94 protein-coding genes and 2 pseudogenes (2 of these 96 cut by a window edge) are annotated in these 115343 nt (G+C 72.8%); 49 read left to right on the forward strand and 47 right to left on the reverse strand.

Features of this window, described 5'->3' with window-relative positions; all coding sequences use genetic code 11:
• Window positions 1–335: the 5' portion of an LCP family protein gene (locus ACBR40_RS18310; RefSeq protein WP_371249493.1), read on the reverse strand. The gene continues 1192 nt to the left of window position 1, outside the view; 335 of the gene's 1527 nt are visible here — the first part of the coding sequence; its start codon is at window positions 333–335; its stop codon lies beyond the left edge, outside the window.
• 123 nt (window positions 336–458) lie between these two features.
• Here ACBR40_RS18310 and ACBR40_RS18315 point away from each other — a divergent pair, with 123 nt between their 5' ends.
• Both ACBR40_RS18315 and ACBR40_RS18320 read left to right on the forward strand, forming a co-directional pair.
• Window positions 459–1319, forward strand: a complete 861-nt coding sequence (locus ACBR40_RS18315) for a crotonase/enoyl-CoA hydratase family protein (protein WP_364444630.1) — start codon at window positions 459–461, stop codon at window positions 1317–1319.
• 1 nt (window position 1320) lies between these two features.
• Window positions 1321–2280 carry an alpha/beta hydrolase gene (locus ACBR40_RS18320; protein ID WP_371249494.1) on the forward strand — a complete coding sequence of 320 codons (960 nt, stop codon included), beginning with the start codon at window positions 1321–1323 and terminating at the stop codon, window positions 2278–2280.
• Here ACBR40_RS18320 and ACBR40_RS18325 read toward each other — a convergent pair.
• Complete coding sequence (locus ACBR40_RS18325) at window positions 2253–3752, reverse strand: prolyl oligopeptidase family serine peptidase (RefSeq protein ID WP_344211962.1); 1500 nt, start codon at window positions 3750–3752, stop codon at window positions 2253–2255. The genes ACBR40_RS18320 and ACBR40_RS18325 overlap by 28 nt on opposite strands.
• A gap of 107 nt (window positions 3753–3859) precedes the next feature.
• On the opposite strand from ACBR40_RS18325, the gene ACBR40_RS18330 reads away from it, so the two are divergent.
• Genes ACBR40_RS18330 through ACBR40_RS18340 form a run of 3 tightly spaced genes read left to right on the forward strand, consistent with a single transcriptional unit; the run spans window position 3860 to window position 9699 of the window.
• Complete coding sequence (locus ACBR40_RS18330) at window positions 3860–4981, forward strand: exonuclease SbcCD subunit D (protein ID WP_371249495.1); 1122 nt, start codon at window positions 3860–3862, stop codon at window positions 4979–4981.
• Window positions 4982–8767 carry an AAA family ATPase gene (locus ACBR40_RS18335; protein WP_371249496.1) on the forward strand — a complete coding sequence of 1262 codons (3786 nt, stop codon included), beginning with the start codon at window positions 4982–4984 and terminating at the stop codon, window positions 8765–8767.
• Window positions 8768–8808: 41 nt separating this feature from the next.
• Window positions 8809–9699, forward strand: a complete 891-nt coding sequence (locus ACBR40_RS18340; RefSeq protein WP_344211956.1) for an NAD(P)-dependent oxidoreductase — start codon at window positions 8809–8811, stop codon at window positions 9697–9699.
• A gap of 6 nt (window positions 9700–9705) precedes the next feature.
• On the opposite strand, the gene ACBR40_RS18345 is transcribed toward ACBR40_RS18340, so the two are convergent.
• Both ACBR40_RS18345 and ACBR40_RS18350 read right to left on the reverse strand, forming a co-directional pair.
• Window positions 9706–10545, reverse strand: coding sequence for an SAM-dependent methyltransferase (locus ACBR40_RS18345; RefSeq protein ID WP_344211954.1), 840 nt, complete (start codon window positions 10543–10545; stop codon window positions 9706–9708).
• A 95-nt stretch (window positions 10546–10640) separates the two neighbouring features.
• The gene (locus ACBR40_RS18350) at window positions 10641–11276 is read right to left on the reverse strand and encodes an HAD family hydrolase (RefSeq protein ID WP_344211952.1); all 636 of its coding nucleotides are present in this window, start codon (window positions 11274–11276) and stop codon (window positions 10641–10643) included.
• A 93-nt stretch (window positions 11277–11369) separates the two neighbouring features.
• Between ACBR40_RS18350 and ACBR40_RS18355 the strand changes: the two genes are divergently transcribed.
• Together ACBR40_RS18355 and ACBR40_RS18360 are read left to right on the forward strand one after the other, a co-directional pair.
• Window positions 11370–12662, forward strand: coding sequence for an MFS transporter (locus ACBR40_RS18355; protein WP_371249497.1), 1293 nt, complete (start codon window positions 11370–11372; stop codon window positions 12660–12662).
• 90 nt (window positions 12663–12752) lie between these two features.
• Window positions 12753–14066, forward strand: coding sequence for an NAD(P)/FAD-dependent oxidoreductase (locus tag ACBR40_RS18360; RefSeq protein ID WP_371249498.1), 1314 nt, complete (start codon window positions 12753–12755; stop codon window positions 14064–14066).
• A gap of 3 nt (window positions 14067–14069) precedes the next feature.
• On the opposite strand, the gene ACBR40_RS18365 is transcribed toward ACBR40_RS18360, so the two are convergent.
• Window positions 14070–15293, reverse strand: a complete 1224-nt coding sequence (locus ACBR40_RS18365) for a hypothetical protein (RefSeq protein ID WP_344211946.1) — start codon at window positions 15291–15293, stop codon at window positions 14070–14072.
• 66 nt (window positions 15294–15359) lie between these two features.
• Here ACBR40_RS18365 and ACBR40_RS18370 point away from each other — a divergent pair, with 66 nt between their 5' ends.
• On the forward strand, window positions 15360–16589 hold the full coding sequence (locus ACBR40_RS18370; RefSeq protein WP_371249499.1) for a citrate synthase: 1230 nt from the start codon (window positions 15360–15362) through the stop codon (window positions 16587–16589).
• On the opposite strand, the gene ACBR40_RS18375 is transcribed toward ACBR40_RS18370, so the two are convergent.
• The 3 genes from ACBR40_RS18375 to ACBR40_RS18385 all read right to left on the reverse strand — a co-directional run bounded on the left by ACBR40_RS18375 (window position 16582) and on the right by ACBR40_RS18385 (window position 22388).
• Window positions 16582–19677, reverse strand: a complete 3096-nt coding sequence (locus ACBR40_RS18375; RefSeq protein ID WP_344211942.1) for a chromosome partitioning protein ParA — start codon at window positions 19675–19677, stop codon at window positions 16582–16584. The genes ACBR40_RS18370 and ACBR40_RS18375 overlap by 8 nt on opposite strands.
• A 72-nt stretch (window positions 19678–19749) precedes the next feature.
• On the reverse strand, window positions 19750–21021 hold the full coding sequence (locus ACBR40_RS18380; protein WP_371249500.1) for a hypothetical protein: 1272 nt from the start codon (window positions 21019–21021) through the stop codon (window positions 19750–19752).
• A gap of 167 nt (window positions 21022–21188) precedes the next feature.
• Window positions 21189–22388 carry a hypothetical protein gene (locus tag ACBR40_RS18385; RefSeq protein WP_344211938.1) on the reverse strand — a complete coding sequence of 400 codons (1200 nt, stop codon included), beginning with the start codon at window positions 22386–22388 and terminating at the stop codon, window positions 21189–21191.
• A 92-nt stretch (window positions 22389–22480) separates the two neighbouring features.
• Between ACBR40_RS18385 and ACBR40_RS18390 the strand changes: the two genes are divergently transcribed.
• Window positions 22481–23278 (forward strand): Clp protease N-terminal domain-containing protein, encoded by a 798-nt coding sequence (locus ACBR40_RS18390; RefSeq protein ID WP_371249501.1) that lies wholly within the window; start codon window positions 22481–22483, stop codon window positions 23276–23278.
• Window positions 23279–23383: 105 nt separating this feature from the next.
• Here ACBR40_RS18390 and ACBR40_RS18395 read toward each other — a convergent pair whose 3' ends face one another.
• From ACBR40_RS18395 to tnpA, 5 genes and pseudogenes are all read right to left on the reverse strand, one after another.
• Window positions 23384–24124, reverse strand: coding sequence for a hypothetical protein (locus ACBR40_RS18395; protein WP_371249502.1), 741 nt, complete (start codon window positions 24122–24124; stop codon window positions 23384–23386).
• Window positions 24125–24135: 11 nt separating this feature from the next.
• Entirely contained in the window at window positions 24136–25254 is a 1119-nt protein-coding gene (locus tag ACBR40_RS18400) for a magnesium and cobalt transport protein CorA (protein WP_344211932.1), read from the reverse strand.
• A 17-nt stretch (window positions 25255–25271) separates the two neighbouring features.
• Window positions 25272–25745 carry a nuclear transport factor 2 family protein gene (locus tag ACBR40_RS18405; RefSeq protein ID WP_344211930.1) on the reverse strand — a complete coding sequence of 158 codons (474 nt, stop codon included), beginning with the start codon at window positions 25743–25745 and terminating at the stop codon, window positions 25272–25274.
• 1 nt (window position 25746) lies between these two features.
• A complete protein-coding gene (locus ACBR40_RS18410; RefSeq protein ID WP_371249503.1) occupies window positions 25747–26631 on the reverse strand; it encodes an amidohydrolase family protein in 885 nt (294 codons plus the stop codon).
• Window positions 26632–26750: 119 nt separating this feature from the next.
• Window positions 26751–27166, reverse strand: a pseudogene (gene tnpA, locus ACBR40_RS18415) (IS200/IS605 family transposase).
• 66 nt (window positions 27167–27232) lie between these two features.
• On the opposite strand from tnpA, the gene ACBR40_RS18420 reads away from it, so the two are divergent.
• The 3 genes from ACBR40_RS18420 (at window position 27233) to ACBR40_RS18430 (ending at window position 29328) form a co-directional block, all read left to right on the forward strand.
• A complete protein-coding gene (locus ACBR40_RS18420; protein ID WP_371249504.1) occupies window positions 27233–28015 on the forward strand; it encodes an RNA-guided endonuclease InsQ/TnpB family protein in 783 nt (260 codons plus the stop codon).
• Complete coding sequence (locus tag ACBR40_RS18425; RefSeq protein ID WP_371249623.1) at window positions 27949–28566, forward strand: RNA-guided endonuclease InsQ/TnpB family protein; 618 nt, start codon at window positions 27949–27951, stop codon at window positions 28564–28566. Before ACBR40_RS18420 ends, ACBR40_RS18425 begins: the two co-directional genes overlap by 67 nt.
• A gap of 63 nt (window positions 28567–28629) precedes the next feature.
• Entirely contained in the window at window positions 28630–29328 is a 699-nt protein-coding gene (locus tag ACBR40_RS18430) for a M50 family metallopeptidase (RefSeq protein WP_344211926.1), read from the forward strand.
• Window positions 29329–29332: 4 nt separating this feature from the next.
• Here ACBR40_RS18430 and ACBR40_RS18435 read toward each other — a convergent pair whose 3' ends face one another.
• Complete coding sequence (locus tag ACBR40_RS18435) at window positions 29333–31552, reverse strand: thiamine pyrophosphate-dependent enzyme (RefSeq protein ID WP_371249505.1); 2220 nt, start codon at window positions 31550–31552, stop codon at window positions 29333–29335.
• A gap of 199 nt (window positions 31553–31751) precedes the next feature.
• Here ACBR40_RS18435 and ACBR40_RS18440 point away from each other — a divergent pair, with 199 nt between their 5' ends.
• Entirely contained in the window at window positions 31752–33122 is a 1371-nt protein-coding gene (locus ACBR40_RS18440) for a hypothetical protein (protein ID WP_371249506.1), read from the forward strand.
• Between the two features lie 51 nt (window positions 33123–33173).
• Here ACBR40_RS18440 and ACBR40_RS18445 read toward each other — a convergent pair whose 3' ends face one another.
• Both ACBR40_RS18445 and ACBR40_RS18450 read right to left on the reverse strand, forming a co-directional pair.
• A complete protein-coding gene (locus ACBR40_RS18445) occupies window positions 33174–33680 on the reverse strand; it encodes a hypothetical protein (RefSeq protein WP_371249507.1) in 507 nt (168 codons plus the stop codon).
• A gap of 138 nt (window positions 33681–33818) precedes the next feature.
• On the reverse strand, window positions 33819–34418 hold the full coding sequence (locus tag ACBR40_RS18450) for a helix-turn-helix domain-containing protein (protein ID WP_344211918.1): 600 nt from the start codon (window positions 34416–34418) through the stop codon (window positions 33819–33821).
• Window positions 34419–34487: 69 nt separating this feature from the next.
• Here ACBR40_RS18450 and ACBR40_RS18455 point away from each other — a divergent pair, with 69 nt between their 5' ends.
• From ACBR40_RS18455 to ACBR40_RS18480, 6 genes are all read left to right on the forward strand, one after another.
• Window positions 34488–36059 (forward strand): carboxyl transferase domain-containing protein, encoded by a 1572-nt coding sequence (locus ACBR40_RS18455; protein ID WP_371249508.1) that lies wholly within the window; start codon window positions 34488–34490, stop codon window positions 36057–36059.
• A 2-nt stretch (window positions 36060–36061) separates the two neighbouring features.
• Window positions 36062–38035, forward strand: coding sequence for a biotin carboxylase N-terminal domain-containing protein (locus ACBR40_RS18460; protein WP_371249509.1), 1974 nt, complete (start codon window positions 36062–36064; stop codon window positions 38033–38035).
• Entirely contained in the window at window positions 38036–38941 is a 906-nt protein-coding gene (locus tag ACBR40_RS18465) for a hydroxymethylglutaryl-CoA lyase (protein ID WP_344211912.1), read from the forward strand.
• 1 nt (window position 38942) lies between these two features.
• Window positions 38943–40079, forward strand: a complete 1137-nt coding sequence (locus ACBR40_RS18470) for an acyl-CoA dehydrogenase family protein (protein WP_344211911.1) — start codon at window positions 38943–38945, stop codon at window positions 40077–40079.
• 66 nt (window positions 40080–40145) lie between these two features.
• Window positions 40146–40580, forward strand: coding sequence for a GNAT family N-acetyltransferase (locus ACBR40_RS18475; protein ID WP_364444668.1), 435 nt, complete (start codon window positions 40146–40148; stop codon window positions 40578–40580).
• 49 nt (window positions 40581–40629) lie between these two features.
• Window positions 40630–43626, forward strand: coding sequence for a helix-turn-helix transcriptional regulator (locus tag ACBR40_RS18480; RefSeq protein ID WP_371249510.1), 2997 nt, complete (start codon window positions 40630–40632; stop codon window positions 43624–43626).
• A gap of 307 nt (window positions 43627–43933) precedes the next feature.
• Here ACBR40_RS18480 and ACBR40_RS18485 read toward each other — a convergent pair whose 3' ends face one another.
• The 4 genes from ACBR40_RS18485 to ACBR40_RS18500 form a co-directional block, all read right to left on the reverse strand.
• The gene (locus ACBR40_RS18485) at window positions 43934–45139 is read right to left on the reverse strand and encodes a CynX/NimT family MFS transporter (RefSeq protein ID WP_371249511.1); all 1206 of its coding nucleotides are present in this window, start codon (window positions 45137–45139) and stop codon (window positions 43934–43936) included.
• A gap of 85 nt (window positions 45140–45224) precedes the next feature.
• Window positions 45225–47765 carry a hypothetical protein gene (locus ACBR40_RS18490; RefSeq protein ID WP_371249512.1) on the reverse strand — a complete coding sequence of 847 codons (2541 nt, stop codon included), beginning with the start codon at window positions 47763–47765 and terminating at the stop codon, window positions 45225–45227.
• Between the two features lie 82 nt (window positions 47766–47847).
• Window positions 47848–48777, reverse strand: coding sequence for a carbohydrate kinase family protein (locus ACBR40_RS18495; RefSeq protein ID WP_371249513.1), 930 nt, complete (start codon window positions 48775–48777; stop codon window positions 47848–47850).
• Window positions 48774–49700, reverse strand: coding sequence for a pseudouridine-5'-phosphate glycosidase (locus ACBR40_RS18500; protein ID WP_344211899.1), 927 nt, complete (start codon window positions 49698–49700; stop codon window positions 48774–48776). The genes ACBR40_RS18495 and ACBR40_RS18500 overlap by 4 nt, the downstream gene beginning before the upstream one ends.
• Before the next feature lie 166 nt (window positions 49701–49866).
• Between ACBR40_RS18500 and ACBR40_RS18505 the strand changes: the two genes are divergently transcribed.
• Window positions 49867–51381, forward strand: a complete 1515-nt coding sequence (locus ACBR40_RS18505; RefSeq protein ID WP_371249514.1) for a phytoene desaturase family protein — start codon at window positions 49867–49869, stop codon at window positions 51379–51381.
• Window positions 51382–51388: 7 nt separating this feature from the next.
• Here the strand turns inward: ACBR40_RS18505 and ACBR40_RS18510 are convergent, their stop codons facing one another.
• A complete protein-coding gene (locus tag ACBR40_RS18510) occupies window positions 51389–51949 on the reverse strand; it encodes a helix-turn-helix domain-containing protein (RefSeq protein WP_364444681.1) in 561 nt (186 codons plus the stop codon).
• Window positions 51950–52033: 84 nt separating this feature from the next.
• Between ACBR40_RS18510 and ACBR40_RS18515 the strand changes: the two genes are divergently transcribed.
• The 5 genes from ACBR40_RS18515 (at window position 52034) to ACBR40_RS18535 (ending at window position 58423) form a co-directional block, all read left to right on the forward strand.
• On the forward strand, window positions 52034–53236 hold the full coding sequence (locus tag ACBR40_RS18515) for a cytochrome P450 (RefSeq protein WP_371249515.1): 1203 nt from the start codon (window positions 52034–52036) through the stop codon (window positions 53234–53236).
• 62 nt (window positions 53237–53298) lie between these two features.
• On the forward strand, window positions 53299–53997 hold the full coding sequence (locus ACBR40_RS18520; protein WP_344211891.1) for a response regulator transcription factor: 699 nt from the start codon (window positions 53299–53301) through the stop codon (window positions 53995–53997).
• Window positions 53998–54032: 35 nt separating this feature from the next.
• On the forward strand, window positions 54033–55343 hold the full coding sequence (locus tag ACBR40_RS18525) for an ATP-binding protein (protein WP_371249516.1): 1311 nt from the start codon (window positions 54033–54035) through the stop codon (window positions 55341–55343).
• A gap of 24 nt (window positions 55344–55367) precedes the next feature.
• Window positions 55368–56543 carry a dolichyl-phosphate beta-glucosyltransferase gene (locus ACBR40_RS18530; RefSeq protein WP_344211887.1) on the forward strand — a complete coding sequence of 392 codons (1176 nt, stop codon included), beginning with the start codon at window positions 55368–55370 and terminating at the stop codon, window positions 56541–56543.
• Complete coding sequence (locus ACBR40_RS18535; protein ID WP_371249517.1) at window positions 56540–58423, forward strand: ArnT family glycosyltransferase; 1884 nt, start codon at window positions 56540–56542, stop codon at window positions 58421–58423. Before ACBR40_RS18530 ends, ACBR40_RS18535 begins: the two co-directional genes overlap by 4 nt.
• 6 nt (window positions 58424–58429) lie before the next feature.
• On the opposite strand, the gene ACBR40_RS18540 is transcribed toward ACBR40_RS18535, so the two are convergent.
• The 10 genes from ACBR40_RS18540 to ACBR40_RS18585 form a co-directional block, all read right to left on the reverse strand.
• Window positions 58430–58696 carry a hypothetical protein gene (locus tag ACBR40_RS18540; RefSeq protein WP_329574290.1) on the reverse strand — a complete coding sequence of 89 codons (267 nt, stop codon included), beginning with the start codon at window positions 58694–58696 and terminating at the stop codon, window positions 58430–58432.
• A gap of 69 nt (window positions 58697–58765) precedes the next feature.
• Window positions 58766–59617 carry a helix-turn-helix domain-containing protein gene (locus ACBR40_RS18545; protein ID WP_371249518.1) on the reverse strand — a complete coding sequence of 284 codons (852 nt, stop codon included), beginning with the start codon at window positions 59615–59617 and terminating at the stop codon, window positions 58766–58768.
• Window positions 59618–59674: 57 nt separating this feature from the next.
• A complete protein-coding gene (locus ACBR40_RS18550; RefSeq protein ID WP_344211880.1) occupies window positions 59675–59935 on the reverse strand; it encodes a hypothetical protein in 261 nt (86 codons plus the stop codon).
• 104 nt (window positions 59936–60039) lie between these two features.
• Entirely contained in the window at window positions 60040–61053 is a 1014-nt protein-coding gene (locus tag ACBR40_RS18555; RefSeq protein ID WP_371249519.1) for a phosphotransferase, read from the reverse strand.
• A gap of 59 nt (window positions 61054–61112) precedes the next feature.
• Window positions 61113–62798: an acyclic terpene utilization AtuA family protein gene (locus ACBR40_RS18560; protein ID WP_371249520.1), complete on the reverse strand. Its 1686-nt coding sequence runs from the start codon at window positions 62796–62798 to the stop codon at window positions 61113–61115.
• A complete protein-coding gene (locus ACBR40_RS18565) occupies window positions 62795–63568 on the reverse strand; it encodes an enoyl-CoA hydratase-related protein (protein WP_371249521.1) in 774 nt (257 codons plus the stop codon). The genes ACBR40_RS18560 and ACBR40_RS18565 overlap by 4 nt, the downstream gene beginning before the upstream one ends.
• Window positions 63565–65514: a biotin carboxylase N-terminal domain-containing protein gene (locus tag ACBR40_RS18570; RefSeq protein ID WP_371249522.1), complete on the reverse strand. Its 1950-nt coding sequence runs from the start codon at window positions 65512–65514 to the stop codon at window positions 63565–63567. Before ACBR40_RS18570 ends, ACBR40_RS18565 begins: the two co-directional genes overlap by 4 nt.
• The gene (locus tag ACBR40_RS18575; RefSeq protein ID WP_344212803.1) at window positions 65511–67043 is read right to left on the reverse strand and encodes a carboxyl transferase domain-containing protein; all 1533 of its coding nucleotides are present in this window, start codon (window positions 67041–67043) and stop codon (window positions 65511–65513) included. Before ACBR40_RS18575 ends, ACBR40_RS18570 begins: the two co-directional genes overlap by 4 nt.
• A gap of 151 nt (window positions 67044–67194) precedes the next feature.
• Entirely contained in the window at window positions 67195–69471 is a 2277-nt protein-coding gene (locus ACBR40_RS18580) for a protein kinase (protein ID WP_371249523.1), read from the reverse strand.
• A 164-nt stretch (window positions 69472–69635) separates the two neighbouring features.
• On the reverse strand, window positions 69636–71015 hold the full coding sequence (locus ACBR40_RS18585; protein ID WP_371249524.1) for an FAD-binding oxidoreductase: 1380 nt from the start codon (window positions 71013–71015) through the stop codon (window positions 69636–69638).
• A gap of 70 nt (window positions 71016–71085) precedes the next feature.
• On the opposite strand from ACBR40_RS18585, the gene ACBR40_RS18590 reads away from it, so the two are divergent.
• Window positions 71086–71637 carry a hypothetical protein gene (locus ACBR40_RS18590; protein WP_091082385.1) on the forward strand — a complete coding sequence of 184 codons (552 nt, stop codon included), beginning with the start codon at window positions 71086–71088 and terminating at the stop codon, window positions 71635–71637.
• Between the two features lie 12 nt (window positions 71638–71649).
• Here the strand turns inward: ACBR40_RS18590 and ACBR40_RS18595 are convergent, their stop codons facing one another.
• A complete protein-coding gene (locus ACBR40_RS18595; protein ID WP_344211865.1) occupies window positions 71650–72861 on the reverse strand; it encodes an aminotransferase class I/II-fold pyridoxal phosphate-dependent enzyme in 1212 nt (403 codons plus the stop codon).
• Window positions 72862–73029: 168 nt separating this feature from the next.
• Between ACBR40_RS18595 and ctaD the strand changes: the two genes are divergently transcribed.
• The 3 genes from ctaD (at window position 73030) to ACBR40_RS18610 (ending at window position 78613) form a co-directional block, all read left to right on the forward strand.
• Complete coding sequence (ctaD, locus tag ACBR40_RS18600) at window positions 73030–74697, forward strand: cytochrome c oxidase subunit I (protein WP_371249525.1); 1668 nt, start codon at window positions 73030–73032, stop codon at window positions 74695–74697.
• A 170-nt stretch (window positions 74698–74867) separates the two neighbouring features.
• On the forward strand, window positions 74868–77615 hold the full coding sequence (locus ACBR40_RS18605; protein WP_371249526.1) for an immune inhibitor A domain-containing protein: 2748 nt from the start codon (window positions 74868–74870) through the stop codon (window positions 77613–77615).
• 59 nt (window positions 77616–77674) lie between these two features.
• Complete coding sequence (locus tag ACBR40_RS18610) at window positions 77675–78613, forward strand: YegS/Rv2252/BmrU family lipid kinase (protein ID WP_344211859.1); 939 nt, start codon at window positions 77675–77677, stop codon at window positions 78611–78613.
• A gap of 16 nt (window positions 78614–78629) precedes the next feature.
• On the opposite strand, the gene ACBR40_RS18615 is transcribed toward ACBR40_RS18610, so the two are convergent.
• Together ACBR40_RS18615 and ACBR40_RS18620 are read right to left on the reverse strand one after the other, a co-directional pair.
• The gene (locus ACBR40_RS18615; protein ID WP_371249527.1) at window positions 78630–79409 is read right to left on the reverse strand and encodes an SWIM zinc finger family protein; all 780 of its coding nucleotides are present in this window, start codon (window positions 79407–79409) and stop codon (window positions 78630–78632) included.
• Window position 79410: 1 nt separating this feature from the next.
• Complete coding sequence (locus tag ACBR40_RS18620) at window positions 79411–82338, reverse strand: DEAD/DEAH box helicase (RefSeq protein WP_371249528.1); 2928 nt, start codon at window positions 82336–82338, stop codon at window positions 79411–79413.
• A gap of 311 nt (window positions 82339–82649) precedes the next feature.
• Between ACBR40_RS18620 and ACBR40_RS18625 the strand changes: the two genes are divergently transcribed.
• Genes ACBR40_RS18625 through ACBR40_RS18640 form a run of 4 tightly spaced genes read left to right on the forward strand, consistent with a single transcriptional unit; the run spans window position 82650 to window position 85452 of the window.
• A complete protein-coding gene (locus ACBR40_RS18625; protein WP_344211853.1) occupies window positions 82650–83030 on the forward strand; it encodes a phage holin family protein in 381 nt (126 codons plus the stop codon).
• Entirely contained in the window at window positions 83027–83998 is a 972-nt protein-coding gene (locus tag ACBR40_RS18630; protein WP_371249529.1) for a DUF3618 domain-containing protein, read from the forward strand. The genes ACBR40_RS18625 and ACBR40_RS18630 overlap by 4 nt, the downstream gene beginning before the upstream one ends.
• The gene (locus ACBR40_RS18635) at window positions 83999–84970 is read left to right on the forward strand and encodes a YihY/virulence factor BrkB family protein (protein ID WP_344211849.1); all 972 of its coding nucleotides are present in this window, start codon (window positions 83999–84001) and stop codon (window positions 84968–84970) included. It begins immediately after the preceding gene.
• Window positions 84967–85452: a protease inhibitor I42 family protein gene (locus tag ACBR40_RS18640; protein WP_371249530.1), complete on the forward strand. Its 486-nt coding sequence runs from the start codon at window positions 84967–84969 to the stop codon at window positions 85450–85452. The genes ACBR40_RS18635 and ACBR40_RS18640 overlap by 4 nt, the downstream gene beginning before the upstream one ends.
• Here the strand turns inward: ACBR40_RS18640 and ACBR40_RS18645 are convergent.
• Both ACBR40_RS18645 and ACBR40_RS18650 read right to left on the reverse strand, forming a co-directional pair.
• Window positions 85388–85984, reverse strand: coding sequence for a TetR/AcrR family transcriptional regulator (locus ACBR40_RS18645; RefSeq protein ID WP_344211845.1), 597 nt, complete (start codon window positions 85982–85984; stop codon window positions 85388–85390). The genes ACBR40_RS18640 and ACBR40_RS18645 overlap by 65 nt on opposite strands.
• A gap of 7 nt (window positions 85985–85991) precedes the next feature.
• The gene (locus ACBR40_RS18650; RefSeq protein WP_371249531.1) at window positions 85992–87524 is read right to left on the reverse strand and encodes an MFS transporter; all 1533 of its coding nucleotides are present in this window, start codon (window positions 87522–87524) and stop codon (window positions 85992–85994) included.
• A gap of 54 nt (window positions 87525–87578) precedes the next feature.
• Between ACBR40_RS18650 and ACBR40_RS18655 the strand changes: the two genes are divergently transcribed.
• The 5 genes from ACBR40_RS18655 to ACBR40_RS18675 all read left to right on the forward strand — a co-directional run bounded on the left by ACBR40_RS18655 (window position 87579) and on the right by ACBR40_RS18675 (window position 91917).
• Entirely contained in the window at window positions 87579–87983 is a 405-nt protein-coding gene (locus ACBR40_RS18655) for an HIT family protein (RefSeq protein WP_364444716.1), read from the forward strand.
• 69 nt (window positions 87984–88052) lie between these two features.
• Window positions 88053–89234 carry a histidine kinase gene (locus tag ACBR40_RS18660; protein WP_329574333.1) on the forward strand — a complete coding sequence of 394 codons (1182 nt, stop codon included), beginning with the start codon at window positions 88053–88055 and terminating at the stop codon, window positions 89232–89234.
• A gap of 33 nt (window positions 89235–89267) precedes the next feature.
• Window positions 89268–90020, forward strand: coding sequence for a LytTR family DNA-binding domain-containing protein (locus ACBR40_RS18665; protein ID WP_344211838.1), 753 nt, complete (start codon window positions 89268–89270; stop codon window positions 90018–90020).
• Window positions 90017–90433, forward strand: a complete 417-nt coding sequence (locus ACBR40_RS18670; RefSeq protein WP_344211836.1) for a hypothetical protein — start codon at window positions 90017–90019, stop codon at window positions 90431–90433. The genes ACBR40_RS18665 and ACBR40_RS18670 overlap by 4 nt, the downstream gene beginning before the upstream one ends.
• Entirely contained in the window at window positions 90430–91917 is a 1488-nt protein-coding gene (locus ACBR40_RS18675) for a cation acetate symporter (RefSeq protein ID WP_371249532.1), read from the forward strand. The genes ACBR40_RS18670 and ACBR40_RS18675 overlap by 4 nt, the downstream gene beginning before the upstream one ends.
• Before the next feature lie 8 nt (window positions 91918–91925).
• On the opposite strand, the gene ACBR40_RS18680 is transcribed toward ACBR40_RS18675, so the two are convergent.
• On the reverse strand, window positions 91926–94115 hold the full coding sequence (locus tag ACBR40_RS18680) for a helicase-associated domain-containing protein (protein ID WP_371249533.1): 2190 nt from the start codon (window positions 94113–94115) through the stop codon (window positions 91926–91928).
• Between the two features lie 57 nt (window positions 94116–94172).
• Complete coding sequence (locus ACBR40_RS18685) at window positions 94173–95168, reverse strand: LacI family DNA-binding transcriptional regulator (RefSeq protein ID WP_371249534.1); 996 nt, start codon at window positions 95166–95168, stop codon at window positions 94173–94175.
• Between the two features lie 26 nt (window positions 95169–95194).
• Here ACBR40_RS18685 and ACBR40_RS18690 point away from each other — a divergent pair, with 26 nt between their 5' ends.
• The 3 genes from ACBR40_RS18690 (at window position 95195) to ACBR40_RS18700 (ending at window position 98464) form a co-directional block, all read left to right on the forward strand.
• Complete coding sequence (locus ACBR40_RS18690; RefSeq protein ID WP_371249535.1) at window positions 95195–96415, forward strand: PLP-dependent aspartate aminotransferase family protein; 1221 nt, start codon at window positions 95195–95197, stop codon at window positions 96413–96415.
• Window positions 96416–96518: 103 nt separating this feature from the next.
• Entirely contained in the window at window positions 96519–96848 is a 330-nt protein-coding gene (locus ACBR40_RS18695; protein WP_371249536.1) for a DUF485 domain-containing protein, read from the forward strand.
• 17 nt (window positions 96849–96865) lie between these two features.
• Window positions 96866–98464, forward strand: coding sequence for a cation acetate symporter (locus ACBR40_RS18700; RefSeq protein WP_371249624.1), 1599 nt, complete (start codon window positions 96866–96868; stop codon window positions 98462–98464).
• A 132-nt stretch (window positions 98465–98596) separates the two neighbouring features.
• Here ACBR40_RS18700 and ACBR40_RS18705 read toward each other — a convergent pair whose 3' ends face one another.
• Window positions 98597–99481, reverse strand: a complete 885-nt coding sequence (locus tag ACBR40_RS18705; protein ID WP_371249537.1) for a phosphotransferase enzyme family protein — start codon at window positions 99479–99481, stop codon at window positions 98597–98599.
• Between the two features lie 72 nt (window positions 99482–99553).
• Here ACBR40_RS18705 and ACBR40_RS18710 point away from each other — a divergent pair, with 72 nt between their 5' ends.
• Entirely contained in the window at window positions 99554–100264 is a 711-nt protein-coding gene (locus ACBR40_RS18710; protein WP_371249538.1) for a TioE family transcriptional regulator, read from the forward strand.
• A 73-nt stretch (window positions 100265–100337) separates the two neighbouring features.
• Window positions 100338–101360 carry a polyprenyl synthetase family protein gene (locus tag ACBR40_RS18715; protein ID WP_371249539.1) on the forward strand — a complete coding sequence of 341 codons (1023 nt, stop codon included), beginning with the start codon at window positions 100338–100340 and terminating at the stop codon, window positions 101358–101360.
• 53 nt (window positions 101361–101413) lie between these two features.
• Here ACBR40_RS18715 and ACBR40_RS18720 read toward each other — a convergent pair whose 3' ends face one another.
• On the reverse strand, window positions 101414–102349 hold the full coding sequence (locus tag ACBR40_RS18720) for an aldo/keto reductase (protein ID WP_344211819.1): 936 nt from the start codon (window positions 102347–102349) through the stop codon (window positions 101414–101416).
• Between the two features lie 36 nt (window positions 102350–102385).
• Here ACBR40_RS18720 and ACBR40_RS18725 point away from each other — a divergent pair, with 36 nt between their 5' ends.
• Together ACBR40_RS18725 and ACBR40_RS18730 are read left to right on the forward strand one after the other, a co-directional pair.
• On the forward strand, window positions 102386–103363 hold the full coding sequence (locus ACBR40_RS18725; RefSeq protein WP_371249540.1) for an alpha/beta hydrolase: 978 nt from the start codon (window positions 102386–102388) through the stop codon (window positions 103361–103363).
• Between the two features lie 78 nt (window positions 103364–103441).
• Window positions 103442–103579, forward strand: a pseudogene (locus ACBR40_RS18730) (helix-turn-helix domain-containing protein); the annotation flags it as partial.
• A gap of 240 nt (window positions 103580–103819) precedes the next feature.
• Here ACBR40_RS18730 and ACBR40_RS18735 read toward each other — a convergent pair.
• The 5 genes from ACBR40_RS18735 to ACBR40_RS18755 form a co-directional block, all read right to left on the reverse strand.
• Window positions 103820–105466, reverse strand: coding sequence for a wax ester/triacylglycerol synthase family O-acyltransferase (locus ACBR40_RS18735; protein ID WP_344211815.1), 1647 nt, complete (start codon window positions 105464–105466; stop codon window positions 103820–103822).
• Between the two features lie 143 nt (window positions 105467–105609).
• Complete coding sequence (locus ACBR40_RS18740) at window positions 105610–106659, reverse strand: sulfite oxidase (RefSeq protein WP_364444734.1); 1050 nt, start codon at window positions 106657–106659, stop codon at window positions 105610–105612.
• Window positions 106660–106880: 221 nt separating this feature from the next.
• Window positions 106881–107471: a TOPRIM nucleotidyl transferase/hydrolase domain-containing protein gene (locus tag ACBR40_RS18745; protein WP_344211811.1), complete on the reverse strand. Its 591-nt coding sequence runs from the start codon at window positions 107469–107471 to the stop codon at window positions 106881–106883.
• Between the two features lie 223 nt (window positions 107472–107694).
• Complete coding sequence (gene polX, locus ACBR40_RS18750) at window positions 107695–109380, reverse strand: DNA polymerase/3'-5' exonuclease PolX (protein ID WP_371249541.1); 1686 nt, start codon at window positions 109378–109380, stop codon at window positions 107695–107697.
• 40 nt (window positions 109381–109420) lie between these two features.
• Window positions 109421–110389 carry an aldo/keto reductase gene (locus tag ACBR40_RS18755; RefSeq protein WP_371249542.1) on the reverse strand — a complete coding sequence of 323 codons (969 nt, stop codon included), beginning with the start codon at window positions 110387–110389 and terminating at the stop codon, window positions 109421–109423.
• 89 nt (window positions 110390–110478) lie between these two features.
• On the opposite strand from ACBR40_RS18755, the gene ACBR40_RS18760 reads away from it, so the two are divergent.
• Window positions 110479–110955, forward strand: coding sequence for a carboxymuconolactone decarboxylase family protein (locus tag ACBR40_RS18760; RefSeq protein WP_371249543.1), 477 nt, complete (start codon window positions 110479–110481; stop codon window positions 110953–110955).
• Here ACBR40_RS18760 and ACBR40_RS18765 read toward each other — a convergent pair.
• A complete protein-coding gene (locus tag ACBR40_RS18765) occupies window positions 110933–111970 on the reverse strand; it encodes a zinc-dependent alcohol dehydrogenase family protein (protein WP_371249544.1) in 1038 nt (345 codons plus the stop codon). The two genes, ACBR40_RS18760 and ACBR40_RS18765, sit on opposite strands and share 23 nt — an antisense overlap.
• 89 nt (window positions 111971–112059) lie before the next feature.
• On the opposite strand from ACBR40_RS18765, the gene ACBR40_RS18770 reads away from it, so the two are divergent.
• Window positions 112060–113457 carry a glutamate--cysteine ligase gene (locus ACBR40_RS18770; RefSeq protein WP_364444742.1) on the forward strand — a complete coding sequence of 466 codons (1398 nt, stop codon included), beginning with the start codon at window positions 112060–112062 and terminating at the stop codon, window positions 113455–113457.
• Window positions 113458–113535: 78 nt separating this feature from the next.
• Window positions 113536–114549, forward strand: coding sequence for a hypothetical protein (locus tag ACBR40_RS18775; RefSeq protein ID WP_371249545.1), 1014 nt, complete (start codon window positions 113536–113538; stop codon window positions 114547–114549).
• 18 nt (window positions 114550–114567) lie between these two features.
• Here the strand turns inward: ACBR40_RS18775 and ACBR40_RS18780 are convergent, their stop codons facing one another.
• Complete coding sequence (locus ACBR40_RS18780; protein ID WP_371249546.1) at window positions 114568–115287, reverse strand: PaaX family transcriptional regulator C-terminal domain-containing protein; 720 nt, start codon at window positions 115285–115287, stop codon at window positions 114568–114570.
• A gap of 31 nt (window positions 115288–115318) precedes the next feature.
• Here ACBR40_RS18780 and ACBR40_RS18785 point away from each other — a divergent pair, with 31 nt between their 5' ends.
• Window positions 115319–115343: the 5' portion of an acyl-CoA dehydrogenase family protein gene (locus ACBR40_RS18785; protein ID WP_371249547.1), read on the forward strand. It continues 1673 nt past the right edge of the window; 25 of the gene's 1698 nt are visible here — the first part of the coding sequence; the start codon lies at window positions 115319–115321; its stop codon lies beyond the right edge, outside the window.

Raw genomic sequence — 115343 nt, forward strand, 5'->3', positions numbered from 1 at the left:
GTGCCGGTGAGGATCTGCCCGCCCTGCGACAGCCCGCTGGGCCGCAGCACCACGAACGAGTGGACGATCAGGGCGAACCAGGCCACCCCGAGCACGATCGTCCCGGCGATGACCGCCGTCATGGCGGTGTTGTCCATCAGGGCGCCGACCAGGTCGCCGGTGTCGACCGCGAGCCACACCCCGAGCGCGGCCAGCAGCAGGACCGCGTAGCAGGACAGCAGGACCAGGCCCGTCCTGCGCCGGCCCGCGCGCAGGTGCGCCGCGCCCGGAGCCAGCGCCGACAGCGCCAGCCAGCCGAGCACCGCGCCGGTGCTCACCGGTTCCTTTGCCTGCACGACATCCCCGTTTCCCCGTAAAGGTCTCCATAGGCCACCGGACCGAGGCGGCAGCATACGCACCGAAAACGAATGATGTCGTTATCGGCGGGTGAACACCACTGGCCGAATAAGATTCGGTTCATGGCCTTCACCGAGATCGCGTACGACGTGGCCGACCGCGTGGCCACCCTCACATTGTGTCGCCCTGAGCGGCTGAATGCGTTCACGCACACCATGCGCGTCGAGCTCATCGAGGCGTTCGACCGGGCCGACGCCGACGACGGGGTCCGCGCGGTGGTGGTGACCGGCGCGGGCCGGGCCTTCTGTGCGGGGGCGGACCTCGGCGGGGGCGGCGGCACGTTCGGCCACCGGGAGCGGGGCGAGACCGTCGAGGGCGCGCCGCGCGACGGCGGCGGCACCGTGGCCCTGCGCATCGCCCGCTCGCTCAAGCCGGTCATCGGCGCGATCAACGGCCCGGCCGTGGGCGTCGGCGTGACGATGACGCTGCCGATGGACGTGCGGCTGGCGGCCGAGTCGGCGCGCTTCGGGTTCGTCTTCGCCCGCCGCGGCATCGTCACCGAGGCGGCGTCGAGCTGGTTCCTGCCGCGGATCGTCGGCATCGCGCAGGCCATGGAGTGGGCGGCGACCGGCCGCGTCTTCCCGGCCGCCGAGGCGCTGGCGGGGCGGCTGGTGTCGCGGGTGCTGCCGGACGCGGAGCTGCTGCCGGCGGCGTACGCGCTGGCCAGGGAGATCGCCGACAACACCTCGGCCGTCTCCGTCGCCGCGATCCGCCGCCTGATGTGGTCCGGGCTGTCGGCGAGCTCGCCGTGGGAGGCGCACGCCGCCGACTCGCGGCTCATGGCCGAGCTGGGCGGCGGGGCCGACTCGGTCGAAGGAGTGACCGCGTTCCTGGAGAAGCGGCAGGCCGACTTCCCGATGAAGGTCAGCGAGGACCTGCCGCCGGGTGTACCGTCCTGGCCCGACAATCCTTATGGTGTCTGACATGTACGAAATCACCACTCTGCGGCTGCCCGACGATTTCGAGGGCGAGGTCGTCGCGACCCTGGTGGCGAGGACCGCGGGCGCCGCGTCCCGCAGGGCGGTGCTCTACCTGCACGGCTTCACCGACTACTTCTTCCAGGACCACCTGGCCGAGCACTACGTCCAGCGCGGCATCGACTTCTACGCCCTCGACCTGCGCAAGTACGGCCGCTCCCTGCTCCCGCACCAGACCAGGGGCCTGATCAGGAGCGTCACCGACTACTTCCCCGAGATCGACGAGGCCGTCCGCCTCATCCGGCGCGACCACGACGAGCTGACACTGAACGCCCACTCCACCGGCGGCCTGGTCGCCGCCCTGTGGGCCGACCGCGTCCGCGGCCGGGGGCTGGTGCAGGGGCTCGCGCTCAACAGCCCGTTCTTCGACCTCAACGTGCCCGCGCCGCTGCGGATGGCCGCCGACCTGCTGCGGACGCCGCTGTCGTACACCCGCCGGCCGCTCCCGCTGGGCGTCAGCACCGTCTACGGGCAGACGCTGCACCGCGACCACGGCGGCGAATGGGACTACGACCTGGAGCTCAAGCCGCTCGGCGGGTTCTCGGTGCACGCCATGTGGCTGGCCGCCGTCCGGCGGGCCCAGCGCCGCCTGCACAAGGGGCTCGCGGTGGACGTGCCCGTGCTGGTGCTGGCCTCGTCGAACGGCCTGCGGGTACGCGACTTCGTCCCGGAGGCGCGTTCGGCCGACATCGTGCTCGACCCCGCCCACATCGCCCGCTGGTCCACCTCGGTGGGGCCGCACGTCACCTGCGTACGGATCCAGGACGGCGTGCACGACCTCGTGCTGTCGGCCGAGCCGGTGCGCAAGCAGGTCTTCGCGGAGCTGGACCGCTGGATGAGCACCTACATCCACCAGGGAGACGCTCACCAGGGAGACGCTCACCAGGGGAACGCGAAGAGGCCGTAGTAGGCCGCCGCCACCATCAGCAGGCCGGTGCCGCCCAGCACGCCCGCCACCGCGACGTGCTGCCAGCGGCCCGGCCGCATGCCCTCGCGCAGCGCCGACAGCACCGCCGCCACCGCCGTGACCTCCTGCACCAGCATGAGCACGGCGAGGATGCGCACCACGAGCCAGCCGGCCAGCACCGCCGGCCACGCGCCCGCCTGGTTGATGGAGAACAGGACCAGCAGCGTGATGAACGCGACCACCGACGCCAGCAGCCCCAGGCTGGTCCACGCGATCCTGACCAGCCGGCGCCGGATCGGCGGCCACAGCCGGGCGTTGGCCTCGGCGACGACGAGCGGATGGCCGCGGCCCCGCAGCCGGACGACCACGGCGGCGACCGGCCCCGCCACGTAGCCGACGGCCGCTAAGCAGATCGTCAGGCCGAGCATCGTCCCGCCCGCGTACCAGGGGGCCGCGGGGACGTCGCTCGCCTCGAACCGCTGCACCGGCGTCGCGCCCGCCAGGTGCGCCGCCGGCTTGGCCGTGGCCGGCAGGCCGCTGATCCAGTTGCCGAGGGTCTCCAGGTAGCCCTTGGCGAACGGCCCGCCGCCGACCCGCATGGCGTGGTCGCCCTGGCCGATGAAGCGGATTGTGTAGTCGTCGTTGCCGGCCCTGCCCATCGCGGTGACGAGCGCCTTGGTGGACTCGACGAAGGGGATCGAAGGGTCGGTCGTGCCGTAGAACGCGAGGACCGGCACCTTGATCCCGCTCAGCGCGGGCATCGCGTCGTAGCGCAGGAACGTGAAGCCGACCCCGCCCATCGCCCTGGTCAGCAGGTCGCGCGCGCCGATGGGAGCGCGCAGCCGCAGCAGCTGCTCGTTCAGCGCCCATGCGACCTGGCGCAGCGGGGAGACGTTCGGGGACGACACCAGCACCACGAACCCGACCGCCGCGCTCTTGGCCGCCGCGATCGGCACCACCCAGCCGCCCTCGCTGACGCCCCAGACGCCGACCCGCGCCGGGTCCACCTCGGGCAGCGCGCGCAGGTACTCCACCATGCGAAGGGCGTCGTCGGCGAGCAGGCCGAAGTCGCGCTCGCGGAAGTCGTAGCCGACCGTGCGCTTGTCGAAGGCGATCGTCACCACGCCCGCCTTGGCCAGGAACTCCGCCTGCGGCGTGAACTCGGTGCGCGAGCCGTTGCCCGACCCCGACACGAACACCATCGCCGGATGCCGCCCCGGCGTCAGCGGCGTGCGCAGCGTGCCGTAGAGGCGCTGGCCCTCCGCCGCGACCGAGATCTCCTGCCGGCGGATCGCGGCGGTCGCCGCCGGCGGCTTCAGCTCGTGCTCGGGCTGCGGGGGGATCGCCTGGAAGGCGGGGTCCGCCTTCAGCGGCGGAGGGTCGAAGGCGGGCGGCAGGACGTAGCCGACCGTCGCGAGCGCCACCAGCACCAGACCGGCGGCGATGCTCAAGGTGCCCCGGCCCGTGCGCATCGGCCTCCCCATGTGCGTTGGTTTGCCCGCCGATCTTCTAGCGTACTCCCGGCTCCTGGGACCAGTGGGGCCACATTTGTCGGTGAGAGCTGTTAGCTTCCTGCGACATGCGGATCCTGCACACCTCCGACTGGCACCTCGGGCGCGCCTTCCACCGGGAGAGCCTGCTCGCGGCGCAGGCCGCGTTCGTCGACCACCTGGTCGAGACGGTGCGGGAGGAGCGGGTCGACGTCGTGGCCGTCGCCGGCGACGTCTACGACCGGGCGCTGCCCCCGGTCGACGCGGTCGCCCTGCTCGACGACGCGCTCGCCCGGCTGACCGGCGCCGGCGCGCGGGTGGTGCTCATCAGCGGCAACCACGACTCGGCGCTGCGGCTGCGGTTCGGGTCGGCGCTGTTCGAGTCCGCCGGGGTGCACGTGCGCTGCGCGCCCGAGCGGGCCTGGGAGCCGGTGCTCGTCGACGGCGTTGCCTTCTACGGCATCCCCTACCTGGAGCCGGAGCTGGTGCGGACGCCGTGGGAGCTGCCCGACCGCAGCCACACGGCGGCGATCACGTACGCGATGGACCGCGTCCGTGCCGACGCGGCCCGCCATCGCGCGGCCGTCGTGCTGTCCCACTGCTTCGTCACCGGCGGGCAGGCCAGCGACAGCGAGCGCGACATCAGTGTGGGCGGGGTGGCGCACGTGCCGCTCGCCGCGTTCGACGGCGTCGACTACGTCGCGCTCGGTCACCTGCACGGCCGCCAGCGCATGTCCGAGACCGTGCGCTACTCGGGCTCGCCGATCGCCTACTCCTTCTCCGAGACGGGCCACGTGAAGGGCTCGTGGCTGGTCACGCTGGGGGGCGGTGACGGGTTCTGCGCCGAGTTCGTGCCCGCGCCGGTGCCCCGTCCCGTCGGGCGGCTGCGCGGCGAGCTGGAGCGGCTGCTCGCCGATCCGCGGCACGCCGCCGTCGAGGACCACTGGCTCCAGGTCACCCTCACCGACCCCGTACGCCCCAAGGCGGCCATGGACCGGCTGCGCGCCCGCTTCCCGCACACCCTCGCCCTCGCCTTCGACCCGGCCGAGGCCGCCCCGGTCGCGCAGCCGGTCCGCCTGAGCGGGCGGCCCGAGGCCGAGGTCGCCCTCGACTTCGTCCGCGAGGTGCGCGGCGAGCCTGCCGCACCCGAGGAGGAAGACCTGCTAAGACGGGCCATCGAGGCGTCGAGGACAAAGGAGACGATGGCGTAGATGCGGCCTCACCGGCTGACGCTGACGGCGTTCGGCTCCTTCCCCGGCACCGAGACGGTCGACTTCGACGCCCTGGCCGAGGCGGGCCTGTTCCTCATCCACGGGCCGACCGGCGCGGGCAAGACCACCATCCTCGACGCCCTGTGCTTCGCCCTCTACGGGCAGGTTCCCGGGCAGCGCAACAGCGCCCGCAGCCTGCGCTGCGACCACGCCCCGGCCGGCACCGGGCCGTCGGTCACCCTGGAGGCGACCATCCGGGGCCGCTTACTCCGCGTCGAGCGCTCCCCGGCGTGGCTGCGTCCCAAGCTGCGGGGCAGCGGCGTCACGGAGGAGAAGTCCAAGGTCATCGTCTCCGAACGCCGCGACGGCGCCTGGCACGGGCTCACCACCCGGCTGGACGAGGCCGGCGACCTGGTGGGCGGGCTGCTCGGCATGAACGCCGAGCAGTTCTGGCAGGTGGCGATGCTGCCGCAGGGCGACTTCGCCAAGTTCCTGCGCGCCGACGGCGAGGAGCGCGGCAAGCTGCTGGAGCGGCTGTTCACCGTCAAGGTGTTCACGGCGGCGGAGGGATGGCTGGCCGAGCAGCGCAAACTGGCCTGGCGGGAGGCGCAGGAGCTGCGGCGGCAGGTGGACTTCGCCGTCCAGCGCGTCGAGGAGGCCACGTTCGACTCCCTGATCCCGCTGCCCGCCGCTCCCGATGACGGGGCGCCCTCGCGCGACGACGATCCCCTGCGCTGGGCGGGGGCGCTGCTCGCCGCCGCCAGGGCGGTGGCCGTACGTTCCGAGGAGGAGCACGAGGCCGCCGCGCGGGCGCTGCGCGAGGCCCGCCTGCGCTTCGACCAGGCCGCCGCCCTGGCCGACCGGCAGCGCCGTCACGCCGAGGCGCTGACCGCCTGGCGTGCGCTCGACGAACGCGCCGACGAGCGTGCCGACCTTCAGGCCGTCCTCGACGACGCCGCCCGCGCCGACCGGGTCATCCCGCTCGTCACCGCCGTACGGCAACGCGAGGAGGCCACCGCCAAGGCCCGCACCCTGGCTGCCGACGCCCTCGCCCGCGCCCACCCCCTCCTGCCTTCGTCGTCCCTGCCTTTGTCGTCCCTGCGTTCGGCGGATGAGCTGGCCGCGCTGGAGCGGGACCGCCGGGCCGAGATCGCGCGCCTGTCGGAGCTGCTGACCGAGGAGTCCAGGCTCGCCGGCGTACGGCGTGACCTGCTCCGCGTCGAGGAGGAGCTGACCCGGCTGGCGGCCGAGGATGAGCGGGTGGCCGCCCGGCTGGCCGCGCTCCCCGCGCTGATCGAGCAGGCCGAGGCCGAGCTGGCCCGGTGCCGCGCCGCCGCCGCCAGGATCCCGGCCGCCGAGGCCGTACGCGACGCCGCCGCCGACCTCATCGGCGTCGACAGGGAGCTGGCGGGGCTCGCGGCGGAGCTGGAGACACTGGAGCGGCGCGAGGCGGAGGTGTCGGCCGCCGAGGCCGAGCTGCCCGCCCGCCTGGCCGCGTCGAGCGCCGCCCTGGAGGAGGTGCGCGCCCAGGCCGCCGCCATCCCGGCCGCGTCCGCCGCGCTCGACGCCGCGCGGGCGGTGCTGGAGGCCGTACGCCGCCGCGACGCCCTGGCCGCCGAGCTGGAGACCGCCACCGCAGCCCATCAGGTGCTGGTCGACCAGGCCCAGGCGCTCCGCGAACGCTGGCTCGACCTGCGCCAGGCCCGGATGGACGGCATGGCGGCCGAGCTGGCCCGCGACCTCGCCGACGGGCGCCCGTGCGCGGTCTGCGGCTCCGAACACCATCCCCATCCGGCGTCCCCTGCCCCGAGCGCGCCGTCCGCCGATGACGAGCGGGCGGCCGAGGACGCCCACGAGAGCGCCCTGGCCGAGCGGGAGGCGTCCGAACGCCACCTCGCCTCCCTGGGGTCCCGGCACGCCGACGCCGCCGAGGCCACCGGCGGCCTCGACCCCGAGACCGCCGCCGACCGCGTACACCAGGCGGAGGAGGAGCTGTCCCGCCTGCGGGAGGTGGCCGGGCGTGAGGCCGCCCTGGCGGCGGCGCTGGAGCGGGTCGAGGCCGAGCGAGAGCGCGTACGCGACCAGGCGGCGAGGGTCGCCGAGGAACTGGCCGCCTGCCACGCCCACCGCACCCACCTGGAGTCCGCCCGCACCCGCCTCCACACCCGCCTGACAACCGACCACACCCGCCTCCGCACCCACCTCTCCCGGCCGGACACGGGCACGCCCGAAGCCGCGATGGGCACGCCCGGAGCCGCTCCGGGCATGCCCGGGATCGCGATGGGCGCGCCCGAAGTCGCGGTGGGCACGCCTGATGCGGCCACCACCGACGCCACCGCGCCCGATGCTGCTGTGGCTGGTGTCGGCGCGCCCGATACACCCGATGCGACCGTGGCCGATGCGGCCGTGCCTATCGCGCCCGATGCGCCCGACGTTGCCGTGCCCGACGCCGCCGCGCCCGGTGCGGGCGCGGCCGCTGGCGCCGTGCCCGATTCCGTGATGCCTGATCTCTCCGCGCCCGACGCCGCCGTCGCGGTGCTGGCGGAGGTGGAGGAAGAGCTGAGGCGGTTGCGGCGGGCGGCGGAGATGGAGAGCGGGGCGGTGCGGGAGGCGGCGCGGCGGCGGGAGGAGGCGCGGGAGCAGGAGGAGCGGGCTCGCGCGGTCGCCTCCCGGCTGGCGGCGGGCCGCGCCCGGCACGAGGAACTGAGCGCCGACGCCGCCCGCCTGGCCGCGCGGCTCGACGCGGCGCGCGGCGGCGACGCGACTCTGACCGCCCGCCTGTCCCGGCTCACCGACGAGGCCGAGCTGCTGCGCGAGGCGGTCGAGGCCACCAGGGCCGCGCTGGCGGCGGACGACGAGCTGGCCCGCGCGCGAGACCAGGCGCGGGAGGCGGCGGCCGAGGCCGGGTTCGCGGACGTCCAGGAGGCCGAGGCCGCCTACCGCGGCCCCGCCGAGCGGGAGCGCAAGGCCGAGGCCCTGCGGCGGCTCGACGACGAGCACGCCGCCGTCACTGCCGCCCTCGCCGATCCCGAGCTTGCCGCCGCCGCGGCCGAGCCCGCCCCCGACCTGGCCGGGGCCGCCGCCGCCCGCGAGGCGGCCGAGCAGGCGCACACGAGCCTGGCGAGCGTACGCGACCGGGCCGCCGCCCGCGCCCGCCGCCTGGCGGAGCTGGAGGCCGAGCTGTCGGCGTGCGTCGAGCGCTGGCGCCCGGCGGAGGAGCGGCACCGCCTGGCCGAGCGCATGGCGGCCCTGACCGGCGGCACCTCCAGCGACAACCGGTGGAGCATGAGTCTGTCGTCGTACGTCCTCGGCGAGCGGCTGCGCGCGGTCGTCGAGGCCGCCAACGAGCGGCTCGACCACATGTCGGCCGGCCGCTACCTGCTCCAGCACGACCTGCGCAAGACGGCCGGCTCGCGCGGCCGTTCGGGCGGCGGGCTTGGGCTGCGCGTGTCCGACGGCTGGACCGGCATCGACCGTGACCCGGCGACCCTGTCGGGCGGCGAGAGCTTCATCACCTCCCTGGCCCTCGCGCTCGGCCTGGCCGACGTGGTCACCGCGGAGGCGGGCGGCGCGGAGATCGGCACGCTCTTCGTGGACGAGGGCTTCGGCACGCTGGACGAGGACACCCTCGACGGCGTGCTCGACATCCTCGACGGGCTCAGGGACGGCGGCCGGGCGGTGGGCATCGTCAGCCACGTCGCCGAGCTGCGGTCCCGGATCACCGCTCAGCTCAAGGTCACCAAGACCCGCAGAGGCTCGGCGCTCGCCATCTCCGGGGTGGGATGATCTTGCAGGATCCACCACTAAGCGGCGAAGGAGACAAACCCATGCGTGTCGTCGTCACGGGGGCCCACGGCAAGGTGGGGCGCGCGGCCGTCCAGGCGTTGCTGGCGGCCGGTCACGAGGTGACCGCCTCCGATGTCACCCGGCCGGTCTGGGAACGGGAGGATCCAGGCACCCCCCGCTATGTGCAGGCCGACCTGACGGACGCCGGTCAGGCGTTCGCCGTGGCGCGCGGGGCGGAGGCGGTGGTGCACGCGGCGGCCATCCCCGACCCCACGCACAACCCGCCGCACGTGGTGTTCCAGAACAACGTCATGGCGACGTTCAACCTGGTCGAGGCGGCCGTGCGGTTCGGCGTGAGCAGGTTCGTCAACATCTCCAGCGAGACGGTGCCCGGGTTCTTCTTCGCCGAGCGGCCGTTCCTGCCGGACTACGTGCCGGTGGACGAGGAGCACCCGATCCGGCCGCAGGACCCGTACGCGCTGTCCAAGCACGTCGGCGAGCAGCTCATGGACGCGGCCGTGCGCCGCTCCGACCTCAGGTGCATCTCCCTGCGGCCGAGCTGGGTGCAGCACGAGGGCAACTACGAGCGCAACCTCGGCCCGCAGGTGCGCGACGTCAGCCAGCCCGGGGCGGGGCTGTGGAGCTACACCGACGCCTACGACCTGGCGGACGCGATCGTCCTGGCCGTGGAGTCCGACCTGCCGGGCCATGAGGTGTTCTACATCGCCGCCCCCGACAACGCGGGCGGGCACGACTTCGCGGCGGCGCTGCGCGAGCACGTGAGCGAGACGATCGAGCTGCGGCCGCTCGCCCGTCCCGACGCCTCGGGCGTCTCCTGCGCCAAGGCGCACCGCCTGCTGGGCTGGACCCCGAAGCGGTCGTGGCGCGACTACCTGGACGAGAACGGCCGCGCCCGCGTCAAGGAGGGCTGACGGCGTTCAGGCGGGGGTGGCGACGACCAGGCGGCACAGGTCCACGCTGACCGGCGTGGCCGCCGTCCGCGCGGCCACCGCCGGCAGGTCGGGCTGGCGCACGTGCTCGACCACCCGCAGCCCGTGCCCGGCCAGCAGCGCGGTGACCGACTCGGGCGTGTGGAAAGTCAGCCAGGGCTCGCCGCGCTCGGCGGCGGCGGGCAGGGCGTAGCCGGCCATCTCCGCGCCCAGCGCGTCCCGGGCTTCGGGCGGCAGGGCGTACTCCATGACGAGCTCCGAGCCGGGCGCGAAGGCGGCGAACGCGGCCAGCGTGGCCGACACCGCCTCCGCCGTGAGATACATGCTCACCCCGAGCCAGCTCACGAACGCGGGCCGGCCGAACGCGAATCCCGCCGCGCCGAGCCGGGAATTCAGGTCCTCCCTCTCGAAATCCACGCCGACGAACGTGAGAAATTCCGGCACCGAAATGCCGGCGTCGGCGAGGAGCCTTTTCTTCCATTCCTGGGTGGCCGGATGGTCCACCTCGAAGACCCGGATCCGGCCGCCGGCCTGCCGGTAGGCGAAGGTGTCGAGGCCGGCGCCGAGGCTGACGTACTGCGTGAGGCCGGAGCCGAGCAGGCGGTCCTCGGCGTGCCGGCTGCGCGCGGTGACCTGCGCGCGGGTGCCGGACAGGATGAGATGGCCGCCGTGCAGGCGGTGGTAGCCGAGCAGCTCGCCGGCTCGCTCGCCGAGCAGCGGGGCGGCCAGACGGTCGGCGAAGATGTGCGGGGGCTCGTCGACCACGAGGTGGGCGGCGCGCGCGGCGGCGGCCATCATCGCGGTCTGGCTGGGTTTCTCGCTGAACACGCGGCGATATTAGCCACGGCATTTATGGGAATGCAAACAGCATAACACATCAATGTCAATTTGCGATAACAAGAGAAAACCCGAACGGGAGAATTTCAGTCCAGCCGGGTGAGCAGTTCGGGGAGGCCGGCCGGGTCGTGGAACAGGTGGGTGGCGCCCGCACCGGTCAGCCGGGTGGGCGGGTGGAAGCCGCCCGCGTAAGCGAGGCACCGCATGCCCGCGCTCACCGCCGCCATCACCCCGAACGGGCTGTCCTCCACCACGACGCACCGCTCGGGGTCGGCCCCCATCGTGGCGGCGGCGTGCAGGAACAGGTCGGGCGCCGGCTTGCCCCGCGGGACGTCCTCGGCGCTGAACACCCGGCCCGCGAACCGCTCGGCCAGCCCGGTGATCTCGAGGCTGCGGCGAATGGTCCGGTGGCGGCCGTTGGAGGCCACGCAGCTCGGCACGTCGAGCTGGTCGAGCGCTGTCTCGATGCCCGCGATCACGCGCAGCTCGGCCGTGATCGCGGCCTCGTACTCGGCGTCGAGCTGTTCTCTCCAGCCGGGCGGGGTCTCGCCGACCTGCTCGGCCCAGAACTCGTTGGTGCAGCCCACGAAGCGCTCGGCGTACTCCGCCTCGTCGATCGACCAGCCCAGGCGTCGCAGCGCGGCGGTGCCTACGCGGACCGATATGGCCTCGCTGTCCACCAATGTCCCGTCGCAGTCGAAGATGACCAGTTCGACACCCAACGCGCCTTACCTCCCCTTGTTCGTTCCGACCCTATCGGCAGGTAGCGTTGACAGGTCGAGTCACCGCACGTCAGTCCGCAGAGTGAGCCCCCAATGAAGACAACCCCCCGGCCGGACACGGCCGCCCCGAGCCGGTCCAGGATCGCGGTCGCCAGCCTCGCCGGCACCGCCATCGAGTTCTACGACTTCTACATCTACGGGACCGCCGCCGCCCTGGTGCTCAACACGGCGTTCTTCCCCGAGATGGACCGGGTGGCGGGCACCCTGGCCTCGTTCTCGACGTTCGCGGTGGCGTTCGTGTCGCGGCCGCTCGGCTCGGCCGTGTTCGGTCACTGGGGCGACCGCATCGGCCGCAAGTCCATGCTCGTCGTGTCGCTGCTGGTGATGGGCCTGTCGACGGTGCTCATCGGGCTGCTGCCCGGCTATGCCGCCATCGGCGTGGCCGCGCCCGTGCTGCTGGTGCTGCTGCGCTTCACCCAGGGCATCGGCCTCGGCGGCGAATGGGGCGGCGCCGCGCTGCTCGCCACCGAGCACGCGCCGCCCGGCAAGCGCGGCCTGTACGCGATGTTCCCGCAGCTCGGGCCGTCGGTGGGGTTCCTGGCCGCCAACGGGCTCTTTCTCGTGCTCGGCGAGGCGCTGAGCGAGGAGCAGTTCGACGGCTGGGGGTGGCGGCTGCCGTTCGTGGCCAGCCTGCTGCTGGTGATCGTCGGCCTGTACGTCCGGCTCAAGATCTCCGAGACGCCGGTCTTCAAAGCCGCGATGGACGAGCGGCGCATCGCCAGGGTGCCGTTCGTCGGCCTCATGCGGCACCAGTGGCGGCGGGTGCTGCTCGGCGCGGGGGCCATGACGGTCGCGTACACGCTGTTCTACACCGCCACCACCTACTGCCTGTCGTACGGCACCGGCACGCTGGAGATCCCGCGCACCACGATGCTCGGCCTCACCATGGTCGGCGTCCTCTTCATGGCGGCGGGGACGGTCGCCTCCTCGATGGTGTCCGACCGGCTGGGCCGCCGGCGCACGCTGGTCGCCGGGTGCGGGCTGGCGATCGCGTGGGGGCTGGTGATGTTCCCGCTGATGGAGACCCGGTCGGTGGTCCTCGTCGGCGTGGCGCTGGCGGGCGCGCTCGGCCTCATGGGGCTGGTCTTCGGCCCGATGGGCGCCTATTTGCCGGAGTTGTTCCGTACCGAATACCGCTACAGCGGCGCATCCGTCGCCTACAGCCTCGGCGGCGTGCTCGGCGGCGCGGTGCCGCCGCTGGTCGCGACCGGCATGCAGGCCGGCGGGCTCGGGGCGACGGCGGTCGGCGCGTACGTCTCCGCGATGGCCCTGCTGAGCCTGCTCTGCCTGCTCGCCCTGCCGGAGACCGGCGACCGGACGTTGTGAACCGGACGTCGTGAGTTTTCCGCGCCAGGGTTGTCACGTCCGGCGGTGCTGTCCCGTCCTCATGGTGAGAACCGAAAGGAGCTGGGGACAGTGAGCAAGCACATTCTGATCGTCGGCGGCGGATATGTCGGTTTCTATACCGCTCTGGGGCTGCGCAAGCTGATCCGTTCGGGAGAGGCGAGCGTGACCATCGTGGACCCGCGCGGCTACATGACCTATCAGCCCTTCCTCGCCGAGGCGGCCGGCGGCGCGGTCGAGCCGCGGCACGTCGTCGCCCCGCTCGCCCCGGCGCTGCCCGGCGCGCGCGTGCTGACCGGTCACGTCACCCGCGTGGACCACGCGGCACGCACCGCCGAGTTCCAGCCGGTGCAGGGGCCGGCCAGGACTCTCACGTACGACATCCTCGTGATGGCGGCCGGCTCGGTCACCCGCCTGCTGCCCATCCCCGGGCTGGCCGAGCACGCCGTCGGCTTCAAGACCGTCGGCGAGGCCGTGCACCTGCGCAACCGCGTCCTCGCCCAGCTCGCCGCCGCCGTCTCGACCGACGACGAGCAGGTACGCCGCCGCGCGCTGACCTTCGTGGTGGTCGGCGGCGGGTTCTCGGGCGTGGAGGCGCTGGCCGAGATGCAGGGCCTGGCCGACGAGGCCGTCCGGCACCACGCCGGCGTCGAGCCCGCCGACCTGAGCTGGACCCTGGTCGAGGCCGGCGAGCGCATCCTGCCCGAGCTGGACGCGGCGCTCGGCCGGTGGACCGCCGGCGCGCTGCGCGCCCGCGGCGTGGACGTCCGCGTCGGCGTCCGGCTGGTCTCGGCCGAGGGCGGCGTCGCCGAGCTGAGCGACGGCACCCGCCTCGACGCCGGCACGCTGGTCTGGGCCGCCGGCGGCCGGCCGAACCCCCTCGCCGCCGCCGCCGGCCTGCCCGTGGACCGGCTCGGGCGGATCGTCGCCACCGAATACCTGACGGTGGCCGGGGTGCCGGACGCGTTCGCGGCCGGCGACGGGGCCGCGGTGCCCGACCTGACCCGGCCGGGCGAGTTCACCGCCCCCAACGCCCAGCACGCGGTCCGCCAGGCCAAGCTGCTCGCCCGCAACGTGGTGGCCCACGTGCGGGGGCGGCGGCTGCGGCCGTACCGGCACGCCTACCTCGGGTCGGTCGCCGGGCTCGGGCACCACCAAGGGGTCGCCCAGGTGTACCGGCTGCGGCTGACCGGGTTCCTCGGGTGGCTGGCGCACCGGGCGTACCACCTGGCGTGGGTGCCGACGTTCGGCAACAAGGCCCGGGTGCTGACGGACTGGGCGCTGTCGGCGATCTTCCGCAGGGAGACCGTGCCGCTCCAGGCGATCGAGCACGCCGACGCCGACTTCCGCGCCGCCGCCGCGCTCGACGCGCCCCGGGCGGCCTGACCGTCACTCGGTGAGGCCGGGGAAGAGCAGCGACAGCTCGCGCGGGTGGGCGGCGATCAGGCGCAGCTCGTCGTCCGTGAGCGGCTTGCCGGTCATCGCGTTGCAGAGCTGGACCAGGCGGAACGCCAGCTCCTCGTCCCCGGCGGCCACCTCGGCGCCGAGGCCGTCCATCACGTGGCGGAAGCCGGCCTTGCCGCCGTACTCGCCGGTCAGGACCACCCGGCCGGAGCGGGCGTGCCAGTCCTGCGGGAACGGGCCGAGCGTCGCCTCGTCGTACAGCTCGTAGTTGCCGTGGTCCTTCAGCGCGCCGTCGGCGTGGATGCCCGACTCGTGCGCGAAGGCGTTCCGCCCCGCCCCGACCTGGTTGTACGGCAGCGGCTGCCCGAACGCGTACGCCGCCCACAACGCGAAGCGCCGCGCCCACGACAGGTCCAGGTCGTCGCCGATCTCGGCGTCCAGGCCGAAGCCGTGCCGGAAGGCCAGGATGGTGGAGAGCAGGTCGGCGTTGCCGGAACGCTCGCCGATGCCGTTCACGCAGGTGTTGATCCAGGCGTCCTGGCCGGCGTCGAGGTCGCCGAGCGCGCCGGAGACCGAGTTGGCCACGGCCAGGCCGAGATCGTTGTGGCAGTGCGTCTCGACGGGCATCGCGGCGGCCGAGGCGAGCTTGGCGAAGCGCTCGCGGATCCGGTCGGGCGTGTCGCCGCCGATCGTGTCGCAGTAGCGCACCCGGTCGGCCCCGGCCTCCTTCGCCGCCAGCGCGAACTCCAGCAGGAAGGCGTCGTCCGTACGCGAGCCGTCCTCCGCGTTCACCCCCACGGTCAGCGCGCCCGCGGCCTTGGCCGCCCGCACCGCCGCGGTCATCTCCCTGATGATCGCCTCCCGGTCCAGCCGGCCGCGGAACTTGTTCTGGATCATGTAGTCGGACGTCGAGATGGACAGGTTGTAGTGCTTCAGCCCGAGCGGGGCGGCCCGCTCCACGTCCTGCGGCACGCCCCGGCACCAGCCGGACAGCCGCAGCTCCCCGAACGCGCCGGCCTCGGCGAGCGCGAGCTGTGCCCGTACGTACGGGACCTCGTGGAACAGGAACGGGAAACCGATCTCGGACTGTGCCACCCCGAGCTTGGCCAGATAGAAGTTGACCATGGTCTTGCCGAACTTCGACAGGCCGGTACGCGCGGTCTGCACGCCGTCCCGGTTGGTCACGTCGAGGAAGTGAACTTTGGGCATGCACTCACGTTGACATGCTTGCTCAATATGGATCAATATTGATTTTCGTCAACGTGGAAGGGTCCGATGGAGTGGATCGACGCGGCCACGGCCGCCGAACGGCTCGGGGTGAAACCGGCCACTCTGTACGCGTACGTGAGCAGGGGAGTGCTGCAACGGCGGCACGCCGACGACGGGCGGCGCAGCCTCTTCTCCGCCGAGGAGGTCGAACGCCTCGCCCGCCGCGGCCGGCCGCGCAGCCAGCCGCCGGAGCTGGTCATCGAGTCGGCGGTCACGGCGCTGGGCGTGGACCGGCCGTACTATCGCGGGGCCGACGCCCTGGAGCTGGCCAGAAGACACCCCTTCGAAACCGTCGCCACCTGGCTCTGGAGCGCCACCTCCGCCCCCCTCTCCCATCCGTCTGGCTCCGGCGCTTCGGCAGATGGCGGGGACGGGGGGCCGTGGCGGTGTGAGGAGGAGGCGCTGCGGGCGGCGGTGGCCGCGCAGCGGGACCTGCCCGCCGACCTCCTGCCGCTCGACCGCCTCCAGGTGATCACCACGGTCCTCGGCGCGTCCGACTCGCTGCGCTTCCAGCTCGACCGCGCCTCGGTGGCCGCCACCGGCCGCCGCCTCATCGCCGGCCTGGTGGACGCCCTCCCCGCCCTGAGCGAGCCCGCCGGCGACTCGATCACCGCCCGGCTCTGGTCCCGCCTGTGCCCGCAGCCCGCGACGCCCGCCCTGCTCGACGCGCTGCGGGCCGCGCTGGTCCTGCTCGCCGACCACGAACTGGCCGCCTCCACCCTGGCCGCCAGGGTCGCCGCCTCCGCCAAGGCCGACCCGTACGCGGTGGTGCTGACCGGCCTCGGCGTGCTGGGCGGCCCGCTGCACGGCGGCGCGTCATACCAGGCCGAACGGCTGCTCCGCGAGGTCGCCGAGCCGGGCCAGGCCGCCCGCGCCGTCGCCGAGCGGGTCCGGCGCGGCGAGCGCGTCCCCGGCTTCGGCCACAGCGTCTACAAGAACGGCGACGGCCGCGGCGCCGTCCTGCTCGACCTGGTCGAACGGGCCGTCCCCGGGCACGATCGGATCGCCGCGGCCGAGGCGCTGGCCGCCGAGATGCGCCGGCGCCGGCTCCCCGAGCGCAACGTCGACTTCGCCCTCGCCGTCCTCACCGCCGTCGCCGGCATGACTCCCGGAGCCGGCGAGGCGATCTTCGCGGTCGCGCGGGTGGCCGGCTGGCTGGCGCACGCCATGGAGGAGTACGAGCGCGGCAGCCTCCTCCGCCTGCGCGCCTCCTACACCGGCCCGCCGGTCAGATAGCGGTCCGCTCGACGTACGCGGCCAGCGCCCGGACCCGCTCCGCGTGCTGGTCGTGGCCCACGATCACCGGCGGCTCGTTGTACGGCATCGCGTCCGACGACCGGCGCAGCTTGACGTACTGGCCGCAGGCGTCGATCGCATACGGCTCCATGTCGTCCTGCAACGCCCCGATCACCGTGATGCCGTAGGTCTCGCCGATCCGCCGGAACAGCGCCACCGCCTCCCGCCGGTGCTCCTTGCCCAGGTTGCGGCCCAGCTCGTCGAGGACCAGGCACAGGTGCCCGCCCCCGGACGAGGCGATGGCGGCCGCGCACACCAGCTTGACCGCCTTCTCGTCCATGAGCGCGGTGTTGGCCCGCCGGTTGTACGGCACGAACCCCTGGCCCTCGCCGCGCCGCCACTTCGGCGTGACCCGCCACTGCCAGCGCTGCTCGGGATCGGCGGGCGCGGGCGGCACCGGGAACTCCAGGGTCGCGCCGTAGCCGCCGTAGGAGGTGTCGAGCTTGTCGAACTCCTCCGCCACCCGCGTCAGCCGCGCCCTGATCGCCGCGGTCAGCGCCGCCCGGTGCACCGCCGTGGACTGCGCCGCCTCCTCGGCGCCCCGGGCCGCCGCCGAGAGGTCGCGCTGCCGGGAGCCGAGCTGCGCCTCGATCTGCCGCCGCTGGTGCCGTTCGTACTCCTCCTGGGCGCGCAGATAGGACGCGAGCGCCCCGCACACCGCCGCGAACGTGGCCTGCTCGCGTGCCGTGCTCCCGCCCCGCTCGTTGAGCAGGAAGGCCAGCTCCTCGGGGATCTCGGCGTCCTCCTCGGGGAACGTGTCGCGCAGCGCCTGGTCGAAGTGGCGTTCGGCGACCCGCCACCACTCGTCGGCGGTGCGCGGCCGCTCATCCTCGGGCAGCGCCTCCAGCCACTGCCTGGCGGTCTCCGCCGTGCCGCCCCAGTCGGCGGCGAGCGCGTCCAGGCGCAGCGCCTCCCGCTCGGCGGCGACCTTCGCCTCCTGGTCGCGGGCCTGCGCCCGCTCGCTCTCGTGCCGCTGCCTGCGGCCCTCCAGGCGTTCGATCTCCATGTCCCGGGTGCGGGCCCGGAAGTCGAGCGCGCCGGCCAGCCGCTCGGCCTCGGCGACCTTGGGGGCCAGCTCCTCGACGGCCGCGTTGAGCTCGGTCAGGCGGGCGCGCCGCTCGGCCAGCTTCGCCTCCACCTCGGCCAGCCGCACCCCGGCCTGGGCGCCGTCCAGCCGCCGCTGCGCCTCGGCGACGGCCTCCTCGGCGTCATGGACGGCCTGGGCCGCCGTCTCCTGCGCGTCCTTGGCCCGGTGCAGGCGCTGCTCGGCGGCCTTGATCCGGGCCTCCCGCCCGGTCGCCACCCCCTCGAACGCCCCCACCACGCTCACCCCGGCCGCGCTGACCAGCACCGACCCCGGCAGCCCCGCCAGCGCCTCGGCCGCCTCGCCGAGCCGCGCGGCGTCCACGATGACCGCATGCTCATGCGGCCACCCCCGCAACCCGACCACCTGCCCGACCGACCGCCCCACCTGCCCGGTCGTGCCCGCCTGTCCGGCGGTACGCGTCCGTCCGGGCGTGTGCGCGGCGTTGTCGCGGGCCTGCTCGGCCACGTCGAGCGCGTCGAGGAGGCCGGTGGCGCCGACGCCCGCCGCGGCGAGCGCGTTGAGCTGGGCCGCGGCCGGCCCGCCCTCGGCGTCGTCCAGCGCCGCCTGCGCCGACGCAACCTCCTGGTCGGCCACGCCGAGCGCCTTCAGTGCCTCGTTGAGCCGGAGCCTGGCCTCGCGCAGCTCCCGCTCGGCGGCGGGCACGTCCCGCCCGTCGGCGAACCTGCGGCTCTGCTCCAGCGCCGGGATCCGGCCGCGCAACTCGTCGGCGGAGTTGTCGGCCACGGCCCGGTCGGCGTCCAGCTTGGCGGCCCTGGCCTGCAGCGCCGCCAGCTCCTTGCGCGCCTCGGACACCTGCCGGTCGAGCGTGTCCTCGCGCAGCGTGCCGATCTCGGCCCGGACCAGGGCGATCGCCTCGCCCGCCGCCTCGCCGGCCGCGCGGTGCCGGTCGAGCTCGGCGGCCAGCGCGTCGTCCTTGGCCGCGGCGTCGGCCAGCTTGCGCGCCTGCCGCCCCCGCCAGCACCGCAACGCTTCCGCCAGCCGGACCCGCGCCTCGTCCCGCCGGTCGAACGTCCCCAGCAGCGCCTTCGACTCCGCCTCGAACTCCGCCAGCCGCTCGCCGGCCTGCGCCGCGCGCACCCGCTTGGCGTGCTCGTCCCTGCGGGCCTCCCGCTCCTGCTCCAGCTCGGCGTCCAGGCCGGTCAGGGCGGCGATGGCCTCGAAGACGCGCTCGGGGGAGATCTCGTTGAGCGGCTGGGAGAGCAGGTTCGTGGCGACCTTGCTGCGTACGGACGTGGACAGGAACGACACGCATCTGACCCGGTCGCCGTAGAGCGCCTTGGTCAGGTCGCGCGCCACGACGTCACGCTTGCCCGCCGACTTCGGCAGCGACGCCCAGATCTCGTCGGCCCGCGCCACCCGCTCGGCCTCCGACGGCGACGCCGCCAAATGAACGCCCTCACGCCAGCGGATCTCCAGGTGGGGCGCCTCCTGGTTGACGCGCAGCCACACCGTGAGGGCGCCGCCGGAGGTGTCGGGCACCTCGAACAGCTCACCGCCCGCCTCGCCCGAGTCCACCAGCAGCAGCTCGTCAGCGGGCACGGCGTCCGGCTCGTCCACTTGGGCCGGCTGGGCGTCGTCGTCGGGGAAGCCGTTCATGCCGGGCGGCGCGAAGACGCCCACGATGTAGCCGTGGTCGGCGCTCGCCCACTGCCGGCCGCCCGCGCCGCTCGCCAGCTCGGCGTTGAACAGCAGCTCGGAGACCGCCTTCGCGCCCGAGGCGAACCGCCACTGCTCGTCACCCAGCAGCGCCGTGATCGAGGCGATGAACGACGACTTGCCCGCCCCGTTGGAGTCCTTCGGCCCGGCGCCCGCCACCACGATGAGCGTGCCGGGGACCGTGGGCACCGGATGGGTGGACAGCCGCGAGATGTTGACCGCCTGCACGGCGATCAGCACCCGGTCTCCGACGACGTTCTCCACCTGCGACACCTGTGACCCCCGTAACCCTTCCGCCCGTTGTGGCTGCTCTGGCTCTGCCTGTGTCTGTTCGTGTCATCTGGCCGACCTGCGGGCCCGTACGGCCGCCGCCAACGGCGTGTTGGGCCCGGCCGCGAGGATCAGCTCCTCCTGCAGCCGCCGCCGCGCTGCGGGGGTGAGCCGGTGGAACTGCGGGCCAGGGACGTAGCCGCCCGCCTCCTCGCCGGCCTTCACCTGCGCGAGCAGCCCGGCGTGGCGCAGGGTGCGGAGCGCCGCCTCCAGCTCCCCGATGGGCAGCTGCGTGTGCCGGCGCAGCTCGTCGGCCGGGGTGGGGTGCGGCGACAGCCAGGAGTCCTCCGGCAGCAGCCCCTCGGCCCGCGGGATCGCCACCGAGTGCACCAGCACCAGCGTCAGCACCGCCCGCTCCGCCACCCCGAGCCGCCCCCCGCCCACGGAAGGCGGGGTCTCGGCGGCGCGGTCGTCTGGGCCGGAGGCGGCCGGGATCGCCGCGCAGGCGTCGTCGTAACCCGAGATCCAGCGGTCGCGGTGCTGGACGAGGACCCGGCCGCGCCGGGCCAGCATCTCGCTCAGCGTGTGGCGCAGCGCCGGATCCCGCAGGGCGGCGAAGCGCACCTCCTGCACCGGCTCCGCCGCGTGCTCCACCACCATGTAAGCCGCCACCAGCTCCGCCCGCCGCCGCTCGTCGTACGCACCGAGCAGGTCATCGAACCCGGCACCCCCACCCTCGGCCCGCCCACCGGCGGCGGCATCTGGAACGGACGCGGCAGGCATACCGGACCCGGCGGCCTCTGCGGACGCGGCGAGCCCGGCGGATTGTACGAACTCTCCGGATTCGGCGGGCATGCTGGACATCGTGGGCATGGCGGCGGCCACGATGTCGGCGTCGCCCACCACGGTCAGCTCGGCCCGGTCCGGTGAGGGCAGCCGGCGCACCAGCTCCTGGAGTTGCGCGTGCGCCTCCACCGGCCACAGCGCGCATCTCGGCCCGAGCACGACCACACCGTCGTCCACGACGACCCACGCCGAGTCGTGCAGCCGCCGCAGCGCCCCGACGGCCCAGTTGCGCATCAGGTCGTCGGTACGCCCGATCAGCGCCCGATAGGTGTCCAGCACCAGCTCCACCGGCGCGGGCGTACCCGGCCAAGGATCGACCGACAGGTCGGTCCAGCAGCACTTGAGCACGGCCGCCAGCACCCGCCGCGTCTCCCCGGCCCGTTCCACGGGCGCGGGCGCCACCTGGTATTCCTCCAGCAGCGCCGGCGTCACACCGTCGGGCCACACCGGCAGCGCCTGCCCGGTGGAGTCGGGCCAGGTCAGCCGTATCATCCCGGCCGGAGCGGGCGCCCCAGGCCCGAGCGGCAACGGCCCGCCCGACCGCGCCCGCACATGCGCGACCGGCCCCTCCGGAACCGGCCCCCGCACCACCGGACCTTTCGCGTCCGGGCCCGCTGCGGCCCGCTCTTCCCCGGTAAGCCCCTGCCCCTCACCGGTGCTCATCGCGTACGCTCCAGGTGGCCGCAGGACAGCCAGGCCGGCTCCCGCCCGGGATCGACCGACAGCTCGTCGCTCCAGGTCAGCCGGTAGGGCAGCTCCGGCCGCAGATCGATGCTGGTGAGGTCGGCGAGCACCCGCCGGGCGGTCACCCAGTCGGGCCCGAGCACGTCGCCGAGCGCGACCCGGGCGGACCCGCCGAGCAGCGACTCGGCCATCTCCCGCAGCCGCTCGACGGCGGCTCCCGGCGAGGTGTCGAGCGAGTCGGACGGCCCGGGATCGGGCAGGGTGGAGCGCGGCGGCGTGGGCTGCGCGGGAGCCGGGCGAGGCGCCTCGTCCACGGCCCGCGCGATGGCGGCCGGATCGTGCCACGGCGCGGGCGCGTCGAAGACGAACCCGTCGAGCACAGCGGCCAGCCGCTCCTTGGACGCGGTCTGCGAGAAGGTGCGCCACGTCTCGGTCGGCAGCAGCGTGAGGTTGCGGGTGGTGCCCGCCGAGTCCGCCAGCCGCCCGGCCGCCCGCCGGGAGGCGTCGCTGTAGGCGTAGATGGCGGCCCGCAGATCGGTGCAGACCCGGTCGAGCTCGGGCCAGCGGGTCAGGATGGTGCCGTGCAGGCCCTGCGCCCGCCGCGCGATCTCCTCGGTGCCCCACAGCTTGGGCGCCTGCTCGCGCAGCTCCTCGATGGTGCCGGTGGTGAGCGTGATCAGCTCCAGCGCCCACAGCCGGAACGCCCGCGCGAGGTTGACCGCGCTCTGCCGCGCCTCCTCCATGGTGGTGCGCGGGTCGGCGACGTTGAGGTCTTCGAGCGCGAGCAGCCGGTGCATCTCCGACTGCCCGCCGTCGTCCATCATGCGCCGGATGAACATCAGCCCGACGACGCTGGTGAACGAGGCGCGGTAGCGGAGCTGGTTGGGCTTGGGGAACACCTCGCGGATCGCGCCGAGCCCCTTGAGCACCCGCAGCCGGTTGTCGAACTGCTCGCCGGGGTAGGCGCGGCAGGCGAAGCGCATCTGCTCGTGCGTCAGCCACTCCTCGCCCGCCTCCGCGAACGCCGCGAACAGCGTCTCGGCGATGTCGACCAGCACCGGGTCGTCGACCACGGCACCGCTGTCGCGGGCCAGCGCGGCGAACATGCGGCGGTAGGTGGACAGGACCGCCTCGTCGGTGAGGACGGCGTCGAGGGTCAGGGGCTGTTGGGACACGCGCTCTAAGGTACGGCTTCCCACCGAGAGTCGGAGAACTCGACGCCACTATGACCCTGGACGTGTAACCCCAATAGGGTTATGGTGGGGGTATGCCAAAGATCAACGTGTACCTGCCCGACGACCTCGCCGAGGCCGTCAAGGAGGCCGGCGTGCCGGTGTCCGCCGTCTGCCAGCGGGCGCTGGAGCAGGCGGTACGCCGGGTGACCGCGATCAGGGAGACCTCGCTCGGCGATCTCGACCTGGACCAGCCGACCGGCGCGCTGACCCACCTCACGGCCCGCACCCGTACGGTGCTCAAGCTCGCCGCCGAGGCCGCCCGCACGCAGGGGACCGCCGAGGTCGGCACCGGGCACCTGCTCGACGCCATGCTCAGCGAGGGCACCAACCTGGCCCTGCACGTGCTGCGCGCCATGGAGGTCGGCCTCGACCAGGTGCGCCGCGACCTCGACCGGCACGTCCCGCCCGCCACCGACCCGGCCCCGGCCGAGTCCGCCTACGCCGACCCGGCAGGGGCCGGTTCGCGGCGGCTCAGCTCGCCCGCCGCCAACGCCCTCGAACTGGCCGTCACCGAGGCGATCGCGCTCGGCCACAACTACGTCGGCTGCGAGCACCTGCTGCTCGGCCTGGTCGCCGAGCCCGACGGCACGGCCGGGCAGGTGCTGCGCGCCCTGGGCGCCGAGCCGCGCCTCACCCGCCGCGCCGTGTCGGCGGCCCTGGCCGGGTACGTGCACCTGCGCGCCAACACCCAGCAGGCCCCCGCCCCCGCCCCCACGCCCGGCCAGGCCGAACAGCTGGCCGCCGCGCTCAAGGCCCAGCTCAAGGCCGAGCTGCGGCCGATCGTGGAGCGCCTGGAACGCCTGGAGACGCACGCCGGCCTGAAGCCCTGACCGCCGTGGACGGCAACCGGCGCGCGCTCGCCGCCTTACGCCTCGCCCTCGTCGCCCTGATCCTCGTCGGCCTGGTCGTCGGGGCCCTGTGACAGCCCTAGGACGTCAGGCCACCTTGGCCGAGCTCGCCTTCCAGGTGTTGCACGCCCCCGGCTTGCCCGTCTCGTATCCCGCCCGCACCCAGGACAGGCGGTTGGCCGTCTTGCCGTGGAAACGGTTCTTCCAGATGTCCGGGATGCCGAGGACGGGCTTCCAGTCCTTGACCACCCGGCCGAGGCTCTTGGCCGAGACCCCGAAGAAGCAGTCGAGCTGCAGGTAGTAGCGGCGGTTGTGCTCGTCCATGACGGTCTCGACCCCGCCGTTCTCCAGCCCCCACCAGGCCCGGCCGATGCCGGTCTGGCCGGTCACGACCCCGCTCCACGTCCTGACCACGGACGTGAACACCTTCCTGTCGTCCTTCGCCTTGATCCAGTCGTCGGCGAGGCGCACCCGTACGGCCGTGGCGCAGATCTCCGAGAACGAGCCCGACACCTCCAGGCCCGTGGAGCAGGACTTCTTGTCCTTGGACTCCTTGAACTGCACCTCGACGGGCGTGAAGTCCTTGATCGCCGGCTTCCACGCCTTGTTGAGGCAGCCGACGAGCGTGGTGACGTACTTCCTTGTGGAGGCCGCGGTCGTGCCCTTCTTCAGCGCGCAGCCGACCTTGGGCAGCTTGGCCGCCTTGTAGAGGGCGTTGTGCGTGAGCTCGGGCGCGCCCGTCACGGGCGCGGCGTGCGCGGCGGTCGCGGTGGACAGCAGGGTCAGGGCGGCGGCGGCGAACGCGGCCGCCGGTAAACGAGAGATCATGAGGTGGGATACTAGAGCCAGTCGCGCCGCTTGAAGACCATGTAGAGCACCAGGCAGACGGCCGCCATCAGCACGATCGCGAACGGATAGCCGAACGCCCAGTGCGTCTCCGGCATGAAGTCGAAGTTCATCCCGTAGATCGTCCCGACCAGCGTGGGCGCGAAGAGGATGGCCGCCCACGCGGAGATCTTCTTGACCTCCTCGCCCTGCTGGATGCTGGCCTCGGTCATCCGGGCCATCTCGGCGTTCTGCGCCTGGGTGACCAGCGTGGAGTTGACGACCAGGATGTTCTGGAGCATCTGCCGGAAGGACGACACCCGCTCCGACACCGTGATCGCGTGGTCGGCCACGTCACGCAGGTAGCTCTGCAGCTCGTCGTTGAGTCCGTACTTGGGGGCTCCGGCGATGAAGCCGTGGATCATGCCGACGAGCGGCGCGGTGGCCCGTTGGAACTCGATGACCTCGCCGGACAGCTCGTAGACGCGCCGCGAGACCGAGGGGTCGCCGCTGAAGACCTGGGCCTCGATCTCCTCGATGTCCTTCTGCAGCCCGGCCACCACGGGGGCGTAGCCGTCCACGACCGCGTCGACGATCGCGTAGAGCACCGCCTGCGGGCCCTGCCGCAGCAGGTCGGGGTCGGACTCCATGCGCCTCCGGACGCCCTGGAGGTCGGGGGCCTCCGCGTGCCGTACGGTGATCACGAAGTCGGGGCCGACGAAGACGTGCAGCTCGCCGAACGCGACCTCCTCCGCCTCGTCGAGGTAGCGCGCGGCGCGCAGCACCACGAAGAGCGTGTCGCCGTAGCGGTCGGCCTTGGGGCGCTGGGAGCCGACGATGGCGTCCTCCAGCGCCAGCTCGTGCAGCTTGAACTCCTCGCCGAGCTTGACCAGCTCCCACTCCTTCGGCCGGTAGAGGCCGATCCAGGCCATGCTGCCCGGCATGTCCTTGAGCCGTTCGAAGGCGTCGGCGAGCGAGCCGGGGTTGTCGACCCGCTCGCCGTCGCGGTAGATGGCGTTGTCGATGACGGTGGGCTGGTAGGGGGGCTCCTCGGTGGCCCGCGGGTCCATCGAGTGCTCGGGCGGCTCCTCGCGCGCGTCACCGCCGCGGCGCAGACTCCTGACCCTGGCCATGCCCCTCCGATCCTCTCCTAGGCGAGCGCGTCGAGCTGCTGCGTCGCCCGATCCCTGATGGTCTTGCGCCACATCGGCGTCCACCCGAACAGCAGCCCGTGCGGGCGGCCGAGCGCCATCCTCGACCAGCGCTTGAAGTCGAACTCGTCGTGGTGCCGCACGATCAGCCCGTCCTCGAACCTGAACAGCGCCTCCACCTCGTTGACCACCTCCCGCCCCGTGCTGGAGAAGGTGTAGCGGGCGGTCCAGCGCGCGGTGCCGGTGTGGTCGTCGGCCCATACGTCCCTGTAGGCGGACCGCAACCCGTCGCGCACGCCGAGCTGCAGCCGCCACATCCGCATCACCCGGTCGCGGCCCTCGATCTCCTGGAAGATGGGGTCGCCGAAGCTGACCTCGGGGTGGTAGCAGCTCTCCATGGCCGCGAGGTCGTTTCGCCCCAGCGCGTCGAAGAAAGCGCTGATCAGCGCCATGTGACGTTCGTTCACCTTCATATCAGATCACGGCCCGCCCATTGCGCCAGCACACGGCCCCGAGCCAGTCCTCGCCGAGGTCCAGGCGGGCGAGCGCGTCGAGCTGGTGCGCGTAGGGGTAGGGGATGGTCGGGAAGTCACTGCCGAGGATCACCTTCCCCGCAAGTCCCAGATCAAGCAGCGCGGGGCGGAGCCGGGCGGGGAACGGCATGCCCCGCTCGCTGAAGTCGGTGAACGCCATCGTGGTGTCCAGCGCCACCCGCTCGTACCGCAGGGCCAGCTCGAAGAACGGGTCGTACTCCGGCATGCCGAGATGGGCGATCACCAGCCGCAGCCGGGGATGGCGGCGCGGCACCTCGCCGATGGGCTCCGCGCCGACGTGCCCGCCGGGCACCGGCACCGAGCTGGCGTGCACCACGACGGGCACGCCCGACTCCGCCAGCAGCCCCCAGACCTCCGACAGCTCGGGGACCCGCGGATCGAACCCGCCGACCTGCAGGTGCACCTTGAAGACGCGGGCCCCGTCGTCCAGGGCGCGCCGCACGTACGCCACCACCCCAGGCTCCGGGTAGAAGGTCGCCGACGGGAGACAACCCGGTGTACGGCGGGCGAAATCCATCGTCCAGGCGTTCAGGTCGGCCGCCATGTCCGGCTTGTGCGCGTACGCCAGCGCGGGGAAGCTCCGCACCCCCATCGCCCGCAGGTGCGCCACCCGCTCCGCCACCGGCCACTCGTACGCGATGTGCCAGCCCTCGCCCATCAGCGGCCCGCCGTGACGGAAGTGATGCCAGACCCGCCGCTCCATCCGCTCCGGCAGGAAGTGCACGTGCAGGTCGACCAGACCGGGCAAACCGAGCCGCCGCCACCACTCCGGCACCCCCTGGTCAGAATGTCGTTCCGTGACCACGGCCGCGACTTTACCGAAGGTCCGCAGAAAGGCTCAGCCTTCAGGCCGGGCGTGAATGCGGTCCCCCCTTGGGGATGGCCTGCCGTAGGCAGAGCAGCCCGGAGCGCTGGCCTGGAACCTCAGGTGGGACGGCGCTGCTGTTCGATATACGCCTTGATGATCGATAGTGGCGCTCCGCGCAGGAGGCGGCGAAGTAGCTGGGTGACCAGAAGGGGCCGTGCGTGAGGGCGGGGTTGACCTGGCCGGGGAACTCCTTGCGCAGGTAGTGCGAGGAGACGCCTTTCAACGAGTTGACGAGTTTGCTGATCGCGACCTTGGGCGGGTAGTGGATGAGCAGGTGGACGTGGTCGTGTTCGCCGTTGAACTCGCGGAGTTCGGCCTCGAAACTGTCGCACACCTCGATCATGATGTCTTCGCAGCGGCGCAGCATCGCGTCGTCGAACACGTTTCCGCGATATTTGGTGACAAAGACCAGATGGACGTGCAGCGCGGAAACCACGTGTCTGCCTCGCCGGTATTCCACATCCTGGCTCATAGACCGGGCGATAATGTGTTCGGGTCGGTGAGTCGTGAGCGTCCCGTCCAAGAGGGGGTGTCGCGCATGCTGGCGGGCCGGAAGTACCGCCTGGAGTTCGACTCCGGGCAGCGGGCGTTCGCCGAAAGGCTGGCCGGAATCTGCCGGGCCGTGTGGAACACCGGTCTCGAACAACGGCGGGAATACCGGCGACGCGGGCAGTGGATCACCTATGCCGAGCAGTGCAGGCAACTCGCCGACGCCAAGAAGGACCCGTACTGCGACTGGCTCGCCGACGCCCCCGCCCAGGTGATCCAGCAGACCCTCAAAGACCTGGACCAGGCGTGCCGCAAGCATGGCGCCTGGACGGTGCACTGGAAGTCGAAGGCGAAGTGGCGGCCCTCGTTCCGGTTCCCCACCGCCAGGCACCTGCCCGTGGAGCGGATCAACCGCAAGTGGGGGCGAGTCTTCCTGCCCAAGTTCGGGTGGACGCGGTTTCGCATGTCGCGCCCGCTCGGGGGAAGCGTCAAGTCCGCGACCGTGTCCCGGGACGGCAGACACTGGTTCATCAGCTTCCTGCTCGACGATGGGATCGCCGAGCGTGAGGAACACCCCTGCCCTCGATGGGCAGGCGTGGACCGGGGGGTGGTCACGGCCGCCGTGACCTCGGACGGGGAGTTCTTCGACCGTCGCCACGCCGGAAGCGACGGTGTCTCCTCCAGGCAGCTGCACCCGAGAAGGAACAGGACCGAAAGGACGACCTCGGGTATCTCACGCCCGGCGAAGCGGAACGGTATCTACGGCTGCAACGCCGGCTCGCCCGCACAAAGAAGGGGTCGAAGCGGCGCAAGGCGGTCACGGCCGCGATGAGTGAGATCATGCGGCGAGTCCGGTGGCGGCGCGCTGACTTCAACGCCCAAGCCGCGCACCGGCTCACCCGCAGGTACGGGCATGTGGTGATCGAAGACCTGAACACCAAGGGCATGAGCGCGGCCGTCAAGCCCAGGCCCGACCCCGGCCGGCCGGGCAGGTTCCTGCGCAACGGCGCGGCGGCCAAGCCCGGGCTCAACAAGGCGATTCTCGACAAGGGCTGGTACGGCCTGGAAGTCGCTCTGCGCTCCAAGACGCGCTACACCGGCAGCGTCATCCATAAGATCAACCCCGCGTACACGTCCCAGACGTGCCCGCAACCCGCGTGCGCGAAGGTGGACGAGAAGAGCCGCAAGAGCCAAGCGATCTTCTCCTGCACTTCTTGCGGGCATACCGAGCACGCCGACATCGTCGGGGCCAAGAACATCAAGAGCAAAGGACAGGCGGCCGGGCTGGTCGTCTCAGGGCGTGGAGACCCATCCGGGTCCGTGAAACGTCAAGCACCCCGTTCCACGGCAAGGGCCGCGCAAGCGGCACGAGCTGCCGCATAGCGGCACGGAAATCCCCGTCCTTTTAGGGCGGGGAGCAGGTCAACTGGATAGGGTTCTGTCTCGATGGACAAGCTCTGGGCCCACCTGATCAAGGTTCAGCCTGACCCCCACCCCTGGGTCGTGGTGGTCTCGGCTCTGGTCGCGCTCGCGATCGTCGCCTTCCGCATGCCCTGGCAGGTCTCCCGGGGCCTGATCACGATCGCCCACGAGGGCGGCCACGCGCTCATGGCGCTGGTCACCCGGCGCAAGCTGGAGGGCATCCGCCTCCACTCCGACACCTCCGGCGTGACGCTCACCAGGGGGAGGCCGACCGGGCCCGGCATGGTGCTGACCGCGATGGCGGGCTACCTCGCGCCCCCGCTGCTCGGGTTGGCCGCCGCCTGGCTGACCCAGCAGGGGCGGATCACGCTGCTGATCTGGACGGTGCTGCTGTTCCTGGTCTGCATGCTGCTGCTGATCCGCAACCTCTACGGCGCGCTGATCCTCCTCGCCACCGGGGGCGCGGTGTTCGCGCTCAGCATGTACGCCCCCGCCGCCGTCCAGCAGGGCGTCGCCTTCGTCGCCGTGTGGTTCCTGCTGCTCGGCGGGATCCGGCCGATCATCGAGCTGCAGCAGAAGCGGCGCCGCAGGCAGGCCAGGGACTCCGACGCCGACCAGCTCGCCCGGCTGACGATCCTGCCGGGCGGCTTCTTCGTGTTCTTCTTCTTCGTGGTGGCGGTGACGGCGGCGGTGTTCGGGGCCTACCTGATGAACCCGCTCTGAAGCCTCATCCGAGGAGCTTGCGGGCCGCCTGCTCGATCTCGGCCTCCGACAGCAGCACGTGATCGGCGGCCCCGCCCAGCGGGATGAAACTGTCGTCCGACGTCACCCGCGCTACCTGCCCGGTGAACCCGGCGTCCGCCAGCTCCGCCAGCACGCCCTCGGAGACGCCGCCGGAGTGCCGGGTCTCGTCGGCGATCAGCACCTTCCCGGTCAGCTCCGCCGCCCGCACCAGGTCCTCCACCGGCAGCGGCGCGAGCCAGCGCAGGTCGAGGACGCGGCAGCCGTAGCCCTCCTGGGTGAGCCGCACGGCGGCCCGCAGGCTCATCCGCACCCCGTTGCCGAACGTCACGATCGTCAGGTCGCGCCCGTCGCCGTAGGAGCGGGCCCGCCCGATCGGCACGTGCGTCTCGGCCCAGCGCGACGGCGGCGCGTACGGCGCCAGCCAGCCCCCGTCGCCCTCCTCGAACAGGTCGCGCGTGTGGTAGAGCGCGATCGGCTCCAGGAACACCGCGACCGTCCCGCACGCCCGCGCCGCCGCCAGGCACGTGCGCAGCATCGCCGAGGCGTCGTCCGGCCGCGCCGGTGAGGCGATGACCAGGCCGGGGATGTCGCGCAGCGCCGCCACCGAGTTGTCGTTGTGGAAGTGGCCGCCGAACCCCTTCTGGTAGGCGTAGCCCGCCACCCGCACCACCATCGGGTTGCGGTAGGCGCCGCGGGAGAAGAACGACAGCGTCGCCCCCTCGCCGCGAATCTGGTCGAGCGCGTTGTGCAGGTAGGCGAGATACTGGATCTCCGGCACCGGCAGCAGCCCCGACACCCCCGACCCGAGCGCCAGCCCCAGGATGGCCTGCTCGTCCAGCAGCGTGTCGAACACCTGGCCCGCGCCGAAGCGCTTCTGCAGCCCCCGCGTCACCCCGTAGACCCCGCCCTTGCGCGCGACGTCCTCGCCGAACACCAGCATCTCGGGGTGGACGGCGAGCGCGTCGGCGAGCGTGCGGTTGATCGACTGGGAGAGCGTGAGCGGCTTGTCGAGCTCGGGCAGCGCCCCGGCGAACGCCTTGTCCCTGGCCGCGGGCGGGGCCGCCACCGGGCTGATGCGGGCGATCAGGTCGGGGTCGCGCGGCGCGAGCGGCTCCTTGATCTCCTTGGCGGTGCCGAGCCGCGGGTGGCGGGTGGTCTCCAGGGCGATGCGCAGCACGTGCTCGCGCGCGCTCTCGTACCTTTTGAGCAGCTCGCCCGGGGTTTCCAGGCCGGCCTCGACGAGCATCGCGGCGGTACGCAGCAGCGGGTCGCGGGCCAGGTCGGCGCGGATGTCGCGCTGGGTGCGGTAGGCCGCCTCCACGTCGGAGCCGGCGTGCCCCATGAGCCGCACCGTCGACAGGTGCAGGAAGGCGGGGGAGCGGCGGGTGCGTACGTGCTCGACCGCGCGCGCGGCGGCGTCGTAGGCGTCGGCCAGGTCGCACCCGTCGGCGGCGAAGTACTCGATGCCGGGCCGCCGCGCGGCCGCCGCCACCCAGCCCTTGGGCGTGCGTACGCTGATGCCGAGCCCGTTGTCCTCGCACACGAACAGGATCGGCAGCGCCTGCCCCTGGAAGGTGGCGTAGGAGGCGAGGTTGAGGCCCGACAGCGCGCTCGCGTGGTTGATCGAGGCGTCGCCGAAGCTGCACACCACCACCGCGTCGGGCTCCCACGCGCAGGGCGCGCCGAGCGCCTTGGCGCGTTCGACGGCGAAGGCGACGCCCACGGCCCTCGGCAGGTGGCTGGCGATGGTCGAGGTCTGCGGGATGACCGCCAGCTCGGGATGGCCGAACACCTTGTGCCTGCCGCCCGCGATCGGCTCGTCGGCCGCCGCGCTCAGGCCCATGAGGACGTCGCGCAGCCCCTGCTCGGGCAGCCGGCCCTTCTGCTCGGAGCGGGTGAGGTAGAACGCGCCGGAACGGTAGTGGAGCAGCGCGGGATCGGTGGGCCGCAGCGCGGCGGCGACCGCGGCGTTGCCCTCGTGCCCGGCCGAGCCGATCGTGTAGAAGCCTTCGTTCTGCTCGCGCAGCCAGCGGGCGGCGATGTCGAGCAGCCGGCTGTCGAGCTGGCGCCGGAACAGCGCCCGGCATCGCTCGCCGGTCAGCGTCGTCCCCTCCCGGACCGGCAGGGCCGGATCTCGCGGGGGGCCCGCTTCAAGGGTCGCGACGGCTTCGGTGAAATGTGTTTCAACAGTGTCCCGCGCCACACCCCGATTATGTCTGTCATCGGGCCCGGCGTCTGCCCGACGCGTGGGGACAGGTTGCGGTCCGGTCGTTATAGACCCTTATCTATAACCGTTTGTCAGTATTTCGAACCTCGCCACTCACCTGGGCGTCTCTAAAGGAGACACACGTGGCACCCTCAATGCCGCGTTGAAGCACTGGGGTCTCCAGAAAGGAACCCGCATGTTACAACGCCTTCGTGTCACCGCCTTCGCCGTGATGATCGGCGCAGGGGCCCTGGTCGCCCTCGCGCCGGCAGCCGCGTCGGCGGCCCCGCAGAAACCCGTCGAGATCGGCAGGGTGCTCATCAGCCCCGCATCGCCGCTCGACGTGACCGGCGGCCCGGTCACCGCCACCTTCACCGTCTTCACGAAGAACGCGGACAAGGCCACCCTCCAGCTCAAGCCGCCCGCGGGGGTCCACACCTCCATAGGCGAGCTGACGAGGACGCCGGTACGCGACTGGGTCAAGTGGACCGGCACCAGGAAGTTCGAGACCTCGCCCACCGGAACGTGGAGCTACCTCGCCACGGCCACGGGCGGCGGCCAGGAGAAGTCCGCCTCCGGGACCTTCGACGTGGTCGTCAAGAAGGCGCTCGACACCAAGTTCGCCTCCTTCGGCGTCCGGCCGCGCGAGGCCGACCGCGGTGACGTGGTCAAGGTCTTCGGGCGCCTGCTCGCCGACGGCAAGGGGTACGCGGGACAGACCGTCTCCCTCCAGTTCCGCGGCCGCCACTCCGGCGACTTCCGCGAGGTCGCGAGGACGACGACCGGGAAGGACGGCTGGTTCGGCGACGGGGTGCGGATCCGGACGAGCGGCACGTTCCGCGCCGTGTTCGCCGCCACCGCCGCCGCGAAGGGCTCCGTCAGCGACCTCGCCGGCGTGGCCGTCAGGCGCCCGAACGCCGACAGCAGGATCGACGGCTTCGACGCCCGGCCCGAGCCCGTCGACAAGGGCGACCGGCTGACGTTCGCCGGCACGCTCAGGGCCGAGCGCCGCGACGGGCTCGCCGGGCAGCGCGTCACCGTGTCCTTCAGGGCCGCGGGCTCCTCCCGCTGGGAGGACGTGACCAGCACGGTGACCGGCAGGGACGGCCGCTTCTGGGCCTCCGCCACCGCCGTCGCCTCCGGCTGGTGGCGGGCCGAGTACGCGGGCACCCGCGGCGTGAACGGCAGCATCAGCGACGCCGACTGGGTGACGGTCGAACAGCCCGCCCCGCCGCCCGCGGTGAGCAGGGCGGACAGCCGGATCATCGGGTTCAACGCGTATGCGGAGCCGGTGAAGCGCGGCAAGTATCTGAGGTTCAAGGGGCGGCTGCAGATCGCCGACGACGACGGCTGGGAGGGGTACAGCGGCAAGGTCGGGCTGTACTTCAAGAAGGCCGGGTCGAAGAAGTGGGAGTACGTGAAGGCGTTCCGGTCCGGTGACAGCGGGCGCCTCTACGTGAAGGCCAGGGCCTGGGACTCGGGGCGCTGGAAGTTCGTGTTCAAGGGTGACGACGACACGTACGGGTCTTCCAGCCGTACGGATTATGTCCGGGTGACCCGCAGGTAGGCAGGAAAAGGCCCGGAGCTTCGGCTCCGGGCCTTTTCGTGTCGCCGGCTGCTAGTTGGAGAGCTTGCTCTCGATCCGGCCGAGAATCGACTCCAGGCGATCGAAGCGATCGTCATGCGAGTCGAGCCGCTTCTCGAGCCTGTCGAGCCTTTCCTCCACCCTGGCGAAGCGCCCGTCGATCTCGACGAACTTCTGGTCGATCTGAGCGAACCTCTGGTCGATCTGAGCGAATCTCTGATCGATCTGAGCGAATCGCTGGTCGATCTGCTCGAATCTCTGGTCGATCTGGACGAACTTCTGATCAATCTGAATGAACTTCTGATCAATCTGGGTGAATCGCTGGTCGATTCTGGCGAAGCCCGCCCTCATCTCGGACCTGAGTGCGCCGACCTCGCGGTCGATCTTGTCGAGGAGGTTCTCGGCGACGTCGTCCACGCGCCGGTGCAGCGTGTCGATCCGGTCGGCGATGGTGAGCTGTGGCACGCCGCTTACAGTAGCCGCTTCCAGTGCCGTGACCCGCACTTCCAGGTCATCGTACTTCTTCTGGAGATCCAACATTCGGTGCGCTCCTTACTGCGGAGGGAGGACGGAGGGAAGCCGCGCGGCCACATCGGGAAAGTTACCCTCCGTACTTGATCGAGCGCAGGGAGATGCGAAAGCCAGTCCTATTCGGCGCGCACCACGACAACGGGAGTGTTAGCGAGCGTTAACAGCGGCGTCGATCGCCGCGCGGGCCATCGCGCGCAGCAGCGGCCGCATGTCCCCGCCGGGCAGCTCGCCCGCGCTGTGCGGGGTCGAGTTGAGCAGCCCGAAGACCGCGTGCATGGCGGCCCGCAGCCGGGCGGCCGGACACGCGGGATGCAGCTCGGCCAGCACGGTCACCCACTCCTCGACGTACAGCCGCTGCAGCCGCCTGATCTGCCGCCGGTGCGGCTCGGGCACGTTGCCGAGCTCCCGGTCGTGCACGACGATCAGCGCCGGCTGCTCGGTGGCGAAGGTGATCTGCACGTCGAGCAGCGCGTCGAGGGCCTGCTCCGGCCCGGGGGAGGAGGTCACGACGGCCACGGCGGATTCGCGCAGCCGCGAGCTGACGTCGAGCAGCATCTCGGCCAGCAGCGCCTCCTTGCCGCTGAAGTGCCGGTAGAGCGCGGGGCCGGAGACGCCGACCGCGCCGCCGATCTCCTCGATCGGGACGCCGTGGAAGCCCCGTGCCGCGAACAGCCGGGCCGCCGCCTCCAGGATCTCCGCGCGCCTGTTGCGCCGGGAGCGGGCAGGGGTGGCGGAGGTGCTGGTCACGTCTCACATGCTAGACGATGACGTTAACGCTCGCTAACATTCGAGCCATGAGGGCATGAGAGGGGACGCATGAGCAGCGACTGGCCGGTGCTGGGCTCGGCCGCCGACCCGGCGGGGGAGGCGTACAAGCGCAACACCGAGATCAACGAACGCCTGGCCGCCGACCTGCTCGACCGCCTCGCCGCCGCCGCGCCCGGCGGCCCCGAGCGGTCGCGGCGGCGGCACGTCGAGCGGGGCAAGCTGCTGCCGCGCGACCGCGTGGACGGCCTGCTGGACCCCGGCTCGCGCTTCCTGGAGCTGTCGCCGCTGGCCGCGAACGGCCTGTACGACGACGAGGCGCCGGCCGCCGGGATCATCACGGGCGTCGGCCGGGTCTCGGGCCGCGAGTGCGTGATCGTCGCCAACGACGCGACGGTCAAGGGCGGCACCTACTACCCGATGACCGTCAAGAAGCATCTGCGCGCGCAGGAGGTGGCCCTGCACAACCACCTGCCCTGCGTCTACCTGGTGGACTCCGGCGGCGCGTTCCTGCCCCGGCAGGACGAGGTGTTCCCCGACCGCGACCACTTCGGCCGCATCTTCTACAACCAGGCCACCATGTCCGCCCGCGGCATCCCGCAGATCGCCGCCGTGCTCGGCTCGTGCACGGCGGGCGGCGCGTACGTCCCCGCGATGAGCGACGAGGCGGTCATCGTCCGCGGCCAGGGCACGATCTTCCTGGGCGGCCCGCCGCTGGTGAAGGCGGCCACCGGCGAGGAGGTCACGGCCGAGGAGCTGGGCGGCGGCGACCTGCACGCCCGGGTCAGCGGTGTCACCGACCATCTCGCCGAGGACGACGCGCACGCCCTCGCCATCGTCCGCGACATCGTCTCCACGCTCGCTCCGCGCGCCGAGCGGCCCTGGCCGGTGGTCACGCCCGAGCCGCCCCGCCACGACCCGCGCGACCTGTACGGCATCGTCCCGGCCGACACCCGTCAGCCGTACGACGTGCGCGAGGTCATCGCGCGTCTCGTGGACGGCTCGCGCTTCCTGGAGTTCAAGGCCGAGTACGGCCACACCCTCGTCACCGGCTTCGCCTACCTGCACGGCCACCCGGTCGGCATCGTGGCCAACAACGGCATCCTGTTCAGCGAGTCGGCCATGAAGGGCGCCCACTTCATCGAGCTGTGCGACCAGCGCCGCATCCCCCTGGTGTTCCTGCAGAACATCAGCGGCTTCATGGTCGGCAAGGCGTACGAGGCGGGCGGCATCGCCAAGCACGGCGCGAAGATGGTCACCGCCGTCTCCTGCGCGCGGGTGCCCAAGTTCACCGTGGTCATCGGCGGCTCGTTCGGGGCGGGCAACTACGCGATGGCCGGCCGGGCGTACGCGCCGCGCTTCCTGTGGATGTGGCCCAACGCCCGCATCTCCGTGATGGGCGGCGAGCAGGCCGCGAACGTCCTCACCACCGTCGGCACCGCCGATGCCGACGCCATCAGGGCCCAGTACGAGCACCAGGGCAACCCGTACTACTCCACGGCCAGGCTGTGGGACGACGGCGTGATCGACCCGCTCGACACCCGCACCGTCCTCGGCCTGGCGCTGTCCGCGGCGGCCAACGCCCCGCTCGAACCCGCCGGATACGGCGTCTTCCGGATGTGATCATGCTGTTCGACCGTGTTCTCATCGCCAACAGGGGCGAGATCGCCGTACGGATCGCCCGCACGCTGCGCCGGCTCGGCGTCACGGCGGTGGCCGTGCACACGCCCTCCGACGCCGGCGCCCGGCACGTACGCGAGGCGGACCTCGCCCTGGAGGTGCCGAGCTACCTGGACGCCGAGGCGATCGCGGGGGCGGCGCTCGCGTCCGGGGCGCAGGCCGTGCACCCCGGCTACGGGTTCCTGGCCGAGAACGCCGCCTTCGCGCGGGCCTGCGCCGCCGCTGGTGCGGCGTTCGTCGGGCCGCCGGCCGAGGCCATCGACGCCATGGGCGACAAGATCCGGGCCAAGGCCACGGTGTCGGCCGCCGGGGTGCCGGTGGTGCCGGGCGGGGCCGAGCCCGGCGACGTGCTGGAGGAGTGGCGCGACTTCCCGGCCCTCATCAAGCCGTCCGCGGGCGGCGGCGGCAAGGGCATGGTGCTGGTGCGCTCGGCCGCGGAGCTGCCCGACGCGCTGGCGTCGGCGCGGCGGACCGCGCGGGCCGCGTTCGGCGACGCGACGCTGCTCATCGAGCGGTACGTCGACAGCCCCCACCACATCGAGATCCAGGTGCTGGCCGACTCCCTCGGCGGCGCGGTGCACCTGGGCGAGCGCGAGTGCAGCCTGCAGCGCAGGCACCAGAAGGTCATCGAGGAGGCGCCGTCGCCGTTCGTCACCCCCGAGCTGCGGGCCCGCATGGGCGCGGCGGCCGTGGAGGCGGCGCGGGCGGTCGGCTACGTCGGCGCGGGCACGGTCGAGTTCATCGTGGACGGCGCCACCGGCGCCTACCACTTCATGGAGATGAACACCCGCCTCCAGGTCGAGCACCCCGTCACCGAGCTGGTGACCGGCCTCGACCTGGTGGAGCTGCAGCTCCGGGTGGCGGCCGGCGAGCCGCTGCCGTTCGGCCAGGACGAGGTGCGGCTGAGCGGGCACGCCGTCGAGGCCCGCGTCTACGCCGAGGACCCTTCGCGCGGCTTCCTGCCGACGGGCGGGCGCGTCCTGCTGCTCCGCGAGCCCGGCGTCCCCGGTCCCGCCGCTCACCCGGCCGGCTCCGGCCCGCTGGTCCGTACGGACTCCGGGCTGTCCGAGGGCGGGGTCGTCGGCAGCGAGTTCGACCCCATGCTCTCCAAGGTGGTGGCCTGGGCCCCCGACCGGAAGGCCGCGCTGCGCGCCCTCGACCGCGCGCTCGCCGGCACCACCGTGCTGGGCGTGGTGACCAACGTGCCGTTCCTGCGCGCCCTGGCCGCCCACCCCGCCGTACGCGCGGGCGAGCTGGACACCGGCCTGGTCGAGCGGGCCCTGCCCGAGCTGGTCACCGACGCCGCCGCCCCCGCCGGCGTGCTCGCCGCGGCCGGGCTGGTCTTCCACGCGCTGCCGCAGGGCGACGACCCGTGGGAGGTCACCGACGGCTGGCGGGTCGGCGAGCGGGCCTGGACGACCTGGCGGCTCGCGTCCAGGGACGGCGTCCACGAGGTACGGGTCCGCGGCCTGCCCGCCGAGTCGGCCGAGGTGCTGATGGACGAGCGCCCGGTGCCCGCCCGCCTGCGCGCGGAGGGCCCGGAGGTGGCCGTCACGCTCGGCGACCGGACCGTACGCTACCTGTGCGCCCGCGACGGCGACACGCTCTGGCTCGGCCACGACGGCCGGGCATGGGCGTTCACCCGCCACCTGATCGGCGACCCCGGCGACCGCCCCGGAGCCGCCGCCTCCGGCGACGGCGTGGTGCGCAGCCCGATGCCGGGCACCGTCCTCGTCGTCAAGGCCCAGCCGGGCGACCGGGTGAGCGCCGGCCAGCCGCTCATCGTCGTCGAGGCCATGAAGATGGAGCACGCCGTCACCGCCCCGTGCGCCGGCGTGCTGACCGACCTCCCGGTCCAGCCCGGCCAGCCGGTCGACATGGACGCCGTCCTGGCCGTCGTGACCCCCGAGGAGGACTAGATGCCGCATCCCTTGGACGGCCTTCCCAAGCAGGTCACCGTCTACGAGGTCGGGCCGCGCGACGGCCTGCAGAACGAGTCCGCGATCGTGCCCGTCGAGGTGAAGGCCGAGTTCATCGACCGGCTCGCGGACGCCGGACACAAGGTCATCGAGGCCACCAGCTTCGTCCACCCCAAGTGGGTGCCGCAGCTCGCCGACGCCGACGAGCTGCTGACCCGGCTGCACCGCAGGCCGGGCGTCCGCTACCCGGTCCTGGTGCCGAACGAGCGCGGCCTGGACCGGGCGCTCGACCGCGGCGTGGCCGAGATCGCCGTGTTCGCCAGCGCCACCGAGACCTTCGCCGCCAAGAACCTCAACCGCAGCCTGGAGAGCCAGTTCGAGATGTTCGAGCCGGTCGTCGCCAGGGCGCTCGACAACGGCGTGCGGGTGCGCGCGTACGTGTCGATGTGCTTCGGCGACCCCTGGGAGGGACCGACCCCGATCGCGCAGGTCGTCCGGGTGGGCGAACGGCTGCTCGGGCTCGGCTGCCACGAGCTCTCGCTCGGCGACACCACCGGCGTCGGCACGCCGGGCCACGTCACCGCGCTCATCAAGGCGTTCCGCTCGCCTGAGCGGCTGGCGGTGCACTTCCACGACACTTACGGCCAGGCCCTCGGCAACACCCTGGCCGCGCTCCGCGCCGGCGTGACCACCGTGGACGCCTCCACCGGCGGCATCGGCGGCTGCCCCTACGCCGAGTCCGCCACGGGCAACCTCGCCACCGAGGACCTCGTCTGGATGCTGCAGGGACTCGGCATCGACACCGGGCTCGACCTGGGCAAGCTCGTCGCCACCAGCACCTGGCTGGCCGGGCTGCTCGGCCGGCCCAGCCCATCCCGCGTCGTACAGGCGCTCGCGAAAGGCTGACATGCTCAAGGACGAGTACGAAGAGCTGCGCAAGACGGTCGAGACGTTCGCCCGCGACGTGGTCGCCCCCGTGATCGGCGACTACTACGAGCGCGGGGAGTTCCCTTACGACATCGTGGCCAGGATGAGCGCGATGGGCCTGTTCGGCCTGCCCTTCCCCGAGGAGTACGGCGGCATGGGCGGCGACTACTTCGCCCTGTGCCTGGCCCTGGAGGAGCTGGCCCGCGTGGACTCCAGCGTGGCGATCACCCTGGAGGCGGCGGTCTCGCTCGGCGCGATGCCGATCTACCGCTTCGGCACCGAGGAGCAGCGCGCCCACTGGCTGCCCAGGCTCGCCTCGGGTGCGGAGCTCGGCGCGTTCGGCCTGACCGAGCCGGGCGGCGGCACCGACGTGCCCGGCGGCATGCGTACCACGGCCGTGCTCGACGGGGACGAATGGGTGATCAACGGGTCGAAGGCGTTCATCACCAACTCCGGCACCGACATCACCAGCGTCGTCGGCGTGGCCGCGCTCACCGGCGAGCGGGAGATCTCCACGATCCTCGTACCGGCGGGGACGCCCGGTTTCACCGTGTCGAAGAAGTACTCCAAGGTCGGATGGAACGCCTCCGACACCCGCGAGCTGTCCTTCTCCGACTGCCGGGTGCCCGCGGCCAACCTGCTCGGCGAGCGCGGCCGCGGCTACGCCCAGTTCCTCCAGACCCTGGACGAGGGCCGCATCGCGATCGCCGCCCTCAGCGTGGGCCTGGCCCAGGGCTGCGTGGACGAGTGCCTGAAGTACGTCAGGGAGCGCCGGGCCTTCGGCAACCCCATCGGCCACTACCAGGCCATCCAGTTCAAGGTCGCCGACATGGAGGCCCGCGCCCACACCGCCCGCCTGGCCTACTATCACGCGGCCGAGCGCATGCTGGCCGGGATGCCGTTCAAGAAGGAGGCCGCGATCGCCAAGCTGGTCTCCTCCAACGCCGCCATGGACAACGCCCGCGACGCCACCCAGGTGTTCGGCGGCTACGGCTTCATGAACGAGTTCCCCGTCGGCCGCTTCTACCGCGACGCCAAGATCCTGGAGATCGGCGAGGGCACCAGCGAGGTGCAGCGGATGCTCATCGCCCGCCAGCTCGGCCTGGCCGACCTGTGAGGTCGCCGGCCCGTGAGGGCTTCCATGTTTGCGCCACCGGCGCGCGAGGATCTACTGTCAGGGGTCATGACGGCTGACGATCTTCTCATCAGGAGGGCGGAGAAGGCGGACGCGGACGAGGTGTTCGCGCTGGCCCGCGACTTCGGGCTGACGTTCCGGCCCGAGCGCGAGGCCTTCGACGCCGCACTCCCCGAGCTGCTGGCGAACGACTCCGCCCTGCTGCTCGTGGCCGTCGCCGAAGGCCGGGTCCGCGGCTATCTGCTGGGCTTCACGCACCTCACGCTGTTCGCCAACGGGCCGGTCGCCTGGGTCGAGGAGGCCATGGTCCAGTCGGGCTCGCGCCGGCAGGGCATCGGGCGGGCGCTGCTGGAGGAGTTCGAACAGTGGGCCCGCTCGCGGGAGGCCGGCTACGTCGCCATGGCCACCCGGCGGGCGCCGGAGTTCTACCACGCGCTCGGCTACGAGGCGTCGGCCACGTTCTTCCGCAAGGTGCTGCGCTGAGGGCGATCGGCGGGCGCTTCTGTCGGGGGGCGATGGCATCCTTGCGTACGTGACCGTACACGCCGTCAGCCCGTTGTTCGTCGGGCGTGCCCGTGAGCTCGCCGTCCTGCGCGACGCGCTCGGCGAGGCGCGCGCAGGCGTGCCCGCGACCGTGCTGGTGGGCGGCGAGGCCGGGGTCGGCAAGACGCGGCTGCTGGGCGAGTTCGCCGACCGCGCCGACGACGCCCTGGTGCTCGTCGGCGGCTGCCTGGAGCTGGGCACGGAGGGCCTGCCGTTCGCGCCGTTCACCGCCGTGCTGCGCGGGCTGGTGCGGCGGCTCGGCCGCGACGGCGTCGCGGCGCTCGTGCCCGGCGGCGCGGCCGGCGGGCTGGCCAGGCTGCTGCCCGAGTTCGGCGAGCCCGGCAGGGAGGGCGCCGAGGCCCGCGCGCGCCTGTTCGAGCTGGTGCTCGGGCTGCTGGAGCGGCTGGCCGAGGAGCGCCCGGTCGCGCTCGTCATCGAGGACGCCCACTGGGCCGACCGCTCCACCCGCGACCTGCTGTCGTTCCTGGTCCGCTACCAGCGCACCGCCGGGCGGCTGCTGCTCGTGGTCACCTACCGCAGCGACGAGCTCCACCGCACCCACCCGCTGCGGCCCATGCTGGCCGAGCTGGGCCGGGTCGAGTGGGTCACCCGGGTCGAGCTGCGCAGGCTCACCCGCAGGGAGGCCGTCGCGCAGGCGGCCAGCATCCTGGAGCGCCGGCCGGCGGACGCCGACATGGACCTCATCTACGCCCGCAGCGAGGGCAACCCGCTGTTCGTCGAGGCGCTGCTGAGCGAGGGCGGCGGCCGGGGCGACCTGCCCGAGTCGCTGCGCGACCTGCTGCTCGCCCGCGTCGAGCGGCTGCCCGAGGAGACGCAGGAGCTGCTGCGGGTGGCCAGCGCGGGCGGCCAGCGCTTGGAGCACGACCTGCTGTCGGCCGTCGCCGGGCTCGACGACAACGCCCTGTCGCGGGCGCTGCGCCCGGCCGTCGCGGGCAACGTGCTCGTGGTCGACGGCGAGGGCTACAGCTTCCGGCACGCGCTCATCCGCGAGGCGCTCCACGACGACCTGCTGCCCGGCGAGCACACCCGCCTGCACACCCGCTACGCCGAGGCGCTGGAGCGCGACCTGTCGATCCTGCCCGCCCCGCGTGGCGCGATCGAGCTGGCCCACCACTGGCACGCCGCCCACGACTCCACGTGGGCGCTGGTCAGCGCGTGGCGGGCGGCCGCGGCCGCGCGCACCTCCACCGCCTACGACGAGCAGCTCCGCATGCTCTCGCGGGTCCTGGAGCTGTGGGACCAGGTGCCCGACGCCGCCGGGCGCATCGGCGCCGACCGCCTCGAGGCGCTGCGGCAGACCGCCGTGGTCGCCCACCTGGCCGGCGAGTACGAACGCAGCATCGCCCTGGCCGGCGCACTCCTCGCCGAGCTCGACCCCGCGACCGACCCGGTGCGCACCGCCGTCGTCCTGCGCCAGCGCGGCCTGACCCGCTACGACCTGGGCCGCCCCGGACATCTCGACGACCTGCGCCGCGCCGCCTCGCTGGTGCCCGCCGAGCCGCCCTCGCGGCTGCGCGCCCAGGTGCTGGAGAGCCTGTCCCGCATGCTCTTCCGTCCCGAGGACAAGGACGAGAAGATCGCCACCGCCGAGATCGCCAGGGAGATCGCCCGCGCGGTCGGCGACGCCAACGTCGAGGCCAACTCCCTCATCACCGCCACCTGGGCGCGCTACCGCTATCACGAGATCGAGACGCAGATGGAGGCGTTCGCCGAGGCACGCCGCATCGCCGCCGCCGCGGACGCCTACAACGCGCTCATGCGCTGCGCGATCTCCGAGTCCGACGCGCTGGAGGGCGCGGGGTGGCACGAGCGGGCCGCCGAGGTCGCCCGCGCGGGCATCGCCGACTCCGCCCACTACGGCCTGGCGCGCACCTCCGGCACCTTCCTCGCGATCAACCTCGCCGAGCCGCTGGTCTCGCTCGGGCGGTGGGACGAGGCACTGGAGGTCATCGAACAGGCCCTCGACCTCACGCCCCCCGCGCCCTACCGGGCGAGCCTGCAGGGGTTCATCACCGACATCGCGCTCGCGCGCGGGCAGCTCGACCGGGCCGAGCAGCTGTTCGACGCCTCGCGCGGGGTGCTGTCGCGGGGCACCTACCGCGACCAGACGCTGCTGCCGCATCTGCGGCGCAAGGTGGAGCTGCTGGAGGCACGCGGCCAGGCCGGCGAGGCGGTGCGGGAGGCGGCCGAGGCACTGGCGGAACGCGACCTGGTGTCCAGCCCGCGCTACGTGTGGCAGCTCCTGGTGACCTTCGCCCACCTGTTGACCGCAGCCGGGGGCAGGACGGCTCCGGGGCGGGCGTCCGTGGCGGAGGAGGCGACGGCGGCGCTGCCCCGGCTGCGGGAGGTGGCGCGGCGCATCGGCACCGAGGGCGAGCTGCAGGAGGCGCAGCGGCTCACCTTCGAGGCACTGCTGGGCCCGGAGCCGCCGGCGGCGGGCGAGGCTGTGCGACCGAGGTCGGAGTCGCCGGCCCCCGACGTGGAAGCGCGGGTCGCGTGGCGGGTCAAGGCGTGGGAGGCCGCGGTCGGGGCCTGGGTCGATCTGGGGCAGCCCTATCCGGAGGCCCGCGCCCTGCTGGGGTCGGCGCAGGCGCTGCTCGCGGCGGGCGACCGGCAGGGGGCGGCGGCGCGGCTCGAACGGGCCCGCGAGCTGGCCACCAGGCTCGGCGCCGCGCCGCTGCTGGAACAGCTCGACGTCGTCCGCCGCCGGGCCCGCCTCGGCGGCGGCCCGTCCGACGAGCCCGCCGGCGACGGGCAGCCGCTCGGCCTGACGGCGCGCGAGCTGGAGGTGCTGCGCGAGGTGACGAACGGCCGCAGCAACCGCGAGATCGCCGAGACGCTGGTCATCTCGGTGAAGACGGTGAGCGTGCACGTCTCCAACATCCTGGCCAAGCTCGGCGTCGCCGGCCGAGGCGAGGCCGCCGCCACCGCCCACCGCCTCCACCTGTTCGACGACCTCCCCTGACCACGGGCCCTTCCGCGATCCGAGGGCTCTCCGCGATCCGAGGGCTCTCCGCGATCCGAGGGCTCTCCGCGATCCACGGGCCGTCCGCGATCCACCGGGCCTCCCACGGTCCACGGGCCGCAGCGACCCACCGGGCCCTGCGACCGCCGGGTACTTCCGTGCCGCACGGAGCCGCTGCGACACTCGGGATATCGCGTGATCTGCCAGGCCTCCGTGACTCAGGCCCCTCCGTGGCCCACCTCCCTTCCCGACCCGCCGTCCCTTCCCGGCCCCGCCGTGTCCGCAGGTCCGTGGCCACGGCTGCGGGTCAGGTGGCGGGCAGTGTGCGGGAGGTTTTTCGGCCGACCAGTAGTAGTGCGCTGACGGAGATCACGATCCCGGCGGCGATGACCGGCACCAGGGCTTGCAGGTCGAGGCCATCGGCCACCAGGCCGAACAGTGGCGGGCCGAGGAGGGAGCCGATGCTGCCTGCCTGGGCGATGATGCCGTTGCCGACGTCGGCGTGGTCGAGTCGTTCCAGCACCAGCGGCAGGACGGCCATGACGAGGGCGCCGAGGAAGCCGTTCTCGATCGAGATGACGGCCGCGCCGGTCAGCGCGACCGGCGACGAGCCGTGACCGCCGAACATGAGCCAGGCGGCCGGCAGCGTGAGCAGCCCGGCAGAGGCGAGGACGCCGACCGGCGTGCCCCGGCGCAGCAGCATCCCCACGGTCACCCCGCCGAGCGCGCTGAGCAGCGAGATCACGGCGGTGACCGCGCCGGCGGAGGCGGTCGAGTGGCCGTACCGCTCGACCAGGAGCGTGGGCAGCAGGACGAGCACCGGCATGGTCACGAGCACGGCCAGGCAGAAGGCCGCGGCCAGGAGGCCCGGCCAGGCCAACGCCCGCGCGCGGGGCACGGGTCCGGCGCCCTGGTGCCGGGCGGTGCCGCGCGGCAGCCGTAACCGCACCACCAGCGCCATCACGAGCGTCAGCCCGGCGAGCACGCCGATCCAGCCGCGCCAGCCGATCGCGGCGCCGACCGCGCCTCCGGCGAGCGTGCTCGCGCCCAGGCCCACCGCGACGAACGTGGCCCAGATGGACAGCGCGGTCCCGCGGTCGCGTTCCCTGGCCAGCCGTACGATCAGCGCGGGGCAGGCGATGGTGACCAGGAGGTATCCGATGCCCTCGACGCCCCGGGCGGTGAGCAGCCAGGCGTAGCCGCCCGCGACCGTCCCCGCCGCGCTCGCCACCGCCGTCAGGGCGAGTCCGGCGACCAGTGACCGTTCGGCGCCGAGGCGGCGGATCAGGTAGCCGGCGGGCAGGCCGACGGCGGCGCCGACGCCGACCACCGTGGAGATGACCCAGCCCAGTTGCGCCAGCGACAGCCCGAGCTCGGCCGCCACCGCCGGCCCGACGGGGCTGAACTTGCCGAGGCTCATGGCCGCGACGACCCCTCCGAGGTAGACGACGGCGATCGTGCCCCAGGGGGTGCGTGGCTGGGCCGAGGTGTCGGGGGTCGTCCCGGCGTTCATGGATCTCCTTCGCGTTGCTCCGCACAGGTTCGTCCGGGTTAGAGCATCGTCGCGAAGGAGGTGGTGATCAAGGGTACGGGCGCCGCTAGCCGGTGAGCTGGGCCTCCAGGCGATAGCCGTCCACCGTGACGTACACCTGGTCGCCGGGGCGGGCATTCAGGCGCATGAGCACCGGCTGGAGCGAGTCGAAGACCGGCTGGTGGCCCTGCCAGACCAGGACGATCGCGTTGTCGCCTGGGCCGGTGACCGACAGCAGGGTGCCGGGGCGCATGCCGAGCTGGGCCGCGTACCCCTCGGGGACCGGCACCGGGCCGCCGCGCAGATGCTCCGGCGTGACCTCGATCCGCTGCCAGCGGCGCGGGTCGGAGGACGGGCTCGGCAGCGGCGGGGGCGGCGTCGACGGGGCGCCCGCGAGACCGGCGGGCAGCATGCCCGACCGGCCGCCGGACAGCGCCGACAGCGTGGCGAGCGCGGCCGACGGGTCGATCGAGCCGGCCGTCGCGGACGGGATCGGCTGGCCGCCGCGGTGGTGGTGGCCGTTCGCGCCCGGTGTGCGGCGGGGGAGGGGCTGGGCCGGGGACGGGGCCGAGGCCATCGGGTCGGCGGACTCCGGCGGCAGGGCGTCCAGCCACGCCTTGGCGGAGTGGGCGCGGATGCCCAGCTCGCCCATCAGCTCCACCATGTCGGCGTCCGGCGGGGCCGAGGCCAGGAGCTGGCGCGTACGGGCCTGGAGGCCGTGGATGTCGCCCACCACGAGCCAGCCGTCCTGGAGCCGGCGGTCGGGCATGAGCGTGACCAGCACCCGCCAGAGCGGGGTGCGCAGGGAGGGCACCATCACCGGGTGGGCCGGGTCGGCGCCGATCAGCTGCTCCTCGGTGGCCGCCGCGCCCAGCCACTCCGTCAGGCGGAACATGTGCCCGGTCACCGGCGCGGACTCCGAGGAACGCAGCCAGGTCAGCACGCGCTCCTCGGCCGTGCGCTGGGCGTGGGAGAGGGATTCGCGCTCGACCAGCAGCTTGTGGGCGAGCGTACGGAGGCTGATCGGGTCCTCGGCGAACAGCCGGTGCACGGCCACGGCCAGCTCCAGCTTGTCCAGGCCGCGGAAGAGGCTGTCGACGACGCGGACCATCGCGTGGTCGGTGTCGAACGGCACCGGGGAGGAGCCGGCGCCGGTCTTGCCGGGGGCTGCGGAGAAGGAGCCGGTCTCCTCGCGGCCGGGTTGCCGGGCCGTCGGACGCTGCGGCAGCGCTCCCGCGCCAGGCTGACCGGGCTGACCGGGCTGAGGCGGCTGGCCGGGGGTCTGGCGCTGTGGCAGGGCGCCGTTCTGCGGCTGGGCGGCGAACGCGCCGCTCTGCGCCGGGAACGACCCCGTCTGGCGCGACTCGCCGGGGACGGCGGGGGTGGGGCCCGTCTGCGGGCCGCCGGGTAGGGAGGGACCGGCCTGCCGGTCGCCGGGCACGGCAGGGGAGGAGCCCGTCTGCTGGCCGCCAGGTAGGGGGCCGGCCTGCCGGTCGCCGGGCAGGGGGCCGGGCTGCCGGTCGCCGGGCAAGGGGCCGGGCTGCCGGTCGCCGGGCAAGGAGGGGAAGGAGCCCGTGTGCCGGTCGCCGCTCTGCGCCGGGAACGAGCCCGTCTGGCGCGGCTCGCCGGGTTGCCCGCCCGCCGGCGGTTCCGCGGGCCGCCCGGAGAACGCCGCCGCAGGGCGCTGCGGCAGCCCGTTGCCCTGCCCGCCCGGCTGCCCACCGGGCTGCCCTCCCGGTTGTCCCGTGCCGGGCGCGCTCTGCCCGCCCGGTTGCGCGGCGAACGGACCGCTCTGGCCACCACCGGAAGAAGCGGCGAACGGGCCGCTCTGCCCGCCGCCGGAAGCCGCGAACGGGCCGCTCTGGCCGGAGGAGGCGGCGAGCGGGGCGTCGCGGCCGTCGGCAGGGGCGGGGAACGGGCCGCTCTGGCCGGAGGAGGCGGCGAGCGGGGCGTCGCGGCCGTCGGCAGGGGCGGGGAACGGGCCGCTCTGACCCGGAGAGGCGGCGAGTGGGGCGTCGCGGCCGTCGGCGACGGCGGGGAAGGGGCCGCTCTGGCCGTTGGGGGAGGGGGCGACGAAGGGGCCGCCCGAGGGTACGGCGGGGAAGGAGCCGGTGTTCCTGGTCTCCTCGGCGCCGTCCGCGCCGCGCGGCACCGGCCGCGTCAGCTCGGCCTGACCGGCGGCGGGAAGGGCGGGGATGCGGCCGAGGATCTCGCGGAGGACCGCGCCGACCACCACTTCAGGCGTGGCGGACGGGGTGCCGAGATCGCTGGGGGACAGGCGGCGCAGCCGCTGCCAGCCGCCGAGGCCGATGACCGCCGTACGGGTGGCCTCGGGCCAGCCGGGCAGCGCGGGATCGACGGGATGCACGGTCAGCGCGGGCACCAGGTCGGACAGCGGCAGGTGGTCCCAGCGGGCGGTGGCCAGCCGGCCGAGGCGTTCGCAGATCCAGTCGAGCCCCGCCGTGCCGAGCGCCTTGGAGAGGGGGAGGGAGGACCACCATCCCGCGGGCAGGCGCGGGTCGCCCAGCGCCTCGGCCACCTGCTGTGGTCGGCTCCAGCGAAGAGCTGGGACTAGGTCGCTCAGGCAGATCGATGACTCGACTTCCATCGGCGGACCTTATCCTCCCCAGTGTGCCGCGTGTGCTGCCCGTTGCGCATGTGGCTCTTGGTGCAGCCTACGCGGCAAGCTATCAATCAGTGTGAATAGGGTAAAGACGGTTCAGATCCAAACCGTACCGTGGACGACCCCCCACCTGGGCCACACATGCGGCACCCGCACGACATCCTTCCTCAAGAGCGGCTCTTTCCCCGCATCCCCGCAAGGTCGCCGCGAGAAACCCGGCGGCGAACGCGTCCCCAGCTCCGGTCGTGTCCACGACCTGGCTCGGCAGCCCGGGAACCCGCGCGGTGATGGTGCCGTCCACCGCCGCCAGCGCGCCGTCGGCGCCCAGTTTCACCACGGCTGTGCCGTATCTCTCACTCAGCAGTTCGGCCGCCCGCTCCGGCGTCCGCGCGCCGGACAGCAGCAGGGCCTCGTCGAGATTGGGGATGACGAGGTCGGCGGCGGCGGTCTCGGCCATGAAACGTTCGGCGCCGAAGTCGAGCAGGGGCTTGGTCGAGGCCGGGTCCACGCTGACCGCGACCCCGGCCGCCGCCGCGTCCGCCAGGGCGGCCCTGGCCAGGCCCAGACCCGGCTCGGCGAACAGCACGTACCCGGACAGGTGCAGCCGGGCCACCCCCTCCAGCAGGGCGGGGTCCCAGTCGCGTGCGGAGATCAGGCCGCCCGCGCCCCGGTTGGTGAGCATGGACCGCTCGCCGCTCGGGTCCACCATCGCGATCACGACGGCGGTGGGGTGGTCGGGGTCCACGGTCACCTGGGGCCGTACGCCGGCCTTGGTCAGCTCGGCGATGTGCCAGTCGCTGCTGTCGTAGCCCAGCCTGGCCAGCAGGCGGGTGTCGGCGCCCAGGTGGGCGGCCCAGGCGGCGGTGTTCGCGCCCGAGCCGCCGGGACGCAGCATGATGTCGGCCGCGGTGTCGGTGCCCGCCAGGACGGGGGAGCCGTGCAGCGCCACCACATCGGTGACCGCGTCCCCGACGACCAGGAGACCGCGGTCGGTCACGAGTCCGCCCAGCTCACCGCGATCCGGGCGGCAAGGGCGACGTTGCCGCGCACGGCGGCCAGGTTGGCCTCCAGCGAGGCGCCGCCCGTGCCGTCGACCAGGTAGCCGAGCAGGAACGGGGTGATCGCCTGGCCCTTGACGCCGTCGCGCTCGGCGGCGGCCAGCGCCTCGGCCAGCACGCGGTCGTGCAGCTCGGGGTCGAGCTGCTGGTCCACGGGGACGGGGTTGGCGACGATCAGGGCCGTCTCCTGGCCGCCGAGCGCGTCCTGGCCGCGCATGATCGCCGCCGCCTCGTCGGGCGACTCGATCCGCCAGTCGATCGGCAGGCCGGAGGTGTGCAGGTAGAAGCCGGGGAAGGCGTCGGTGCGGTAGCCCACCACGCTCACGCCGCGGGTCTCCAGGCGCTGGAGCGTCGCGGGCACGTCGAGGATCGACTTCACGCCCGCGCAGACGACGGTGATGCGGGTGCGGGCGAGCGTGTCGAGGTCGGCGGACTCGTCCTGGTCCTCGGTCCAGCCCCGGTGCACGCCGCCGAGCCCGCCGGTGGCGAAGATGCGGACCCCGGCCCGCGCGGCGAGGAACGACGTGGCCGACACCGTGGTCGCGCCGCTCGCCTTGAGCGCGGCGGCCATGGGCAGGTCACGCTGGCCCAGCTTGCGCAGGCCGGGCTCGGTCGCGATGCGCTCCAGCCCGGCCGCGTCCAGCCCGACGCGGGGCACGCCGTCGAGCACGGCGATCGTGGCCGGCACCGCCCCCGCCGCGCGGACGATCTCCTCCAGCTCGCGCGCGACCTCCAGGTTGCGCGGCTGCGGCAGACCGTGGGAGATGATCGTGGACTCCAGCGCCACGACGGGGGCGCCACTGGCCAGGGCCTCGGCCACCTCGTCGGACGGCTGCAGGACGGAGTCGGCGGTGCTGCGCATGGTGGGTCTCGTGCTCCTTGCGAAATCCTGGGGCGGGAAACGGCGAACTCTACGGCATCGCTCGCCGACAATGCAGGTTACGGCCATTCCCGGGGTCGGTCATCCCCACCGGTGATCACACGTCCGGCGTTGACGCGGGGCGTGGTATGACACGTAAAGTGCGGGGATGGGCGCGTATGACGTGATCGTGGCGGGAGCGGGGCACAACGGGCTGGTGGCCGCGGCCTACCTGGCCCGGGCCGGCCGGCGGGTGCTGGTGCTGGAGCGGTACGACCACGTGGGCGGCCTGGCGATCTCCACACGCGCCTTCCCCGGGGTGGACGTGCGGCTGTCCCGCTACAGCTACCTCGTCAGCCTCCTCCCGACGCGGATCGTCCGCGACCTGGGCCTCGACCTGGAGCTGCGCCGCCGCCGCTACGCCTCGTACACGCCGGTGGGCGGCACGGGCCTGCTGGTCGACAACGAGGACGCCGCCCGCACGGCGGCCTCGTTCGCGGCGGTCACCGGCGGCGAGAGCGACCACAAGGCCTGGCAGGACTTCTACGCGATGACCGGGCGGGTGGCCGAGGCCCTGGCCCCCACCCTCCTCGAACCCCTCCGCGCGCCCGCCGAGATCGAGCGCCTGGTCGGTCCGGAGGCGTGGCGGGCGCTGTTCGCCGAGCCGATCGGCCAGGCCGTGGACGCGCGGTTCGCCGACGACACGGTCCGCGGGGTCGTCCTCACCGACGCGCTCATCGGCACCTTCGCCGACCCGTCCGCCGACCTGCTCGCCAACCGCTGCTTCCTCTACCACGTGATCGGCGACGGCACCGGCGAGTGGAACGTCCCGGTCGGCGGCATGGGCGCGGTCTCGGGCGCGCTGGAGGCGGCGGCCCGCCGGGCGGGCGCGGAGATCAGGACCGGCGCGGAGATCGTCGGGATCGCGCCGTCCGGGGAGGTCACGTTCACCGACGAGCGCGGCGAGCACACCGTGACCGGCGGGCACGTGCTGGTCAACCTGCCGCCCGCGGTGCTCGACCGGCTGCTCGGAAGCGAGCCCGCCGTCCCTGAGGGGGCGCAGCTCAAGGTCAACATGGTGCTGAGCCGGCTGCCCCGGCTCAAGGACGACTCCGTGGACCCGCGCGCGGCCTTCAGCGGCACCTTCCACATCAACGAGACCCGCGACCAGCTCGCCCGCGCCCACGCGCAGGCGGCGGCCGGGCGGATCCCGGAGCTGCCGCCCGCCGAGGTCTACTGCCACTCGCTCACCGACCCGTCGATCCTGGGGCCGGAGCTGCGCGGCCGGGCCGAGACGATGACGCTGTTCGGCCTGCACATGCCCGCCCGGCTGTTCCGCGAGGACCCCGAGGGGGCGCGCGCGGCGGCCCTGCGCGCCACGTTCGCCTCGCTGGACGCCGTGCTCGCCGAGCCCATCGAGGACTGCCTGCTCCGCGCGCCCGACGGCACGCCGTGCGTCGAGGCCAAGAGCCCGGTGGACCTGGAGCGGGACGCCGGGCTGCCCGGCGGCCACATCTTCCACACGGACCTGAGCTGGCCGTACGACGAGGACGGCCGGGGCGGCTGGGGCGTCGAGACCGAGCACGAGCGCATCCTCATGTGCGGCGCGGGCGCCCGCCGGGGCGGCGGGGTCAGCGGCATCGGCGGCCACAACGCCGCGATGGCCCTGCTCGCCCGCAGGTGACAGCCCTCTAGTAGCCGCCGGCGACCAGCTTGCCGGCCACCTCCAGCGCCACCTCCGTACGCCGCTCGTCCGGCACCTTCAGGTCGAACAGGAACGGCACGCTGCCGAGGACCACCGCGAGCACCGCCAGCCGCGCCTCGAACGCCCGCACCGGATCGTCGCCGGGCGAGGCCAGCACGGAGATCATCGCGATCAGGCCCCGCTGCATGCGCTCCCCGGCCGGCAGCTCGCGCATCACACCCTGGTTCACCTGGGCGAACTGGAACAGCGGCCGCCACTGGTCCTCCAGCAGCCCCGAGATGCGCGCCAGGATCTCCTTCCTGGCCTCCGCCGTCGCCGGCTGCTCCTCGGCCCACGCCACCAGCTCGTCCATCGACTCGGCGAGCCGCTCCACGACGCTGGCGAGGATCGCCTCCTTCGTCCGGAAGTGGTAGTAGAGCGCCGGCCGGGTGATCTCCAGCCGTTCGGCGACCTCCTGGAGCGTGGTCTTGTCGTATCCGCGTTCGGCGAACAGCTCCAGCGCGACCTGCTGAATCCGCTCTCGTGTGTCCGTCCGCCGCCCTGCCATGCCGCTCCCATCCTTGACGCACGTTCCCGCATTGCTTACTTTCGTGTAAGTAAGCAATGCGGTCCAGCCTGTAGGGAGCAGACTATGGCTCAGATCTTCCCCGCCCGGCGCAGGTGCCCCTTCGCGCCGCCCCCCGAGTACGCCGACCTGCGCGAGCAGGCCCCCCTCGTCCGCGCCGAGCTGCCCGGCGGCGTCGTCTGGCTGGTCACGAGGCACGCAGAGGCGCAGCGGGTCCTGGCCGGGACAGGCATCAGCACCAGCCCCGCCACGCCCGGCCACCCCCACCACGTCTTCCACCCCGGAGGGGCCACCCCCGAGCGCCAGGCGCTCCTGGCCGAGAACGCCCCCGGGCACTTCATCGACCTCGACCCGCCCGAGCACACCCGCTTCCGTAAGCTGCTCATCCCCGAGTTCACCGTCCGCCGCGTACGGGAGATGCGCCCCGGCATCCAGGACATCGCCGACCGGCTCATCGACGACATGCTGCACAAGGGACCGGAGGCCGAGCTCGTCGCCGACTTCGGGCTGCCGCTGCCGTCGCTGGTCATCTGCAGGCTGCTCGGGGTCCCGTACGCCGACCACGAGTTCTTCCAGTCGCGCACCCGCTCGATGCTCAGCGCGCTCGACGACGAGCAGGTCCGCTTCACCGCCGCGTCCGAGATCAGGAACTACCTCGACGCGCTCGTCACCGCCGCCGAGAAGGGCCCCGAGGACGACCTGCTCGGCCGGATCATCACCAGCGGCCGGCTCACCCACGACGAGATCGTCGGCGTGATCTTCCTGCTGCTCGTCGCCGGCCACGAGACCACCGCCAACATGATCCCGCTGGCCGTGCTCACCCTCCTGCGCCACCCCGACCAGCTCGCCGCGCTGCGCGCCGACCCCGACGGCTGGCCCGTGGCGGTCGAGGAGCTGCTGCGTTACCTGTCCATCGTCGACTGGGTGGCCTTCGACCGGGTCTCCACCGAGGACCAGGAGATCGGCGGGCAGCTCGTCCGCCGGGGCGAGGGCATCTTCGTCCTCGGCGCCTCCGCCAACCGCGACGAGCGGGCCTTCGAACGCCCCGACGACTTCGACGCCCGGCGCGGCGCCCGCCACCACGTGGCCTTCGGCTACGGCGTGCACCAGTGCCTCGGCCAGAACCTGGCCCGCGCCGAGCTGGAGATCGCCCTGCGCACGCTGTTCGAGCGCCTGCCGGACCTGCGCGCCACGGTGAGCGAGGAGGAGGTGCCCGCCAAGTACGACGCCGCCATCTTCGGGCTCAACGCGCTCCCCGTCACCTGGTGACCCCGGGGGACACGGACGGCCCGTTCATAGGGTTCTCATGATGTTCCCTTAGCGTTTGCTGCATGAGTGAGGCCGCACGGTTGCTGGTAGTCGACGACGAGCCCGCGTTGCGCGAGGCGCTGCAGTCCAGCCTCGAGTTCGAGGGCTACAGGGTCGTCACCGCGAACGACGGGCAGGCCGCGCTCGACGAGCTGGCCCGCGCCTCCTACGACGCGGTGCTGCTCGACGTCATGATGCCGCGACTCGACGGGCTGACCGCCTGCCGCCGCCTGCGGGCCTCGGGCAACCACATCCCGGTCCTCATGCTCACCGCGCGCGACGCGGTGGGCGACCGGGTCTCGGGGCTCGACGCCGGGGCCGACGACTACCTGGTCAAGCCGTTCGAGCTGGACGAGCTGCTGGCCAGGGTCCGCGCCCTGCTGCGGCGCGGCGCGCTCAGCACCGGCGGCCCCGAGGGCGACACGCTGACGTACGCCGACCTGCGCATGGACCCCGCCACCCGCGAGGTCACCCGCGGCGAGCGCCGGCTCGACCTCACCAGGACCGAATACCTGCTCATGGAGCTGTTCCTGTCGCACCCGCGCCAGGTGCTCACCCGCGACCAGATCCTCAGCGAGGTGTGGGGCTTCGACTTCGAGCCCACCTCCAACTCCCTCGACGTCTACGTCATGTACCTGCGGCGCAAGACGGAGGCGGGAGGCGAGCCGCGGATCATCCACACCGTCCGCGGGGTGGGCTACGTCCTGCGGGCCGGCGCGTGAGACCCCGCAGCCTCCGGGCTCGGCTGACGCTCCTCGTGACGGGGGCGGTGTCGTCCGCCGTCGTGCTGTGCGCGGTCCTGTCGTGGTTCATCATCCAGATGCTGGTCCTCGCGCAGGTGGACCAGAGCATCCTGGAGAACCAGGGGGACGTGAAGTACCTGCTCCACGAGTGCCGCCCAGAAGGCACGCAGGGCCCCTACTTCGAGGGCATGGCGACGGTGCTCCATCCCGACGGCACCACCTGCTCGCTCGGCCGGGCCATCGTGCCCACCCAGGAGGACCGCAAGGCGCTGGAGCCCCTGCCGGAGCCCATCTACCGCAACGGGGTGACGACGGACGGCAAACGGGTGCGCGTCGTGACCGTCAACGTGGGGCCGGGCCTCGCCGTGATGGCGGCCCGGCCGCTCTGGCACGTCGAGCGCACCCTCCGCTACGCCGCCGTCGGGCTCGGCGGCATCGCCGCGCTCGGCACGCTCGGCGCGGCCATGGCGGGCCTCGCCGTCTCGCGCGCCGCGCTGCGCCCCGTGGGCGAGCTGACCAGGGCGGTCGAGCACATCGCGCAGACCGAGGACCTCGACACCCGCATCCCCGTACGCGGCACCGACGAGATCGCCCGCCTGTCGTCGTCCTTCAACGCGATGACCTCCGCCCTGGCCGGCTCCCGCGAACGCCAGAAACAGCTCGTCGCCGACGCCGGCCACGAGCTGCGCACCCCGCTGACCACCCTGCGGACCAACATCGACCTGCTGCTGCGCAGCGAGCAGACCGGCCGCAGCATCGACCCCGAGGCCAAGCAGCGGCTGCTGGTCAACGTCAAGGCGCAGTTCGCCGAGCTGACCACGCTGGTGGCCGACCTGCTCCAGCTCGCCCGCGGCGACCAGGACCACGAGCCGCACGTCGAGCTGGCCTTCCACGAGGTCGTGACGGCCGCTGTGGAGCGTGCCCGGCTGCGCGGCGCGCAGGTCGTCACCGACCTCGAACCCTGGTACGTCGTCGGCAACGCCGCCTCCCTGGAGCGCGCGGTGATCAACCTCCTCGACAACGCGGCCAAGTTCAGCTCCGACAACGGGGTCGAGGTGTCGCTGCGGGACGGGCGGCTGACCGTCCGCGACCACGGCCCGGGGCTGCCCGAGGAGGAGCTGCCGCACGTCTTCGAGCGGTTCTGGCGCTCGCCGTCCGCGCGCGGCCTGCCCGGATCCGGGCTCGGCCTGGCCATCGTGGCCCAGGCCGTGGCCGAGGCGGGCGGTCAGGTGAGCCTGGCGAACGCGCCCGGTGGCGGCGCGGTCGCAACAATGGACCTTCCCGGAACTCTCATTCGTGGCTCAGAATCGGATAAGTCCGGTTAAAGATCCGAATCGTGAGCTGGGTGCATGGACACGACAGCAGTGCGGACCCGCCTGGTCGAGGTGGTCGTCCCCGTGTACGACGAGCAGCGGGCGCTCCGCGCGAGCGTCACCCGCCTCCACGGATACCTCACCAGGAACTTCCCCTACGGATTCCGGATCACCATCGCCGACAACGCCAGCACCGACGACACCTGGCAGATCGCCACCGAACTGGAGCGAGAGCTGCCGCACGTCCGCGCCGTGCACCTGGACGAGAAGGGCCGCGGACGGGCGCTGCGCCAGGTCTGGTCGCGCAGCGAGGCCGACGTCGTCAGCTACATGGACGTCGATCTCTCCACCGACCTGGACGCGTTCCTGCCGCTGGTCGCGCCGCTGCTGTCGGGGCACAGCGACCTCGCCATCGGCACCCGGCTGGCGCGGGACTCGCGGGTCGAGCGCGGACCGAAGCGGGAGTTCATCTCCCGCTCCTACAACCTGCTGCTCCGCTCGCTGATGGGCGCCCGGTTCTCCGACGCCCAGTGCGGCTTCAAGGCCGTGCGCACCGAGGTCGCCCGGGCGCTGCTGCCCGGCGTCGAGGACGAGCAGTGGTTCTTCGACACGGAGCTGCTGCTGCTGGCCGAACGGTACGGCCTGCGCATCCACGAGGTCCCCGTCGACTGGGTGGACGACCCGGACAGCCGGGTGGACATCGTCCGCACCGCCCTGGACGACCTGCGCGGCATGGTCAGGGTGGCGCGCAAGACGCTCTCCGGCGCCGCGGGCATCCCCGTCCCGCCCCGGATCCAGCGGGCCGAGCTGCCGCGCGGCATGGCCCGCCAGCTTCCCCGCTTCGCGGTCGTCGGGGTGGTCAGCACCCTGGCGTACCTGGCGTTGTACTCGCTGCTGCGGCCGGTCATCCCGCCGCTCGCCGCCAACGCCCTCGCGTTGCTGGTCACCGCCGTGGCCAACACCGCCGCGAACCGGCGCTTCACCTTCGGCGTCACCGGCTCGGCGGGCGCGCTGCGGCACCAGTTCGAAGGGCTGATCGCCTTCCTCGTCGGGCTGTCGCTCACCTCGGGGACCCTCGCGCTGCTGCCCGCGGAGGTCACGCACGGCGTCGAGCTGGCCGCGGTCATCGCCGCCAACGCCGCCGCCACGCTCGTCCGCTTCCTGCTCCTGCGCGTGTGGGTGTTCAACCCCCGGCGGAGGACCGCACGATGAACCTCACCCTCCCGCGGCCCGCGCACCGGGCCGCCGGCAGCCATGCCCTGCCCGCGCCGCGCTGGTCGCGCCCCGCCCTGTGGGCGGTGCTCGCGGCGGCCTTCTTCCTGTACGCCTGGGCGCTCAGCGGCGACGCCAACGAGTACTACGCCGCCGCCGTCCTGTCGGGCACCGGCAGCTGGAAGGCGTTCTTCTTCGGAGCCATCGACGCCGGGTCCTTCATCACCGTGGACAAGCCGCCGCTCGCGCTGTGGGTGATGGGGCTGTCGGCCCGGATCTTCGGCTACGGCACGTACAGCATGCTCCTGCCGCAGGCCCTGGCCGGCGTGGCCGCCGTGGCGCTCGTGCATTCGGCCGTGCGCCGGTCCTTCCCGCCCGGCCGCGACGCGCACGCCGCCGCGCTGGCCGCGGCCGTCGTCATGACGCTGACGCCGATCACCGTCGCGATCAACCGGGACAACAACCCCGACACCGTGCTCGTGCTGCTGCTGACGCTGGCGGGCTGGTTCTGCCTGGAGTCGCTGCGGACCGGGCGGCTGCGCCCGCTGCTGCTCGCCGCGCTCTTCGTGGGGCTGGCCTTCAACGCCAAGATGCTCCAGGCGTACCTGGTGGTGCCCGCGTTCGCGGTGGCGTACCTGGCGTGCGCCGGGATCTCCTGGCCGAAGCGGCTGGGGCGGCTGCTCGCGGCGGGTGCGGTGCTGGCGGTGTCCAGCGCGTGGTGGATGGTGATCGTCGACCTGTGGCCGGCGGACTCGCGGCCCTACATCGGCGGCTCCACCGACAACACCGTCCGGGAGCTCGTCATCGGCTACAACGGGCTCGGGCGGATCTTCGGCCAGAGCCAGGGCGGCGGCTTCGGGGGCGGCTTCGGCGGCGGCGGGGCCCGCTGGGGCGGCGACCCGGGGGCCGGGCGGCTGTTCAACGACGTCCTGGCCGGGCAGATCTCCTGGCTGCTGCCGTTCTGCGTGGCGGCGCTGGCCGTCGCCGTGCTGCTGCGGACGCGGCGGCTCCCCGTCGGCGAGGCCCCCTCGGGGGCGGCCTGGCTGGTGTGGGGCGGCTGGCTGGTCGTGCACTACGTGGTGTTCAGCTTCTCCAGTGGCACGTTCCATCCGTACTACACGACCGCGATGGCTCCCGCCGTGGCCGCGCTCACCGGCATGGGCGCGGTCGTGATGTGGCGGGCGTACCGGAACTCGCGGGCCTGGGCGTGGCTCCTGCCGGTCGCGGTGGCCGCGACCGGGGCGTGGGCGTTCACGGTGCTGCGCCGGACGCCCGACTGGACGCCGTGGCTGGCCTGGGTCGTGCTCGGGGCGACCCTGGCGGCCGTGGCGGCGCTGGTCCTGGCGCGGGCGCGGGCGCGGGTGACGGCGAAGGTGGCGGCGTTCGCGCTGGCGGCGACGGTGGTCGCCACGCTGGGCGGGCCGGCCGCGTACGCGGTGACGCCGCTCGCGTCCCCGGTGAACGGTACCAACCCGACCGCGGGGCCCTCTACCGGAGGAACGGGGCAACCGGGGCGGCCGGGCGGTGGGCCGCGCGGTTCGCTGCGGGGCGGGCCCGGCGGTGGTGTCAGTGATGCCATGACCGCGTACCTCGTCGCCCACCAGGGCACGGCCACCTGGCTGGTCGCGGTGAACAGCGCCCAGCAGGCGTCGGGCCTGATCCTCGCCACCGGCAAGCCCGTGATCGCGATGGGCGGCTTCACCGGCGGCGACCCGGCCATGACCGTGGACCGGCTGCGCGAGCTGGTCTCCTCGGGCCGGCTCAGGTACGTCATGACCGGCGGCGGCCCCGGCCGGGGCGGCGGCGAGGTGTCGAGCTGGGTGCAGGAGAACTGCGCCGCCGTGGACGGCCAGGACGGCCTGCGCGACTGCGCGGCCTGACCAGGCTCAGGCGGGCAGGGCGGCGAGGAGGAAGGCGAGACGGGCGGCGGCGGACTCGACGTCGTCCGTCGTGCCGAGCCGGTAGCCCCACGAGGTGACGAACGCGCCCTCGTCGGAGCAGGTGACCGTCTCCGCGAGAGTGGCGGAGAAGCGGTTGCGCACCGACACGTAGGCAGGATCGCTGGCCAGAGCGAGGCTCTGGACGGACAGGTCGGCGTGACGACCCGCGTGCCAGGCGAACCGCTCGAGGCTGAGCGCCGTATCAAGCATCATGCGTCACCTCCGCAACGTCTCGCGACAGAATTGCACGATCTTGTGGCGGGAGGCAAGCAATTGCTGCGGTTAATGTGGAGTTTGTTTCCGGTACGCGTGCAGAATGCGAATCATCACCTCCCGCCCGCTCTCGTCGAACTCGGCGACCTTCGCGAAATCATCGAACGCCTGCACGTAGAAAGCCAGGTCGTCGGGCTCGCGCAGGACGAGGTCCTTGGTCATGGTGGCCACGCCCACCATGGCATCGTTGTAGATCCAGAAGCCGTTGATCGGCGCGGCCGGCAGCTCGGTCTCGGCCGGGATCACGCCGAACTCCACGTTGGGCAGCGTGCTGACCGCGAGCAGCCGGTCGATCTGGCCGCGCATCACGTCGGCCGGGGCCAGCATCGTGCGCAGCGCGGCCTCCGGCACCACGAAACGGAACGTGCGGCCGCGGTCGTAGAGGATCTCCTGGCGCTGCATGCGCACCCGTACGGCCGCGTCGATCTGGTCGGCGGCGCTGTAGAGGCGCTTGACCTTGCGGAAGACGTGGCGGGCGTACTCGGAGGTCTGGAGCAGGCCCATGACGATGCCAGGCTCGAAGGCGCGGAACAGCCTGGTGCGCGCCTCCAGGTCGCGCATGTCCTCCTGGATCGCGGCCAGGCCGCTGCGGTAGCGCTGCTTCCAGCTGTCGTGCCGCTCCTGCAGCGCGAGGGCCTGGCTGATCAGGTCGTCCGTCGTGTCGGCGGCGGCGCCGACCGCCTGCGCCCACGTGACCACGTCGTCCTCCGTGGGGGTCTGCCTGGCGTTCTCCAGCCGGGAGACCTTGGACGGCTGCCAGTGCACCCGCTCGGCCAGCTCCTTGCCCGACAGGCCGGCGGCTTCCCGAAGCTGGCGCAGCTGACCGCCGAGGTCGATGCGCGCCTGCTGAAACGACGTCACGCGGCAAGAGGCTAGCCCTGGTTGCTCGGATCATGCCAGGGCCCGCCGCAATTGTGATCAAGCGGTAGCCGAGGGTGTTCCTCCGCTGGTCGGGAAAGCGGTTGCTGCGCCGTCGGGAAGGACCCGGCGGGCGATCTCGGTGATGAGCTCGCGGGGGACCTCGACCGCGGTCTCGCCGGCGAGGACGTCGCGGAGGTCCGCGAGCGCCTCGGCGTCGGTGACCTCGAGGCCCTGGACCACGATGGTGCCGCGGTCGGTCTCGTACAGGGTGGGACAGGCGCCGGCCTCCGAGGTGGAGCCGAGGAATCTCATGCGCATGACGATCCTTCCCCGATGCAAAGTGCAATTGCGCGCAATTGTACGACCCGGGGAGTGTTTTGTGATCGTTTTTCCGGAAATTGTCCTTTTTGGGTAGTGGGCGCTCAGTCCAGGGCGCCCTCCATGAACTCCCCGGCCCGTTCGAAAAGGCCCAGTGTCATCGCGTGCAGCAGGTCGCCGGTCTCCTTCGGCGCCTTGCCGGCGAACGCCCGCGCGTGCGTGCCCTCCAGCACGATGCCGAGCTTGAAGCAGGCCATCACCGCGTACCAGCCGACGGCCGACAGGTCGCGCTCGGACAGCGCCGCGTAGTACGACACCAGCTCCTGGGACGAGGGGAGGCCCGGCACGTAGCCGTTGCCGCTCGGCCAGGTCGCCAGCAGCCAGCCCAGGTCGAGCAGCGGATCGCCGACCGTGCACATCTCCCAGTCCACGATGGCCGCCACCCGCGGGCCGTCCCAGGCGAACATGAGGTTGGCGAAGTGGTAGTCGCCGTGCATGATCCCCGGCGTGTACGAACGGGGCAGCCGCCGGCTCAGCCAGTCGGCGGTCTCGCGCAGGCCGGGGATGTCGGGGCCTGGATAGCCGTCGAGGTCGCCGTAGGAGTCGAGCTCCTTGAGCCAGCGCGGCACCTGCCGCTCCAGGAAGCCCTCGGGACGCCCGAACCCCGGCAGCACGCCGGGATCGACCCGGCCCAGCTCGGCCAGCGCGGCGGCGGCCTCCAGCCCCATCCGGTGCCGGATCGCCGGATCGGAGGCGTGCGGCTCGGGGAGCCCCGTGGAGGGGTTGAACCCGTCCACGGGCTCCATGAGGTAGAAGACCGGCTCCCGCTCGGTCTGGGCGGCCACCAGCGCCGGCGCGGGCACCCGCGTGCCGCGCAGCGCCGCCAGCACCCGCGCCTCGCGCCGCAGCACCTCGTTGCTCCTGCTGCGGGCGTGCAGGGGCGGGCGGCGCAGGACGTACGACCGGCCGCCGCGCTCCAGGCGGACCATGACGTTCTGGGTGCCGCCGATCACCGGGGCCGCGCCGGTGATCGGGCCGCCGGGGAGTCCCTGGGCGTCCATCCACGCGCCGAGCGCGCCGAAGTCGATCGCGCCGACGTCGATGTGCGTGGAGGTCATGATCACCTCTCGACAGAATGATGTTCTAGCGGGGACCCTACGAGAGCCCTACCCCTCGGTCAACCCGGCTGCCGCGCCAGGGCCGCGGGAACGTCCACGACCTGCGCCCGCAGCTCCTCGCCCAGCGCCTTGGCCTGCGGGTCCATGCGGGTGCTCGCGGCCACGCCCCTGCCGAGCAGGCCGTGGACGATGAAGTTGAGCGCCCTGAGATTGGGCAGTTCGTGGCGCTCGACCCGGTACGCGGCCAGCTCCGGCAGGAGCGCGGCCAGCCGTCCGGTCGTCAGGTACGCCTCCAGCCAGGCGTACCGCTCGTCGGTGTCCACCCAGACGCCGAGGTTGGCGTCGCCCCCTTTGTCGCCGGAGCGCGCCCCCGCGACCCGGCCGAGCGGCAGCCGCACGCACGGCCCCGAGGGGACGGCTGCCCGCCTCTCCACCGGCTGCACGGGAAGCGGCTCCGCCGAGGTTCCGGGGGCCGTGTACGGCAGCTCCTCGCCGTCGAGCCAGACCCGCGGGCGCACCTCGGCGGCCGGGACGAGCACCGGCCAGTAGACCCCGTACGGCGAGGCGTCGCCCGGCGGAGAGAGCGCGTGGAAGCCCGGATAGCTCGCCAGCCCCGTCTCCACCACCGCCGAGGAGAAGGCGCGGCCGGCCGTGCGGCGGTCGGCGTCCATGACCGTGATTTGCAGCAGTCCCGAGCCGGTGAGCGTCACGTCCACCGCGTCGAAGGACTCCTTCGGGATCCGCGCCCAGATCGCCTCCTCGGCCGCCCGCGCCTTGGCCTCGACGTCCAGCCCGGTCAGCACCAGCGTCATCGTGTTGCGGTAGCCGCCGAGGTAGTTGACCGCGACCTTGAGCGTGTCCGGCGGCGGCTCGCCGCGCACGCCCGAGATCAGCACCCGGTCCGGCCCGTCGTCGGTGAGGGTGATCGTGTCGAACCTGGCGACCACGTCAGGACCGAGGTAGCGGGGGCCGCCCAGCTCGTACACGAGCTGCGCCGTCACCGTCCCCACCGACACCAGCCCGCCCGTCCCCGGATGCTTGGTGATGACGGCGGAGCCGTCGGCGCGCAGCTCGGCGAGGGGGAACCCGCAGTGCGCCAGGTCCGGCACGTCCTGGAAGAAGGCGTAGTTGCCGCCCGTCGCCTGGCAGCCGCACTCGATCACGTGCCCGGCCACCACGGACCCGGCCAGCGGGTCCAGGTCGTCAGGACCCCAGCCGTAGCGCCAGATGCCGGGGCCCGTCACCAGCGCGGCGTCCGTCACCCGGCCGGTCACCACCACGTCCGCCCCCGCCGCCAATGCCTGGGCGATGGGCCGGCCGCCCAGGTAGGCGTTCGCGGTCAGGGGCGTCTCGGTCAGGCGCTCGCCGGTGTCGGCGTTGACCAGGTCGAGGTCGCGGCCGATGAGGTCGTCGCCCGTCACGTGCGCGACCCTCGCGGACAGCCCCAGGCGGGCGGCCAGCTCGCGCACCGCCTCGGCACAGCCGGCCGGGTCGAGGCCGCCCGCGTTCGAGACGATCCTGATGCCCCGGTCGAGGCACGTGCCGAGGACGTGCTCAAGCTGCGTCAGGAACGTCGGCGCGTAGCCGGGCCGGCCCTTCAGCCGGTTGCCGGCCAGGATGAACATCGTCAGCTCGGCCAGCCAGTCGCCGGTCAGCACGTCGATCGGGCCGCCCTCGACCATCTCGCGCGCCGCCGAGAGCCGGTCGCCGTAGAACCCGCTGCAGTTGGCGATCCGCAGGCTCATCCCGAGACCCACTTGGGCGGCCGCTTCTCCCAGAACGCCGCGATGCCCTCCTGCCCCTCCTCCGAGGTGAACCGCTCCGCCGACAGCTCCGTCATCCGCCGCAGCCCCTCCTCGAACGGCAGCGCCGGCACCTCCCGCACCAGCCGCTTGGTGATCGCCAGCGCCTCGGGACCGCCCTTGACCAGCAGCTCCGTGTAGTGCGCGACCGCCGCGTCCAGCTCCTCCTCCGGCACCGCCCGCGACACCAGCCCGATCTCGGCCGCCCGCGCGGCGTCGAAGACCTCGCCGGTCAGGAAGTACTCGGCCGCGGCCCGCGGATCGAGCCGCCGCAGCACCGGTACGGAGATCATCGCCGGCACCACGCCCAGCCGCACCTCGGTGAACGCGAACGACGCCGTCAGCGGCGCCACCGCGAAGTCGCACGAGGCCACCAGCCCGAGGCCGCCCGCCCGCGCGGTGCCGTTGAGCCGGCACACGACCGGCTTCGGGCTCTCCCACAGCAGCGTGAAGATCTCCGGCAGGGACGCGGTCACCGGCGCGCCGGGCTTCCCCTCGGCGGCGCGCTGCTCCTTCAGGTCGGCCCCTGAGCAGAACACCGTGCCGGTGGCGGTCAGCACGATCACCCGGCACCCGGGCTCGGCCAGCGCCCAGGTCAGCCGCTCCTTCAGATCGGCCAGCAGGCGGCTCGACAGCGCGTTGCGGTTGTGCGGCGAGTCGAGCGTGACGGTCGCGACACCGTCCGCCAGGCTGGCGTGCACCAGGCTCGTCATAGGTCCCCCTCGTGGATGATCGCGAGCACGGCCCCCGCCTCGACCTGCCGGCCCTGCTCGACGTGCAGCCCGGAGACCACGCCGTCGGCCGGAGCGGTGATCCGATGCTCCATCTTCATCGCCTCCAGCACCAGCACCGCCTGGCCCTTGACGACCCGCTCGCCGGGCGCCACCTCCACGCGCAGCACGCTGCCCGGCATCGGGGCCAGCAGGGAGCCGGGGACGACGTGCTCGACGGGCTCGGGCAGGCGAGGGAGCGGGGTCAGCTCGGCGTGACCGCCCGCGTGGTCCACGTACACCGGGCCGCCGGGCTCGTAGCGGGCGACGGCGAAGGCGTGGCGGACGCCGTCGCGCTCCAGGACCACCCGGTCGGGCGCGGCGCTGACGGCGGTGACGCCGGCGGGCAGCGGGTCGTAGACGACGTCGATCGTGCCGCCGTCGCCGGTGGTGAAGGCGGTGCGGCGGGGCTGGGAGCGGACGTTGCGCCACCCGCTCGGCAGGCCGCCGAGCACGGGCGCGCGGCGGCGGTTGCCGGCGGCCAGCGCGAGCGCGGCGGCCAGCCCGGCCAGCTCGCCCGGCCCTGTCGGCTCGGGCGGGGCTGTGGGCTCGGGCGGGGCTGTCGGCTCGGACGGGGCTGTCGGCTCGGGCGGGGATGTCGCGAGAGGCCCGTCGGGGTCGAGGAAACCGGTATGGGTGTCCCCGGCCGCGAAGTCCGGATGGGTGAGGATCCGCAGCAGCAGGTCGCGGTTCGTGGTGAGGCCGTGCAGCCGTGCCCGCCGCAGCGCCGTCACCAGCTTCCTGACCGCCTCCGCCCGCGACGCCCCGTGCGCGATCACCTTCGCCAGCATCGCGTCGTAGTACGGCGACACCACCGACCCGGACTCCACCCCGGAGTCCACCCGGACGTCTCCTCCGACCTCGAAACGCCGCAGCACCCCCGACTGCGGCAGGTAGTGCTCGTCTTCCGCGTAGAGCCGCACCTCCACGGCGTGCCCGGACGGCCGGGGCGGCTCCGCGGGCAGCGCACCGCCCTCGGCCACCTCCAGCTGCAGCCGTACGAGATCCACCCCGTGCACCAGCTCGGTGACCGGGTGCTCGACCTGGAGCCGGGTGTTCATCTCCAGGAACGCCACCCGGTCGCCGCGCACCAGGAACTCGACGGTCCCGGCCCCGACGTAGCCGATCGCGGCCGCCGCGCGCCTCGCCGCCTCGCACAGCCGCTCGCGCACCTCCGCCGCGATGCCGGGGGAGGGGCACTCCTCGACGACCTTCTGGTGCCGCCGCTGCACACTGCACTCGCGCTCGCCCAGCGTCCACACGGTGCCGTACGCGTCGGCCAGCACCTGCACCTCGACGTGCCTGGCCCGCTCCCACAGCGGCTCGGCGAACACGGCGGGATCGCCGAAGGCCGCCTCCGCCTCCCGGCGCGCCGAGTCGACCTCGCGCGCCAGCTCCTCCGGCCCGCGGACGATCCGCATGCCCCGCCCGCCGCCCCCGGCCGACGCCTTGACCAGCAGCGGGAACTCATCGGGCGCCGCGAGGTCGAGCGAGGGCAGCACGGGCACCCCGGCCGCCGCCATGAGCCGCTTGGCCTCGATCTTGGACCCCATCGCGGCGATCGCCTCCGGCGGCGGGCCCACCCACACCAGCCCGGCCGCCAGCACCGCCCGCGCGAACTCCGCGTTCTCCGACAGGAACCCGTAACCCGGGTGCACGGCGTCCGCCCCGGAGGCGCGGCAGGCGGCCACCACGCGGCCGGCGTCCAGGTAGGTCCCGGCCGGCCGGTCGCCCGGCAGGCGTACCGCGAGATCGGCCTCGGCCACGTGCGGCGCGTCGGCGTCGGGGTCGGCGAAGACCGCGACCGTCTCGATCCCGACCGCCCGGCAGGTACGGAAGACGCGCCGGGCGATCTCACCCCGGTTCGCGACGAGCAGACGGCTGATCACGGCCGGAACACCCCGAACCCGGCCGGCTCCGGCACCGGCGCGCTGTTGATCGCCGACAGGCACATGCCCAGCACGGTACGGGTGTCGCGCGGATCGATCACCCCGTCGTCGTACAGCCGCCCCGACAGGAAGAACGGCAGCGACTCGGCCTCGATCTGCGCCTCCACCAGGGCGCGCATCGCCGCGTCCGCCTCCTCGTCGTACGCCTGCCCCCTGGCCTCGGCCGCCGCCCGCCCGACGATGGACAGCACCCCGGCGAGCTGCGCGGGCCCCATCACCGCCGACTTGGCGCTCGGCCAGGCGAACAGGAACCGGGGCTCGTAGGCCCGGCCGCACATGCCGTAGTTGCCGGCGCCGTAGGACGCCCCCATGACGATCGTCAGATGCGGGACCGTCGAGTTGGACACCGCGTTGATCATCATCGCGCCGTGCTTGATGATCCCGCGCTGCTCGTAGTCCTTGCCGACCATGTAGCCGGTCGTGTTCTGCAGGAAGACGAGCGGGGTCCTCGACTGGTTGGCGAGCTGGATGAACTGCGTCGCCTTCTGCGCCTCCTCGCTGAACAGCACGCCCCGCGCGTTCGCCAGCACCCCCACCGGATAGCCGTGGACGCGCGCCCACCCCGTCACCAGCGAGGTGCCGTACAGCGGCTTGAACTCCTCGAACGCGCTCGCGTCCACCACCCTCGCGATCACCTCGCGCGGGTCGAACGGCACCTTCAGGTCCTCGGGGACGATGCCCAGCAGCTCCTCCGCCGGATAGCGCGGCTCCTCGGCGGGCAGCGGCGTGACGCCCCGCTTGCGCCAGTTCAGCGAGCGCACCACGCGGCGGCCGATGCGGAGCGCGTCGTACTCGTCCTCGGCCAGGTAGTCGGCCAGGCCGCTCACCCGGGCGTGCATCTCCGCGCCGCCCAGCGACTCGTCGTCGGACTCCTCGCCGGTCGCCATCCGCACCAGCGGCGGGCCGCCCAGGAACACCTTGGCGCGGTCGCGGACCATCACCACGTGGTCGCTCATGCCGGGGACGTACGCGCCGCCCGCCGTCGAGTTGCCGAACACCAGCGCCACCGTCGGTACGCCGGCCGCCGACAGCCGCGTCAGGTCACGGAAGACCTGGCCGCCCGGGATGAAGATCTCCTTCTGCGTCGGCAGGTCCGCGCCACCGCTCTCGACCAGGTTCACGTACGGGAGCCGGTTGCGCAGCGCGATGTCGGCCGCGCGCAGCGTCTTGCGGAGGGTCCACGGGTTGGTCGCGCCGCCGCGCACCGTCGGGTCGTTCGCGGTGATCACGCACTCGACGCCCTCGATCACCCCGATGCCGGTCACCACGCTCGCCCCGACCGGGTAGTCGCTGCCCCACGCCGCCAGCGGCGACAGCTCCAGGAACGGCGAGTCGGCGTCCACGAGCAGCTCCACCCGTTCGCGGGCGAGCAGCTTGCCGCGCCGCCGGTGCCGCTCGACGTACTTCTCGCCGCCGCCGGCCACCGCCTTGGCGTGCTCGGCGTCCAGCTCGCGCAGCTTGGCCAGCATGGCCTCGCGGCGCGCCAGGTAGTCCTCGCCCCCGGGATCGAGCCTGCTTCTGATCACGGCTGTCCCGCCGACGACCTGATGATCACGCCAAGTACGGTAGCGTCCGGCCCTCCGATGCGGAAGAGCCGGACGCCCGGGCCGGACCGGCGGCCTACTTGCAGTGGCTCCAGCCGGACTTCCAGCTCACGTTGGAGATCGAGCCGCCCCAGATCACGCACTTCTTCGTGGCCGGCAGCCGGACCGGGCCGGCGTAGGTGCTGAAGGAGCCCGGGTTGCTGCCGCTGGATCCGCCCTTGACCTGCAGGATCGCGTTCATCTCGACCTTGTTGGGATAGACGTAGCGCGACAGCGTCACCACGCAGTTCTTGCCCGCGCTCGCGTTCCAGAGCAGGTAGACGGTCGCGTAGCTGCCCAGGGCGTGGGAGTTGATCACCTTGTAGCCGGCGCCGCAGACGCCGGCCGCCGTGTACGGGTTCCGCTTGGCGGGGAGCTTGGTCGGCGGGTGCGTCTTGGTGGTCTCGTCCGGGTTGTGCGTGGGCGCGTCCGTCGGCTCGGCCTCCGGGTCGACGCCGAGGCTCTCCTTCTTCTTCGTCTTGGTCGGCTTGGGCGTCGAGGTGGCCTGCGGGCGCTGGGTGTCGTTCGTCTGCGGGCGCGGCTGCGCCGTGCTCGGCTGGGTCGGGATCTGGGCGACCGGCTGCTCGGAGCGCTTCTTCTTGTCGCTCTTCTCCGGCTCCTCGATGTCCAGGGTGCCCACCGGGACGGGGCTGTCCGTGGGCAGCACCGGGTCGGCGGTCGGCTGGGTGGACGGAGGCTCGACGGGCTTGCCCGCGGCCGAACCGCCGTCCTCGGTGCGCTGCGAGGCGTCGCCGACGGCCACGACCGGCACCTCCTTGCTGTTCGCCTGCACCACGACGGCGCCGGCGACCACCAGCAGGGCCGCCGCGGCGGCGCCGGAGAGGGCGAGCGTCATGGTCCGCCGCTGCTTGGCCGGCGCCCCGTCGCCCTGTCCACCGGGAGACTGCGAACGGGGCCCGTTGTACGGCCCATGGCCCCCCTGACCGGGCCTCCCGGCCTGCGGCGGAACACCAGGGCCTCCGCCCTGGCCGGGCGCACCGGCCTGCGGCGGAACGCCGGGCCCGGCCTGACCGGGTGCCTGCGACGGGACGCCAGGCCCGGCCTGACCGGGCATGCCCGCCTGCGCAGGACCACCGGGCGCTCCGGCCTGGGGCCCGCTCGGAGCGCCGGGCTGAACCCCGCCCACGCTCCCGTGCCCACCGGGAGCGCCGGCACCTCCGGCCGCGCCGCCATGTGCGCCGGGACCCGCTGCCGGACCGCCAGGTGCGCCGGGGCCCGAGGCCGCGCCCGGTGCGCTGTGGCCCGAGCCCGGGCCGCCCGGGGCGCCGGAGGGCTGGCCGGGGCCGTTCTGGATGGCGGCGGCGAGGTGGGGGAAGGGGCCGCCCTGCTGGGGCGGGAACACGGGCTGCGGGCCGCCGCCCTGAGCCCAGGGGCCGGCGTCCTGTCCCGGGTGTCCGGGCTGTCCCGGCTGTCCGGGCTGTCCCGGGCCGGGGGCGCCGGTGAGGTGCTGGCCGGTGACCGGCTCGATGGCGGCCTTGGGCGCGGGCTGGCCGGTGAGCCGGAGGATGAGGCCGTCGGCCGTGGGCCGCTGCGCCGGGTCCTTGGACAGGCAGGCGGCGACCAGCTCCCCCAGCTCGCCCTCCATCCCGCCCAGCTCCGGCTCCTCGTTGAGGATCCGGTTCATGACGACGGGGATCGAGTCGGCCCCGAAGGCGGGCTTGCCGGTGGCGGCGAAGACCATGGTGACGCCCCAGGCGAACACGTCCGCCGCCTCCGACACCGCCGCCCCGCTGAGCTGCTCAGGCGCCAGGTACGACGGCGTCCCCATCGCCATGCCCGTGGCCGTCGCGCCGGGCGAGTCGAGGGCGCGCGCGATGCCGAAGTCGATCACGACGGGCCCTTCGGGCCCCATGAGGACGTTGGCCGGCTTGAAGTCGCGGTGCAGGATCCCGGCCCGGTGGATGGCGGCGAGCGCGGTGGCCGTGCTGATGGCCAGCCGTTCCAGCGCCGCGCCCCGCCGCGGCCCCTCGGTGAGCACGAGCTCGCGCAGCGACGGTCCGGGGACGTACTCGCTCACGATGTACGGCCGGCTGCCGTCCAGGTCGGCGTGGAGCACGGGCGCGGTGCAGAACCGCGCGACCCGCTGCGCCACCGCCACCTCGCGCAGGAACCGGGTGCGCGCGTCGGCGTCGGCCACCAGGGCGTGGTGCAGCAGCTTGACCGCGACCTGTTCCCCGGTGTCGCTCTTGCCGAGATAGACGACGCCCTGGCCACCCTCGCCGAGCCGGGCGACGATGTCATACGCCCCCAGCCGCCGCGGATCGTCCGCCGCCAACGGCTGGAACTGATTCACGTCGGACCCCCATAACAACCCCAACAGATGGGGCAAAACGCTACCAGCGTGATAAGCGGGGCGTCTGCCGGTCCGGACAGAAGTTTCCGCATCCTGACCCGGCCAGTCAGCTCCCACCGCAGGTCGTGTGCACCCGGAAACCCAAGGTCACGGCTTGGCAAACTCTAGACCTGCGGCGGCTGCTGGATCGCCTTGCCCGGGTTGAGCAGGCCGAGGGGGTCGAAGACGGCCTTGATGCCCCGCTGCACGTCGGCGGCCACCGGCCCCGACTCCAGCGCCAGCCACCGCTGCTTGAGCAGCCCCACCCCGTGCTCCCCGGTCAGCGTGCCGCCCAGCTCCAGCGCCCGCGTGAACACCTCGTCCGCCGCGGCCCACACCTCGGGGGGCGGCTCGGCGGCGCCGTGCTCGAAGACGAAGACGGGGTGCAGGTTGCCGTCCCCGGCGTGCGCGACGGTGCAGATGCGCACCCCGTGCCGGACGGCGGCCGCCTCGATGGCGGTGATCATGTCGGGCAGCGCCGAGCGCGGCACGCACACGTCCTCCACCAGGCAGGCGCCGAGGCGCTCGGTGGCCGGGTACGCCAGCCGCCGCAACCCCACCAGCTCCTCGGTCTCGGCCGGGCCGGAGGACACCGCCACGAACGAGGCCCCGTGCTCGGCGCAGATCCGCTCCATCCGGCGGGCCGCCGCCTGCCCGTCGCCCGCGTCCGACTGGCCGATGAGCATGGCCTGCGTGCCGGGCTCCAGCCCGATGTGCCGCCAGTCGTCGATGGCCTCCAGCGTGGCCCGGTCGAGCAGCTCCATGAGCGACGGCGCGCAGCCCGCCGCGATGATCGCCGACACCGCCGCGCCCGCGTCCCGCAGCGAGCCGAACTCGGCCGCGAACGTCGCGGGCGGCCCGGCCGGCGCGGGCCGCAGCCGCAGCGTGGCCGCCGTGATCACGCCGAGCGTGCCCTCCGAGCCGACGAACAGCCCGGTCAGGTCGTAGCCGGTGACGCCCTTCATCGTGCGACGGCCGGTCTCCAGCACCCGGCCGTCGGCCAGCACGACCTCAAGGCCGAGCACGGAGTCCCTGGTCACGCCGTACTTGACGCACCGCAGCCCGCCCGCGTTGGTCGCCAGGTTGCCGCCGATCGTGGAGATCTCGTACGACGACGGGTCCGGCGCGTACATGAGGCCGTGCTCCCTGGCCGCCCGGTCCAGGTCGGCGGTGATGACGCCCGGCTCGGCGACGGCGATCTCGTCGGCCGGCGACAGCTCCCTGATGGCGGTCATCCGGGCCAGCGACAGCACGATCGCCCCGTCCCCGGCGACGGCCCCGCCCGCGAGGCCGGTGCCCGCGCCGCGCGGCACCACCGGCACCCGGTGCTCGCTCGCCCACCGCAGCGTGGTGACCACGTCGTCGCGGGAGGCGGCGAGGACGACGGCGAGCGGCCTGCCGGGCTCCAGGAACGTCCGGTCCCGGGCGTAGGAGTCGATCACGTCGGGGTCGGTCACGACCCGGGCTTCGGACAGGGAGTGCGCCAGGGCATCAATCGGTCTCACGCGGAGCAGCCTACGGTTTGCGCAAGGCGGCCCTTAAGGACAAACTGCCCGGGTGGAAGTCAGGTGCCCGGTGTGTTCGGAGACCGACCAGGTCGTCGCGGTCCCCGGAGCGGTCGCCGCCGGGACCACGTACAAGATCGGGCGGGCCCGTCTCCCCGGGGCCAGGGAGGTCGCCGACCTGCCCACCGCCGCCGTGCTCGGCGCGTCCAAGCACGTGATGAGCCGCACCCAGCTCGCGGTGTGGCTGTCGTTCCCCAGCCGCCACTACACGGCCTGGACCAGGAACCAGGGCTATCTGCTGCTCCTCGGCGCGGCCCTGGTGCATCTGGTCGTCTCGCTGGTGATCGCGATGGGGCAGGACCCGCAGTGGGGCGAGGTGCTGCTCGCGCCGTTCTGCCTGACGGGCCTGTTCTGGGGGTTCGGGCTGCTCAACGTGCTCGGCGCGCGCGGGGCGCGCAGGCGCGACGCGCAGGAGGCGCCGGCCAGGGAGCAGGCCCTGGCCGTGTGGGAGCGCCTTTACTACTGCGCGCGCGACAACGTCGTCTACGAGCCCGGGGTGGGCGTCTCGTTCCATCCGAGCGAGACGCGCGAGTACATCTTCGGCTTCCGCCCCGGCCGCTGATGCCTGAAGGGCTCAGGCGAGCCCGTGCTCCTCGGCCACCAGCCTGACGCAGACGGTCAGGCCCTCGATGGCCTGCTCCAGCTCGTCCAGGTCCGGGTAGGTCGGCGCGATGCGGATCGTCCGGTCGTCGGGGTCCTTGCCGTAGGGGTGGGTGGCCCCGGCCGGCGTGAGCGCGATGCCCGCCGCCTTGGCCTTGGCGACGACCTCGGCCGCGTGCGGCACCTCCAGGCTGATGAAGTAGCCGCCCTTGGGGCTGGTCCAGCTCGCCAGGCCGCCGAGCCGCTCGGAGAGCACCTTGTCCACCAGCTCGAACTTCGGCCCGATCAGCGCGGCGTGCTTGCGCATGTGCGCCTCGACGCCCGCCGGGTCGCGCAGGAACTCCACGTGCCGGAGCTGGTTGATCTTGTCGGGGCCGATGGACTGCTTGGCGGTGTTGCGCAGGAACCACTCGACGTTCGCGGGCGAGGAGCCGAAGAACGACACGCCCGCGCCGGCCAGCGTCACCTTGGACGTGGAGGCGTAGACGAACACCCGGTCGGGGTTGCCCGCCTCGGCGGCCAGCGCGAGCAGGTCGGCCAGCTCGACCGGGGTGTCGGTGAGGTGGTGCACCGCGTAGGCGTTGTCCCAGAAGATGCGGAAGTCGGGCGCCGCCGTGGGCATCGCGGCCAGGCGCCTGACGGTCTCGTCGCTGTAGACGACGCCGGTCGGGTTGCTGTACTTCGGCACGCACCACATGCCCTTGACGCTCGCGTCGGCGGCGACCAGGCGCTCGACGACGTCCATGTCGGGGCCGTCGGCGGTCATCGGCACCGGCACCATCTTGATGCCGAGGCGCTCGCAGATCGTGAAGTGCCGGTCGTAGCCGGGCACCGGGCACAGGAACGTGATCTCGGGCTCCTCCACCCACCGCCGGGCCGCGCCGGGCACCGGGCTGAGCAGCGCGTGCACCACGGTGTCGTGCATGAGCGCGAGGCTGGCGTTGCCGCCCACGACGAGCTGCCCGGCCGGCACCTGCAGCAGCGGCGCGAACAGCTCGCGCAGCTCGGCGAGACCCTGGAGGTTGCCGTAGTTGCGGCCGTCGGTGCCGTCGGCCGCACGGTAGCTCGTGGGCAGTTTGAGCAGATCGTCGGAGAGGTCGAGCTGGCGCGGTGACGGCTTGCCCCGGGTGAGGTCGAGCGAGAGCCCACGCTGGACGAGGGCGTCGTAGTCACGCTGTGCGGTCACGAGAAGTCTCTCCTCCGGATCGGATCGGTGCCCGCCCAAGGATAGAAGAATCGGCGGCGTGCGAAGTCGCCGGGGGCGAATGTCGGTCAACGGCTTCACGAGCGGCCGTCCTTGGCGTGCAATGGGGGGATCGGGGGCATCCCCACTCCACACCGGAGGGAGCAGCCGATGACGACTGTCCGCGAGACCTCGATCGAGCAGGTCAGGCGCCGCCGCACCGGCACGGTGATCGCGTCGTGGCTGTCGACGACGGACCACAAGGTCATCGGCTATCTCTACCTGATCACCTCGTTCGCGTTCTTCCTCGTGGCCGGGGTCATGGCCATGGTGATGCGGGCCGAGCTGGCCCAGCCCGGCATGCAGCTGGTGAACCAGCAGTTCTACAACCAGCTGTTCACCATGCACGGCACGATCATGCTGCTGCTGTTCGCCACGCCGCTGTTCGCGGGCTTCGCGAACGTGGTGATGCCGCTGCAGATCGGCGCGCCCGACGTGGCCTTCCCCCGGCTGAACGCGGTGGCGTACTGGCTGTTCCTGTTCGGCGGGATCATCGCGGTGGCCGGGTTCTTCGCGCCCGGCGGTGCGGCCGACTTCGGGTGGTTCGCGTACACGCCGCTGGCGTCGGCCACGTTCTCGCCGCAGGTGGGCGGCGACCTGTGGATCATGGGGCTGGCGCTGTCCGGCCTCGGCACGATCCTCGGCGCGGTGAACTTCATCTCCACGATCATCGGCATGCGGGCGCCCGGCATGACGATGTTCCGGATGCCGATCTTCACCTGGAACGTGCTGCTGACCAGCATGCTCGTGCTCATGGCGTTCCCGGTGCTGGCCGCCGCGCTGCTGGTGCTGGAGTCGGACCGCAAGCTCGGCACCCAGGTCTTCGTGGCCGACAACGGCGGCCCGCTGCTCTGGCAGCACCTGTTCTGGTTCTTCGGGCATCCCGAGGTCTACATCATCGCGCTGCCGTTCTTCGGGATCATCACCGAGGTGCTCCCGGTCTTCAGCCGCAAGCCCATCTTCGGCTACATGGGGCTGGTCGGGGCGACGATCGCGATCGCCGGGCTGTCGATGACCGTGTGGGCGCACCACATGTTCCCGACCGGGCAGGTGTTGCTGCCGTTCTTCTCGTTCATGACGTTCCTCATCGCGGTACCGACAGGCGTGAAGTTCTTCAACTGGATCGGCACGATGTGGCGGGGCCATCTGAGCTTCGAGTCGCCGATGCTGTTCGCGGTCGGCTTCCTCGTGACGTTCCTGCTCGGCGGGCTCACCGGCGTCATCCTGGCCTCGCCGCCGCTCGACTTCCACATCAGCGACACCTACTTCGTGGTGGCCCACTTCCACTACGTGGTCTTCGGCACGGTGGTGTTCGCGATGTTCGCCGGCTTCTACTTCTGGTGGCCGAAGATGACCGGGCGGATGCTGGACGACCGGCTCGGGCGGTTGCACTTCTGGCTGCTGTTCGTCGGCTTCCACACCACGTTCCTGGTGCAGCACTGGCTGGGGCAGATCGGCATGCCCCGCCGCTACGCCGACTACAGCCCCGGCGACGGGTTCACCGCGCTCAACGAGGTCTCGTCCGTGGGGGCGTTCCTGCTGGGCGTCTCCACGCTGCCGTTCCTCTGGAACGTGTGGAGGACGGCACGCAGGGCGCCCAAGGTCACCCTCGACGACCCCTGGGGGTACGCCAACTCCCTGGAGTGGGCCACCTCCTGCCCGCCGCCCCGGCACAACTTCACCGCGATCCCGCCCATCCGCTCCGAACGGCCCGCGTTCGACCTGCACTACCCCCGTGAGGGGGAGAAGCGGGAGCCGGGCGAGGACACGGAGGGCTGACCCCCAGGACCCCCGTTCCCACCTGATCACCACAGCGTTGATGTTCCGATTGTGGTGTTTTGGTCACGTTTCAACAACGCACTTTACGATTCGTTGATTAAAGCTCTAGCGTCCGGCATTGCATGCCCTATGGCCATTCGCCCGGAGATCCCGGGCAGAAAGGGTTCCTGGTGCCCAGCACTAAGCGCTTATTGGCAGCTTTTCCGGCGGTCGCCCTGCTTGGCGCCGCCCTGTCCGTGCCCACCGCTCAGGCGGCCTCGGTCGCCCACTACGAGCCCACGGCCGCGGACCACTACATCAACTACGCCCCGCCGGCCGTCGAGAGGGAGCCGCGGGAGCCGGGCCTCGCCGACCAGAAGGCCCGCTCACTGACCCCGGCGCAGAAGTACGACCGGAAGTTCAGCAGCGGAAACCCGGCCGCCGGGCGCATTCTCGCCGCGCGGGAGCGGGAGGCACTGCGAACCGGCCGCAACCCGGCCGAGTGGATCTTCAAGAACAGCAAGCAGACCCGCACGGCCAAGCTCCTGACCGTCCTCGTCGAGTTCAACGAGCAGGCCAACGACGACTTCTCCGGCTTCAACCGGCTGCGCACCGTCAACAGCGCCCCGGACGACTGCGTCGTCGAGCCGCCGGGCACCCTGAAGAACGGCCCGCTGCACAACAACATCCCCGACCCGGCCACCCTGCCCCACCTGGACAACAACTCCTTCTGGGTCAAGGACTTCAGCACCGAGCACTTCAACAAGATGCTCTACAGCGACAAGGGCATCACCGAGCGCGTGCGCAAGGACCTCAAGGACCCGCGCGACGGCAAGCCCGGCATCGACATCTCCGGCTTCACGATGAAGAAGATGTACGAGGAGATGTCCAAGGGCGCCTACTCGGTGACCGGCTCCGCGGTCGGCTGGATCAAGGTCCCGCACTCCGAGGCGTACTACGGCGCCGCGGCCTGCGGCGGCGCGCCCCAGGACATGTCCGGCCACCCGAGCAACGAGGTCGGCGCCCAGCAGCTCGCCATCGACTCGGTCAACGCCCTCGCCCAGGCCCAGCCGAACTTCCCGTGGGCCGACTACGACGTCGAGGACATCTCCGACGCCGACGGCGACGGCAACTTCCAGGAGCCGGACGGCGTCATCGACCACCTGGTGCTGGTGCACGCCGGCAAGGACAAGTCCTCCGACGGCGGCGCCGAGGGCACCTACGCCATCTGGGCCCACTCCAGCGCGGTCGCCGGCGGCTACACCGTCCCCGGCACCAACAAGAAGATCTCCAACTACATCGTGCAGCCCGAGGACTCCGGCGTCGGCGTCTTCGCCCACGAGTACGGCCACGACCTCGGCCTGCCCGACCTGTACGACACCTCGGGCTCGGCCAGCTCCGCGGTCGACTTCTGGGACCTGATGTCCAGCGGCTCGCACTCCGGCCCGATCTTCCAGTCGATGCCGGCGCACATGGGCCTGTGGGACAAGTGGGTGCTCGGCTGGGCGAACCCGAAGACGTTCGACCCCGGCGACGCCGCCAAGCTCGTCACCGTCGGCCAGTCCTCGCGCACGCCCAAGCTGACCGCCGACGGCGTCCGGGTCAACCTGGCCTCGGAGCCGCTGGAGATGGTCACCCCGCACAGCGGCTCGAACGCCTGGTGGACCAACCTCGACCAGGAGTGGGCCAACGTCACCCTCACCCGTGACCTGCCCGTCCCGTCCGGCTCCGACGTCCGGCTGTGGATGTGGAACAACTACGAGATCGAGCAGGACTGGGACTTCGGCTTCGTCGAGGTCTCGACCGACGGCGGCCAGACCTGGGCGCAGCAGAAGATGTACGACGAGGCCGGCAACGAGGTCACCACGCCCGACGGCTACCCGGACCCGAACAAGAACCTCAAGACGTTCGGCGGCAAGAAGTACGGCATCACCGGTGACACCGGCGAGCAGTGGCGGCACGACTACGTCGACCTGACGGCGTTCGCCGGGCAGACCGTCAAGTTCCGCCTGACGTACAACACCGACGCGGCCTTCACCCCGCGCGGCTGGCACGTCGACGACTTCGCGCTCACCAACGGCGGCGAGACCGTCTGGAGCGACGACGTCGAGGGCGGCGACAACGGCTGGAAGGCCACCGGCGGCACCTTCACCAACACGAGCGGCCAGGGCTGGACCCGCAACAACGGCGAGCGCGAGGTGCAGCGCTTCTACCTCGCCGAGTGGCGCAACTTCGACGGCTTCGACAACGGCCTGGCCTACACCTACGACACCGACTACAGCCGTGACGGGTCGTGGAAGGTGCAGAAGGTGAAGTACAACGCGCCCGGCCTGCTGGTGTGGTACCGCGACTCGACCTACACCAACAACTCCGTCGGCAACAACCTGCGTCTCCCGCCGAGCCTCGGCCCCAAGGGCAGCCTGCTGGTCGTGGACTCCCACTTCGAGCCGCTGCGCCGCACCGGGGTCGCGGCCGAGAAGGACCCGACGGCCAACAAGAACCTGCAGGGGCGCGTGCAGACGTCGAACGCGGCGTTCGGGTTCGGCAAGACGTACCCCTTCAAGGAGTGCATCGAGGCGGCGAACGAGCCGTTCAGCACCTACTGCACGGACTTCCCCGCGCAGAAGGGCGTGAGCACCTTCACCGACGCCAAGACGTGGTACCCGGGCATCGAGCTGCTCAACGGCGCCCTCGCCTACCGCGACTTCGACGCCTCGGCGGTCGTGCCGTCGAAGGGCGACCAGTCCTACAGCACCCGCGCGGTGCACGCGGACGGCACCCCCGCCCCCGAGCTGTACGGCCAGGCGGTCGCCGGCTCGGTGCTCGGCACCGGCAACCCCGGTGACGAGGGCAAGGCGCTCGGCGTGCAGTTCAAGCTGATCAGCCCGCTGCCGGGCAACCTGGGCGCGATCGTCCAGGTCGTCCCGCCGAAGAAGTAGATCCGAAGAAGTAATTCACGGGCCGCCGGGGTCTCCCGGCGGCCCTACCATAAGTGACCATGAGCGACTTGCGCACCAAAGCCGAGCACACCGCGGCGATCCAGCGGGATCGCCGGGTGGCCGTGGTGGTCAACACTCGCTCGCGCCGGGGCCGCCGCCACTACTTCGAGGTCATCGAGCAGCTCCACGAGTCGGGCTTCGAGCCCCTGGTCGAGCTGTCGGTCTACAACCCCAAGCGCCTGCGCGAGCTGCTCGACACCGCGCTCGCGACCGACCCCGACCTGCTCATCGTGGGCGGCGGCGACGGCACCCTCTCCTCGGCCGTGCGGCACGTGGCGCACCGCGACGTGGCGCTCGGCGTGCTGCCGCTCGGCACCACCAACAACTTCGCCCGCAGCCTCGGCCTGCCGCTCGACCTGGCCGGGGCGATCCGGGTCTTCGCCACCGGCAAGGTGGCCGACATCGACCTCGGCATGGCCGACGACCGGCCGTTCGCCAACCTGGCCAGCTTCGGCGTGTCGGTGGAGGTCGCGGGCACCGTCAAGCCGTGGCTCAAGCGCCTGCTCGGCCGGCCCGCCTACCCGCTGACGGCGCTGACGATCCTGCCCGGCCACCGGCCCTTCCGCGCCTTCATCACCGTCGAGGGCCAGCGCCACGAGCTGCTCACCCACCAGCTCAACATCGCCAACGGCCGCTTCCACGGCGGCTGGCAGGTCGCCAGGGACATCAGCATCGACAACGGCACGCTGGTGGCCTACCAGCTCGGCTCGGGCAAGAAGCTCCGCCTGCTCGGCGAGACCCTGCTCCGCGCCACCACCGGCCGCTGGCGCAGCCTCGCGGGCGGGCCGTTCGTGGTCGGCCGGGAGATGCTGCTGGAGACCGATCCGCCGATGGCCGCCGACGTGGACGGCGAGGTGCGGCTGCGCACCCCGATCAGGCTGCGCGTGGTGCCCAACGGGGTGCGCGTGATGGTGCCCGACTCCTTCGAGGACCGCTGACCGCCCGCGCCGGGCGTCAGGCCGGGCGCTCGCCCAGCCGTTCGTAGGCGGGGGCGAGCACGCGGCCCAGGTCGCCGGGCGGCGGGAAGACCCGCAGCAGCAGGGCCGGGGAGGCGGCCGGTCGGCGCTCGGGCGGATGTGCGGTGGCTCCGGGGGCGTAGAAGTCGGCCAGCCGCTCGGCGAACGGCACGTCCACGACCTCGGGCACGCCGGAGCCCTCGTCGGTGGCCAGCGACCCCAGCAGCTGCTCGCGGGTGCGCCCGCGCCAAGCCAGCACCAGGAACGGGTCGTCGTCGAACGCCTCGGCCAGCAGATAGAGCACCGCCGACAGGTGCTTGCACGGGAAACCCCAGTCGGGGCACGAGCAGTCCATGTCCAGGTCGCGCGGGAACAGGTCGGCCCCCGCCGCCGCGAACAGCTCCTCGATCTCCGGCGGCATCTCCCCGGCCAGCAGCCGGGCCCGGTGCACGGCCTGCGCCGCGATGGCCTCCTCCAGCTCGGCCCACCGGCGCTCGCCGAACGCCTCGATCCTGATCACCACGTCGTACGGCTCGGGCCGCGAGCCCTGCACGGCCGCCCTGACCTCCCCGGCGGCCAGGTCGATCGACAGGACCTGGCCCTGGCGGGCGTAGGCCCGGCCGCGGGTCAGCCGGCCCTTGTCGCAGACGCGCTCCAGGATGTCGATGAAGCGCCGCGACCACCAGGTGGAGCCGATCGAGCCGCGCTTCGAGCGGGCCCGCAGGCCGCCCTCGACCCGGATCGGGCCGCGGTGGTCGTAGTCGTCGAACCAGGCCATCTCAGCTCCCCCCAGCCTCACCCGTGAGGCTGAACACCTCGCGCAGCTCGCTGGTGGACAGGTCGGTCAGCCACTCCTCGCCGGTGCCCACCACCCGCTCGGCCAGGGCCTTCTTGCGTTCGATCATCTCGTCCACGCGCTCCTCCAGGGTGCCCGCGCAGATCAGCTTGCGCACCTGTACGTTCTTGCGCTGTCCGATGCGGAAGGCCCGGTCGGTGGCCTGGTCCTCGACGGCAGGGTTCCACCAGCGGTCCACGTGCACGACGTGGTTGGCCGCCGTCAGGTTGAGCCCGACGCCGGCCGCCTTGAGCGACAGCACGAACAACATCGGCTCGGGGTCGTTCTGGAACCGGTCCACCAGGCGGTCGCGGGTCTTCTTCGGCAGGCCGCCGTGCAGCAGCAGCACCGGGCGTTCCAGCCGCCGCTCCAGGTAGGGCTGGAGCAGGCCGCCGAACTCGGCGTACTGGGTGAACACCAGCGCCTTCTCGCCCTCGGCCAGGATCTCCTCGCCGAGCTGCTCCAGCCTGGCCAGCTTGCCCGAGCGGCCCGCCAGGCGGGAGCCGTCCTTCAGCAGGTGGGCCGGATGGTTGCAGACCTGCTTGAGCTTGGCCATGGTGGCGAGCACCAGGCCGCGCCGCTCGATGCCCTCGCTGTCGACGATCTTCGCCAGCATGTCGTCCACGACCGCCTGGTAGAGGCTTGCCTGCTCGGTCGTGAGCGGGCACCACTCCTTGACCTCCATCTTCTCCGGCAGGTCGGTGATGATGGACCGGTCGGTCTTCAGCCGGCGCAGGATGAACGGGCCGGTCGCCCGCCGCAGCGCGTGCGCGGCCTCCTCGTCCTGCCGGGCCTCGATGGGCTCCTGAAAACGGGTGCGGAACCGCGAGCGCGGCCCCAGCAGCCCCGGGTTGGCGAACTCCATGATCGACCAGAGCTCGGCCAGGTGGTTCTCGACCGGCGTGCCGGTGAGGGCCAGGCGGGTGGCGGCCGGGATCGCGCGGACGGCCTGTGCCTGCAGGGTGCCGCTGTTCTTGATGGCCTGGGCCTCGTCGCACACCACCCGGCGCCACTCGTGCCGCCTCAGCGTCTCCAGGTCGCGGTGGGCGGTGCCGTACGTGGTGATCACCAGGTCGGCGTCCCCGACGAGCGCGGCGTCGCGGGCGGCCCCGTGGTGGACGTAGACGCGCAGGCCCGGCGCGAACCTGGCCGCCTCGCGCTGCCAGTTGCCGATCAGCGACATCGGGCACACCAGCAGCGTCGGCGGCCCCTCTCGCTCGCGGCCCTCGTGGACCAGCAGCGCGAGCGTGGTGACCGTCTTGCCCAGCCCCATGTCGTCGGCCAGCACCCCGCCGAGGCCCAGCTCCGACAGGAAGCTCAGCCACGCGAGGCCGCGCTCCTGGTAGGGGCGCAGCACCGCGTCCAGGCCCGGCGGCGTGGCGATCGGCCGCAGCCGCTGCTCGGCCTGGCCGGACAGCAGGTCGCCGAGCGCGCCGTCGGCGTCCACCTCCAGCAGCGGCAGCTCGCCGTCGTGCCGGGCCACCAGCTCCAGGATCTCGCCCGCCGCCGCCTCGCCCGCGCGGGCGCCCTCCACGGCGCGGAGGGCCGCCTTGAGCTGCCGGTCGTCCAGCTCCACCCACTGGCCGCGCACCCGGACCAGCGGCACCTTCAGCCGGGCCAGCTCGGCCAGCTCCTCCTCGCTGATCGTCTCGTCGCCCACCGCCAGATCGACGCGGAAGTCGACCAGCTCCCGCATGCCGAACCCCTGGCTCACGGCCGCGGTCTGCGTCCTGGTCCTGGTCGTCAGCTTGAGCCCGAGCCTCGCGCGGCCCGCCCAGCGGGGGAGCTGCACGCCGAACCCGGCCGCCTGGAGCAGCGGCGCGGCCTGGCGCAGGAACCCGAACGCGCCCGCGGTGTCCAGGGCCAGCTCGGCCGGCTCCGGCACCCGCAGGGCACGCTCCAGCTCGGGGTAGAGCCGGACGGCGCGGCCGAGGCCGGTCAGCAGCTCGCGTTCGGGGGCCGGGGGCAGGCCGGGGGCGCGCTCACCGGCCCAGAGGGCGGCGGCGGGGACGTACAAGCTGGGGTCGTCGGCGGCCTGCAAGGCCAGCTCGACCCGCCAGGCGTCCGCCCCGTCGCCCGTGGGGTCCGCCGCGGGCTCCATGAGGCGGAAGCACACGCGGGCCGCGCCCTCGGCTGTCGCGGCGGCGTCGTGCCAGGCGGCCAGCTCGGCGCGCAGCTCCGGGACGTCGGGGCAGGACGGGTCGGGGCCGGTCAGCGCCGCCAGCCAGCGGTCACGGGGGGTGGCGGGGCGGGTGACCAGCGGCTCGGTGAGCGCCTGCCGGACCAGCGCGTCCGCGAACGTCTCCAGGGCCGCGCGCAGCACGCCGGCGGACGGCCGTTCGGCGGCGGCGGTCCGGCAGGCGGGCGGCATGGCGAGGGCCAGCTCGCGGAAGTAGCCGCCGTCGGTCCCGTTGACGACCGGCCGCCACACGGCCCGTGCCCCGCCCGGCTCCAGGGCGAGCTGGGGCAGGACGCGGCCTCGCCGTACGAGGTCACGGGCGAGATCGGCGACCGCCGCCCAGTGGCGCAGGGTCGCCGTCTCCGGCCGTCCGGCGAGCAGGCGCAGCGCCGTGGCGGCGGGCGGGACGACGGCCGGCACCCGCCACGGCCGCAGCCGCGGCCGGGTGGCCTCGGTCAGCCGCCCGGTCTCCGGCGACGGCGACGGCTCCGCGGCCGAGCCGGGGAGCAACAGCTCCAGCGTCCGCTCGGCGGGCTCGTCCAGGCCGAGCGCGGCGGCAATGGCGGCGGCCGGGGCGGCGAAGGGATGGGGGCGGGAGCCGCGGCCCGTCCGTGCCGCCGGCCCGCCGCCCTCGACGTCCTCCGCCCAGAAGGCGAGCCCGTCCTCTGTCCAGACCCCGTGTACGACCAGCACCAGGGCAGATTACCGTCGCCCGTCAGGGAAATCGTTCGCGCTTATATAAGCGGCCCCTGAAAGCGTAAAGTGGAAATATGACCAGTAATCCCGGATCGTGGTGTGAACGACCCAAGCCGCAGGCTCCGTCGTGCGAGCTCCCGTCTCCGTGGAGCAAGCCGAAGCAGCCCGACAACTGGTGTGAGACGCCCAAGGATCCCGTGCTGAAGGTCCTCGACCTCGTGCTGAAGTCCGCCAGGCGGAAATAGCCGCGTGATAGAAGGCCAAGTGCCTGGGTAGTCGCCTCACTCGGACGGAGGAGGCGAACGATCGTGAGCGACACCCAGAAACTGGTCAGTGACCTTTCCGAACAGGTCTCCCGGCTGGTCAAGGACGAACTCCGCCTGGCCAGGATGGAACTCACCGCGAAGGGCAAGCGCGCCGGCTTCGGCGCGGGCCTGTTCGGGGCGGCCGGAACGGCCGCCTTCTTCGGCGCCGCCGCGCTGGTGGCCGCCGTCATCCTGCTCCTCGCCCTGGCCATGCCCGCGTGGGTCGCGGCCGCCGTCGTGGGGGTCGTCCTGCTCGTCGTCGCCGCCGTCCTGGGCCTGGTCGGCAAGAACCAGGTGCAACGGGCCACGCCGCCGGTCCCCGAGGAGACCATCGCGAGCGTCAAGGCCGACATCGACATGGTCAAGGAGAGGGCACATCGATGAGCGAGACGGATCCCGGATACAGCGAGCAGCACGCCGGCGACGTGGGCGCGCACCGGGCCACCGTGGGCGCCCCCACCGAGCCTGAGTCCGTCAACGTGCCTCCCACCAGGCCGGGCGCGACGGAGAACGCCAGGCGGGCGGAGGCCGCGCGGGAGGGCCACGAGACCTTCATCCCGGAAGGGCCCATCAGGGACGAGCGGGCCGAGGCCGTCGAGAGCCTGCGCACGGAGGAACGTTCCATGCGCGAGGTGCACCGGGCCGAACGCGCCCACGGCACCCGGAGGCGCGCCGACGACGAGGACGAGGACGACGGAAGAGCCGCCGTGCGCAGGGACATCGAGGAGACCCGCGAGCAGCTGGGCCGCACGGTCAGCGCGCTGGCGGACAAGGCCGACGTGAAGTCGAGGGCGAGCCACGCCGCCGAGGTGGCCAAGGGCCGGGCGGCCGAGGCCGCCGGGGCGTTCAGGGCCCGCGCCGCCGAGGCCGCGGGGGTGGCCAGGGACCGCGCCGGGGTGGCCGCCGCGGTGGCCAGGGAGCGGGCGGCCGAGACCGCGGGCGTGGCGAAGGAGCGGGCGTCCGAGGCCGCGGGAACGGTCAGGGCCCGTGCCTCAGAAGCCGCCGTCGTGATCAAGGACAGGACCTCCGAGATGGCCGGTCAGGTCGGCGAGCACACGCCCGAGCAGATGAAGGCCGTCGCCGTGGAGGCGAGGCGGCGTCCGGCGCTGCTCGTCGCCGTGGCCGCCGGGGCCGTGGCCGTCCTCGTCGTACGGCGGATGGCGCGGCGCCGCATGACCGCGCGCCGCACGTTCGTGGAGCGCGTGATGCGGGGCGACGCGGCGGGCCGCGTGAAGGCCCGCCTGACGAGCGGACGCGTGACGAGGGGCGGCGTCATCAAGGGCGCCGTCGTCAAGGGACGCCTGACGGGCCGTCCCGCGCGCCGTCGCCTGATGGGACTCGGGAGCAGGTAGGTGACGGTTTCCAGAGACGCCGCGGAACGGGCCGCCGGAGTGCCCGACGGCCCGGGCGAATTCCCCCGCCGGACCTGGTGGACGGTGCTGAAGCGGACGATCATCGAGTTCAAGAACGACCGTCTTCAGGACCTCGCCGCCGGGCTCACCTACTACGCGGTCCTGTCGATCTTCCCCGCGCTGATCGTGCTGGTGTCGGTGTTCGGGCTGCTGGGGCGGGGCGACGCCGCGGCCCAGCTCTCCGGCGTCATGGTGCTGGTGCCCGCCGAGGTGCGCGACCTGATGGTGACGAGCATCCAGGCGGCGCAGAACGGCGCGGGCGCCGCGAGCGCCGTGGCGATCGTCGGCCTGGTGGTCGCCCTGTGGTCGGCCTCCGGCTACATCGCGGCCTTCATCCGGGCCGGCAACACGATCTACGACATCGACGAGGGCCGCCCGTTCTGGAAGACGACCCCGCTGCGGATCGGCCTCACCCTGCTGGCCACCGTGCTGCTGGCGGTCGGCGCGATCGCCGTCACCCTCACCGGCGACCTCGCGGCGGCGCTCGGCCGCGCGCTCGGTCTCGGCGAGGCGGCCGTGCTCGCCTGGGACATCCTCAAGTGGCCGATCATGGTGCTGGTCGCCGCCGGGCTGATCATGCTGCTGTACTGGGCCGCGCCGAACGTGCGCCAGCCCGGCCTGCGCTGGATCTCGCCGGGCAGCATCCTCGCGATCGTGCTGTGGGTGATCGTCTCCGGCGGGTTCGCCCTGTACGTCGCCAACTTCGCGTCCTACAGCAAGACGTACGGCGCGCTGGCCGGGATCGTGGTGTTCCTGGTCTGGCTGTGGCTGTCGAACATGGCGCTGCTGCTCGGCGCGGAGTTCGACGCCGAGCTGATCCGGCAGCGCGCGATCGCCGGGGGCCGCCCGGCCGAGCGGGAGCCGTACGCCGTGCCCCGCGACGAGCCGAAGGCCGATAGCCTGCCGGAATGACACTTCGAACGGCCGCCGCCGGGCTCGGCCTGCTGCTGCTCGCCGCCTGCGGCGGTTGCGGGGCCGGCTCGGCGGTGAGCGACCTCGGCACGGTGGTCAAGGGCGCCAAGGGCGCCACCGTGCCGGTGGAGCTGCGCAGCGGGCAGCGCTTCTCGCTGGCGGTGACCGGCAACGCGTCGGTGGGCGACAGCTGGTCGCTGAAGGCCCTGCCGGACACGAAGGTGGTGTCGTTCATCAGCCAGGAGCACGAGGGCGACGGCGACCAGGTCGGCGGGGGCGGCACCACCTACTTCGTGTTCAACGCCAAGCAGCCGGGCACCACCGAGGTCAGGCTGTACGACTGCTGGCGCTGCGGCACCGGCGGGACGCCGGAGAACGAGCAGAGCCGCAGCGAGTCGGGCGAGGCCGTCTTCACGCTCACGGTGACGAAGGAGGGCCCGGCGACATCCCGCGGACCAGCACCTCCAGCACCGTCCGGGTGACGGCGGCGGGGTCGGCCGGGCCGGCGGCGAGCCGGCGCAGGCCCTCGCCGAGCACGTTCCAGCCCAGGTGGGCCACGAGGCCGGGGTCGTCGTGCCCGGCCTCGGCCAGGATCTCGCGCAGCGGGCCGATCATCGTCTCGTGGAGCTGGTCGAGCCGCTCGCGGCAGTCGGGCGGCAGGTCCACGGCGCTCAGGGCGCGCAGCAGCGCGTAGTCGGGATGCGCGGCGAACGACAGCGTCACCGTGCCGTAGGCGCGCACCCGGGTCTCCAGGTCGTCGCCGGTCGCCGCCGCGCTCGCCAGCCGGCCGGCCCAGCGCGGGATCGCGTCCTCGACGAGCTGGGCGAGGATGTCGGCGGTCGAGGAGAAGTAGCGGTAGACGCTGGAGCGGGCCAGCCCGACCCGGGCCCCGACGGCGGCCGGGGTGAGCCCGGCCGCGCCCTCGGCGGCCAGGATCTCCATCGCCGCCGCCAGCAGCGCGGCGTGCCGGCCCGCCCGATGGTCGGCCACCGTGGCCGCGCTGATCCTCGGCACCGCTGTCTCACTCCTCCTCGCGTCGTCCCACCCCAGTATCGGGCAGCAGCAGCGTCAGCCCGACCCCGCCGAACAGCACGATCCCGGTGAAGACGGTCACCCGGCGGGTGGCGTCGGCGGCCGCGGCGACCGCGGCGGCGTGCCTGACCGGGTCCTTGATCATGGCGACGGCCGCGCCCGCGCTGTCGCGCACCGCCTTGCCGAGCGCCGGGTCGGCCGGCAGGCGGTCGGCCATGGCCGAGCCGAGGCCGGTCACCAGCACCGAGCCGAGCACGGCGATGCCGATCGCGGCGCCGAGCTGGCGGATCGCGCTCTGCAGGCCGGAGGCGACGCCGGACTGCCGGGGCGGCACCTGGGCCAGCGTGAGGTTCGGGAGCTGGGCCGAGGCGAAGCCGACGCCGACGCCGTACACGACGAGCCAGGGCACCAGCGTCCAGTGGCCGAGCGACGGGGAGACCGACAGGCCGACCGCGATCGCGCCGACGGCCTCCAGGGCCAGGCCGAGCCGGACGATGAGGCGCGGGGTCAGCCGGAGCTTCGGCACCATGCCGCCGGCCAGGAACGTCCCGAGCGCCAGCGAGGCGATGACCAGGCCGGCCTCGAACGCGGTGAACGCCATCGCCGACTGCAGGAACAGCGGCAGCACCAGGATCATGCCGAACTCGCCGAGCGTGACGATCATCGCGGTGAGGCAGCCGTAACGGAAGGAGGGGATGGCGAGCAGCGACAGGTCCAGGATCACCGGCCGGCCCGCCCGCGCCCGCGCCCGCGCCCGCTCGACCAGCGTGAACGCCGTGAGCGCCAGCGCCGCCAGCGCGAACGCGAACGGGATGGGCGAGATCGAGTGCCCCTCGGCCGGGGCGAACCAGCCGTAGCGCTGGCCCTCGATGAGCCCGAACACCAGCGCCGAGGTGCCGATGACGGACAGCAGCACGCCGGGCACGTCCCAGCCGCGGGCGTCCGGGTCCTTGGACTCCGGCACCTTGAGCGTGCCGAGCAGCACGAGCAGGCCGATGGGCAGGTTCACCCAGAACGCCCAGCGCCAGCCGTGGCCGGTCACCAGCCAGCCGCCGAGCAGCGGGCCGAGCGCGGCCATGCCGCCGATGACCGAGCCCCAGACGGCGAAGGCGATCGTGCGGCGCGGCCCGACGTAGAGGGCGTTGATGACGGCGAGCGTCATCGGCACCACCATCGACGCGCCGACGCCCTGGAGCACGCGGGCGCCGATGAGCAGCGCGCCGCTGCCCGCCATGGCCGCGAGCACGCTGGCCACCAGGAACACGACCAGGCCCGAGGCGAACATGCGCCGGCGGCCGTGCGCGTCGCCGGTGCGGCTGAGCGGGACCAGCAGGGCGGCGAAGGTGAGCGAGTAGATCGAGTTGACCCACTCGACGTCGGTCGCCGACAAGGACAGGTCGGCCATGATCGCGGGGACGGCCACGTTCACGATCGTCGCGTCGATGATGATCATCGACATGCCGACGCCGAGCACGAAGAGGGGGAGCCAGCTCTGCCGGGTCCGCTCGTTTAGCGACACCATGTCCCTAAGATAGCAACGACCTGTCGCCAAATGCCGAGCCGATAGGGTCGGACCGTGAGCACAGACCTGTTCTGCGAGATCATCGCGGGCGAGCGGCCCGCTCACCTCGTGCACGCCGACGACGTGGCGGTCGCCTTCCTCGACGCCCGGCCGGTCTTCAAGGGCCACGTGCTGGTCGTGCCGCGCGTCCACGCCGAGACGCTGGCCGACCTCGGCGACGTCGGGCCGTTCTTCACCCGGGTGCAGGCCCTGGCGCGGGCCGTGGAGGAGGGGCTGGAGGCCGGAGGCACGTTCGTCGCCATGAACAACCGCATCAGCCAGAGCGTCCCCCACCTGCACGTGCACGTGGTGCCCCGGCACCGCAAGGACGGCCTGCGCGGCTTCTTCTGGCCCCGCACCAAATACGACTCCGCCGAGGAGGCCGAGTCGTACGCCGCCCGCGTCGCGGCGGCGCTCTGAGCCGCCGGACCGTCCGGTGTGCGCGGGCCCTGTGTGTTCGGGCTCCGGCCTCGGCTAGGCTTCGGCCGCGTGGAGTACGTCGTCGGCAGCGCCGTGGTCGCCGTGCTCGTGGGCGTGCCCGCGATCGTGCTCTGGCGCGTGCTCCGGGGCCGCCGCGAGCTGGGCACCAGCCCGGCCGAGCGGGCCACGTTCGAGACCCTGCACACCGCCTCGCTGGCCGCGCCGCCGCTGCGCGCCGGGCTCACCGAGGACGGCGCCGAGCGCGCCTCCCGGCACCTGCGCGCCCTGCTCAACTCGCCCGCCCTGGCCATCGCCGACGCCGAGCGGCTGCTCGTCTACGACGGCGAGGGCGACGACCACCACGCCGAGCACGCCTTCGAGCACGCCGCCGCCACCCTGGAGGACGGCCGCATCCAGGTGCTCACCCTCGACTGCGACCTGCTCGAATGTCCGATCAGGCAGGCCGTCGTGGTGCCGCTCACCACCGACGACCGGGTGGTCGGCGCGCTCATCGCCTACAGCCAGAGCGCCTCGGCCGGGCTGGTCCGCGCCGCCCAGGAGGTCGCCGGCTGGGTGGACTCCCAGCTCGAACTGGCCGAGCTCGACCGCTCGCGCACCCGGCTCATGGAGGCCGAGGTACGCGCGCTGCGGGCGCAGATCTCCCCCCACTTCATCTACAACTCGCTCACCACCATCGCCTCCTTCGTCCGCACCGACCCGGAGCGGGCCAGGGAGCTGCTGCTGGAGTTCGCCGACTTCACCCGCTACTCCTTCCGCCGGCACGGCGAGTTCACCACCCTCGCCGAGGAGCTGCGCTCCATCGACCGCTACCTGATCCTGGAGCGAGCCAGGTTCGGCGACCAGCTCCAGGTCACCCTCCGCATCGCGCCCGAGGTGCTGCCCGTCGCCGTGCCGTTCCTGTGCCTGCAGCCGCTGGTCGAGAACGCCGTACGCCACGGGCTGGAGAGCCGCAACGGCGTCGGCCGGATCACGATCGTCGCCGAGGACGCCGGGGCCGAGTGCCGCATCAGCGTCGAGGACGACGGCCTCGGCATGGACCCCGACCGGCTGCGGCTCATCCTCGCCGGGGAGATCGTCCCGGCGGGCGGCGTCGGGCTGGCCAACGTCGACGAGCGGCTGCGCCAGGTCTACGGCGACGAGTACGGCCTCGTCGTCGAGACCGGCGAAGGGGCGGGCACGAAGGTCAACATCAGGTTGCCGAAGTATCACCCGGGTGTCTCTGCCCGTTGACCTTGATCTTTGTTGTCGGTTTCATCACTGTCTATGGCACAACTCCGGGTTCTCGCGGTCGACGACGAGCTGCCCGCCCTCGAAGACCTGTCGTACCTGCTGCGCGCCGACCCCCGCATCGGCGAGGTCGCCACCGCGCGGGACGGCGCGCAGGCGCTGCGGCTGCTGGACCGCGCCATCGCCGACGGGCGGCCGATCGACGCGGTGTTCCTCGACATCCGCATGCGCGGGCTCGACGGGGTGGTGCTCGGGCGGCTGCTGTCGCAGTTCGCCAACCCGCCCCGGGTGGTGTTCGTGACGGCGTACGAGGAGCACGCCGTGGACGCCTTCGAGATCAAGGCCGAGGACTACCTGCTCAAGCCGGTACGGCCGGAGCGGCTGTCGGAGGCCATCCGGCGCGTCGCGGTCTCGGCGGACGTGCCCGCCGCCGACGGCGGCGAGAGCGACACGATCCCGGTCGAGCTGGGCGGGGTGACCCGCTTCGTCTCCAGCGCCGACGTCATCTACGTCGAGGCGCAGGGCGACTACGCCCGGCTGCACACCGCGGCCGGCAGCCATCTCGTCCGCATCCCGCTGGCCACGCTGGAGGAGCGGTGGGCCCCGGCCGGGTTCCTCCGGGTGCACCGCAGCCACCTCGTGGCCGTCAAACACATCGACGAGCTGCACATCGACTCGGGCAGGTGCACGGTCCGGGTGGCCGGCACCGAGATCCCGGTCAGCCGCAGGCACACGCGGGAGCTGCGCGACCTGCTGGTCCGGCGCGCACGGAAGGGACGCCCGGAATGACACTCGGGGAAACGCCGGGAACGCCGCCGGAGGAGCCGCGGCCCGGCCGGCGGGCGCGGCGGACCGCCGTGACCAGCCCGCGCACCGCCGCCGCGCGTCGCCCCCGCTATCCGGCCACCCGCGAGATCGACGAGCAGACCGGCCTCGGCGAGGTCTACATGCGCTCCCTGCTGCGCACCCAGTTCCGGCTGGCGCTGTTCGTCTGCACCGTCCTCGCCTGCGTGGTCGGCGGTCTGCCGCTGCTGTTCCTGCTCATCCCCGAGCTGCGCGAGGTCGAGCTGCTCGGCGTGCCGCTGCCGTGGGCGGTGCTCGCCGGGCTCATCTACCCCGCCTTCGTCCTCGGCGCCTGGCTGTACGTCCGCCAGGCCGAGCGCAACGAACGCCACTTCGCCGAGCTGGTCGAGCGCCGATGAGCCTCACCGCCGTGCTGGTCGTGGTGGTGGCGGCCGTGCTCATCGGAGCCTTCGGCATCCGCGTCTCGCGCACCACGTCCGACTTCTACGTCGCCTCCCGCACCGTCAGCCCGCTCTGGAACGCCTCCGCCATCGGCGGCGAGTACCTGTCGGCCGCCTCCTTCCTCGGCGTCGCCGGGCTCATCCTCGCCTTCGGCGTGGACATGCTGTGGCTGCCGGTCGGCTGGACCGGCGGCTACCTGGTGCTGCTGGTGCTGGTGTCCGCGCCGCTGCGGCGCTCCGGGGCGTACACGCTGCCCGACTTCGCCGAGGCCCGGCTGGAGTCCATGACCGTGCGCAGGACGGCGAGCGTGCTGGTCGTGCTCATCGGCTGGCTCTACCTGATGCCGCAGTTCCAGAGCGCCGGGCTGGTGCTGCGCGAGATCACCGGCGCGCCCCCGTGGGCGGGCGGGCTGCTGGTGGCCCTGGTCGTGGCGGTGAACGTGCTGTCCGGCGGCATGCGGTCGATCACGTTCGTGCAGGCGTTCCAGTACTGGCTCAAGCTGACGGCGCTGGCCGTGCCGCTGGTGTTCCTGCTCATGGCCTGGCGCGCGGACGGCGCGCCCGGGGTGAGCGCCGCGGACGCCGTCACCTGGCAGACGCCGCTCAGCGGGGGCAGGGAGTACGGGCTGTACTCGACGTACTCGCTGATCCTGGCCACGTTCCTGGGGACCATGGGGCTGCCGCACGTGCTCGTGCGCTTCTACACCAACCCCGACGGCCGGGCCGCCCGCCGTACGACGCTCGTCGTGCTCTCCCTGCTCGGCGCCTTCTACCTGCTGCCCGCCATGTACGGCTGGCTCGGCCGCCTCTACGCCCCCGACCTGACCCGCACCGACACGGTGGTGCTGACGCTGCCCGCCCGGATGATCGGCGGCACCCTGGGCGAGCTGCTGACGGCGCTGCTGACCGCCGGGGCGTTCGCGGCGTTCCTGTCAACCTCGTCCGGGCTGACCGTGTCCGTGGCAGGGGTGATCGCGCAGGACCTGCTCAAGGGCGGGGTGCGCTCGTTCAGGATCGCCACCCTCATGGCCGTGACGGTGCCGCTGGGCCTGGCGCTGTGGGCGCGCCAGCTCCCGGTGGCGGACGTGGTGGGGCTGGCCTTCGCGGTGGCGGCCTCGTCGTTCTGCCCGCTGCTGGTGCTCGGCATCTGGTGGCGCCGCCTCACGACGACGGGGGCGCTGGCGGGGCTGCTCGTGGGCGGCGGCCTCGCCTGCGGCGCGGTGCTGGCCACGATCACGGGGGCGCCGTACGACGGCTTCACGACGGCGCTGCTGGCCCAGCCCGCGGCGTGGACGGTGCCGATCGCGTTCGTGGTGATGGTGGCGGTGTCCTTCCTGACCCCGCACCGGGTGCCGGCGAACGTGGCGCGCGTCATGGTCCGCCTGCACACCCCCGAGAACCTGGACCTCAACCGCGGCGACTGGCGGCCCCGCTCGTCCTAGGGCTTTTCTCAGGGCAGGTAGGCCCTGGTGACGCGAGCCCGGTCGAAGGTGTGGCCGCGGTCGCAGTCGTGGCAGTAGCCGGTGATCGCGTCGCCGGCGATCGCGAGGTCGTCCATGTAGTGTTCGCGGCGCTGGGAGACGATGACGACCAGCTCGCCGGTCATCGCCGCCAGGGCCAGGGCCTCGGCGGTGCCGGACGTGGCGGTGCCCTTGAGCATGGCGGCGGCCGTGGCGGCCGGGTCGGGAGCGGGCTCGGCGTCGACGGTGAGCCGGGGCCGGCGGGCCGGCTCGGCCCTGATCGTGCCGTCGGGCGCCAGGGCCACGGGCGCCTGCCCGGCCTCGCGGAGGAGACGCAGGGTCTCCTCGGGCGGGCGGGCGGACAGCGCGACCGTGGGCGCGACCTGCTGGAGGGCGAGCTTGCGCAGCGACTTCGCGCGGCACAACCCGGTGAGCGTGACCGCGTCGGCGGCGATCACCACCGACGGGGTGGCGGCGACCTTGAGCGTGCCGTGCTTGCGCGCCGTGTCGGTGACAAGGTAGCGCAGGGCCTGCGGAACGTCCTTCGCGCTGTGCCGGGCCAGGCCCGCCAGCAGGGACTCGGCGTCGCCGCCCGCGTCGAGGGCCCGCCGCACGCTCCGCTCGGAGAAACGCCACACGCTCGCCCGGTCACGCGACTCCAGGTCGGCGCACGAGCCGAGGAAGGCGGCCAGGGCGGGCGCGGGAAGGCCGGTGACGATGGCGGTCAGGTCGTTCTGCAGCGTGACGGTGAGAGCGGGCACGGGAAACAGCGCCGCCAGCTCCTCCGGCTCCCCGCCGGAGGCGCCGGGGGCTGCGAGGTAGGCGCGGCCCAGGTGGGTGAGGGCGCCGTCGGTGGTGAGGCCGAGGAGGTCGCCCTCGCGGAGGGCGGCCGTCACGAAGGGCTCGGCGGCCGGCGGTGACTCGGCGGCGGCGCGGGTGCGCCAGTGGACGGCCGTCATCAGCCCGGACGCCTCCGCGCCCACGCCCTCGGCCAGGGTGCGGAGCGTGTCCAGGACGGCCCGGCGGATCGCCCCCGCCCCGCACTCGAACACGTAGGGCGGCGGCAGCGGGTCCAGGTGCCCCTCGCAGCACCCCACCACCCGGTGGGTCGCCGCCTGCGGCAGCCCGTGCCAGGCGGCGGCGAGCACCCGCCAGCGGGCGGCGGGGGAGCGGGCGAGCCAGTCGTCGGCCAGGGTGGTGCCGGTCAGCCGCTCGCCGCCGTCGGAGGCGACCAGCGCGGCGGCGTGGGCGACGTCGAGCCACAACGTCACCTCCTGCTCCGTGACGCCCAGCGCCTTGGCCGCCCGCCGCAGCTCCCGCGTGCCGACGCCGCCCGCCTTCAGCTCGGTGAGCGGCGTGTCGGTGGCCAGCTCGACCAGGGCCTCGACCAGGTCGAGCGCGCGCAGGGCGGCGCCCACCCCGTCGGCGGACGGCCCGGCCTCGCGCACGGGAACGTCGGGCTGCCCGGTCAGCGCCGGCCGCCAGTCGTCGCCGCGCAGCGCGAGGCCGATCTCGCGCGGCATCTCGTAGGCCCATCCGTCGCGCACCACGAACCCGGCCTCGACCAGCCGTTGCACCGGATGCGTACGAACCCCGGCCCCGAAGTGGACCTGCTCGCTCTCCAGCACCGGCCGTCCGGCAGCCATCGTCCGCAGCAGATCGGCCGCCTGACGGGGAAGGCGGGCGGCGCGGGCCCGGACCGCCGCGCCGTCGGCCAGCAGCCGCCCGGCCTCGGCCGCGAGCTCCGCCCGCCGGCCCCTGGCCCGGCCGCCGTGCGCGCTCACCAGCGTCTTCAGCATCTCGGCGCTCAGCTCACCGGCCAGCTCGCGCAGTGGCCTGCCCAGCCCGAACGGGTGCGCCCACAGCCCGCCACGGTGCGGCGAGCGTACGGAAGGGCCGTCGAGGGTGAGCAGGCCGTGGGCGGCGAGCGTGCCGAGCACCTCGCCGAGGCGGCCCCGGGGGTCGTGCAGGGCCGCCGCCAGGCGCTCGCGGGTCGTGGCCCCGCCCGCCGCCTGGACGGCCTGGCTGACCACGTGGCAGTCGGCGTCGAGGCCGAGCAGGACGGGGATGGCCGGCTCGGGCCGGGCCAGCAGGCGTTCGACCACGTCGAGCGAGGGAGCCGCCGCCAGCTCCGGGCGGTGCTCCAGGAGGGTGGTGAGTTCGGCGTTCGTGCGCGGCACGGCACGAGACTAGCGAGGACCGCCGACAGAACGCGGCCGAATCCCACCCCGGGACGTTCAGGAGGGCGGGAGCTCTCCGGAGCCGCGAGGGACCAGCTCCACGGGCAGCTTCACCAGCCGGGCCGCCCCCTCCGCCGGACGCAGCAGCAGGTCCACGGCCGTGCGCGCGAGCAGCGGGACGTCGTAGCGGACGACCGTCACCCCGGGGCTGAAGACGTCGGCGAGGGCGAAGTCGTCGAACCCCACGTACGCGGGCCGCTCCGGCCGCTCCCGCAGCGCCCGCAGGATCCCGATCGCGGCCCGGTTGTTGGCGGCGAAGAACGCGGTCGGCGGATCGGCCAGGTCGAGCAGCCGCGCCACCTCCTCCGCGACCCGGCAGGGGTCGAACACCCCGTGCACGACCAGCCCCTCGTCCACCGGCAGCCCGGCCGCCGCGAGAGCGGCGCGGTAGCCGGCGGCGCGCTCGTGGACGGAGCTCAGCCCGTCGTCGTCGGAGATCAGCGCGACCCGCCGGTGCCCGCGCGCCAGCAGGTGCTCGGTCGCGGCCCGCCCGCCGCGTTCGTCGTCGAGCACGACCACGTCGGCCGTCGCGAGGCCGGGCGGCAGCCGGTCCACGAACACCATCCTGAGGCTCGCGTGCTCGGCCAGCCATGCGTGGTCGGCCGCCGACGGGACGACGATGAGCGAGTCGACGCCCCGCGCCGCCATGGACTCGATGAGCATGCGCTCCTTGTCGGGGCTCTCCTCGTACGAGCCGAAGACGACCAGCGCCTCGTGCTCGGCCGCGGCGGCCTCCACGGCGGCCGCGAGCCGCGCGTAGAACTCGTTGGAGATGTTCTCCATGACCAGGCCGAGCGTCAGCATGGTCGCGCCCCGCGCCAGCCGGGCGGCGGCCTCGTTGCGGCGGTAGCCGAGCGCGCTGATGGCCGCCTGCACCCGCTGCTGCAGCGAGGCCCGTACGTGCGGCTCCTGGTTGACCACCCGGGAGACGGTCTTGAGGCTCACGCCCGCGTGCCTGGCGACGTCGGCCATGGTCGGCTTGCGCGTTGTCATACTCTGCCCCCATGGATGACGAATGCATGGATGACGAATGGATCTGTGGCCGGTTGGGCGAGGACGAGCCGTGGACGCTGGGCGCGGTCAATCCGCCGGTGTTCGAGAACTCGCTGTTCACGTTCGCGACGGCGGGGGAGCTGGGCGAGGCCATCAGGAACGAGGACGAGCGCTACGTCTACTGGCGGGGGACCAACCCGACGGTCGATCTCGCCCAGCGTAAGCTGGCGGCGCTGGAGCGGGGAGAGCGGGCCAAGTGTTTCGGCTCGGGGATGGGCGCCATCGCGGCGACGATCTCGTCGCTGGTGTCGGCCGGTGACCACGTGCTGGTGCTGGGCGCGATCTACGGGCCGACCACGCAGTTCCTGCGCTACCTGGAGAAGTTCGGGGTCACGCATACGCACGTGAGCGACCTCGCGGAGTGTGACAGCGCTATCAAGGAGCGGACGCGCCTACTCTACTTCGAGTCGCCCTCCTACATGGCGTACGCGATCGTGGACATCGCCGAGGTCGCGGCCTGGGCGCGGGAGCGTGGGCTGGTGACGGTGATGGACAACACCTGGTCCACGCCGCTGTTCCAGAAGCCGCTCACGCTGGGCGTGGACCTGGTGGTGCACTCGCTGTCGAAGTACGTGGGCGGCCACAGCGACCTGGTCGGCGGCGTCGTGATCGGCCCGTCCCGGCTCATCAGGCCGCTCGCGCTGACCGAGTACCAGCTCTACGGCGCCGCCATGTCGCCGCACGACGCGGCCAAGGTGATCAAGGGGCTGCGCACTCTGCCCGTCCGCATGCCGGCCCACCAGGAGCGGGGGCTCGCGGTGGCGCGGTTCCTGGCCGGCCATCCCGCCGTGCGGGAGGTCAACCATCCGGGCCTGCCGTCGCATCCGGGGCACGCGGTCGCGCTGCGGCAGATGTCGGGGTTCTCCAGCCTGTTCAGCATCGAGCTGGCGACGGACGACACCGATCAGGTCGCGATTTTTCTCGACAAACTCCGGCACTTCAGGATCGGCGTGTCCTGGGGCGGTTTCGAGAGCCTGGTCAACGCCCCCGCCCTGTCCACCGAGGAGAGCGTACGCGCCACGATGGGCATCCCGGCCGGCCTCGTCCGCCTGTCCGTCGGCCTCGAACCGGCCGACACCCTGATCAACGATCTCGACCAGGCACTGAAGGCGCTGAAGGGGGTGAACGGGATCACCGACCGCTCATCGCGCGAGAAGGACCTTTCACCGCAGGTCCGCCCCAACTAATCGCCGCTCGGCGGCGGCTCGGCGAACAACCCCTTCCGGGACCTCCACGCGGGGTACGTTGCGCTCTTACGTTGAGCGTGATCCGCATCACAGTGGAGGTCTCGTGACGACTCAAGAACATGACGCATCGGTCTATGAAACCGTTCGGGAGAGCAGTGAGTTCCAGGAGCTGAAACGCCGCTTCCGGGCCTGGACGTTCCCCATGACCGTGGCGTTCCTCGTGTGGTACCTGCTCTACGTCGTGATGTCGGGCTGGGCGCGCGGGTTCATGGCCACCAAGGTCCTCGGCGACATCAACATCGGGTTGATCTTCGGGTTGCTGCAGTTCGTGTCCACGTTCCTGATCGCGTGGGCCTACTCCAGGCACGCCGAGAAGAAACTCGATCCCATCGCCGACAAGCTGCGCCACGAGGTGGAGGAGAAGACGAAGTGAGCTCCACCACCCTGGGGATGATCCTCTTCCTCATCTTCGTCGCCGCGACGCTGGCGATCACCTTCTGGGCGAGCCGCCAGACCAAGACGGCGGCCGACTACTACGCGGGCGGCCGCTCGTTCAGCGGCGTGCAGAACGGCCTGGCGATCGGCGGCGACTACATGTCGGCCGCCTCCTTCCTCGGCATCGCGGGCATCATCGCGCTGTCCGGCTACGACGGGTTCCTGTACTCGATCGGGTTCCTGGTGGCCTGGCTGGTCGCGCTGCTGCTGGTCGCCGAGCTCATGCGCAACTCCGGCAAGTTCACCATGGCCGACGTGCTGGCCTTCCGGATGAGCCCGCGCCCGGTCCGCACGGCCGCCGGCGTCTCCACCATCGTGGTCAGCATCTTCTACCTGCTGGCCCAGATGGTCGGCGCGGGCGCGCTGGTCGGCCTGCTGCTCGGCATCACCGGCGACGCGGGCAAGGCGTGGACGATCGTCGGCGTGGGCGCCCTGATGATCGTGTACGTGGTCTTCGGCGGCATGAAGGGCACCACCTGGGTCCAGATCGTCAAGGCCGTGCTGCTCATGAGTGGCGCCGCGCTGGTGACGCTGCTGGTGCTCGGCAAGTACGGCTTCAACGTCTCGGCGCTGCTCGGCGAGGCCGCCGCGACGAGCGGCCCCAAGGCCAACCCGGAGTCCTTCCTCAGCCCCGGCCTGAAGTACGGCACCGAGGCGCAGGGCCTGGCCGGCAAGATCGACCTCATCAGCCTCGGCCTCGCCCTGGTGCTGGGCACGGCCGGTCTGCCGCACATCCTGATCCGCTTCTACACGGTCCCCACCGCCAAGGACGCCCGCAAGTCCGTCCTGTGGGGCATCGGCATCATCGGCGTCTTCTACCTGCTCACCCTGGTCCTCGGCTTCGGCGCGGCGGCCCTGGTCGGCAAGACGGCGATCACCGAGGGCGACGCGGCGGGCAACACGGCCGCGCCGATGCTGGCCCAGAAGATCGGCGAGGAGATCTTCGGCTCGGTCGGCGGCACGATCCTGCTCGCGTTCATCGGAGCGGTGGCCTTCGCCACGATCCTGGCCGTGGTCGCCGGCCTCACCCTGGCCTCCTCCTCCAGCTTCGCCCACGACCTGTACGCGCACGTCTTCAAGCGCGGCCAGGCCAGCGAGCGGCAGGAGGTCATGGTGGCCCGCGTCTCGGCCTTCGTCATCGGCGCCGTCGCGATCGGTCTCGGCATCCTCGCCCAGAAGCAGAACGTGGCGTTCCTGGTGGCCCTGGCCTTCGCGGTCGCGGCCTCGGGCAACCTGCCCGCCATCCTCTACAGCCTGTTCTGGCGGCGCTTCAACACGGCCGGCGCGGTGTCGGCCATCTACGGCGGCCTGGTCTCCGCCCTCCTGCTGGTGATCTTCTCGCCGGTGGTCTCCGGCGCCCCGACGGCGTTGTTCAAGGATGTGGACTTCCACTGGTTCCCGCTGAGCAACCCGGGCATCGTGTCGATCCCGATCGGCTTCCTGTGCGGCTGGCTCGGCACGATCCTGAGCAAGGAGCACAACGAGGCCAAGTACGCCGAGATCGAGGTCCGCTCCCTGACCGGCGTCGGCGCGGAGAAGGCCGACCCGCACTGACCGCGAGCGTGAGGCGCCTCCTGCCCTGAGGGCGCCTCTCCGCGGAAGGCGCCCACCCCCGCCCGGGCGCCTTCCGCACCGAAGGGCCCGGTCTCGGTGACGAGGCCGGGCCCTTCTCGCGTGCCGCCGCCGTCAGGGGCGCAGCCGGTGGAACAGCTCCACCCGGACGCGGTGGTACTCGACGTCCTCCTCGTCGTGCGCCACCCCTGAGCGGGCGGCCTTGCGGAAGTAGGCGTGCTCCCTGCGCAGCTTGTGCCTGACGAGCTGGGCGATCGACTCCTCGTCCAGGCGGGCCGCCGTGCCGCCCTCCTCGTGGTAGGCGGCCACGAACTCCGCGCTCGGCCCTTTCACGTCGTCGCCCCACTCCAGGGCGGCGGCGGCCAGCTCCAGCTCAGGGGCGCCGACGAAGCTCTCGTCCCAGTCGAGAACGGCCACGATCCGGCCGTCCCTGGCCAGGGTGTTGCCGGTGTAGTAGTCGCCGTGCAGGGGGTGGCGGACGGGGTGGGCGGCGTGGAAGGCGCGCAGCCAGCGGTCCAGGCCGGGGTCGTCCAGCTCGGTGGCGTCCTGGGGCGGTTCGCCGTACAGGCCGGACTCCTGGAAGGCGGGCACCGGGCGCGGGCCGGGACGGCAGCCGGCCAGGGACCTGTGCAGCCTGGCGAGCAGACGGGCGCCGGCCGCGCGCTGGGCCGGGAGGTCGGAGTCCGGCCAGGCGCCCTCGACGTACGGCCAGCAGGAGATCGGGCGGCCCTCCACCACGACGACCGTCGCGCCGCCGGCGGTCGGCAGCGGGGCGACGGCCTCGGGCAGGCCGGCGGCGGCGTGCCGGGCGACCGCGTGGCACCACTCCGACTCGGCGGCGCTCCGCCACGCGGGGCCGACGCGGACGACGTGCCCGTCGAGCCGGTAGGCGGCGGACTCCTCTCCGCCGTGCAACCGCTCACCCTCTCCCGTGACACCCCAGGCCGAAGCCACGGCTTCACGGATCTCCCGGGTGAGGGGCGTCGTGACGAAGATCATCCCGCCAGCCTACCCGCCGTCGTCCGGCGGTATCGTCGGACTTTTCATGCAGGATTCTGGCGAGGAGCGGCGGTGTCACGAGACGGGCGTCGGCTGCGGCCGGTCGACCTGGCGCGCGCGCACGGGCTGTCCACCCAGGCCGTACGCAACTACGAGGAGGCGGGCATCCTGCCGCCCGCGGACCGGACGGCCGCCGGCTACCGCGCCTACACGCCCCGGCACGCCCAGGCGTTGCGGGCGTTCCTCGCCCTGGTGCCCGCCCACGGGCACGCGACGGCCACCGCGATCATGCGGGCCGTCAACGAGGGCGCGGTCGAGGAGGCGCTGCGGCGCGTCGACGAGAGCCACGCCCAGCTCCTGGACGACCGCCGCACCCTGGAAGCGGTGGAACGCGCCCTGACCGACCTCACCTCTTCCCCCGATGGGGAGCACGGGCCGGACGCGACGTTCATCGGCCCTCTGGCCCGCCGGCTCGGGCTGCGCCCCGCCACGTTGCGCAAGTGGGAGCGGGCCGGGCTGGTCCGCCCGCGCCGCGACCCGCAGACCGGCTACCGCGTCTACTCGGCCGCCGACGTCCGCGACGCCCGGCTCGCGCACCAGCTCAGGCGCGGCGGCTACCTGCTGGAGCAGATCGCCCCGCTCATCGAGCAGGTGCGCGCCGCCGGCGGCGTCGAGCCCCTGCGGGACGCCCTGGACGGCTGGCGCGACCGCCTCTCGGCCCGTGGCCGCGCCATGCTGTCGGCCGCCGCCGAGCTGCACGCGTACCTGTCCCCGCCCACGTGAGGACCGCTACGCGTCGTTAGTCACTTTTGGCATAGGGTCCTGGAAGGGCATCGGACCGGGGGAGGAGCACCAGTTGAACGTCAGCCGACCCCCGGCCGCCGGCGCCACCGCCGCCATGGAACGCTGCCGCGGACTGCTCGAACCCGCGCTCCGCGAGGCCGTCGCCGGCCTGCACCCGTGGAGCTCGCGGATGGCCGGGTTCGCGCTCGGCTGGTCCGACGCGGACGGCCGCCCCCAGACCGGGGACGGCGGCAAGGGTGTGCGCCCGGCCATCGTCCTGCTCGCCGCCGAGGCCGTGGGCGCCGACGCGGCCGCCGCGCTGCCCGGGGCGGTGGCGGTGGAGCTGGTGCACGCGTTCTCCCTGGCGCACGACGACATCATCGACCACGACGAACGGCGCAGGCACCGCGAGACCCTCTGGAAGGCGTACGGACCAGGGCCCGCCCTGCTGACCGGCGACGCGCTGCTGGCCCTGGCCGTCGCCCAGCTCGCCGCCGCCCCGGAGGCGATGCGGCTGCTGTCGGCGGCCCTCACGGAGCTCGTCCACGGGCAGAGCGCCGACATGGCCTTCGAGAACCGACCCTGGCGCGGGCCCCACGCGGTCACCGTCGAGGAGTACACGCAGATGGCGGCCGGCAAGACCGGCAGCCTGCTCGGGGCCGCCGCGGCGCTCGGCGTCACGCTCGGCGGGGCGTCGCGGCAGACCGCCGACGCGATGGGCCGGATGGGGCGCGACCTGGGAGTGGCCTTCCAGGTCGCCGACGACGTGCTCGGCATCTGGGGCGATCCGGCCGTCACCGGCAAACCCGTGCACAGCGACCTGCGGCGCGAGAAGAAGACGCTCCCCGTGCTGTGCGCGCTCGCCGCGGGCGGGACGGCCGCCCGCGAGCTGTCGGCCGTCCTGGCCGCGGGACTGGAGGACGAGGACGCGGTGCGGACGGCGGCCCGGCTGGTCGAGGAGGCGGGCGGGCGCGCCGCCGCCGGCACGCTGGCCGCCCGCCACCTCTCCGGGGCTCTCCACCTCCTGGACGCGCACCTTCCCGGGGCGGCGGACCTGCGCGCCCTGTGCGAGTCCCTGGTCAACCGCACTCACTGACCACCGGCGGCCCGGCGGGTACGGTCTGACCACCGGCGGCCCGGCGGGTACGGTCAGCCCGCCGGGCGGGAGGCCTCGTCCAGAAGGGCGAGCTCCTCGCCGCTCAGCTCCAGCTCGGCCGCCGCCATCAGCGCCCCCAGCTGCGCGACGTCGCGCGCGCTGGAGATCGGCGCCACCACCGTCGGCTGCGCCGCGAGCCAGGCCAGCGCGACCGACGCCTGCTGCACGCCCCGCGCGTCGGCCACCTCGGCGAGCGCCCGCAGCGTGCGCTGCCCGTGCTCGGTGGCGAGGTATTCGGCCGCCGACGCGGCCCGCGGGCTCTCCACGGTCACGCCGGGCGCGTACTTGCCGGTCAGGAAGCCGCGCGCGAGCCCGAAGTACGGGGTGCTGGCCAGCCCTTCCCGCGCCACGACGTCCCGCAGCTCGCCCTCGTAGCCGCGCTCCACCAGGTTGTACTCCTGCTGCAGGGCGACGTACCTGACGAGTCCTTCCTTGTCGGACAGCTCGACCGCCTCGGCGAGCCGCCGCGCCGTGTGGTTGGACGCGCCGACGTAGCGCACCTTGCCCTCGCGCACCAGGTCGTCGAACGTGGACAGGGTCTCGATCAGCGGCGTGTCGTGGTCGTCCACGTGCGCCCAGTAGAGGTCGATGTAGTCGGTGCGGAGCCGCCGCAGCGAGTCCTCGACCGCGGTGCGGATGGTCGCCGGAGCCAGGCCGCGCAGCCCCTCCAGCATGCCGACCTTGGTGGCGAGGACGACGGAGTCGCGGATGCGCCGCTCCGCCAGCCACTCACCGATGATCATCTCGGACGTGGACTCGCCGGTCACCCAGGACGGGTAGACGTCGGCGGTGTCGATGAAGTTGCCGCCGCCCTCGACGTAGGCGTTGAGCACGGCGAACGAGGCCTCCTTGTCGGCCGTCCAGCCGAAGACGTTCGTGCCGAGTGCTATCGGGAAAACGGACAGGTCCGTGGTGCCTATCGATCTCATCCCGCTATTATCCGACGATCCGACAAGGAGGCCCGGATGGCGCCCCGATTACGTGGATGCCTGGTCGGCGCGGTGGTCGCCGGCGGTCTGTTCCTGCTCGGGCTGGTCGTGCTGCTGCCCCGCGGCGCGCAAAGGGCAGGCCCGGAAACCACCGCTCCCGCGTCCGTAACCCCCAGCCCGTCACCGGCGGCCGAGGTCGTCGACGAGCGGCGCCTCGACGAGCGCAGGCTGGAGCTCACGATCCGCTCCCCGGCACTCGGGGACGAGACCACCAAAGTGCGCCTGCTCCTCCCGGACGGCTGGGAGTCCCGCCGCGACTGGCCCGTGCTCTGGCTGCTGCACGGCGGGCTCGACGACCACACCTCCTGGACGGCCAGGACCGACGTGGCCGCGCTCACCCGCGACACCGGCGTCATGGTCGTCATGCCGGACGGCGGCAAGTGCGGCAGCTACTCCGACTGGTGGAACGGCGGCCACGGCGGCCCGCCCCGCTGGGAGACCTACCACCTGCGCGAGCTGCTCCCCCTCCTCGAATCCCGCTACCGGGCCGGCCGGGACCGCGCGATCGCCGGCTACTCGATGGGCGGCCAGGGCGCGATGCTGTACGCGGCCAAGGGCCTGTTCAAGGCGGCCGCCTCCTTCAGCGGCGCCGTGAACATCACCGCCCCCGGCGTCCCCCAGGCCGTGATGGCCGGCACGACGGTCGGCTGCTTCGGCACCGACTGGAAGCGCGTCTGGGGCGACCCGGAGGAGCAGCGGCAGGTGTGGCGGGCGCACAACCCGTACGACCTGGCGGAGAAGCTGAAGGGCGTCGAGCTGTACGTGGCCGCCGGCGAGGGCGACCTGGTAGAGGACCTGGCCAACCGCGCCGCCCGCTCCTTCGCCGCCCGCCTCGACGACCTCGGCATCCCGGTGCGCACGCACTTCTACCGTGGCGGGCACAACCACATGTACTGGCAGCGTGAGCTGCACCGCGCCTACCCGATGCTGGTGTCCGCGATCGGCGCGCGGTGAGCCCGCTCACAGGGGCCGGAGAGGGCGTGACGACGGCGCGGCGGTGCCGCTAATCTTCGTGCTGTGGTGACGGGTGACGTGCGCACGCGCATCCTTGACGCGGCGGAGGAGCTGTTCGCGGGATCCGGCTACGAGGCCACACCGACGGCTGTCATCGCCAAGCTCGCCAGGGTGCCCGGAGGGATCGTCTCCGACTACTTCCCGCGCAAGATCGACGTACTGGTCGCGCTGATCGACGAACGCACCCACATCGAGGAGGGGCGCGACGTCGACGCGGTGCCGGGCGACCCGGCGGGCACCCTCGCCCGGCTCGCCCGCGCGCTGCCGCTGCGCGCCTCCCCGGCGATGCGGCGCATCCTGTTCCGCGAGGCCGACACGCACGGCTCGGTCAAGGAGCGGCTCGGCCGCCTCAACGGCGAGCTCGTCCGGCGTGCCCGGTTCGCGCTGGAGCTGGCGCTACCCGGGGCCCGCGGTGACGCGGCGCGGCTGGAGGTCGCGGCGGCCATGTTCGCCGCCGTCCTCATCTACCAGGAGAACCTGTGGCAGCTCACAGGACACCAGATCGACCCCGACGCCGTCGCGGAACTCGTCGCCCACGCGCTCGTCTAGCAGCTCCTCCAGCGCCTCGCGCAGGTGCCGCACCAGGCTCCAGACGTCGTCCACGCGCTCCGGGCAGGCGACCACGCCGAAGTCCAGCATGCCGTCGTAGGAGAAGCAGGTGATGCTCAGCCCGCCGCTCATGTCCGTCAGGACGGACATCGGGTAGTAGGACAGCACCCTGCCCCCGCACAGGTACAACGGGAACTGCGGCCCCGGCACGTTGCTGATGATCAGGTTGACCGGCGGCAGCGCCATGTCCGCCAGCCTGCCCGTCAGCCGGAACACCGCCGGCGTGGCCAGCGCCGTCACCGGGGCGGGCAGCAGCGAGCACAGCTCCTGCAGCCAGGTCGCCGGGGCCAGCGCGAACCTGCGCTTCGCCCGCCGCATCGTCGCCCCCACCAGCCGCAGCCGCTCCCGCGCGTCGGGCACGTCGGTGGGCATCGGGGCGATCATGGCCGAGATCTGGTTGCCCGCCGCTTCCTTGGCACCGTGCTTGCGCACCGCGACCGGCACCGCCACCACCAGCGGCTCCTCCGGCAGCGCGCCGCGCTCGGACAGCCAGGCGCGCAGGGCCGACGTGCACAGGGTCATGACGACGTCGTTGACGCTGAGGGCGTTGGCCTTGGCGACGTTCTTGACGTCCTTGAGCGACAGCGACCCGAACGAGACGTGCCGCCGGGCGCTGATCGGCCCGTTGAACGGCGTGCGCGGAGCCGCCAGGCTCGGCAGCTCGGGCCGGTCCCGCCGCTGCCCGGTCACGGCCCGCGCGGCCCTCGCGATCGCCTTCGCGCCGGGCAGCCGCGACGCCAGCGGGATGGCGTCCATGTCCCCGGCCATCCTGACCGCCGACCCCACCGTCCGCACCGGCTGCGTCACCGACCGCGCCGCCGCCCCCGCCAGCATGCCCACCACCCCGGGCCCGCGACCCGCGGCGACCTCCCGCGACGTCCCGTCCCCGCCTTCGCGGCCCACCCCGCACTTGGACGGGCCCGTGGGGGGCGCGGCTTCCTGACGCCTCACGAGGTGGCCGTCGGGGGTGAGGTCGAGGAGGGTGGCCAGGGTCTCGGCGCCGGAGACGCCGTCGATGGCGGCGTGGTGCACCTTCGTGTAGACGGCCACCCGCCCCTCCGGCAGCCCGTGGATGAGGTGCATCTCCCACAGCGGATGGGAGCGGTCCAACCGGCGGGCGTGCAGCTCCGCGACCACCTCGGCGAGCTGCCAGTCGCTGCCCGGCTGCGGCAGCGTCAGCTCGAACAGGTGGTTGGCGATGTCGAAGTCGAGATCCTGCGTCCAGTACGGGCGGTCGAGCCCCAGAGGCACCTCCGCCAGCCGGAGGCTCAGAGCGGGGGACAGGTGCAGGCGGTCGAGCAGCAGGTCCGCCAGCGCGTCCCGGTTGACGGCGCCCTCGCCGGAGTCCAGGATCGCCAGTCCGGCCACGTGCGCGGCGGTGGTCGCGGTCTCGACGTTGAGGAACTGGGCGTCGAGCGCGGTGAGCTGGCGCATCTGCTCTCCTTTCTGCCGTCGTACGAGCAGCATCACACGAGCGGATTTCCGCAAGGTTTCCGGGAGAGTGTTTCAGAGGAATCGGTCCGCTTCGCGCAAGCTGTGAGAAAATGGCCAGCTCAGCAGCTATCCGTGACATTTATCTAGCCAAGAACAACCTCAACAGGGTGTTGCACCACAGCATTGAAGTGGTAGCCGAACGGGTGCCGGGGGATGGCGAGCGGCTGCGTGGCGCCCGTCTCGTCGGTCGCCCTGGCCATGAGCACATAGCGGCCCGGCCGCCGGGGCGCCCAGGTGACGTGCCACTGCGACCAGGCGCTGACCAGGTGACTTCCGTGCAGCGCGGCCGCGCGCCAGGTGTCGCCGCCGTCGAAGCTGACCTCGACCCGGGTGATCCGGCCCTGCCCCGACCAGGACCGCCCGTGCAGCACCAGGGGGACGCCGCTGATCGCCAGCCGCGCGTTCCACGGCAGTTCGAACGCGCTTTTCACCGGCTGAACGGTGACATCGGGGTAGAACACGGTGTTCCAGGGACTCAGCAGGGTGCTCGTGGACACCTCTATGTCGCCGAGCCATTTGATGGACGCGATTCCCACCCATCCCGGCACCACCAGCCGGGCGGGGAATCCGTGGTCGGGGGGCAGGGGCTCGCCGTTCATCTCGTACGCCACGAGCACGTCGTCCATGGCCTTGGCGATGGGCAGCGGGCGGCGTACGTGCCCGTAGTCCTCGAACGGGTCGTCCAGTCCCGACGGGAGCACGTCCACCGCCTCGGGCCGTACGCCGGCCTCCTTGAGCAGGTGCTTCAGCGGCACGCCGCGCCAGCGCGCCACCCCGATCGCGCCCAGCCCCCACTGGGTGCCCGGCGCGGGGTCGTGCTGCTGGCGGCCGTAGAAGCGGCGTCCGTTGCCGGCGCACTCGATCGCCACGTCGTACGTCCGCGACGGCATGGCGCGCAGCTCCTCGTAGCCGAACGCGCGCGGACATCGCAGGCCGGGGCCGTGCAGGCGCAGCCGCCAGGTCGCGGCGTCGATGAGCGGTGTGCCCGTGTGGTTGCGGACGAAGAACCGGTCGATCGGGGTGTGGTATCCCTGCCCCGACATGGCCTCCCACCGCATCTCGGCGTTCTCGCCGCGCACCCTGAACAGGTGGCCGGGCAGGGGCTTCAGGATGCTCGCCGTGGCGTTCCTCATGACTGCTGTCACCTCGCTACTCGGTATTCCCTACCTGTAAACCATTTAATCTCCTCACGTCGGCTTCCGTCGCGATCCTTTACCGGAACAAGCCCTCACCGTCGCACTCCCCAGGGGGAGCGCGACGGCTCTACCGTGACGCTCCGGCCCTACCCGGACCGTGACGCTCTGGCCCTACCCGGACCGTGACGCTCTGGCCCTACCCGGGCGCGGCCGGGGGCTCACCCGGCGAGCGGGCTCGGCCTGTCGCTCAGGACGTGGGCCAGCAGCAGGTCCAGCGGCCGTGGCACGCGGTCGAGTTCGAGCGCCGCGACGAGCAGGCCGGAGTAGCGGATCTTCCGGCCGCTGCCCGCCCCCATGAACCGGCGCAACTGGTCGTGCGTGGAGCCCTCGCGCCAGGCCGGCTGCCGCTGGAGCGTGCGGAACGACCCCAGCTCGCCCTCGGCCTCGATGACCTCTTCGACCGCGTCGGTGCCGAGCGCCCTGATCAGCTCGTCCTCCAGGTCGGCGACGCAGGTGAAGAACCCCAGCGCCTCCAGGCCGTCCCGGTCGAGGCCGGAGCCGAGGCCGGCGCGTTCGAGGCTGCGCCGGTAGTCGTCCTCCTCCCCGGCGTCGCACAGGCCGGCCAGCCGCAGGCCGAGCCCGGCGGGGCCGAATCGGGCGACGTACGTGCCGATGTTCGTGGCGCCGCCCATCGCCACGAGGGAGATGCCCTCGGCCGCCAGATCCCGCTCATGGCGCCGGGCCAGCACCTCGAACGCCGCCTTGTCGCTGGCGCCCTCGACCAGGACCACGGTTCGCGTCTCGCTCACGAGCCCACCCTTTCACCCGACCCCGACGTTGTTCATCCGCTTTTGCGGCCGTTCCCAAGCGAGGCCGAGAGGGTGGAGCCCGTCCGATTCTGGTCAAAAATGGGTCATGGACACCAGCTTTATGGTGTTATGTCCGGATTTCTGGAGCAGGCTAAGCGGGGAGAGGAGGACCACACATGGGAGCTCCCCGCCCACCCGGGCCCTTATTACCCTTTCACGCCTGTCACCGGGAACGCCCCAGGAAAGCCAGGAGGCGTTCGAGCGGCCAGGTGTTGATGACGTCGTCCGGCGTCAGCCAGGCCCGTTGCGCGATCCCGACGCCGAAGCGCTGGTGCGCCAGGTGCGGGATCGCGTGCGAGTCGCTGTCGATGGAGAACTTCACCCCGTGGTGCTTGGCCAGCCGCACCAGGTCGGCCGGCAGGTCGGAGCGGTCGGGATAGGAGTCGATCTCCATCGCGGTGCCCGTGCGCGCCGCCGCGCGGAAGACGGCGTCCCAGTCGGCGTCCACCGGCTCCCGTTTGCCGATCTTGCGGGTGGTCGGGTGGCCGATGACGTCCACGTATGGGTTCTCGCAGGCGGCGATGAACCGGCGTGTCATCTCGTCCCGTGACATGCCGAAATGCGAGTGGACCGACGCCACGCACACGTCGAAGTCCCGCAGCACCTCTCCCGGCCAGTCGACCGACCCGTCGGGGGCGATGTTGAGCTCGGAGCCGTGCAGCAGCCGCATGTCCGGATATTTCTCCTGCAGCCGGGACAGCCGCTCCCGCTGCTCCAGCGCCTTGTCCAGCGTCATCCGCTGCATCGACAGGTCGGGCGCGTGGTCGGTCACCGCGTAGTAGGCGTAGCCGCGGGCGTGCCCGGCGGCCACCATGTCCTCCAGCGAGGCGATGCCGTCGGTGAGGTCGGTGTGCGTGTGCAGGTCGCCCTTGAGGTCGGCCAGCTCCACCAGCGCCGGCAGCTCGCCCCGCAGCGCCGCCTTGACCTCGCCGCCGTCCTCCCGCATCGGCGGCGGGACGTACTGCATGCCGAGCGCGTGGTAGATCTCCTCCTCCGACTCGGCCGCGATCACCCGCTCGCCCTCGAACAGGCCGTATTCCGACAGCTTCCACCCCTTCTTCACCGCCATCTCCCTGATGGCCACGTTGTGCTCCTTGGAGCCGGTGAAGTATTGGAGGGCCGCGCCCCACGAGCCGGCCGGGATGCGCCGCAGGTCGACCTGGACGCCGGACGTGGTGCGGATCGACGTCTTCTTGTCGCCGGCCGCGATGACCTCCGCGACGTAGGGCTGCGCGCGGAACTCCTCCATGATCGACTCGGGTGCGACCGCCAGGATGTCGATGTCGCCGATCGTGTCCTTCATCCGCCGCAGCGACCCCGCGTAGGCGATGCGCTCGGCGCTCAGCGACCCCATCACCTGCTCGGCCAGCGACATCGCGACCCCGATGTGCACCCGCCTGCCGGACTGCTCCAGCTGCTCGACGCCCTTCAGCAGGTTGGCCAGCGTCTTCGGGCCGAGGCCCTTGACGCCCTTGAGCCGGCCCCCCTCGATGGCCTCGCGCAGCGCGTCGGTCGAGTCGATGCCGTAGTCCTCGAACAGCATGATCGCCGTCTTCGGGCCCAGGCTCGGCACCCGCGTCAGCCTCCGCACGCCCTCGGGCACCCGCCCCCGCAGGTCGTCGAGCTGCCGGAAGCTGCCCCGCTGGAGGAACTCCTCCATCTTCTTGGCGATCGCCTCGCCCACCCCGGGCACCGAGCGCACGTCGACCACCGAGATGTCCTCGGGGAACCCGGCGATGGCCTTGGCCGCCTTCTGGTAGCTCCGCACCCGGAAGGCGTCGCCGCCGCAGAGCGCGAACAGCTCCGCGTATTCCTGCAGCGCCGACGCCGCCTCCTCATTTGCCCGCATGCCCCTAACCCTAGAGGCCCGCACCGACAATCCGGGGAGGTCAGAACCGCACCTCACGCGGCCGGTACGGCTCCGCCAGGAACGCCAGCTCCTCCTCCGACAGCCGTACGTCCACCGCCGCCACCGCGTCGTCCACGTGCCGGTCCTTGGTGGCCCCGACGATCGGCGCGGTGACCGCGGGCTGGTGCAGCAGCCAGGCCAGGGCGACCTGCGCGGCCGGCAGCCCCCGGTCGGTGGCCACCCGCGCCACGCGGTCCACGATGACCTTGTCGTTCTCCGGGTCGTACAGGGACTCGATGCGGGTGTCGGAGCCGGCCCGGGCGGTCGAGGCCGCCCCGCCCGCCCTGGCCAGCACCCCGCGCGCGAGCGGGCTCCACGGGATCACGCCCACGCCCTGGTCGAGGCAGAGCGGCAGCATCTCCCGCTCCTCCTCCCTGTAGAGCAGGTTGTAGTGCGGCTGCATCGACACGAACTTCGTCCACCCGTTGAGCTCGGCCACGTGCTGGGCCTTGGCGAACTGCCACGCCCACATGCTGGACGCGCCGAGGTAGCGCGCCTTGCCCGCCCGGACCACGTCGTGCAGCGCCTCCATCGTCTCCTCGATGGGCGTCTCGGGGTCCCAGCGGTGGATCTGGTAGAGGTCGACGTGGTCGGTGCCGAGCCGGCGCAGCGAGGCGTCGATGCCGGCCATGATGTGCTTGCGCGACAGGCCGCCGTCATTGGGTCGGCGGCTCATCGGGAAGTACACCTTGGTGGCCAGCACGTAGTCCTCGCGGCGCGGGAAGATCGCGCGCAGCGTGTTGCCGGTCACGACCTCGCTCTCACCTTGGCTGTAGACGTCGGCCGTGTCGAAGAACGTGACGCCGGCGTCGGCCGCCCGGCGGATGATGGGCTCCGCCTCGTCCTGCGGCAGCGCCCAGTCCTGGCGGGCGGGGTCGCCGTAGCTCATCATGCCGAGGCACACCCGCGAGACCTGCAAACCCGTGTCACCCAGTCGCGTGTAATCCATACCGCTCACATTAGGGGGCGGAACGTACGGGTTTCCGCCCTGTCGACCTGTTCCCCGATCCGGGGGATGCTGCGAGGATGGAACCCCGCGTGCGGCCCCTGCCTCCCGAGGAGTGGGACGGCTTCATCAGGGCCAATCCCTACAACGTCTTCGCCACCATCGCCCGCCACCCGAAGCTCTACCGGGCCTGGCTCGGTTTCGGCGGCGCGCTGCTCGACGGCACGCTGCCGGCCCGCGACCGCGAGCTGGCCATCCTGCGCACGGCCTACCACAGCCGCAGCGCCTACGAGTGGGCCCACCACGCCCGCCTCGGCCGCGAGGCGGGCCTGACGGAGCTGGAGATCGACTCCGTACGCCACCCCGACGCGCTGTGGCCGGTCGAGGACCGGCTCGTCCTGCAGGTGGCCGACGACCTGCACTACGGCGGCGACCTGACCGACGCCACCTGGGCCGCGCTCTGCGACCGCTACGACGAGGAGGGCCGGATCGAGCTGGTCATGCTGGTCGCCCACTACCGGATGCTGGCGCTGGTGCTGCGGACGCTCAGAGTGGCGATCGAGGAGTGATCACCGTGACGCCCGGCACCGAGCCCATCGCGGCGAGGGCCTTGCCCGCGTCGGCCAGCCCGATGGTCCTGGTGACGAGCTGGTCGGGGTGGAGCACCCCGGCCCTGATCAGCTCCAGCATCCGCGGGTAGGCGTGCGCGGCCATGCCGTGGCTGCCGAGCAGCCGCAGCTCCTGGCCGATCACGCGGTCCATCGGCACCGGGGTCGGCCCGCCGGGCAGCAGGCCCACCTGGACGTGCCGGCCGCGGCGGCGCAGGCTCTCGACCGAGGCCGCGCAGGTCTGCGGGCTGCCCAGCGCGTCGAGCGACACGTGCGCGCCGCCCCTGGTCAGCTCGCGCACCTGGGCCGCCGCGTCGCCCGCAGAGGCGTTGACGAAGTGCGTGGCGCCGGCCAGCTCGGCCAGGTGCAGCGCGTCGCCGCTGACGTCCACGGCCACGACGCGGGCGCCGGCGGCCGTGGCGATCATGACGGCGGACAGCCCCACGCCGCCGCAGCCGTGCACCGCGACCCACTCGCCCGGGCGTACCTCGCCCACCTGGGCGACGGCGCGGAAGGCGGTGGCGAAGCGGCAGCCGAGCCCGGCCGCCGTGACGAAGGCCATGTCCTCGGGGACGGCGACCAGGTTGACGTCGGCGTGGTCGATCGCGACGTACTCGGCGAAGGAGCCCCAGTGGGTGAAGCCCGGCTGCGTCTGCCGCTCGCACACCTGCTGCTCGCCCGCCGCGCAGGACGGGCACGTGCCGCAGGCGCACACGAAGGGCGCGGTCACGCGCGCGCCCGGCCGCCATCCCCGTACGTCGGAGCCGACGGCCTCGACGACGCCGGCGAACTCGTGCCCGGGAACGTGCGGCAGGGCCGTGATATCGGGGTCGTGGCCCTGCCAGCCGTGCCAGTCGGACCGGCACAACCCCGTGGCCAGGACCCTGATCACCGCGCCGTGCGGGGCGGGGGCCGGATCCGGCAGCTCGCGCATGTCGAGCTCGCCCCCGAAGACGTCAAACGCAACCGCTCGCATCTCATGAGCTTAGAGTGAGCGGCCGTGACCTGCGCAAGCACCTGCCCTGTCACAGGTGTGGAATCCGGTGGGCGGGACAGTTAGAGCTGATGGGACAAGACTTGGACAAGGAGCGCTTCTCGGAGGACGAGTTCCTCCGCTTCGGAGAGCGCATCCGCGAGCAGCTCGGCACGTTGCGCGAGCTGCTCGACACCCCCGGCTTCGGTCAGGGGCCGGTGACGATCGGCGCGGAGCTGGAGCTGTTCCTCGTCGACGACCGGGGCCGGCCCCTCCCGCGCAACAGCGACGTGCGTGAGACCCTCGGCGACCCCCGCGTGGTGCTGGAGCTCGGCCGCTACAACCTCGAGGTGAACCTGACCCCCACGACGCTGGAGGGCAAGCCCTTCGAGCTGCTGGGCGCCGAGATCCACGACACCGTGACCAAGGTGGACGCGGCGGTCGAGGGCGGCGGCGCGCTGCCCATCGGCATCCTGCCCACGCTGCGGACCGAGGACTTCACGGTCGGCGCGATGAGCGACCAGAACCGCTACCGGGCCATGAGCAGGGGCCTGCGGCGGCTGCGGCTGGAGCCGTTCCTCGTCAAGATCGACGATCTGGAGCTGTCGGTCGAGGACGTCATCCTGGAGAGCGCCAACACCTCCTGGCAGGTGCACATCCGCACCCCGCCGGAGCGCTTCGCCCGGCTGTTCAACGCCGCCCAGCTCGCCATCGGGCCGGTGCTGGCGGCCTGCGGCAACTCGCCGATCTTCCTCGGCCCCCGCAAGTGGGAGGAGACCCGCATCGCGCTGATGGAGGAGGCCGCCGACGACCGCGACGTGGCGCGGCTCGAACGGCGGGACGGGCGGGTCACGTTCGGCTCCGACTGGGTGCGCGAGGGCGCGATCGAGCTGTTCGAGCGGTACGTCGCGGACTACGAGCCCATCGTGCCCGACCTCGTCGACGACGCCGGGCCCCACGACGTGCCCGAGCTGCGGCTGCACCAGGGCACCATCTGGCAGTGGAACCGGCCCGTCTACGACCCGGCCGACGGCGGCCACCTGCGCATCGAGATGCGGGCGCTGCCCGCCGGGCCCTCGTGCGCGGACATGGCCGCGAACACCGCGTTCCTGATCGGGCTCACGCTCTCGCAGGCCGAACGGGACCTGACCGGCTACCGCTTCGCCGAGGCGTACCAGAACTTCTACCGCGCCGCCATGCACGGGCTGGACGCCAAGCTGTCCTGGCCGGGCTGGGACGGCGAGCACGAGGCCGCCGACCTCATTCTCCGGCTGCTGCCCGAGGCGCGCGAAGGGCTGCTGGGCGCGGGGGTGGCCCCCAGCGACGCCGATCGCGCCCTGGAGATCATGGAGCAGCGTACGCGGCTGCGCCGTACGGGCGCGGTGTGGCAGCGCGAGACGCTGGAGCGCCTCGGCGGCGACGTCGAGGAGCTGGTCCGCCGTTATCGTGAGCTGGCCCTGTCGGGACTGCCGGTGCATATGTGGCGTTGAGTCACAACCATCCCCCTTTCGTTTCCGTCACACTGGGTAAAAGGACGGAAAAGGAAGGAAGTTATGTCGGTGACGGGGATGGTAGTAACCGATAAATCACCTTTCGTCCTGAAAAGGGCGACGGGGGACCTCGCAGACGGAGCGGCCAAACTGGCCGAGGAGATCGGCGCCACCGCCGTCGAGGCGGTGCTGGCCCAGGCCAACCGGGCGGCGGCACGCAGGGGAGCGACCGCCGCCCTCGGCCCGATGCAGCCGAGACCGGCCGAATGGTACGCCTTCGACGCCGGCGACCAGGACACCGTCGACTGGTACCCGCAGGGGATCACCGGCAGCACGGACTCCGGCGCGATCGGCGTGCCCACGCTCGTCGTCAGCTGGTACTTCAAGCCCACGGCCGGCGAGCGCGGCATCCGGGTGTCGTTCCTGAGCCCGCGGACGCTGAAGTACCGGCACGCGCTGCTCGTGCTGGCCAAGCCGGACGGCTCGTACGGGCCGATCAACATCCACGCGGGCGGCATCGCCATCGACGGCGACCTGCTCTACGTGGCCGACACGACGCGCGGCCTGCGCGTGTTCGACCTGCGCCGCATCCTCGACCTGCGCACCGCCCAGAACGACCTCGGCGACGCCGACCGCATCGGCCGGCAGGGCGGCAGGTTCCACGCCTTCGGCTACCGCTACGTCATCCCGCAGACCGACATGTGGCGGCTCGCGACCCCCGGCCCGGTCTTCTCCTTCGTCGCGCTCGACCGCAGCGGCGGCACCGGCAAACTGATCACCGGCGAGTACCGCGAGGACGACCCCGGCGGCCGGGTGGCCCGCTGGAACCTGCCCTTCTCGGGCGGCGAGCCCGCCGAGGCGTACGTCATGGGCCAGCCCAAGATCCAGGGCGCGCTCTCCCAGGGCGACACCTGGTACCTCAGCCAGACGGGCGGCTCGGCCCGCAACGGCAAGCTGCTGGTGCACCGCGCAGGCAATTTCCAGACCAGACCGTTCCCCATCGGCCCCGAGGACCTCACGGTGCAGGACGGCAGGCTGTGGAGCCTCACGGAGTTCAAGGGCAAACGCGTCGTCTTCGCCGTCACCCTGTGACCCGGTGGTGAGGCGGGCTCAGCCGGCGAGGTGCCGGAGCAGGACCTCGCGGTAGCGGGCGTCGAAGGCGTCGTAGCGGGCCCGCAGCTCCGCGCCCGGCCAGCCCGCCGGCAGCAGCTCCGGCGGCAGCAGCGGATCGGCCAGCAGGTGGCGCAGCACCGCGGCCGACACCAGGAAGCCCTCCGCCAGCCCGTCCGCCCGCTCCAGCGCCCCCTCCAGACGGCGGGCCTCGGCCGCCCAGCCGTCGAGATCCCACAGCAGGGGAGTGGGATCGCCGTGCGGACGTCCGTCGATGAGCGTGCACTGGGCCGTGACGACCTCCGGCCAGCCGGAACGCACCAGGTTGGCCGGCCGCATCCAGGTGCCCTCGCGCAGCTCGGCCAGGCGCAGCGTGGTCATCGCGTGCCGCAGCGCGGCCCGGTCGGCGGGGGCGCGCCGCTCGGCGGTGACCACCGCCACCTCCCACGTGCCGTCCCAGGGCCTGATGTGGGGGTCGCGGCTCTCGTCCTGGCGGGCCTGCCGCTCGATCAGCCGTGGCGAGAGCGTGTAGAAGCCGTTCTCCTGCACGAGGTCGCCCGCCGCCACCATGCGGGACAGCGCCACCCGTACGGTGCCCTCCGCGACCCCGAACAGCGCGCCGATGCGGACGAGGTGCCGGGCCGGCAGGCGCGGGGGATGGCTGCCCAGCAGCGCGCTCAGCACGGCCGAGCGGGCGCTCAACGTATTACGCTCTTCCATCGCGTGTCGAGTATATGTAACACTCGCAGATATGGGGCGCTATCTCATCGAACCCT

The sequence above is a fragment of the Nonomuraea sp. AD125B genome, assembly GCF_041402765.1.
GTDB lineage: Bacteria > Actinomycetota > Actinomycetes > Streptosporangiales > Streptosporangiaceae > Nonomuraea > Nonomuraea bangladeshensis.

Excerpts from the sequence above, each read along its gene's own strand:
- ACBR40_RS18315 (WP_364444630.1), top strand. The coding sequence starts at position 459 with ATGGCCTTCACCGAGATCGCGTACGACGTGGCCGACCGCGTGGCCACC.
- ACBR40_RS18320 (WP_371249494.1), top strand. The coding sequence starts at position 1,321 with ATGTACGAAATCACCACTCTGCGGCTGCCCGACGATTTCGAGGGCGAG.
- ACBR40_RS18325 (WP_344211962.1), bottom strand. The coding sequence starts at position 3,752 with ATGCGCACGGGCCGGGGCACCTTGAGCATCGCCGCCGGTCTGGTGCTG.
- ACBR40_RS18330 (WP_371249495.1), top strand. The coding sequence starts at position 3,860 with ATGCGGATCCTGCACACCTCCGACTGGCACCTCGGGCGCGCCTTCCAC.
- ACBR40_RS18335 (WP_371249496.1), top strand. The coding sequence starts at position 4,982 with ATGCGGCCTCACCGGCTGACGCTGACGGCGTTCGGCTCCTTCCCCGGC.
- ACBR40_RS18340 (WP_344211956.1), top strand. The coding sequence starts at position 8,809 with ATGCGTGTCGTCGTCACGGGGGCCCACGGCAAGGTGGGGCGCGCGGCC.
- ACBR40_RS18355 (WP_371249497.1), top strand. The coding sequence starts at position 11,370 with ATGAAGACAACCCCCCGGCCGGACACGGCCGCCCCGAGCCGGTCCAGG.
- ACBR40_RS18365 (WP_344211946.1), bottom strand. The coding sequence starts at position 15,293 with ATGCCCAAAGTTCACTTCCTCGACGTGACCAACCGGGACGGCGTGCAG.
- ACBR40_RS18370 (WP_371249499.1), top strand. The coding sequence starts at position 15,360 with ATGGAGTGGATCGACGCGGCCACGGCCGCCGAACGGCTCGGGGTGAAA.
- ACBR40_RS18380 (WP_371249500.1), bottom strand. The coding sequence starts at position 21,021 with ATGATACGGCTGACCTGGCCCGACTCCACCGGGCAGGCGCTGCCGGTG.
- ACBR40_RS18390 (WP_371249501.1), top strand. The coding sequence starts at position 22,481 with ATGCCAAAGATCAACGTGTACCTGCCCGACGACCTCGCCGAGGCCGTC.
- ACBR40_RS18395 (WP_371249502.1), bottom strand. The coding sequence starts at position 24,124 with ATGATCTCTCGTTTACCGGCGGCCGCGTTCGCCGCCGCCGCCCTGACC.
- ACBR40_RS18400 (WP_344211932.1), bottom strand. The coding sequence starts at position 25,254 with ATGGCCAGGGTCAGGAGTCTGCGCCGCGGCGGTGACGCGCGCGAGGAG.
- ACBR40_RS18405 (WP_344211930.1), bottom strand. The coding sequence starts at position 25,745 with ATGAAGGTGAACGAACGTCACATGGCGCTGATCAGCGCTTTCTTCGAC.
- ACBR40_RS18420 (WP_371249504.1), top strand. The coding sequence starts at position 27,233 with ATGCTGGCGGGCCGGAAGTACCGCCTGGAGTTCGACTCCGGGCAGCGG.
- ACBR40_RS18430 (WP_344211926.1), top strand. The coding sequence starts at position 28,630 with ATGGACAAGCTCTGGGCCCACCTGATCAAGGTTCAGCCTGACCCCCAC.
- ACBR40_RS18440 (WP_371249506.1), top strand. The coding sequence starts at position 31,752 with ATGTTACAACGCCTTCGTGTCACCGCCTTCGCCGTGATGATCGGCGCA.
- ACBR40_RS18445 (WP_371249507.1), bottom strand. The coding sequence starts at position 33,680 with ATGTTGGATCTCCAGAAGAAGTACGATGACCTGGAAGTGCGGGTCACG.
- ACBR40_RS18455 (WP_371249508.1), top strand. The coding sequence starts at position 34,488 with ATGAGCAGCGACTGGCCGGTGCTGGGCTCGGCCGCCGACCCGGCGGGG.
- ACBR40_RS18460 (WP_371249509.1), top strand. The coding sequence starts at position 36,062 with ATGCTGTTCGACCGTGTTCTCATCGCCAACAGGGGCGAGATCGCCGTA.
- ACBR40_RS18465 (WP_344211912.1), top strand. The coding sequence starts at position 38,036 with ATGCCGCATCCCTTGGACGGCCTTCCCAAGCAGGTCACCGTCTACGAG.
- ACBR40_RS18470 (WP_344211911.1), top strand. The coding sequence starts at position 38,943 with ATGCTCAAGGACGAGTACGAAGAGCTGCGCAAGACGGTCGAGACGTTC.
- ACBR40_RS18475 (WP_364444668.1), top strand. The coding sequence starts at position 40,146 with ATGACGGCTGACGATCTTCTCATCAGGAGGGCGGAGAAGGCGGACGCG.
- ACBR40_RS18485 (WP_371249511.1), bottom strand. The coding sequence starts at position 45,139 with ATGAACGCCGGGACGACCCCCGACACCTCGGCCCAGCCACGCACCCCC.
- ACBR40_RS18490 (WP_371249512.1), bottom strand. The coding sequence starts at position 47,765 with ATGGAAGTCGAGTCATCGATCTGCCTGAGCGACCTAGTCCCAGCTCTT.
- ACBR40_RS18500 (WP_344211899.1), bottom strand. The coding sequence starts at position 49,700 with ATGCGCAGCACCGCCGACTCCGTCCTGCAGCCGTCCGACGAGGTGGCC.
- ACBR40_RS18505 (WP_371249514.1), top strand. The coding sequence starts at position 49,867 with ATGGGCGCGTATGACGTGATCGTGGCGGGAGCGGGGCACAACGGGCTG.
- ACBR40_RS18510 (WP_364444681.1), bottom strand. The coding sequence starts at position 51,949 with ATGGCAGGGCGGCGGACGGACACACGAGAGCGGATTCAGCAGGTCGCG.
- ACBR40_RS18515 (WP_371249515.1), top strand. The coding sequence starts at position 52,034 with ATGGCTCAGATCTTCCCCGCCCGGCGCAGGTGCCCCTTCGCGCCGCCC.
- ACBR40_RS18520 (WP_344211891.1), top strand. The coding sequence starts at position 53,299 with ATGAGTGAGGCCGCACGGTTGCTGGTAGTCGACGACGAGCCCGCGTTG.
- ACBR40_RS18530 (WP_344211887.1), top strand. The coding sequence starts at position 55,368 with ATGGACACGACAGCAGTGCGGACCCGCCTGGTCGAGGTGGTCGTCCCC.
- ACBR40_RS18535 (WP_371249517.1), top strand. The coding sequence starts at position 56,540 with ATGAACCTCACCCTCCCGCGGCCCGCGCACCGGGCCGCCGGCAGCCAT.
- ACBR40_RS18540 (WP_329574290.1), bottom strand. The coding sequence starts at position 58,696 with ATGATGCTTGATACGGCGCTCAGCCTCGAGCGGTTCGCCTGGCACGCG.
- ACBR40_RS18550 (WP_344211880.1), bottom strand. The coding sequence starts at position 59,935 with ATGCGCATGAGATTCCTCGGCTCCACCTCGGAGGCCGGCGCCTGTCCC.
- ACBR40_RS18555 (WP_371249519.1), bottom strand. The coding sequence starts at position 61,053 with ATGACCTCCACGCACATCGACGTCGGCGCGATCGACTTCGGCGCGCTC.
- ACBR40_RS18560 (WP_371249520.1), bottom strand. The coding sequence starts at position 62,798 with ATGAGCCTGCGGATCGCCAACTGCAGCGGGTTCTACGGCGACCGGCTC.
- ACBR40_RS18565 (WP_371249521.1), bottom strand. The coding sequence starts at position 63,568 with ATGACGAGCCTGGTGCACGCCAGCCTGGCGGACGGTGTCGCGACCGTC.
- ACBR40_RS18575 (WP_344212803.1), bottom strand. The coding sequence starts at position 67,043 with ATGCTGGCCAAGCTGCGCGAGCTGGACGCCGAGCACGCCAAGGCGGTG.
- ctaD (WP_371249525.1), top strand. The coding sequence starts at position 73,030 with ATGACGACTGTCCGCGAGACCTCGATCGAGCAGGTCAGGCGCCGCCGC.
- ACBR40_RS18610 (WP_344211859.1), top strand. The coding sequence starts at position 77,675 with ATGAGCGACTTGCGCACCAAAGCCGAGCACACCGCGGCGATCCAGCGG.
- ACBR40_RS18615 (WP_371249527.1), bottom strand. The coding sequence starts at position 79,409 with ATGGCCTGGTTCGACGACTACGACCACCGCGGCCCGATCCGGGTCGAG.
- ACBR40_RS18630 (WP_371249529.1), top strand. The coding sequence starts at position 83,027 with ATGAGCGAGACGGATCCCGGATACAGCGAGCAGCACGCCGGCGACGTG.
- ACBR40_RS18640 (WP_371249530.1), top strand. The coding sequence starts at position 84,967 with ATGACACTTCGAACGGCCGCCGCCGGGCTCGGCCTGCTGCTGCTCGCC.
- ACBR40_RS18650 (WP_371249531.1), bottom strand. The coding sequence starts at position 87,524 with ATGGTGTCGCTAAACGAGCGGACCCGGCAGAGCTGGCTCCCCCTCTTC.
- ACBR40_RS18665 (WP_344211838.1), top strand. The coding sequence starts at position 89,268 with ATGGCACAACTCCGGGTTCTCGCGGTCGACGACGAGCTGCCCGCCCTC.
- ACBR40_RS18670 (WP_344211836.1), top strand. The coding sequence starts at position 90,017 with ATGACACTCGGGGAAACGCCGGGAACGCCGCCGGAGGAGCCGCGGCCC.
- ACBR40_RS18675 (WP_371249532.1), top strand. The coding sequence starts at position 90,430 with ATGAGCCTCACCGCCGTGCTGGTCGTGGTGGTGGCGGCCGTGCTCATC.
- ACBR40_RS18685 (WP_371249534.1), bottom strand. The coding sequence starts at position 95,168 with ATGACAACGCGCAAGCCGACCATGGCCGACGTCGCCAGGCACGCGGGC.
- ACBR40_RS18690 (WP_371249535.1), top strand. The coding sequence starts at position 95,195 with ATGGATGACGAATGGATCTGTGGCCGGTTGGGCGAGGACGAGCCGTGG.
- ACBR40_RS18700 (WP_371249624.1), top strand. The coding sequence starts at position 96,866 with ATGATCCTCTTCCTCATCTTCGTCGCCGCGACGCTGGCGATCACCTTC.
- ACBR40_RS18705 (WP_371249537.1), bottom strand. The coding sequence starts at position 99,481 with ATGATCTTCGTCACGACGCCCCTCACCCGGGAGATCCGTGAAGCCGTG.
- ACBR40_RS18720 (WP_344211819.1), bottom strand. The coding sequence starts at position 102,349 with ATGAGATCGATAGGCACCACGGACCTGTCCGTTTTCCCGATAGCACTC.
- ACBR40_RS18725 (WP_371249540.1), top strand. The coding sequence starts at position 102,386 with ATGGCGCCCCGATTACGTGGATGCCTGGTCGGCGCGGTGGTCGCCGGC.
- ACBR40_RS18735 (WP_344211815.1), bottom strand. The coding sequence starts at position 105,466 with ATGCGCCAGCTCACCGCGCTCGACGCCCAGTTCCTCAACGTCGAGACC.
- ACBR40_RS18740 (WP_364444734.1), bottom strand. The coding sequence starts at position 106,659 with ATGAGGAACGCCACGGCGAGCATCCTGAAGCCCCTGCCCGGCCACCTG.
- polX (WP_371249541.1), bottom strand. The coding sequence starts at position 109,380 with ATGCGGGCAAATGAGGAGGCGGCGTCGGCGCTGCAGGAATACGCGGAG.
- ACBR40_RS18755 (WP_371249542.1), bottom strand. The coding sequence starts at position 110,389 with ATGGATTACACGCGACTGGGTGACACGGGTTTGCAGGTCTCGCGGGTG.
- ACBR40_RS18765 (WP_371249544.1), bottom strand. The coding sequence starts at position 111,970 with ATGCGAGCGGTTGCGTTTGACGTCTTCGGGGGCGAGCTCGACATGCGC.
- ACBR40_RS18770 (WP_364444742.1), top strand. The coding sequence starts at position 112,060 with ATGGGACAAGACTTGGACAAGGAGCGCTTCTCGGAGGACGAGTTCCTC.
- ACBR40_RS18775 (WP_371249545.1), top strand. The coding sequence starts at position 113,536 with ATGGTAGTAACCGATAAATCACCTTTCGTCCTGAAAAGGGCGACGGGG.
- ACBR40_RS18780 (WP_371249546.1), bottom strand. The coding sequence starts at position 115,287 with ATGGAAGAGCGTAATACGTTGAGCGCCCGCTCGGCCGTGCTGAGCGCG.